This window comes from Variovorax gracilis, from assembly GCF_030317115.1.
Taxonomy (GTDB): Bacteria; Pseudomonadota; Gammaproteobacteria; order Burkholderiales; family Burkholderiaceae_C; genus Variovorax; species Variovorax gracilis.
This window is the reverse complement of sequence record NZ_JASZYF010000011.1, coordinates 1-109760: the sequence shown is the minus strand read 5'-3', so window position 1 is coordinate 109760 and position 109760 is coordinate 1. Positions and strand designations below refer to the sequence as shown.

At 67.3% G+C, this 109760-nt stretch carries 113 protein-coding genes and 1 pseudogene (1 of these 114 running past the window's edge); 59 read left to right on the top strand and 55 right to left on the bottom strand.

Annotation, left to right across the window (positions count from 1 at the left end; genetic code table 11):
- The 9 genes from QTH97_RS21225 to QTH97_RS21185 all read right to left on the bottom strand — a co-directional run.
- Positions 1 to 429, bottom strand: the 5' portion of a protein-coding gene (locus QTH97_RS21225) for an aspartate/glutamate racemase family protein (protein ID WP_286570440.1). It extends 303 nt beyond the left edge of the window; 429 of the gene's 732 nt are visible here — the first part of the coding sequence; its start codon is at positions 427 to 429; its stop codon lies off the left edge, out of view.
- The gene (locus tag QTH97_RS21220; RefSeq protein ID WP_286570439.1) at positions 429 to 1319 is read right to left on the bottom strand and encodes an ABC transporter permease; all 891 of its coding nucleotides are present in this window, start codon (positions 1317 to 1319) and stop codon (positions 429 to 431) included. Before QTH97_RS21220 ends, QTH97_RS21225 begins: the two co-directional genes overlap by 1 nt.
- Positions 1316 to 2233 carry an ABC transporter permease gene (locus QTH97_RS21215; RefSeq protein WP_286570438.1) on the bottom strand — a complete coding sequence of 306 codons (918 nt, stop codon included), beginning with the start codon at positions 2231 to 2233 and terminating at the stop codon, positions 1316 to 1318. Before QTH97_RS21215 ends, QTH97_RS21220 begins: the two co-directional genes overlap by 4 nt.
- Before the next feature lie 124 nt (positions 2234 to 2357).
- On the bottom strand, positions 2358 to 3629 hold the full coding sequence (locus QTH97_RS21210; RefSeq protein ID WP_286570437.1) for an ABC transporter substrate-binding protein: 1272 nt from the start codon (positions 3627 to 3629) through the stop codon (positions 2358 to 2360).
- Positions 3630 to 3705: 76 nt separating this feature from the next.
- Positions 3706 to 4818, bottom strand: a complete 1113-nt coding sequence (locus tag QTH97_RS21205) for an ABC transporter ATP-binding protein (protein WP_286570436.1) — start codon at positions 4816 to 4818, stop codon at positions 3706 to 3708.
- An 87-nt stretch (positions 4819 to 4905) separates the two neighbouring features.
- The gene (locus tag QTH97_RS21200; RefSeq protein ID WP_286570435.1) at positions 4906 to 6186 is read right to left on the bottom strand and encodes a biosynthetic peptidoglycan transglycosylase; all 1281 of its coding nucleotides are present in this window, start codon (positions 6184 to 6186) and stop codon (positions 4906 to 4908) included.
- Positions 6187 to 6193: 7 nt separating this feature from the next.
- Positions 6194 to 6766 (bottom strand): exosortase Q subunit 2, encoded by a 573-nt coding sequence (gene xrtQb, locus QTH97_RS21195; protein WP_286570434.1) that lies wholly within the window; start codon positions 6764 to 6766, stop codon positions 6194 to 6196.
- Positions 6747 to 7679 (bottom strand): exosortase Q, encoded by a 933-nt coding sequence (xrtQa, locus tag QTH97_RS21190; RefSeq protein WP_286570433.1) that lies wholly within the window; start codon positions 7677 to 7679, stop codon positions 6747 to 6749. Before xrtQa ends, xrtQb begins: the two co-directional genes overlap by 20 nt.
- Positions 7680 to 7691: 12 nt before the next feature.
- Positions 7692 to 9758 carry a VIT and vWA domain-containing protein gene (locus QTH97_RS21185; RefSeq protein ID WP_286570432.1) on the bottom strand — a complete coding sequence of 689 codons (2067 nt, stop codon included), beginning with the start codon at positions 9756 to 9758 and terminating at the stop codon, positions 7692 to 7694.
- A 325-nt stretch (positions 9759 to 10083) separates the two neighbouring features.
- On the opposite strand from QTH97_RS21185, the gene QTH97_RS21180 reads away from it, so the two are divergent.
- From QTH97_RS21180 to QTH97_RS21165, 5 genes and pseudogenes are all read left to right on the top strand, one after another.
- Positions 10084 to 12465, top strand: a complete 2382-nt coding sequence (locus QTH97_RS21180) for a penicillin-binding protein 1A (RefSeq protein ID WP_286570431.1) — start codon at positions 10084 to 10086, stop codon at positions 12463 to 12465.
- A gap of 161 nt (positions 12466 to 12626) precedes the next feature.
- Positions 12627 to 12917, top strand: a complete 291-nt coding sequence (locus tag QTH97_RS21175) for a nucleotidyltransferase family protein (RefSeq protein ID WP_286570538.1) — start codon at positions 12627 to 12629, stop codon at positions 12915 to 12917.
- Positions 12914 to 13087 (top strand): annotated as a pseudogene (locus tag QTH97_RS37155) (HepT-like ribonuclease domain-containing protein); the annotation flags it as partial. The gene QTH97_RS21175 and the pseudogene QTH97_RS37155, both read left to right, overlap by 4 nt.
- Before the next feature lie 100 nt (positions 13088 to 13187).
- Complete coding sequence (locus tag QTH97_RS37150) at positions 13188 to 13289, top strand: ribonuclease HepT family protein (RefSeq protein ID WP_444813455.1); 102 nt, start codon at positions 13188 to 13190, stop codon at positions 13287 to 13289.
- Between the two features lie 96 nt (positions 13290 to 13385).
- A complete protein-coding gene (locus QTH97_RS21165) occupies positions 13386 to 13991 on the top strand; it encodes a hypothetical protein (protein ID WP_286570429.1) in 606 nt (201 codons plus the stop codon).
- Here QTH97_RS21165 and creC read toward each other — a convergent pair.
- Positions 13985 to 15424, bottom strand: a complete 1440-nt coding sequence (creC, locus tag QTH97_RS21160; RefSeq protein ID WP_286570428.1) for a two-component system sensor histidine kinase CreC — start codon at positions 15422 to 15424, stop codon at positions 13985 to 13987. The genes QTH97_RS21165 and creC overlap by 7 nt on opposite strands.
- Complete coding sequence (gene creB / locus QTH97_RS21155; RefSeq protein ID WP_286570427.1) at positions 15421 to 16167, bottom strand: two-component system response regulator CreB; 747 nt, start codon at positions 16165 to 16167, stop codon at positions 15421 to 15423. The genes creC and creB overlap by 4 nt, the downstream gene beginning before the upstream one ends.
- A gap of 74 nt (positions 16168 to 16241) precedes the next feature.
- On the opposite strand from creB, the gene QTH97_RS21150 reads away from it, so the two are divergent.
- Together QTH97_RS21150 and QTH97_RS21145 are read left to right on the top strand one after the other, a co-directional pair.
- Positions 16242 to 17210, top strand: coding sequence for a YcjF family protein (locus QTH97_RS21150; protein WP_286570426.1), 969 nt, complete (start codon positions 16242 to 16244; stop codon positions 17208 to 17210).
- A 31-nt stretch (positions 17211 to 17241) separates the two neighbouring features.
- The gene (locus QTH97_RS21145) at positions 17242 to 17379 is read left to right on the top strand and encodes a hypothetical protein (RefSeq protein WP_286570425.1); all 138 of its coding nucleotides are present in this window, start codon (positions 17242 to 17244) and stop codon (positions 17377 to 17379) included.
- Positions 17380 to 17412: 33 nt separating this feature from the next.
- Here QTH97_RS21145 and QTH97_RS21140 read toward each other — a convergent pair whose 3' ends face one another.
- The 6 genes from QTH97_RS21140 to QTH97_RS21115 form a co-directional block, all read right to left on the bottom strand.
- Positions 17413 to 18183 (bottom strand): TIGR04325 family methyltransferase, encoded by a 771-nt coding sequence (locus QTH97_RS21140; RefSeq protein ID WP_286570424.1) that lies wholly within the window; start codon positions 18181 to 18183, stop codon positions 17413 to 17415.
- A 128-nt stretch (positions 18184 to 18311) separates the two neighbouring features.
- Complete coding sequence (locus QTH97_RS21135; protein WP_286570423.1) at positions 18312 to 18506, bottom strand: heavy-metal-associated domain-containing protein; 195 nt, start codon at positions 18504 to 18506, stop codon at positions 18312 to 18314.
- A 52-nt stretch (positions 18507 to 18558) separates the two neighbouring features.
- The gene (locus tag QTH97_RS21130; protein WP_286570422.1) at positions 18559 to 18876 is read right to left on the bottom strand and encodes an acyl carrier protein; all 318 of its coding nucleotides are present in this window, start codon (positions 18874 to 18876) and stop codon (positions 18559 to 18561) included.
- The gene (locus QTH97_RS21125; RefSeq protein ID WP_286570421.1) at positions 18873 to 21974 is read right to left on the bottom strand and encodes an efflux RND transporter permease subunit; all 3102 of its coding nucleotides are present in this window, start codon (positions 21972 to 21974) and stop codon (positions 18873 to 18875) included. Before QTH97_RS21125 ends, QTH97_RS21130 begins: the two co-directional genes overlap by 4 nt.
- A complete protein-coding gene (locus QTH97_RS21120; RefSeq protein ID WP_286570420.1) occupies positions 21971 to 23167 on the bottom strand; it encodes an efflux RND transporter periplasmic adaptor subunit in 1197 nt (398 codons plus the stop codon). Before QTH97_RS21120 ends, QTH97_RS21125 begins: the two co-directional genes overlap by 4 nt.
- Positions 23164 to 24432, bottom strand: a complete 1269-nt coding sequence (locus QTH97_RS21115; protein WP_286570419.1) for a TolC family protein — start codon at positions 24430 to 24432, stop codon at positions 23164 to 23166. The genes QTH97_RS21120 and QTH97_RS21115 overlap by 4 nt, the downstream gene beginning before the upstream one ends.
- Positions 24433 to 24516: 84 nt before the next feature.
- Here QTH97_RS21115 and QTH97_RS21110 point away from each other — a divergent pair, with 84 nt between their 5' ends.
- Positions 24517 to 25206, top strand: coding sequence for a response regulator transcription factor (locus QTH97_RS21110; RefSeq protein ID WP_286570418.1), 690 nt, complete (start codon positions 24517 to 24519; stop codon positions 25204 to 25206).
- 2 nt (positions 25207 to 25208) lie between these two features.
- Positions 25209 to 26582, top strand: coding sequence for a sensor histidine kinase (locus tag QTH97_RS21105; RefSeq protein ID WP_444813460.1), 1374 nt, complete (start codon positions 25209 to 25211; stop codon positions 26580 to 26582).
- 113 nt (positions 26583 to 26695) lie between these two features.
- On the opposite strand, the gene QTH97_RS21100 is transcribed toward QTH97_RS21105, so the two are convergent.
- On the bottom strand, positions 26696 to 27796 hold the full coding sequence (locus QTH97_RS21100; protein ID WP_286570416.1) for an alkene reductase: 1101 nt from the start codon (positions 27794 to 27796) through the stop codon (positions 26696 to 26698).
- A 115-nt stretch (positions 27797 to 27911) separates the two neighbouring features.
- On the opposite strand from QTH97_RS21100, the gene QTH97_RS21095 reads away from it, so the two are divergent.
- Entirely contained in the window at positions 27912 to 29135 is a 1224-nt protein-coding gene (locus tag QTH97_RS21095; protein ID WP_286570415.1) for a YbfB/YjiJ family MFS transporter, read from the top strand.
- A 39-nt stretch (positions 29136 to 29174) separates the two neighbouring features.
- Here the strand turns inward: QTH97_RS21095 and gstA are convergent, their stop codons facing one another.
- Complete coding sequence (gene gstA, locus QTH97_RS21090; protein WP_286570414.1) at positions 29175 to 29783, bottom strand: glutathione transferase GstA; 609 nt, start codon at positions 29781 to 29783, stop codon at positions 29175 to 29177.
- Positions 29784 to 29970: 187 nt separating this feature from the next.
- Here gstA and QTH97_RS21085 point away from each other — a divergent pair, with 187 nt between their 5' ends.
- The 10 genes from QTH97_RS21085 (at position 29971) to QTH97_RS21040 (ending at position 38208) form a co-directional block, all read left to right on the top strand.
- Positions 29971 to 30159: a DUF1328 family protein gene (locus QTH97_RS21085; protein ID WP_286570413.1), complete on the top strand. Its 189-nt coding sequence runs from the start codon at positions 29971 to 29973 to the stop codon at positions 30157 to 30159.
- Positions 30156 to 30332, top strand: a complete 177-nt coding sequence (locus QTH97_RS21080) for a hypothetical protein (RefSeq protein WP_286570412.1) — start codon at positions 30156 to 30158, stop codon at positions 30330 to 30332. Before QTH97_RS21085 ends, QTH97_RS21080 begins: the two co-directional genes overlap by 4 nt.
- A 51-nt stretch (positions 30333 to 30383) precedes the next feature.
- A complete protein-coding gene (locus QTH97_RS21075) occupies positions 30384 to 31307 on the top strand; it encodes a transglutaminase-like domain-containing protein (protein WP_286570411.1) in 924 nt (307 codons plus the stop codon).
- 199 nt (positions 31308 to 31506) lie between these two features.
- Entirely contained in the window at positions 31507 to 33453 is a 1947-nt protein-coding gene (mnmG, locus tag QTH97_RS21070; protein ID WP_286570410.1) for a tRNA uridine-5-carboxymethylaminomethyl(34) synthesis enzyme MnmG, read from the top strand.
- A complete protein-coding gene (gene rsmG, locus QTH97_RS21065; protein WP_286570409.1) occupies positions 33450 to 34088 on the top strand; it encodes a 16S rRNA (guanine(527)-N(7))-methyltransferase RsmG in 639 nt (212 codons plus the stop codon). Before mnmG ends, rsmG begins: the two co-directional genes overlap by 4 nt.
- Positions 34089 to 34147: 59 nt before the next feature.
- Entirely contained in the window at positions 34148 to 34762 is a 615-nt protein-coding gene (locus QTH97_RS21060; protein WP_286570408.1) for a LysE family transporter, read from the top strand.
- A gap of 59 nt (positions 34763 to 34821) precedes the next feature.
- The gene (locus tag QTH97_RS21055; RefSeq protein WP_286570407.1) at positions 34822 to 35688 is read left to right on the top strand and encodes a ParA family protein; all 867 of its coding nucleotides are present in this window, start codon (positions 34822 to 34824) and stop codon (positions 35686 to 35688) included.
- Between the two features lie 26 nt (positions 35689 to 35714).
- A complete protein-coding gene (locus tag QTH97_RS21050; protein ID WP_286570537.1) occupies positions 35715 to 36257 on the top strand; it encodes an RBBP9/YdeN family alpha/beta hydrolase in 543 nt (180 codons plus the stop codon).
- Between the two features lie 5 nt (positions 36258 to 36262).
- Positions 36263 to 37204: a ParB/RepB/Spo0J family partition protein gene (locus QTH97_RS21045; protein ID WP_286570406.1), complete on the top strand. Its 942-nt coding sequence runs from the start codon at positions 36263 to 36265 to the stop codon at positions 37202 to 37204.
- A 107-nt stretch (positions 37205 to 37311) separates the two neighbouring features.
- Positions 37312 to 38208, top strand: a complete 897-nt coding sequence (locus tag QTH97_RS21040) for a CsgG/HfaB family protein (RefSeq protein WP_286570405.1) — start codon at positions 37312 to 37314, stop codon at positions 38206 to 38208.
- 73 nt (positions 38209 to 38281) lie between these two features.
- Here the strand turns inward: QTH97_RS21040 and QTH97_RS21035 are convergent, their stop codons facing one another.
- Positions 38282 to 39706 carry an FAD-binding oxidoreductase gene (locus QTH97_RS21035; protein WP_286570404.1) on the bottom strand — a complete coding sequence of 475 codons (1425 nt, stop codon included), beginning with the start codon at positions 39704 to 39706 and terminating at the stop codon, positions 38282 to 38284.
- Positions 39707 to 39774: 68 nt separating this feature from the next.
- Between QTH97_RS21035 and QTH97_RS21030 the strand changes: the two genes are divergently transcribed.
- From QTH97_RS21030 to QTH97_RS21020, 3 genes are all read left to right on the top strand, one after another.
- Positions 39775 to 40359, top strand: a complete 585-nt coding sequence (locus tag QTH97_RS21030; RefSeq protein WP_286570403.1) for a cob(I)yrinic acid a,c-diamide adenosyltransferase — start codon at positions 39775 to 39777, stop codon at positions 40357 to 40359.
- Positions 40360 to 40378: 19 nt separating this feature from the next.
- Positions 40379 to 40702 (top strand): hypothetical protein, encoded by a 324-nt coding sequence (locus QTH97_RS21025; protein ID WP_286570402.1) that lies wholly within the window; start codon positions 40379 to 40381, stop codon positions 40700 to 40702.
- A gap of 124 nt (positions 40703 to 40826) precedes the next feature.
- A complete protein-coding gene (locus QTH97_RS21020; protein WP_286570401.1) occupies positions 40827 to 41255 on the top strand; it encodes an RcnB family protein in 429 nt (142 codons plus the stop codon).
- Between the two features lie 19 nt (positions 41256 to 41274).
- Here QTH97_RS21020 and QTH97_RS21015 read toward each other — a convergent pair whose 3' ends face one another.
- Positions 41275 to 41523: a hypothetical protein gene (locus QTH97_RS21015; protein WP_286570400.1), complete on the bottom strand. Its 249-nt coding sequence runs from the start codon at positions 41521 to 41523 to the stop codon at positions 41275 to 41277.
- Positions 41524 to 41642: 119 nt separating this feature from the next.
- A complete protein-coding gene (gene phaP / locus QTH97_RS21010; RefSeq protein ID WP_286570399.1) occupies positions 41643 to 42128 on the bottom strand; it encodes a TIGR01841 family phasin in 486 nt (161 codons plus the stop codon).
- A 115-nt stretch (positions 42129 to 42243) separates the two neighbouring features.
- On the opposite strand from phaP, the gene QTH97_RS21005 reads away from it, so the two are divergent.
- Both QTH97_RS21005 and QTH97_RS21000 read left to right on the top strand, forming a co-directional pair.
- A complete protein-coding gene (locus QTH97_RS21005; RefSeq protein WP_286570398.1) occupies positions 42244 to 42846 on the top strand; it encodes a TetR/AcrR family transcriptional regulator in 603 nt (200 codons plus the stop codon).
- Positions 42847 to 42932: 86 nt separating this feature from the next.
- On the top strand, positions 42933 to 43835 hold the full coding sequence (locus QTH97_RS21000; protein WP_286570397.1) for an alpha/beta fold hydrolase: 903 nt from the start codon (positions 42933 to 42935) through the stop codon (positions 43833 to 43835).
- 18 nt (positions 43836 to 43853) lie between these two features.
- On the opposite strand, the gene minE is transcribed toward QTH97_RS21000, so the two are convergent.
- The 5 genes from minE to QTH97_RS20975 all read right to left on the bottom strand — a co-directional run bounded on the left by minE (position 43854) and on the right by QTH97_RS20975 (position 47751).
- Complete coding sequence (minE, locus tag QTH97_RS20995) at positions 43854 to 44126, bottom strand: cell division topological specificity factor MinE (protein ID WP_028249800.1); 273 nt, start codon at positions 44124 to 44126, stop codon at positions 43854 to 43856.
- Between the two features lie 3 nt (positions 44127 to 44129).
- Positions 44130 to 44945: a septum site-determining protein MinD gene (gene minD / locus QTH97_RS20990; RefSeq protein WP_286570396.1), complete on the bottom strand. Its 816-nt coding sequence runs from the start codon at positions 44943 to 44945 to the stop codon at positions 44130 to 44132.
- A gap of 53 nt (positions 44946 to 44998) precedes the next feature.
- Positions 44999 to 45766, bottom strand: a complete 768-nt coding sequence (gene minC / locus QTH97_RS20985) for a septum site-determining protein MinC (protein WP_286570395.1) — start codon at positions 45764 to 45766, stop codon at positions 44999 to 45001.
- A gap of 137 nt (positions 45767 to 45903) precedes the next feature.
- Positions 45904 to 47268 (bottom strand): solute carrier family 23 protein, encoded by a 1365-nt coding sequence (locus tag QTH97_RS20980; RefSeq protein WP_286570394.1) that lies wholly within the window; start codon positions 47266 to 47268, stop codon positions 45904 to 45906.
- A 54-nt stretch (positions 47269 to 47322) separates the two neighbouring features.
- Positions 47323 to 47751 (bottom strand): PaaI family thioesterase, encoded by a 429-nt coding sequence (locus QTH97_RS20975; protein ID WP_286570393.1) that lies wholly within the window; start codon positions 47749 to 47751, stop codon positions 47323 to 47325.
- 106 nt (positions 47752 to 47857) lie between these two features.
- On the opposite strand from QTH97_RS20975, the gene QTH97_RS20970 reads away from it, so the two are divergent.
- From QTH97_RS20970 to QTH97_RS20925, 10 genes are all read left to right on the top strand, one after another.
- Positions 47858 to 49150 (top strand): AsmA-like C-terminal region-containing protein, encoded by a 1293-nt coding sequence (locus tag QTH97_RS20970; RefSeq protein WP_286570392.1) that lies wholly within the window; start codon positions 47858 to 47860, stop codon positions 49148 to 49150.
- A 75-nt stretch (positions 49151 to 49225) separates the two neighbouring features.
- Positions 49226 to 49615 carry a hypothetical protein gene (locus QTH97_RS20965; protein ID WP_286570391.1) on the top strand — a complete coding sequence of 130 codons (390 nt, stop codon included), beginning with the start codon at positions 49226 to 49228 and terminating at the stop codon, positions 49613 to 49615.
- Positions 49616 to 49690: 75 nt separating this feature from the next.
- Positions 49691 to 51997 (top strand): heavy metal translocating P-type ATPase, encoded by a 2307-nt coding sequence (locus tag QTH97_RS20960; protein WP_286570390.1) that lies wholly within the window; start codon positions 49691 to 49693, stop codon positions 51995 to 51997.
- On the top strand, positions 51997 to 52134 hold the full coding sequence (gene ccoS / locus QTH97_RS20955) for a cbb3-type cytochrome oxidase assembly protein CcoS (RefSeq protein ID WP_286570389.1): 138 nt from the start codon (positions 51997 to 51999) through the stop codon (positions 52132 to 52134). Before QTH97_RS20960 ends, ccoS begins: the two co-directional genes overlap by 1 nt.
- A 65-nt stretch (positions 52135 to 52199) precedes the next feature.
- Positions 52200 to 53639, top strand: coding sequence for a cytochrome-c oxidase, cbb3-type subunit I (gene ccoN, locus QTH97_RS20950; RefSeq protein WP_286570388.1), 1440 nt, complete (start codon positions 52200 to 52202; stop codon positions 53637 to 53639).
- Positions 53640 to 53649: 10 nt separating this feature from the next.
- Positions 53650 to 54276: a cytochrome-c oxidase, cbb3-type subunit II gene (gene ccoO, locus QTH97_RS20945; RefSeq protein ID WP_286570387.1), complete on the top strand. Its 627-nt coding sequence runs from the start codon at positions 53650 to 53652 to the stop codon at positions 54274 to 54276.
- A gap of 11 nt (positions 54277 to 54287) precedes the next feature.
- Complete coding sequence (locus QTH97_RS20940) at positions 54288 to 54434, top strand: cbb3-type cytochrome oxidase subunit 3 (RefSeq protein WP_286570386.1); 147 nt, start codon at positions 54288 to 54290, stop codon at positions 54432 to 54434.
- A complete protein-coding gene (ccoP, locus tag QTH97_RS20935) occupies positions 54431 to 55351 on the top strand; it encodes a cytochrome-c oxidase, cbb3-type subunit III (protein ID WP_286570385.1) in 921 nt (306 codons plus the stop codon). The genes QTH97_RS20940 and ccoP overlap by 4 nt, the downstream gene beginning before the upstream one ends.
- A 13-nt stretch (positions 55352 to 55364) precedes the next feature.
- Positions 55365 to 56789 (top strand): cytochrome c oxidase accessory protein CcoG, encoded by a 1425-nt coding sequence (ccoG, locus tag QTH97_RS20930; protein WP_286570384.1) that lies wholly within the window; start codon positions 55365 to 55367, stop codon positions 56787 to 56789.
- Positions 56790 to 56815: 26 nt separating this feature from the next.
- Positions 56816 to 57097: a FixH family protein gene (locus tag QTH97_RS20925; RefSeq protein ID WP_286570383.1), complete on the top strand. Its 282-nt coding sequence runs from the start codon at positions 56816 to 56818 to the stop codon at positions 57095 to 57097.
- 2 nt (positions 57098 to 57099) lie between these two features.
- Here QTH97_RS20925 and fnr read toward each other — a convergent pair whose 3' ends face one another.
- The gene (gene fnr / locus QTH97_RS20920; protein WP_286570382.1) at positions 57100 to 57816 is read right to left on the bottom strand and encodes a fumarate/nitrate reduction transcriptional regulator Fnr; all 717 of its coding nucleotides are present in this window, start codon (positions 57814 to 57816) and stop codon (positions 57100 to 57102) included.
- Positions 57817 to 57953: 137 nt separating this feature from the next.
- Here fnr and hemN point away from each other — a divergent pair, with 137 nt between their 5' ends.
- The 3 genes from hemN to QTH97_RS20905 all read left to right on the top strand — a co-directional run bounded on the left by hemN (position 57954) and on the right by QTH97_RS20905 (position 60614).
- On the top strand, positions 57954 to 59366 hold the full coding sequence (hemN, locus tag QTH97_RS20915) for an oxygen-independent coproporphyrinogen III oxidase (RefSeq protein ID WP_286570381.1): 1413 nt from the start codon (positions 57954 to 57956) through the stop codon (positions 59364 to 59366).
- A 2-nt stretch (positions 59367 to 59368) separates the two neighbouring features.
- Positions 59369 to 60091, top strand: a complete 723-nt coding sequence (locus tag QTH97_RS20910; RefSeq protein WP_286570380.1) for a sulfite exporter TauE/SafE family protein — start codon at positions 59369 to 59371, stop codon at positions 60089 to 60091.
- 85 nt (positions 60092 to 60176) lie between these two features.
- A complete protein-coding gene (locus tag QTH97_RS20905) occupies positions 60177 to 60614 on the top strand; it encodes a universal stress protein (protein WP_286570379.1) in 438 nt (145 codons plus the stop codon).
- A gap of 22 nt (positions 60615 to 60636) precedes the next feature.
- Here QTH97_RS20905 and QTH97_RS20900 read toward each other — a convergent pair whose 3' ends face one another.
- The 3 genes from QTH97_RS20900 to QTH97_RS20890 form a co-directional block, all read right to left on the bottom strand.
- Positions 60637 to 62328, bottom strand: coding sequence for a methyl-accepting chemotaxis protein (locus QTH97_RS20900; protein ID WP_286570378.1), 1692 nt, complete (start codon positions 62326 to 62328; stop codon positions 60637 to 60639).
- A gap of 147 nt (positions 62329 to 62475) precedes the next feature.
- Positions 62476 to 63201 carry an OmpW/AlkL family protein gene (locus tag QTH97_RS20895; RefSeq protein ID WP_286570377.1) on the bottom strand — a complete coding sequence of 242 codons (726 nt, stop codon included), beginning with the start codon at positions 63199 to 63201 and terminating at the stop codon, positions 62476 to 62478.
- 253 nt (positions 63202 to 63454) lie between these two features.
- Entirely contained in the window at positions 63455 to 63907 is a 453-nt protein-coding gene (locus QTH97_RS20890; RefSeq protein ID WP_286570376.1) for an FHA domain-containing protein, read from the bottom strand.
- A gap of 215 nt (positions 63908 to 64122) precedes the next feature.
- Between QTH97_RS20890 and QTH97_RS20885 the strand changes: the two genes are divergently transcribed.
- On the top strand, positions 64123 to 64665 hold the full coding sequence (locus QTH97_RS20885) for a DUF4136 domain-containing protein (protein WP_286570375.1): 543 nt from the start codon (positions 64123 to 64125) through the stop codon (positions 64663 to 64665).
- 14 nt (positions 64666 to 64679) lie between these two features.
- On the opposite strand, the gene QTH97_RS20880 is transcribed toward QTH97_RS20885, so the two are convergent.
- From QTH97_RS20880 to QTH97_RS20855, 6 genes are all read right to left on the bottom strand, one after another.
- Complete coding sequence (locus QTH97_RS20880; protein WP_286570374.1) at positions 64680 to 67547, bottom strand: autotransporter outer membrane beta-barrel domain-containing protein; 2868 nt, start codon at positions 67545 to 67547, stop codon at positions 64680 to 64682.
- 167 nt (positions 67548 to 67714) lie between these two features.
- Complete coding sequence (locus QTH97_RS20875) at positions 67715 to 68335, bottom strand: HAD family hydrolase (RefSeq protein ID WP_286570373.1); 621 nt, start codon at positions 68333 to 68335, stop codon at positions 67715 to 67717.
- 31 nt (positions 68336 to 68366) lie between these two features.
- Entirely contained in the window at positions 68367 to 68786 is a 420-nt protein-coding gene (locus tag QTH97_RS20870; RefSeq protein ID WP_286570372.1) for a surface-adhesin E family protein, read from the bottom strand.
- 64 nt (positions 68787 to 68850) lie between these two features.
- Positions 68851 to 70659: a feruloyl-CoA synthase gene (locus QTH97_RS20865; RefSeq protein WP_286570371.1), complete on the bottom strand. Its 1809-nt coding sequence runs from the start codon at positions 70657 to 70659 to the stop codon at positions 68851 to 68853.
- 56 nt (positions 70660 to 70715) lie between these two features.
- The gene (locus QTH97_RS20860) at positions 70716 to 71669 is read right to left on the bottom strand and encodes a 3-hydroxyacyl-CoA dehydrogenase NAD-binding domain-containing protein (protein ID WP_286570370.1); all 954 of its coding nucleotides are present in this window, start codon (positions 71667 to 71669) and stop codon (positions 70716 to 70718) included.
- Positions 71669 to 72613, bottom strand: coding sequence for a beta-keto acid cleavage family enzyme (locus QTH97_RS20855; RefSeq protein ID WP_286570369.1), 945 nt, complete (start codon positions 72611 to 72613; stop codon positions 71669 to 71671). The genes QTH97_RS20860 and QTH97_RS20855 overlap by 1 nt, the downstream gene beginning before the upstream one ends.
- Positions 72614 to 72717: 104 nt before the next feature.
- Between QTH97_RS20855 and QTH97_RS20850 the strand changes: the two genes are divergently transcribed.
- Entirely contained in the window at positions 72718 to 73428 is a 711-nt protein-coding gene (locus QTH97_RS20850) for a Crp/Fnr family transcriptional regulator (protein ID WP_286570368.1), read from the top strand.
- A 283-nt stretch (positions 73429 to 73711) separates the two neighbouring features.
- On the opposite strand, the gene QTH97_RS20845 is transcribed toward QTH97_RS20850, so the two are convergent.
- Entirely contained in the window at positions 73712 to 74563 is an 852-nt protein-coding gene (locus QTH97_RS20845; RefSeq protein WP_286570367.1) for a methyltransferase domain-containing protein, read from the bottom strand.
- Between the two features lie 161 nt (positions 74564 to 74724).
- Between QTH97_RS20845 and QTH97_RS20840 the strand changes: the two genes are divergently transcribed.
- Together QTH97_RS20840 and QTH97_RS20835 are read left to right on the top strand one after the other, a co-directional pair.
- On the top strand, positions 74725 to 76731 hold the full coding sequence (locus tag QTH97_RS20840) for a transcriptional regulator (protein WP_286570366.1): 2007 nt from the start codon (positions 74725 to 74727) through the stop codon (positions 76729 to 76731).
- A 360-nt stretch (positions 76732 to 77091) separates the two neighbouring features.
- Complete coding sequence (locus QTH97_RS20835) at positions 77092 to 78429, top strand: DUF1254 domain-containing protein (RefSeq protein ID WP_286570365.1); 1338 nt, start codon at positions 77092 to 77094, stop codon at positions 78427 to 78429.
- A gap of 353 nt (positions 78430 to 78782) precedes the next feature.
- On the opposite strand, the gene QTH97_RS20830 is transcribed toward QTH97_RS20835, so the two are convergent.
- Complete coding sequence (locus QTH97_RS20830; protein WP_286570364.1) at positions 78783 to 80801, bottom strand: gamma-glutamyltransferase family protein; 2019 nt, start codon at positions 80799 to 80801, stop codon at positions 78783 to 78785.
- Between the two features lie 248 nt (positions 80802 to 81049).
- Here QTH97_RS20830 and QTH97_RS20825 point away from each other — a divergent pair, with 248 nt between their 5' ends.
- Positions 81050 to 81280 (top strand): hypothetical protein, encoded by a 231-nt coding sequence (locus QTH97_RS20825; RefSeq protein ID WP_286570363.1) that lies wholly within the window; start codon positions 81050 to 81052, stop codon positions 81278 to 81280.
- 677 nt (positions 81281 to 81957) lie between these two features.
- On the opposite strand, the gene QTH97_RS20820 is transcribed toward QTH97_RS20825, so the two are convergent.
- On the bottom strand, positions 81958 to 82329 hold the full coding sequence (locus QTH97_RS20820) for a hypothetical protein (RefSeq protein ID WP_286570362.1): 372 nt from the start codon (positions 82327 to 82329) through the stop codon (positions 81958 to 81960).
- Between the two features lie 123 nt (positions 82330 to 82452).
- Between QTH97_RS20820 and QTH97_RS20815 the strand changes: the two genes are divergently transcribed.
- Both QTH97_RS20815 and QTH97_RS20810 read left to right on the top strand, forming a co-directional pair.
- A complete protein-coding gene (locus QTH97_RS20815) occupies positions 82453 to 83142 on the top strand; it encodes a DsbA family oxidoreductase (protein WP_286570361.1) in 690 nt (229 codons plus the stop codon).
- A 568-nt stretch (positions 83143 to 83710) separates the two neighbouring features.
- Positions 83711 to 84007, top strand: a complete 297-nt coding sequence (locus QTH97_RS20810; RefSeq protein ID WP_286570360.1) for a hypothetical protein — start codon at positions 83711 to 83713, stop codon at positions 84005 to 84007.
- Positions 84008 to 84025: 18 nt separating this feature from the next.
- Here the strand turns inward: QTH97_RS20810 and QTH97_RS20805 are convergent, their stop codons facing one another.
- The 10 genes from QTH97_RS20805 to QTH97_RS20760 are packed head-to-tail and all read right to left on the bottom strand — an operon-like array spanning position 84026 to position 93956.
- The gene (locus QTH97_RS20805) at positions 84026 to 84436 is read right to left on the bottom strand and encodes a DUF3830 family protein (RefSeq protein ID WP_286570359.1); all 411 of its coding nucleotides are present in this window, start codon (positions 84434 to 84436) and stop codon (positions 84026 to 84028) included.
- A 20-nt stretch (positions 84437 to 84456) separates the two neighbouring features.
- Positions 84457 to 85965, bottom strand: a complete 1509-nt coding sequence (locus QTH97_RS20800; protein WP_286570358.1) for an amidohydrolase family protein — start codon at positions 85963 to 85965, stop codon at positions 84457 to 84459.
- Entirely contained in the window at positions 85962 to 87014 is a 1053-nt protein-coding gene (locus QTH97_RS20795; RefSeq protein WP_286570357.1) for an ABC transporter substrate-binding protein, read from the bottom strand. The genes QTH97_RS20800 and QTH97_RS20795 overlap by 4 nt, the downstream gene beginning before the upstream one ends.
- Positions 87015 to 87070: 56 nt before the next feature.
- Positions 87071 to 87850 carry an ABC transporter permease gene (locus tag QTH97_RS20790; RefSeq protein WP_286570356.1) on the bottom strand — a complete coding sequence of 260 codons (780 nt, stop codon included), beginning with the start codon at positions 87848 to 87850 and terminating at the stop codon, positions 87071 to 87073.
- The gene (locus QTH97_RS20785) at positions 87847 to 88743 is read right to left on the bottom strand and encodes an ABC transporter ATP-binding protein (RefSeq protein WP_286570355.1); all 897 of its coding nucleotides are present in this window, start codon (positions 88741 to 88743) and stop codon (positions 87847 to 87849) included. The genes QTH97_RS20790 and QTH97_RS20785 overlap by 4 nt, the downstream gene beginning before the upstream one ends.
- Positions 88744 to 88751: 8 nt before the next feature.
- A complete protein-coding gene (gene atzD, locus QTH97_RS20780; RefSeq protein WP_286570354.1) occupies positions 88752 to 89870 on the bottom strand; it encodes a cyanuric acid amidohydrolase in 1119 nt (372 codons plus the stop codon).
- Positions 89867 to 91327: an allantoinase AllB gene (gene allB / locus QTH97_RS20775; RefSeq protein WP_286570353.1), complete on the bottom strand. Its 1461-nt coding sequence runs from the start codon at positions 91325 to 91327 to the stop codon at positions 89867 to 89869. Before allB ends, atzD begins: the two co-directional genes overlap by 4 nt.
- A gap of 17 nt (positions 91328 to 91344) precedes the next feature.
- Positions 91345 to 92136, bottom strand: a complete 792-nt coding sequence (locus tag QTH97_RS20770; protein WP_286570352.1) for an SDR family NAD(P)-dependent oxidoreductase — start codon at positions 92134 to 92136, stop codon at positions 91345 to 91347.
- Positions 92137 to 92157: 21 nt separating this feature from the next.
- Complete coding sequence (locus tag QTH97_RS20765; protein WP_286570351.1) at positions 92158 to 93195, bottom strand: ABC transporter substrate-binding protein; 1038 nt, start codon at positions 93193 to 93195, stop codon at positions 92158 to 92160.
- Positions 93196 to 93197: 2 nt separating this feature from the next.
- Positions 93198 to 93956: a cysteine hydrolase family protein gene (locus QTH97_RS20760; RefSeq protein ID WP_286570350.1), complete on the bottom strand. Its 759-nt coding sequence runs from the start codon at positions 93954 to 93956 to the stop codon at positions 93198 to 93200.
- Positions 93957 to 94188: 232 nt separating this feature from the next.
- On the opposite strand from QTH97_RS20760, the gene QTH97_RS20755 reads away from it, so the two are divergent.
- The 3 genes from QTH97_RS20755 (at position 94189) to QTH97_RS20745 (ending at position 95922) form a co-directional block, all read left to right on the top strand.
- A complete protein-coding gene (locus tag QTH97_RS20755; protein WP_286570349.1) occupies positions 94189 to 95091 on the top strand; it encodes a LysR family transcriptional regulator in 903 nt (300 codons plus the stop codon).
- A 113-nt stretch (positions 95092 to 95204) separates the two neighbouring features.
- Positions 95205 to 95624 carry a hypothetical protein gene (locus QTH97_RS20750; protein WP_286570348.1) on the top strand — a complete coding sequence of 140 codons (420 nt, stop codon included), beginning with the start codon at positions 95205 to 95207 and terminating at the stop codon, positions 95622 to 95624.
- A 64-nt stretch (positions 95625 to 95688) separates the two neighbouring features.
- Positions 95689 to 95922, top strand: a complete 234-nt coding sequence (locus QTH97_RS20745) for a hypothetical protein (protein ID WP_286570347.1) — start codon at positions 95689 to 95691, stop codon at positions 95920 to 95922.
- 36 nt (positions 95923 to 95958) lie between these two features.
- Here the strand turns inward: QTH97_RS20745 and QTH97_RS20740 are convergent, their stop codons facing one another.
- From QTH97_RS20740 to QTH97_RS20720, 5 genes are all read right to left on the bottom strand, one after another.
- Positions 95959 to 96699, bottom strand: coding sequence for a sulfite exporter TauE/SafE family protein (locus tag QTH97_RS20740; protein WP_286570346.1), 741 nt, complete (start codon positions 96697 to 96699; stop codon positions 95959 to 95961).
- Between the two features lie 113 nt (positions 96700 to 96812).
- A complete protein-coding gene (locus QTH97_RS20735) occupies positions 96813 to 97973 on the bottom strand; it encodes a HupE/UreJ family protein (RefSeq protein ID WP_286570345.1) in 1161 nt (386 codons plus the stop codon).
- 1 nt (position 97974) lies between these two features.
- A complete protein-coding gene (locus QTH97_RS20730) occupies positions 97975 to 99174 on the bottom strand; it encodes a tetratricopeptide repeat protein (protein WP_286570344.1) in 1200 nt (399 codons plus the stop codon).
- Complete coding sequence (locus QTH97_RS20725; protein WP_286570343.1) at positions 99174 to 99437, bottom strand: hypothetical protein; 264 nt, start codon at positions 99435 to 99437, stop codon at positions 99174 to 99176. The genes QTH97_RS20730 and QTH97_RS20725 overlap by 1 nt, the downstream gene beginning before the upstream one ends.
- Before the next feature lie 10 nt (positions 99438 to 99447).
- Positions 99448 to 100932 carry a DUF4331 domain-containing protein gene (locus QTH97_RS20720; RefSeq protein WP_286570342.1) on the bottom strand — a complete coding sequence of 495 codons (1485 nt, stop codon included), beginning with the start codon at positions 100930 to 100932 and terminating at the stop codon, positions 99448 to 99450.
- Positions 100933 to 101174: 242 nt separating this feature from the next.
- Here QTH97_RS20720 and QTH97_RS20715 point away from each other — a divergent pair, with 242 nt between their 5' ends.
- The 11 genes from QTH97_RS20715 to QTH97_RS20665 form a co-directional block, all read left to right on the top strand.
- The gene (locus tag QTH97_RS20715; protein ID WP_286570341.1) at positions 101175 to 102089 is read left to right on the top strand and encodes a LysR family transcriptional regulator; all 915 of its coding nucleotides are present in this window, start codon (positions 101175 to 101177) and stop codon (positions 102087 to 102089) included.
- A gap of 183 nt (positions 102090 to 102272) precedes the next feature.
- Entirely contained in the window at positions 102273 to 102689 is a 417-nt protein-coding gene (gene madL, locus QTH97_RS20710) for a malonate transporter subunit MadL (protein ID WP_286570340.1), read from the top strand.
- Between the two features lie 5 nt (positions 102690 to 102694).
- Complete coding sequence (madM, locus tag QTH97_RS20705; RefSeq protein WP_286570339.1) at positions 102695 to 103459, top strand: malonate transporter subunit MadM; 765 nt, start codon at positions 102695 to 102697, stop codon at positions 103457 to 103459.
- Between the two features lie 11 nt (positions 103460 to 103470).
- Positions 103471 to 105153: a malonate decarboxylase subunit alpha gene (gene mdcA, locus QTH97_RS20700; RefSeq protein ID WP_286570338.1), complete on the top strand. Its 1683-nt coding sequence runs from the start codon at positions 103471 to 103473 to the stop codon at positions 105151 to 105153.
- Positions 105154 to 105167: 14 nt separating this feature from the next.
- Positions 105168 to 105512, top strand: coding sequence for a malonate decarboxylase acyl carrier protein (gene mdcC / locus QTH97_RS20695; RefSeq protein WP_286570337.1), 345 nt, complete (start codon positions 105168 to 105170; stop codon positions 105510 to 105512).
- Positions 105509 to 106387, top strand: coding sequence for a biotin-independent malonate decarboxylase subunit beta (locus QTH97_RS20690; protein WP_286570336.1), 879 nt, complete (start codon positions 105509 to 105511; stop codon positions 106385 to 106387). The genes mdcC and QTH97_RS20690 overlap by 4 nt, the downstream gene beginning before the upstream one ends.
- A gap of 14 nt (positions 106388 to 106401) precedes the next feature.
- Complete coding sequence (locus QTH97_RS20685) at positions 106402 to 107103, top strand: biotin-independent malonate decarboxylase subunit gamma (protein WP_286570335.1); 702 nt, start codon at positions 106402 to 106404, stop codon at positions 107101 to 107103.
- Complete coding sequence (mdcG, locus tag QTH97_RS20680; RefSeq protein WP_286570334.1) at positions 107100 to 107774, top strand: malonate decarboxylase holo-[acyl-carrier-protein] synthase; 675 nt, start codon at positions 107100 to 107102, stop codon at positions 107772 to 107774. Before QTH97_RS20685 ends, mdcG begins: the two co-directional genes overlap by 4 nt.
- Entirely contained in the window at positions 107771 to 108634 is an 864-nt protein-coding gene (locus QTH97_RS20675; protein WP_286570333.1) for a triphosphoribosyl-dephospho-CoA synthase, read from the top strand. Before mdcG ends, QTH97_RS20675 begins: the two co-directional genes overlap by 4 nt.
- Positions 108631 to 109539, top strand: a complete 909-nt coding sequence (locus tag QTH97_RS20670) for an acyltransferase domain-containing protein (protein WP_286570332.1) — start codon at positions 108631 to 108633, stop codon at positions 109537 to 109539. The genes QTH97_RS20675 and QTH97_RS20670 overlap by 4 nt, the downstream gene beginning before the upstream one ends.
- A gap of 45 nt (positions 109540 to 109584) precedes the next feature.
- On the top strand, positions 109585 to 109760 hold a 176-nt coding region (locus QTH97_RS20665; protein ID WP_286570536.1), incomplete at its 3' end, for an acetyl-coenzyme A synthetase N-terminal domain-containing protein.

Here is a 109760-nt window from a genome sequence, read left to right as displayed (position 1 = left end):
ATGGATGCCCGCGAGCGATGCCGAATAGCCCAGCGACCACGCCAGCCTTTCGAGCATCGGCCGCCAGGGTGCGCCGCCCGTGACGATGGCGAAGCGGCCATGCTTCGCCGCCGACAGGAACGCCGCCTCCGCCAATCCGCTGACCGGCACGCCCACGCCCGCGCGCAGCGCGAAAAGGCCCGGATCGCCGAAGCAGCCGATCAGCACCGCATCGGGCCGTTCGCCGTGCGCGTGCGTTGCCGCCCAGGCATCGAGCGTCGCGTGCTGAGCAACCGCATAGCTGGCCTCGCACGCGATGTACGGCGCTCCGAAGCGCGCGGTGACCGCCTGCACCTGCAGCGCTTCGCCCGCCTGCGCCTGCAAATGCCGCTGCAGCAACTCGCTGACCGAAGCCGAGGTGTTGGGGTTGATGACAAGCAGGCAAGCCATCAGCGACGGCGCGTGGACCGCCTGCGCAACAGCGCCGCAGAACCGAGCGCGAGGGCCATCACGGCGAAGGACACGACGGTGGTCACCGTGCCGAGCGCGTAGATGGATGGTGTGGTCACGGTCGAAGTCAGGCCCTGGAGTTCGAGGGGCAGGGTGTTGACGTCGCCGATGGCTTGCGAGGTGCGTGCGATCTCGTCCCAGCTCAGCGTGAAGCCGAACATGCCGATACCCACGATGGACGGGCCGATCAGCGGCAGCACCACGTGGCAGAAGCTCTGCCACGGCGTCGCGCCGAGATCGCGGGCGGCCTCTTCGTAGGCCGGGTTGAAGCGGTTGAACACCGCGAACATGATGAGCAGCCCGAACGGCAGCGTCCACGTGAGGTGCGCGCCCAGCGCGGAGGTGAGGAGGCCGAGCGCGGTGCCGTAGTTCTCCAGCGTGCTGGTCGCATCCACTGCCGTCAGGGCGCTCTTGATGCCGCCGTCGAGCAGGCGGAACTGCAGTCCGATGCCGAGCGACACGATGATCGACGGCATGATCAGGCTCGCCACCGTGATGAAGAACAGGGCGTTGCCGCCCTTGAGCCGCTTGCGGAAGGCGAGGCCCGCGAGCACCGACAGCACGACGGTGAAGAGCATCACCACCGCCCCCAGCATGAGCGAGCGGCGGAAAGCCGCGCCGATGTCGACCGTGCCCAGCCCCTCGGCAAGCTTGTGGAACCAGTGCAGCGAAACGCCGCGCAGCGGAAAGGTCAGACCGCCCTCCGGGCCCTGGAAGCTGAGCACGAAGATCGTGATCATCGGTCCGTAGAGGAAGAGCACGAAGAGCGAGAAGACGATGGCGAGCGGCCAGAAGCCTGCTGAACGTTGCTCACCGATCCGGTTGCTCATAGTTCTTTCCGGATGTCGACGAGCCGGGTCAGGCCCCAGATGATCATCAGCACCACCGCCAGCAGGATCATCGCGTTTGCCGCGGCGAGCGGGAACTGCAGGTACGAGGTCTGCACCTGGATGATCTTGCCGATGGAGGCGATCTGCTGGCCGCCCATCACGCCGATGGTGACGAAATCGCCCATGACGATCGTGATGACGAAGATCGATCCGATCAGGATGCCGGTGCGCGAGAGCGGCACGATCACGTTCCACAGCGTCTGCCAGCCCGATGCGCCGGAGTCGCTCGCGGCTTCGAGCAGCGAGCGGTCGATGCGCATCATCGAGTTGAAGATCGGCACGATCATGAACATCGTGTAGAGGTGCACGAAGGCGAGCACCACCGAGAAGTCGGAGAACAGCAGCCACTCGATGGGCGTGTCGATCAGGCCCACGCCCATCAGGCCCTGGTTCACGAGCCCATTGCGCCCGAGCAGCGGCACCCACGAGATCATCCGGATCACGTTCGAGGTCCAGAAGGGCACGGTGCACAGCACGAAGAGCAGCGTCTGGATGCCCGGCGAACGCACGTGGAACGCGAGGAAGTACGCCACCGCGAAGCCGATCAAGAGCGTGATGGCCCACACCAGCACGCAGAACTTGAGCGTGCTGAGATAGGTCGACAGCGTGACGCAGAAGTCGCCGTTGTCCGTGAGGTGCGAGCACCCTTCGAAGATGCTCAGGTAGTTGCGCGGCGAGAGCGCGGGGATGAGTTCGTACTCGTTGAAATTCCACAGGCTGACCATCGCGATCAGCAACAGCGGGATCAGGAAGAACAGCAGGAACACCAGCGCGAACGGCCCCGCCTGCCACCACGCGCCGAGGGTGCGGGTGGGCTGCGTGGCAACCGGCAAGCTGGCGACCTGCGAGCTCATGGCAAGGGGACCGATGCCTCTTCCTGGAACACCGCAGAACCGGCTTTGCCGGGCTGCGGGTGTTGCCCCCGGCAGGGGGTTGGCGTAGCGACTCGAAGTGCGCGAAGCTTGGGGGGGAGCTTCATCACGCGGCGACGAATTCGTTCCACTTTCTCACCATGTATTCGTTCTCGTCCATCACGGCGTTCCAGCAGGCGATGCCGCCCATGCGCTGTTCGTAGCTGCCGCCGTCGCGCACCGCGCCGGCCTTGGCAATCACGTCGCCCTGCGGGCTCTTGATGTCCTGCGTGGCCGGCTTGCCTTCCATCCAGTACGCCCACTCGTACGGCTCCATCTTGGCCTTGGCCGTTTCCAGCACGGCGCTGTAGTAGCCCTGACGGTTGAGGTAGGCGCCGGCCCATCCGTCGAGGAACCAGTTGATGAACTCGTACGCGCCGTCGAGCTTTTTGCCCGAGAGCGTGGCCGGCAGGCCGAAGCCGGAGGCCCAGGCGCGATAGCCTTCCTTCAGCGGCTGGAAGGTGCAGGCAATGCCCTTGCTTCGGACGGCTGTCACCGCCGGCGACCACATCGACTGGATCACCACCTCGCCCGAAGACATCAGGTTGACGGACTCGTTGAAGTCCTTCCACAGCGCGCGGAACTGGCCGGCCTTCTTGGCCTCGATCAGCGTCTTGATCGTGAGGTCGATCTCCGCCTTGGTCATGTTGCCCTTGTCGGCGTACTTGTGGATGCCCTTGGACTCCACCACCATCGCGGCGTCCATGATGCCGATCGATGGAATGTTCAGGATCGCGGCCTTGCCCTTGAACTCCGGGTTCAGCAGCTCGGCCCACGAGCCGATGGGGCGCTTGATGAGGTCGGGCCGGATGCCCAGCGTGTCGGCGTTGTAGGTGGTCGGGATCAGCGACATGAACTGCGTGGGCGACTTGGCGAAGGCCTTGCTCTTCTCGCCTTCGAGAAAGATCACCTTGATCGGCGCGGTGCCCTGGTCGCCCACCTTCTTGCCGGCGACCTCGCCCTTGGTGAAGAGCGTGGTGATCTTGTCGGCGTTCTTCACGCGCTTGGTGTCGATGCCCTTGAGGTTGCCCGTGGGCACGATCTTCTTGAGCGAGAAGTACTCGGTGTCGATCAGGTCGAAGCTGTTGGGCGCGGTCACGGCGCGCTTGGTGACGTCATCGGTGGTCACCGCCACGTACTGGATCTCGATGCCGGTGTCGGCCTTGAACTTCTCGGCGATCGCCTTGTCCTGGTTGACCGCGGTGCCGAGGTAGCGCAGCACGATCTTTTCCTGGGCATGGATGGCGGGGAACACGCCTGTCGCCAGGATGCCCGCCGTGCCCTGCAACAGCGTTCGGCGCTGCATGCCGGTGGAAGACGATTCGTTTTTTTCGGACATGGGAGGTCTCCTGGGGGCAGTGATGAGGAAAGGGGGTGGAAGGAAAAATCCGAGAACCAAGGGCACGCGGCGCAGGTCAGGACGCCATCGCGGCCAGTGCCGCGAGCGGCTCGTACCGCGGCGATGGCGTGCCGTTCGTGGTGCCATTGGGTCGCGACGCGCCGGGTCCGAGCTTGCGGGCGTCGGCCTCGGCCCAGGTCAGCCGCACGCTGTCGCCGACTTCGTAGCTGCGCGTGACGAAGGCCTTTTCGGACAGCAGCACCGAGACGCCGCTGCGCTCCGGCCGCTCGCCGGTGAGCCTGAGGCCGAGCAGCACGTAGGTGCCCTGGTACTCCACGTCGGTCACGTGGGCGGGAATGCCGACTTCGCCGAGCGCCCCCGTGGCCGGGGCGATCTGTATGTGGTCGTTGCGCACCGCGACCAGCCCGTCATGCAGGGCGAACACGTTGTGTCCGCCCATGAAGCGCGCGACGAACTCGCTGGAAGGGTGGTTGTAGACCTCGTGCGGCGAGCCGACCTGCTCGATCAGCCCGTGGTTCATGACCACCATCGTGTCGGCCAACGCCATCGCTTCTTCCTGCGAGTGCGTCACGTGGATGAAGGTCAGGCCCAGTTCCTTCTGCCAGCGGCGAAGCTCGGCGCGCATCTGGATGCGGAGGAAGGGGTCGAGCGCGGAGAGCGGCTCGTCGAGCAGCAGCACGCGCGGCTCGGTGATGAGGGCGCGCGCCAGCGCCACGCGCTGCTGCTGGCCGCCGGAGAGCTCGCCGGGCTTGCGCTCCGCCAGGTGCCCCATCGCCACGCGGTCGAGCAGATTCTTTGCCCGGCGGTGGCGTTCGCTCTTCGAGATGCCCTTCATCTTGAGGCTGAAGGCGACGTTGTCGAGCGCCGAGAGATGCGGAAACAGCGCGAAGCTCTGGAACATCATCGCCGTGCCGCGGGCGGCGGCCGGCAGGTTGGTGATGTTGCGGTTGTCGAGCAGGATGTCCCCGCCCGACACCGACTCGTGCCCCGCGACCATGCGCAAGGTCGTGCTCTTGCCGCAGCCCGAGGGGCCGAGCAGGCAGCAGTAGCTTCCGCTGGCGATGCGCAGGTCGATCTGGTCGACGGCGGGAGGCGCGCCGGCGGCGTAGCACTTGCTCAGTGCAACGATTTCAACGGCTGCGGGCGGAAGGGCGGTGACAGCATCCATTGATGCTGCTTGTGCAAGACATGTGCCAGCGATCCCGGGGCTGGCCGGGCGGTCGATGCGCCGAATTGGTGCGGCCGTGGAGCGGCTTCAGGGCGGAGCGAAGCGCGCAGTCGCCACATTCCGGAGCAGGGCGTCACGCTGCGGCTTGGTGATCCCGCGCACCCCTTCGGCGACCGTCTTGGCCCGCGCGGCATCAATGTTGCCGTCGCGCTGCCACTTCTCGACCGCGACGTTGGGGTTGTGCAGCATCGCCGCGAGCCAGACGGCCTGGGCCGGTTCGAGATTTCGGGCGCCGCGCTTGAAGTAGCGGCGCGCGGCGGCTTCGGCACCGCACAGGTCGGGGCCCCAGGGTGCGTTGTCCAGGTAGAGCTGGAGGATGCGGGCCTTGCCCAGCGTCTGTTCCATCTCGACTGCGTAGAGCAGTTCGCGCAGCTTGCGGTCGGCGCTGCGTTCGCCGCCGGTCACGAGCAGCTTGGCGAGCTGCTGCGTGAGGGTGCTTGCGCCGCGCTCCACCTGGCCCGCCTTCTGGTTGCTTTCGAGCGAGGGTACGAGTTCGGCGAGGTCGTAGCCGGGATGGGAGAAGAAGCGCTGGTCTTCCGCCGCGATGACGGATCGGGCGAGCCAGCTCTCGTTCGTGAGCCGGCTTGGTGCGCCGCAGCTGCTGCGTGCATTGACCATCGCCTCGGTGCCCAGGCCTTCGACCGTGAATTGCGAGATGCGGGGCTGCAGCGTGAAGGTGCGGGCGGGCAGCGCAACCTGGGCGTGCAGCCCGAAGGTGCCGCCGATGCGCCCTCGCTGCAGTTCGGGAAGGCCGGGCGCCAGCACGGCATACCAGCGCGTGATGGGCGCGTCCGCCGCGTTGATGTTGAGTTGCAGGGCTTTCTGCGTGAGGCGGCCGCTCCACTGCGCGCGCAGCACCCCGTCGCTCGCGCCGTCCGTGGCAGCCGGCATGGGCCCGGGCGGGAAGGCTTCGAGGGTGCCGCCGAGCGCACCGCCATCGCGGCGTACCGTGGCCCGCAGGCGTTCGAGCCGGATGGGCGCCTCGCCGAGTGCGGGCACCTTGGCGCTGCAGGGCGCGCATTGCAGTTCGAGGGTGGCGGTGGGCTCGTTCCACCCGAAGAGCACCGGGCCGAAGTCGGTCTGCACGGTACGGCCTGCCACCCACGGCGCGAACCAGGAGGAGGTGGCCAGCCGGATGGCGGTCGGCACGCCGATGTCGATGGATGCGGGGCCGATCTTGACGCGGGCAGGCCATTCGTCAGGGCCGGGCGCCAGGGCCAGCCGCACGATCAGATACGCGGCGACGCCCGCCGTGAGCACCAGGGCCAGGGTCGCGAAAAGCAGGTAAAGCAGCGCTTTTTTTAACAAGTCTCTCTCACTCGATCCGTCTCGCCAGGGTCACAGCTTGCCATGGTCCGCTCGACCGACCGCTGGCTGCCGCCCAGTACCAGGCTGAAGTGTCGGTGAAAGCGTCCCCTCGGGCATCGACGATGCGCTCGCAGACCCGCATTTTTTGCGCACCTTGGCGCTCGGCGACGAAACAGCGCCACAGGCGGGCATGCACGTCGCGCTCCAGGCGCGCCTGGGCTATGCCGTAGCCGAGTGCGCGGTAGCAATCGGCGGCGGGGTGCAGCATGCGGGTGGGTGCGTGGACCTGGCGAAGCACCAGCATCTGCTCGCCATCGGTCATGCGCGCGATCGCGCCGGGAAACTGCTGTGCGAAGCGCTGCTCCACTTCGCTGAGTGCCAGGGGACGCAGTGGCACGCCGTCCCACTCGCTGGGCCATTCCTCGAAGACAGCCGATGCGGCGGGCGCGGGCGGCCGGTGCAGCGCGGAGGCCGCGGACCAGATCACGCACAGCAGCATGACCAACGCGAAAACCGCCTTGTGCGCAATGCGGTTGACAAAGCGATTGGCGAGCCAGCGATCAAAGAGCGGTATCGACACGGCGGCCTCCTGCAGACGTGATCAGGCCCGGGATGGCGGCGGTCCCTGCGCCTGGCCGGGAACCTGGGTCGCGTGCCATGACCCGCGCGATGCCGCCGCACACCAGCGCGAGCAGCACGAGGCCGAATGCGTCGTGCAACCACGGTGCGGGCGCGTGCCCTGCGGCTTCGAGCGCGACCAGTACGCTGTTGCGCACGATGTTGCCGCCCAGCACCAGCAGGCCGACCACCGGCAGCCGCGAAAGAAAGCCGCGATCGTTGCGTCCGGCCCAGAGCGCCACGACGCAGGCCGTGAAGTAGCCGAGCCACGCCATCTGCACGCCGGAGCAGGGTGCATCGACGATGACCATTTGCCTATCGACCAGCAGGCTGCTGCCTTCGCGCGACACGCTGAAGCCGGGCGCGAGCAGCCATCGGCTGGCTTCCGCCGTGATCACGCGCAGCGGATAGCCCGCGTAGAACTGGAGCGAGGACAGCAGCGGCAGCGCGAGCACGGCGAGGCCCATCACAGGGAACGCGGCCGCGCGCCGGGGCAGGAAGGCGAGCAGGCAGCAGGCGAAGGCCAGCACCGCCAGCAGGCTTGCGGCGAGCGGCGGCGCCGAAGGCAGCGGGCCGAATCCCGTACGCAGCACCGTGGCGGCCAGCGTGCCGACGCTCGCCAGCGCAAGCCAGCCCAGACGCGGTGCAGGCCGCAGCTCGCGGCGCAGCGTCCAGGTGAGCGTGGCCAGCGCGGCGAGAGCGAGCAGCCCGAGCGGATCATCGGAGCCGTCGCGCATTCGTTGCGCCATCCAGATCCATGCAGGCGTCAGCGCGGCGGCTTGCAGGCCGAGCCATCCGGCAGCCGGCGCGCGGTCGAGATGGATGCCCCAGTCGATGACCCGGGGATGCGTTCGTGCCAGGAGAGCAAGTGACATGGCGATGCGTCCTCAGGACGTGAGGCGGCGTGGATCGTTGCGGCGCGCGCGACGGCGCAGCATCGCCAGCATCGAAAGCACCACCGCGATCGCGCCCAGCGTCTCGGGCTCCGGCGTGCTCGGCACCTCGGCACCCAGGCTGTGGGCTACAGCCAGCTCGCTGACGCCCTTGGGCAGTGGCGCCGGCTGATCGACGCCGACGCTGTTCTGCGGCGCCGCGTTGCGAACCACCTGGTCCACGGCGATGAAGCTCGTGTACTGCGTGAGCAGGCTGTAGCGCAGGCCGAGATCGGTGATGCGTTGCTGGAGCGAGTCGCCGCCTTCCAGCGCTTCCTGGTCGCTCAGGCTCGCGATGCGATGGCGCGCCCACAGGCTGCGCAGCGCGGCGGCATCCTGGAGCATGTGCGGATCCACCTTGAGTTCCTGCCGGTACGGACCCTCGGCGCCGCGGCCCTCGATCACGACACGGCCCTTGGCTTCGCCGCGCCACTTGCCGAACACGATCACCGGCCGCTCGCCGAGCACGTCGGGCAGTGCCGCGGGCTCCACGTCGTACACATCGAGGCCTTCGAAGCGCGCCTTCACGCTCGTGAGCACGGGCGATTCGATCATCCTGCGGAAGCGCGCAGCCTGCTCGGGCGCCTGCACGGGGTCGGTGATGATGAAGGGCTCGCCCATGCCGGCGCGGGCCAGGCCTTCCATCAGGTGCCGGTTGACCGAGGAGCCGATGCCGAAGGCGAACACGTTGGCCTTGGAGAGGTTCTTGCGCACCAGCTCAAAGGCTTCGCGCTCCACCGTGACGTAGCCGTCGCTCACCACCACGATTGTGCGCGAGACCTCGTCGGCCTTGGGCTCGGCATAGGCGCGTTTCAGTGCCGGAATCAGCTCCGTGCTGCCGCTGCCGTTGTAGTTGCGGATCGTGGCGAGTGCCTGAGCGATGTTGGCGCGCGTAGCCGGCACCGAGTGCGGCGAGAGCATGCGGTTGCTGCCCGAGAACAGCAGCACGTTGAAGGTGTCGCTGGGTCGCAGGCCGCCAATGAGCCGCTCCAGCACGACCTTGGCCGTGTCGAGCGGAAAGCCGTGCATCGAGCCCGAGATGTCCACCACGAAGATGTAGTCGCGCGGCGAGATGGCGCTCGCGGCCACCGACTTCGGCGGCTCGACCATCGCGAGGAAGAAGTTCTCGGCGTTGTCGCCGTGGCCCATGTAGAGCATCAGGCCCGACTCGATGCGCTCGCCGGCGAGCCGGTAGTCGAGCACGAAATCGCGGTTGTCCGAAGGCTCGCTGCTGCGGGCGAGCGCGATGTCGGCATGCTCGTTGCCGTCGCGCTGGCGTACGTCGATGGCGTGCGTGAGCGAGCGGACTTCCCGGATGCCGAGCGGCGCGTCCAGCGCGACCTTGAGCTTGAAGCTGGTGCCGGGTGCGACGTCGGCCCGAAGCACCGGCTGCGCGACCCAGGCCGCTTGCGCGTTCTCGGACCGCGGGCTGTTGTAGCGCGGCCCCACCACCGTCGGGAAGACGAACTGGTAGTTGCCGCCCTGCGGCACGAGCAGCTCGGTGTAGCGCAGCTGCACTTTCAAGTCGTCGCCCGGCAGGATGTTGGCGACGTTCATCTGGAACACGTTGGGCAGGTGCTGTTCGAGCAGCGCGGCGGTCTTGCCTTCCTTCTTCGCGTTGTCGTATTCGATGCGCGCCTGCTCCTTCTGGCGGATCTGCGCGGTGATGAGGCGGTCGGCCAGCCGCACGTTGAGGCCGCCGACCGCCGCCCGGGTCGAGCCGGGGAACACGTACCGGGCCTCGATGGCGCGCTTCCCTTCGTTGCGGTAGGTCTGCGTGACGGTGACGTCGGCGATGACGCCCGAGATCTTCACGTCCACTTCCGTGCCCTTGAGCGGCAGGCGGTCCGTTTCCGGGTCGTCGCTTTTCACGAAGAAGTAGGGGCTCTCGGTCTTCAGTCTCGGGCCCGGCGCTTCCTGCGCATGCGCCGGCCGCGCGATCAGCGTGACGAAGCCGGTGGCCGCGAGGCCCAGCGTGGCGAGCCAGAGCCAGCGGCCCGGGCGGGGTATGGAGCTTTCCATGACTTGGGTCCTCTTCCCTCGAAGGGTGTCGTGCAACGGTGCACGGGAGCCAATGTCACGGGCTGCCGAGAAGGCAGTTGGAAGCCTGTTCGAAGTGGGCGGCGTTGTGTGAAGTCTGTGTGAAGTCAGGCTGTCGAAGACTTCACACTGGCTTCGGTTCGCTCCTGGAGTATTAGGGCTTCATCCCTTATGCAATTCCGGAGGGGAACTCGAAGCGGCGGTGACGCTCCTACCTGGGTCGACGGCGCTATTCAATTGATAGCAAAGTATGCCCATCCACCATGGGATTTCCCTCGTTTTCTCCCGCGTCGACCCCTCATTTGCCATGACCAAGAAATCATCCTCCAGCGGGCCCGCGCGCCCGGACCGGTCGATCCGGCTGCGACGCATCGCCGTTTGGGGCGGCGCCGCCGCCGCGACGGGCGCGCTCGTCCTGCTGATTGCCGGCGGCATCGCTGCGGTCACGATCTACCCCAAGCTGCCCAGCGTCTCCGATCTCGCCGACTACCGGCCCAAGCTGCCGCTGCGGGTCTATTCGGCCGAAGGCGAGCTGATCGGCGAGTTCGGCGAGGAGCGCCGCAATCTCACGCCGTTCGCGGAGATTCCGCAGGTGATGAAGGACGCCGTGCTCGCCGTCGAGGATGCGCGCTTCTATGACCATGGCGGCGTCGACTACAAGGGCTTCGTGCGCGCTGCGCTGGCGAGCTTCAAGGGCGGAAGGCAGCAGGGCGCATCCACCATCACGATGCAGGTCGCGCGCAACGTCTACCTAAGCTCGGAACGCACGCTGAGCCGCAAGGCCTACGAGATCCTGCTGGCCCTGCGGCTGGAACAGCAGCTCACGAAGGACCAGATCCTCGAGATCTACCTGAACCAGATCTACCTGGGCAATCGCGCCTACGGGTTCGCGGCCGCGGCCGAGGCCTACTTCGGCAAGCCGCTGCAGCACCTCACGATTGCCGAGGCGGCCATGCTCGCCGGGCTGCCGAAGGCGCCGGGCACCAACAACCCCGTGAGCAACCCGCGCCGGGCACGCGCGCGCCAGCTCTACGTGATCGACCGCATGGAGGAAACCGGCTTCATCACCGCCGCGCAGGCGGCCGATGCCCGGAAGGAAGAACTGCATCTGCGCGATGCCGCCGACCCGAACCGCCTGCATGCCGAGTACGTGGCCGAGACGGTGCGCCAGATGATGCATGCACAGTACGGCGACAGCATCTACACGAGCGGCCTCAAGGTTCATACCTCGCTGGTCGCGGCCGACCAGGCGGCGGCCTACAAGTCGCTGCGCAAGGGCATCATGGACTACGAGCGCCGGCAGGTCTATCGCGGGCCCGAGCAGGTGGTGGACCTGCCGAGCGACCCGAAGGAACTCGACGAGGCGGTGGACGACGCGCTGGCCAACCACCCCGACAACGGCGACGTGATCTCGGCCGTGGTCCTCCAGGCGAGCAGCAAGGAAGTGACCGCGGTGCGCGCGAACGGCGAGACGCTGCAGATCGCGGGCGAAGGCCTGAAGCCCGCGCAGTCCGGCTTGTCCGAGAAGGCGGCGCCGGCCATCAGGATCCGTCGCGGTGCGGTGATCCGCGTCGCCAGGACGCCGAAGGACACCTGGGAGATCACGCAGCTGCCCGAGGTCGAAGGCGCCTTCATCGGCATGGACCCGCGCACCGGCGCCATCAAGGCACTGGTGGGCGGCTTCGACTACGGCAAGAACAAGTTCAACCACGTCTCGCAGGCGTGGCGGCAACCGGGTTCGAGCTTCAAGCCCTTCATCTATTCGGCGGCGCTGGAGAAAGGCTTCTCGCCGGCCACGGTCGTCAACGACGCGCCGCTGTCCTTCGAGGCGGGTGCGGGCGGGCAGCCGTGGGAGCCGAAGAACTACGACAACACCTACGAGGGACCGATCTCGCTGCGGCGCGCGCTGCAGCAGTCGAAGAACACGGTGACCATCCGTGTGCTGCAGTCCATCGGCCCCTCTTATGCGCAGGACTGGATCACCCAGTTCGGCTTCGACCGCGACAAGCATCCGGCGAACCTGCCGATGGCGCTGGGCGCCGGCTCGGTCACGCCGATGCAGATGGCGGCCGCGTATTCGGTGTTCGCCAACGGTGGCTATCGCGTCAATCCCTACCTGGTCACGCGTGTCACCGACATGAAGGGCAAGGTCCTGCTGGAGACCGAGCCGCCGGTGCTCGACGAATCGAGGCGCGCCATTCCGCAGCGCAACGCCTACATCATGAGCTCGCTGCTGCAGAGCGTGGTGAAGAGCGGAACGGCCGCGAAGGCACGCCAGGCGCTCAAGCGCGACGACCTCTACGGCAAGACCGGCACGACCAACGATTCGATCGACACCTGGTTCGCCGGCTTCCAGCCGACCATGGTCGGCGTCGCCTGGGTGGGCTACGACACGCCGCGCCAACTCGGCGTGCGCGGCGAGACAGGCGGCAGCCTGAGCCTGCCGATCTGGACCGGCTACATGCAGACCGCGCTGAAGGGCGTTCCCGTGAGCGAGCCCGCGGTGCCGGGTGGCGTGCTCAATGTCGAAGGCGAGTGGTACTTCGACGACTTCGGGCCGGGGCGCGGTGTCGCGACCTTGGGCATCGACACGCCTGCACCGTTGCCGGTGGAGGCGCTGGCGGGCGCGTCCGTGGGTGCGCCGGCGGAGCCGGAGGAACGCAGCCGGATTCTTGATTTCTTCAGGTAGCAGCCTTCGTGGGAGCGGGGCGCTGTGGCGTCCCGCCACTCCGCGGGAACAAGCCCGTAAGCTTGTCGGGCCCGGCACGAGAAGGCAGGTTGCTGCAATACTCGAAAAATCCATTCTCGATCTCTTACCATCTCGATGAGATCCGACAAGAAAGAGTGCCAATGCGACCATCCGTTGTTCTCAATGCCAAGCGATGTGCAGTACGCGAAGCGACGGATCGCTTTCGCACAGCGAACCCGCGAATCTTCGGTTCGGTGCTGCATGGCACCGACCAGGACGGCAGCGACCTGGACCTGCTCGTCGATGCGCTGCCGGGCGCGACGTTATTTGATCTGGGCGGCCTGCAGGACGAACTGGAAGCGCTGCTGGGCATCCACGTCGATCTGCTGACTCCGGCTGAGTTGTCGCCGAGATTCCGGGCCAGGGTGCTCGCCGAAGCTCAACCTGTATGAACGAGAACCGGCTCGCCGACTATCTCGATCACATGCTGCAAGCGGCGACTGACGCGTGCGGCTTTGCAGAAGGGCTGGCGAAGCATGATTTCCTGGAGGACAAGCGCACGCAGCAGGCGGTCATCATGAGCCTCATCTTCGTTGGCGAGGCCGCCACGAAAGTGATGGACGGGTACGCCAAGTTCACCCAGGCTCACCCGGAAGTGCAGTGGCTAAGCATGCGCGGTATGCAACCGCATTGCTCACGGCTACTTCGACATCAACCTCGATGTGGTGTGGGAGACTCTTCAGACGGCGCTTCCGGAATTGCTCCGGCAGTTGCGCGCCGCTCGCCGTGATGTCGATGAGGGAAGCGATGGAACGGAGCCTTGACGCGGCTCACATCCCCCTGGTCATTGCGGATCGCTGCCATCCTTGGTGCGTCTTCGAATTTTTCTCCGTCGTCTGAGACACCCTCCGAACGCAGCCATGGAATCTCTCACCCTGATGGCGCTGATCGTCATCGGCGCCTACATGCTCAAGTCCCACGACCAGAAGCGCCGCATTGCGCTGCTGGGCAGCCATCTGGGCAACTACCAGATCGAGAAGCTGATGGAGAACCTCACCGAGGGCTACCTGCGCTGCCTCGGCGAAGACGACCCCGCACGCCGCGAGCAGGTCTGGGCACTGCTCGACACCACCGAGGCAAAGCTATCGGCGCAGTTCGACAACTTCGCCACCGAGTTCTCCCACGTCGCCGAACGGGAAACGCGCGTGAGCAAGTTCCCGGTGGCCATCCCCTTCGCGCACCGGCTGTTTCCGGGCGCCACCTTCGACCTGCGCAAGGCCTTCGCGATCCACGCGCGCGGCATCACGGAAGTCATGAAGAACAGCGCGGGCCGCTCCGCGAAGGCCAAGGCCTTCACCATGTCGGCCGAGCTCTTCCTCATGCAACACACCTGCCACTGGTTCTGCAAGTCGAGGACGATCGCTTCGGCGCGGCTGCTGGCGCGGCACAAGACCTCGTACCAGCAGGTGCTCGACGCGGTGAGCCCGCAGACGCGCAATGCCTACCGCGCGTTGATCGGTCAGTGATGTGAGAGCAGCGGCAGCGTGAGGGTGGCGAGCGCGCCGCCGCGTGGCGCGTTCGCCAGTTCGACGCGGCCGCGATGCAGCGTCGCGATCTCCTTCACGAAGGCGAGGCCGAGGCCCGTGCTCTTCTTCTGGTTGTGCGGGCGCGCAAGCGAATAGAACTTCTCGAACACCTTGTCCTTGGCGTAGTCCGGGATGCCCTTGCCGCGGTCGCGCACGCTGATCCGGGCCTGGCGCGAACTCGTCTCCAGCGCGAGCAGCACCTCGGCGCCGGAGGGTGAGAAATCGATCGCGTTGTCGAGCAGGTTGCTCACCGCGCGGCGCAGCAGGAAGGGGTCGCCCTCGACGCGCGCTTCGTTGTGGATGACCACGTTGATGCGGATGTCGCGAGCGGCCGCAGCGGCCTGCGCGCCGGCTCCGACGTCCTGCAGCAGCGGCGCCAGCGCGACGTTCTCGATGCGTTCCAGCGCACGCCGCGTCTCGAGCGCGGTGAGCTCCATCATGCGGTCGACGATCTCCTGGATGCGCTGCGTCTCGTGCGCGATGTTGCCGAGGAAGCGCTCGCGCTCCGCCTGCGGCATCGACGGCTCCTGGATCAGCTCGGCCGCGCCGCGGATCGCCGACAGCGGGCTCTTGATCTCGTGCGTGAAGGTCTGCACGTAGTCGGCGACGTAGTTGCGGCCGGTGAGCGCGTCGCGCATCTCGTGCACGCCGCTGCGCAGCGTGTCCACCGCGCGGCGCACCATGCGCGACAGGCTCAGGTCGCGCTGGCTGCGCAGCCAGCCGAAGTAGTCGGAGATCAGCCCGAAGGGCCGCACCAGCCAGATGGACACGATGATCGCCAGCACCAGCAGCGCGAAGGCAGAACCCACACCGACCCACAGCGTGCGCGCACGCGCATCCTGCACGAACTGGCCGAAGCTCTGCACCGGCTTGCCCACGCTGACCATGCCGACGATCTCGTTGTCCCAGCGAATCGGCGCGCCGACGTACATCACCGAGGTCAGCGGATCGCCCGAGATGTCGCGCGAGGTGCGCGCGCCATACACGCCGGCGAGCGAGCGGCTCACGTCGCTGCGTTGCGAGTAATCGGCGCCGGTGCTGCGGCCCATCGAGTCGAAGAGCACGCGGCCGTTGCGGTCGGTGACGTACACGCGCAGCTCGACGTGGCTCTTGTGCAGGTTGTAGATCTGCGCCGAGAACTGGCGCGCGTAGACGGAGCGGAACAGCGGCTCCAGCCGCGCGGTGTTGATCGCGCCGGCGATCGCGTCCTGCTCGATCAGGCTGGCGAGCAGCTGGGATGTCTCGACCAGCGATTCCTCGGCCGATTCTCGGTAGCGCGGGTCGATGTCGGCGACGACGCGATAAAGCAGGAAGGCGATGCCCGCCGTGTAGATCAGCAGGATGCCGATGAAGATGCGGGTTCTACGGGTCACACGCTCGGCGGCAGCTCTTCGTTGAGCGCGTAGCCGGTGCCGCGCAGCGTGCGGATCGGCTCGACCTCGGGCGCGACGGCCTTGAGCTTGGCGCGCAGCGTCTTGATGTGGGCGTCCACGGTGCGGTCGAAGCTGTCGCTCGCCTCGTCCCAGACGAGGCTCAGCAGTTCGTCGCGCGTGAACACCCGGCCGGGGCGCTGGACCATGAGGCGCAGCAGCCCGTATTCGTAGCGCGAGAGTTCGAGCAGGCGGCCGTAGTAGCGGATCTGCATGCGATCGACGTCGAGCGCGAAGGGCATCGGCGAAGGCGTGCTGGCGGCGGCGGGCGTGGCCGCAGCAGCCGTCATCGGGCCTTGTCCGGTGCGTCCGCTGCGCCGCAGGATGGTCCGCACGCGGGCCACGAGTTCGCGCGGGGAGAAAGGCTTGGCGATGTAGTCGTCGGCGCCGAGTTCGAGGCCGACCACGCGATCGATCTCGTCGCTGCGCGCCGTGAGGAAAAGCATCGGCACCTCGCCGCCGGACGGCAGCTTCTGCAGTCGCTTGAACAGCTCGAAGCCGTTCATGTCGGGCAGGCCCACGTCGAGAATGGCGAGCGCCGGCGGCTCGGCGGTGAACTGCGCGATCGCCTCCTCGGCGGTGGGGCACCACACGGGCACGAAACCGTCGGTGCGCAGCACGTATTGCAGGGTGTCGGCGATGCCGGATTCGTCTTCGGCGATGAGGATCCGCGGGTGGGCGAGCATGGTCCGGATGGTAGCGGGCCGGAACCTTTGCGCCGAGAAGGAAACGAACGGGGTCGAACACTCAGGAGGTACGTGTGAGCCCATCCGAAACCCGATCCATCGTGACGCTGAGCCTGCTGGCCGCCTTCGTCGACGGTGAGAAGCATGAGCGCGAGCGCGCCGAGATCAAGCGCATCGCCGAAGGTCTCTCGCAGGCCGACGGCGTCCAACTGCCCATGCTGTACCAGGACGTGCTGATGAAGCGTGTGACGCTGGCCGACGTGGCGGCGCAGTTGCAGGGCGAAGATTCGCGGCAGCTCGCCTACGAAATGGCCGTGTGCGTGTGCGACGCCGATGGCACGCAGTCCGAGGCCGAGCGCAAGTTCCTGGCGCAGGTGCGCAATGCCCTGCAGCTCGACACGCCGGCCGCGCAGAAGTTCGAGCAGGAAGCCGAAGCCATCGCCGCCGTGCCGCTGGCGCCGGCGGCCGTGCCCGCTCCCTTACCCGCTCCTGTCTCGGCAGGCAGCCCGCGGGCCGCTTCGACGGTGCCTGACGCGGAACTCGACCAGGCGATCCTCAACGCGGCGATCCTCAACGGCGCGCTCGAACTGCTGCCCGAGACGCTGTCGACCATGGCGATCATTCCGCTGCAGATGAAGCTGGTCTACCGCATCGGCCAAGCCTACGGCTACCAGCTCGACAGCGGGCACGTGAAGGACTTCCTGGCGACGGTCGGCGTGGGCCTGACCTCGCAGTACCTGGAGCAGGCCGGCCGCAAGCTGCTCGGCGGGCTGCTGGGCAAGGTCGGCGGCGGCTTGCTGCGCGGCGTCGGCAAGCAGGCAGTGAGTTCGGGCATGAGCTTCGCGACCACCTATGCGCTGGGCCACGTCGCCAAGCGCTACTACGCCGGCGGCCGCACGCTGTCGACGCAGATGCTGAAGGACACGTTCGCCAATGTGACGCAGGAGGCGCAGGGGCTGCAGTCGCGCTACCTGCCCGCAATGCAGGACAAGGCGCGTACGCTGGATGCGGGAAAGATCCTGTCGATGGTGCGCGGCGCCTAGCCTGGGCGCCGACTCCGAGACATTGCCCGACATGTTGGCCAAACAAGGCACATCGTGGGCGATCTGCGTCGGCTGGTCGTTGTGGTCGCGCGGCGACCGGCGAGACCTGCTGCCGCTGGGCAGCTACGAGGGCATTGCGATCGTCGCTGCTCAGCCATGGAACGCCTGACGCGGGCGTCCTGGCCCGGCGCGGCGGGCACATTCAATGCAGATCGAAGCAGCACCCCGCATAGAACGCCTTGTCCCCACCCTCGACGAACGGCACCTCGATCGGCTTGCCCTCGTTGCGCCAGGCATCGCGCCGCTTGTAGCCGGCCGCGGCGAGTTCTGCCAGCAGCGCGTCGTAATGCTGGATGCGGTAGGGGCAGACCGCAAAGCCGATGCTGTTGAGCGTGTAGAGCGTCTTCTGCTCGTGCACCGCCGCCGTGTTGATGATGATGCGCCGGGGCTTGGCCGGCAGCGCCGCGATGATCTCGGAGATGCGCAAGGGCAAGTACTGCAGGCTGCCAGAGGCGTAGAGCACGTCATAGCCCGTGGCATCGTTGAAGTCGGTGGTGAAGTCCAACTGCTGGGTCACCTCGCGCTGTACCGCCAGGTCCTGGCCCGTCCGCACGACACCGGGCACGTCGCAGACGGTCCAGCGCAGGTCGTTGGGATAGGGCAGCATGCGCCGGAACGCGTAGTACTTGATGCCGACGTGGCCGCCCAGGTCGAACACGCTGCGCATGCCTTCTTCCAGCGCGCGGCCCAGCCAGAACAGGCCCGGGTAGTCGTAGAAGTAGACCTGATGGCTGTAGAGCGTCTTGGCCGCTTCGGCGTTGTCATAGCCGACGGCCTTGGTCGGCGGCGCGTGGGCTTCGGCGTCCGCAAAACTCTCGAAAGAGCCCATGAAGAGATTCTCTTCACGGTTCTCCAGGAACTTGCGGCGGTACGCGGCTTCCCGAACGGAGGAGGGCATCAGACTCGACAGCATGGGACCTCTTTGGCGTCAATGTGAATTGCCTACGCATTTTGCACTTTGAAACACAAAGTATTCAACTATTTGAATCGATTTGCGCGTTCCTTCTCGTTTTCAAGCCGCGACGGCCCGCCGGAGCGCCGCTACTGGGCTTTGTAGCCGGCGTTTTCGATCGCCAGGATGATGTCCTGTCGCGGGTGTCCGCTCAGCACGTCGACGTGACCGGTTTCGAGGTCGACCGTGACCTGCGCCTCTGGATCGATGGTGTGTACCGCCTGCTCCACCATGCTGACGCAATGGCCGCAGCTCATTCCCGTGACCTGGAACTTCTGGCTCATCGTGGTTGCTCCTTCGTATGAATGAGCCGCCAGTTTGAACCTTCTCACGATGTCAATGTCCAGCGAGGGGACGCTGGGACACCGGGGCGTGGGTGCCTTCGACCACCTCGCACAGCTGCTGCAGGGTGATGCAGCCACGGCGCGGGTCGAGCATGGCGCCGGGAATGCGAAGCCGGAAGGCGTCCTCGACGGCAAAGACCAGCTCCAGCTGTTCGAGCGGCTGGAGGCCGAGCTGGTCCAGGGCCACGTTGGGCCGGAGCGCGTCCCGCGGAAGGTGGAAGTCGGTTTCCAGGATGGTTGCGATGGTGTTGAAGGTCGGCGAGTTCACGGTCTGAAACTCCTTGGGTGTGAGGGTGAACGGCTCGTTCATGTCGCTGCCTCCGAGGCCGCCACGGTGCGCGGCGCTGATTTCGACCTCGGTGCGAACCAGGCGACGTAGAGTGCGGGCAGCACCACCAGCGTGAGCAGCGTCGCAGTGAAGAGACCGCCGATCACCACGATCGCGAGCGGGCGCTGGGTTTCCGAGCCGATGTCGTGCGACAGCGCCATGGGCAGCAGGCCCAGCGCGGCGAGCAGGGCGGTCATCAGCACGGTGCGCAGGCGCTGCATGGAGCCTTCGCGCGCGGCCTCCAGCACGCCGAGGCCTTCGTTGCGCAGTTGCTGGAACACCGAGAGCATCACCACCCCGTTGAGCACGGACTGGCCCGAGAGCGCGATGAAGCCGATGGCCGCCGAGACGGACAGCGGAATATCCAGCACATAGAGCGCCACGAATCCCCCGATCAACGCGAGCGGCACGTTCAGCAGGATGAGCGAGGCCATCTTGAGCGACTTGAAGGCGTCGAAGAGCAGCACGAAGATCAGCAGCAGCGAGATCGGCACGACCACCGCGAGCCGCGACATCGCACGCTCCTGGTTCTCGAACTCGCCCGACCAGCCGACGGTGTAGCTGGCCGGCAGCTTGACGTTCTGGGCGACGCGCGCCTGCATGTCCTTCACCACCGAGCCCATGTCGCGGTCCTTGATGAAGATGCCGATGGCCATCGTGCGGCGCCCCGCCTCGCGCGCGATGTTCATGGCGCCGCTCGTTTCGCGGATGTTGGCGACCGCGCCGAGCGTGGTGTAGTTGCCGTCGGCCGTGGCGATCGGCGTGGCCCCCAGCGTCGCGATGGCGCGGCGCGCCTGCGGCAGACGCACGGCGACCGAGAACTTGCGCTCGCCCTCCCAGAGGTAGGTGGCCGACTTGCCGGCCAGCGCGGCCTCGATCACGTCCTGCACGTCGTTCACGTTGAGCCCGTAGCGGGCGGCGCGCTCGCGGTCGATGTCGACCACCAGCTGCGGCAGGTCGCCGAGGCGGTCGATCTCTGCGCGGAACACGCCGGGGACCTGCTTGACCTCGTGCTCGATCGACTCCGTGATGCGGCGCAGGACACCGAGGTCGTCGCCCGACACCTTGATGACGATCTGCCCGTCGATCTGGGAGATCGACTCGAGCACGTTGTCGCGGATCGGCTGAGAGAAAGACGGCTCCATGCCGGGAAGCGCCGAGACGGCACGGTCCATCTCGTCGATGAGCTGCTCCCGGGTGAGCCCCTTGCGCCATTCGTCCGTGGGTTTCACGTCGACGAAGATCTCCGCCATGCTGATGGTCTTGGGGTCGGTGCCGTCCTCGGGCTGGCCGGCCTTGGAGACCGTGGTCCGCACTTCCGGCACGGTGAGCAGCGCCTTGCGCACGTTGCGCAGGATGCGCGCGGCCTCGTCGTTGGAGACGCTGGCCGGCAGCCGCAGGTTGACCCAGATGGTGCCTTCGTTGAGTTCGGGCAGGAACTCCGAGCCGAGCCGGGAGGCGGCGACCAGCGCCAGCGCGAACACGCCGAGCGCGATGGCGACCACCTTCGTGCGATGGGCCAGCGCCCAGTCGAGCACCGGTGCGTAGAAGCGCTTGCTGGCCGCGACCACGCGGTTGTCGCCATGCGGCAGCTTGCGCCGCAGCATGCGGAAAGCGAGCAGCGGCACCAGGGTGAGCGAGAACACGAGCGAGCCGATCAGCGCGGTGGTGACGGACAGCGCCATCGGCTGGAAGATGCGCCCCTCGTGCCGCTGCAGCGCAAAGATGGGGATGTGCGCCGCGATGATGATCAGCATCGAGAACAGCGTGGGCCGTCCGACTTCGGTGGCTGCCTCGACGATGGTGCTGCGGCGTTCGTCCTCGCTCATCGTCTCCGGCTTCTGGGAGAGGCGATGCATGATGTTCTCGATCACGATCACCGCGCCGTCCACGATGATGCCGAAGTCCATGGCGCCCAGGCTCAGCAGGTTGGCCGGCACGCCCATGATCTTCAGGCCCAGGAAGGTCGCGAGCAGTGCCAGCGGGATCACCGCCACGACGGCGAGGCTGGCGCGCAGGTTCGACAGGAACAGGTACAGCACCAGCGAGACCAGCAGCGCACCTTCGACGAGGTTGCGGAACACGGTCGCCAGCGTCTTGCCCATGAGCCAGGTCCGGTCGTAGAAGGGCACGATCTGCACGCCGGGCGGCATGCCGCGCGCATTCAGCTGGGCGATCTTTTCCTTCACGCCCTTCAGCACGACGCTCGGGTTCTCGCCCTTGCGCATGACCACGATACCGGTGACCACGTCGTCGTCGAGGTCCTGGCCCACAGTGCCCAGACGGGGCACCGCGCCGACTTCCACCCTGGCCACGTCGCGCACGAGGACCGGGGTGGCGCCGCGTGCCGACACCACGATGCGGCCGATGTCGTCGGCCGAGCGCAGCAGGCCGATGCCTCGGATCGCGTATTGCTGCGCGCCCTGCGCCACATAGCTGCCGCCCGCGTTCGAATTGCCCCGGCCCAGCGCGTCGAGCAGGTTCTGGAAGCTGAGCTTGTAGGCGCGCAGCTTGTCGAGATCGGGCTGGACTTCGTACTGCTTGATGAAGCCGCCCATCGCCACCACGTCGGCAACGCCGGGGACCTGGCGCAACTGGCGCTCGACGGTCCAGTCCTCGATGCTGCGCAGCTCCGTGGTCGAGAGGCCGTCGCCGCGTAGCCGATAGCGCATGATTTCGCCGACCGGCGTGGCGTTGGGTGCGATGTCCGCGTCCACGCCCGCAGGCAGGTCGACGCCGCGCAGGCGCTCGTTGACCTGCTGGCGCACGTCCTGCACCTTGGCCGCGTCGTCGTAGGTGACGACGGTGAACGACAGTCCGAACTGCGTGTGCGAGAACACGCGAATGGCATTGGGCAGACCCGAGAGCGCCACCTCGATCGGCAAGGTGACCTGCTTCTCGACCTCTTCCGCCGCTCGGCCCGGATAGAGCGCGATCACCGTGACCTGCGTGTCCGTCACGTCCGGGAAGGCTTCCACCGAGAGATTCTTGAAGGCGACCACGCCCGCCAGCGCAAACAGCAGCGTGCCCAGCACGATGAAGAGCGGTTGGTGGAGCGCGTACTGGATGAGGCGCTTCATGGCTTGCCCGTGCCGACCACGTTGGCGGCGGCCGTGTCCTGCGCCTGGCGGAGTTCGCGCGCAAGGAGGAGCGCGTTCTCGCTCACCACCATCTCGCCGACCTCCAGGCCGCTCGAGAGCACGATCTCAGCCGGGCCCGAATAGCCGATGCGCACTTCGCGCGGCTCGAACACGCCGGGCTGCACCTGGATCAGCACCGAATGCTGGGCACCCCGAAGGATGACCGCCGATGCAGGCACCACGACGCCGCCCGACCCCAGCATGCGCTCGAACTGGGCAGTCGCCAGCATCTCGGCCTTCAGCTTGCGATCGGGGTTGGGCACGATGCCGCGGACCTTGATGGTGCGGCTCGCGGGGTCGATGAAGTCGGCCGTGGCGGTCACGTAGCCCTCGAAATTCTCGCCGGGCAGCGCGGCCACCCTGAGCTGGAAGACCGCGCCGGGGCGCAGCGTGGCGACCTCGGACTCGCGCGCATCGATCTGCACCCAGAGCGAGGTCGGATCGCTCACCACGAAGAGCGGCGGCACGCCCACGCCCGACTGGTCGGGCCGCAGCTCCTGGCCGGGATTGAGATTGCGCTCCACCACCGCGCCGGCGATGGCCGACTGGATGGCGAGCCGCTGGTTGACGCCGCCGCCGCCGCCGTACATCGCAGTGCGTGCACCGGCGCGCGCGACCTCGGCCTGCGAGCGGGCAGCGTCGGCTTCGGCCTGTTCGAGGTCCTTCCTCGCGACGATGCCGGCCTCGAAGAGTTCGCGTTGCCGCTGCAGGTTCTTGCGTGCGAACGACACGTCGGCCTGCGCTTTCGCGGTGTCGGCCTGCGCGATCCCGAAATCGGGCGACGCGAGTTGGGCGAGCACCGTGCCGGGCTGCACCGGCTGGCCGATGTCGGCCTTGATCGCAGTGACGCGGCCGGCGAAGGGCGCGTAGATGCGCTGCGTGCGCTCCTCGTTCCAGATGAGGCGCGCGGGCAGTTCGGTTCGGACGCTCTTTCCGGGCGCAGCCGCCGTGAGCGTGAGCAGCTTGAGTTGCGGATGGTCGGGCGCGAAGCGGATCTGGTTGTTCTGGACGATCGGGGATGGCGGCTCGGCCTCGGCGACCGGTGCGTTGCGATCGCCGCAGGCGGCGAGCGTCAACGCGACCAGCGCGGCGAGCAGCAGCGGGCGCACGGGCGGGGGAAGAAGGGCGTTCATGGCGTGGGCATGGGTTGGGTTCGCAGGCGCCAGGCCAATGCGGCCTTGGCGTGGTCGACGCGCGCGGCGATCGCATCAAGCTGGGTGGCACGCAGCGTGCGCCGCGCATCGAGGAGGTCGCTGAGCGACATCGCGCCCTTGCGGTAGGCCAGCTCGGCGTTGTCTGCGACCTGGCGTGCGCTGGCGAGGATGTCCTTCTCGAAGATCTGCAGCCGGCGCGCATTCGCCTCGGCCTCGTCGCGCAGGCGCTGGAGTTCCAGCTTCGCGTCGTGCCGCTTGCGGGCCAGCGCGTCCTGCGCCTGCGTGTAGACCGCCTGGGCGCGCCCGATCTCGCCCTCGAACTGGTAGCCCCAGTGCAGCGGCACGACGGCGCGGACTTCGAGCAGGCGATTGGATGTGCCCGGGTAGCGGTCGAGCGAGACGCCCCAGACGACGTCGGCGCTGCGCTGTGCCTGCGCAGCCGCCAGTGCGGCGTCGGTGGAGGCGACGCGTGCCTGCGCGGCGCGCACGTCGGAGCGCGCGTCGACGAGGGCATCGAGGTCGGTGTCGCCCGCCGGCAGGGTCAGCGCGGGCCAGTCCGCGTTGGCAGCCAGGCCGCGGACCGCCGCGCCCGGCCCGAGCAATTGCGTGAGGGAGATCTGCGCGCGCTCGCGGTCGAGTTCGGCCGCACGCAGGTCGACGCGACTGCGCTGCGCCTCGATGGCCGTGCGTGCCGCTTCCTGCGCGGGCAGGTCGCCGGCCTGGACGCGCCGCGCCGAGGCATCCGAGAGCTGCTGGGCGCTGCGCTCGACGGCGTTCACTTCGACGATGCGCTCCTGCGCGCCGAGCAGGTCGAAGAAGGCGCTGCCCGCTGCGATCAGCTGCTGCACCTGCACGTCGTCGACGTCGGCAAGCGCCGCGTCGGCCGCACGTTCGGCCGCCGTGGTGCGGGCGCTGCGCTTGCCGCCGCGCTCCCAGGTCCAGTCGATGCCGAGCGAGTTGTCGACCCGCTTGCGGCCGATGTCGCCGCCGCCGACACCGTTCTGCAGGTCGATCGTGCTGGACTTGGCGGTGAGCAGCGGTGGCGGCGCATGGTCGGCGGCCAGCACATCGGCGCGAGCTGCGGCGAGCGACTGACGCGAGAGCATCACATCGGGGTTGTCGCGCGCCGCGCGCAGCACTTCGTCGAGCGTGAGCAGGCGCTGCGAGGTCTGCGCCCACGCAGGCGCGATCGCCATGGCGCCCATGAAAAAGGCCGCGCAAGCGGCCTGCTGTCGTATCCTCATTGGCCGTTTATCGCGTCGGAGTGCTGACGGCGTGCTGACCCTCGCATGTTGTAAAAACACGTACCTCCTCACTTCTCACATCCCATGCGAATCCTCCTGGTCGAAGACGACGCCGTGCTGCGCGGCGTGATGTTGCGCAGCCTGGGGGACGCGGGACACCGCGTCGACGTCGCCGCGAGCGTGGAGGAGGCCGACCACCTGTGGCGCGTGCAGCGCTTCGACGCCGTGCTGCTCGACCTGAACCTGCCCGCGACCTCGAGTCCGACCAGCGGGCTCGCGAGCGGACTGACGGCGCTGCGCCATGCACGCACGCGCGGCGACCGCACGCCGGTGCTGGTGCTGACGGCCCGCGACCGCACGGACGAGCGCATCGCCGGCCTGGACGCGGGCGCCGACGACTACCTCGGCAAGCCCTTCGACCTGGCCGAGGTCGAGGCTCGCCTTCGCGCGCTGGTGCGCCGCGCACAGGGCACGGAGGACATCGCGACGCTGGGGCAGCTGCGGCTCGATCGCCGGGCGCGCCGCTTCGCGGTCGGCGGCATTCCGCTCGACCTGCCCGCGCGCGAGTTCGAGGTGCTCTGGGAACTGATGAGCCCGCCGGGCCGCACGATCAGCAAGCGGGAGCTGTCGGACAAGCTGTCGACCTTCGACGAGTCGCTGGGCGACAACGCGCTGGAGGCTTTCATCTCCCGGTTGCGCAAGAAGCTGGTCGGCAGCGGCGCGGCGATCCGCACACTGCGCGGCATCGGCTATCTGCTGGAAGCGGACGTGTGAGCGTGCGCGCGACGGCTGGGGCGGGCGCTGCCGCCGCGCCCTCGCTGACCGCGCGCGTGCTGCGGCGCGTGCTGCTGCCGCTGGCCCTGACCTGGCTGGTGGGCACCGCGGTGGCCCTGGTGGTGGCGAACTACTTCACCGAGCAGGCCTTCGATCGCGGGATGCTGGACGATGCCTATGCCGTCTCGGCCAACGTGCAGGCGGGCGAGCGCGACATCGAATTGCTGCTGTCGCCGCGCGAGGTCAACAGCGTGCTGTTCGACCAATCAGAAACCGTCTTCTTCGCGGTGCTGCGGCCCGACGGATCGCTGCTCGCCGGCCATGCGGGGCTGCAGGCGCCCGAGCCGGAGGAGGGCGCACGCTATCGCTTCTCGCGCGTCACCTACCAGGGCAAGGACCTGCGCGCGGTGGTGCTGAACCACGATGCGCCCAACGCTTATCGCGTGGTGATCGCGCAGACCACGCGGGCCCGCGCGGTGCTGGTGGAGCGGCTGCTGGTCTATTCGCTGGCCCCGCAGTTCGTGCTGCTCGCGCTGCTGGCGACCTGGCTGTGGCGCGGCATCGACCGCGAGCTTCGCCCGCTCGGTGAATTGCGCCAGACGCTGGAACAACGCGATGCCCACGACCTCGCGCCCGTGCCCGTGGCGCGAAGCTCGCGCGAGCTCGAACAGTTGGGCGATACGCTCAATGCGCTGCTGGACCGGCTCGCGCAGAGCGCTTCCGCGCAGCGGGAGTTCGCGGGCAACGTCGCGCATGAACTGCGCACGCCGCTCGCGGGCATTCGTGCGCTGGCCGACTACGGGCTGGCGCAGCAGTCGCCTTCGGTGTGGCGCGAACAGCTGGAGAGCATCGCAGAGAGCCAGGCGCGTGCGAGCCATCTGGTGGACCAGTTGCTTGCTCTGGCGCTGGCCGACGAAGGACGCACGGGCCTGCAGCGCGAAGCGCTGCGATTGGATGACCTGGCGCAGCAGGCGGTGCTGCGGCATCTGGCGCGGGCCGATGCCCACGGGGTGGATCTGGGCGCGCAGGGCCTCGACGAGGCCGTGACGGTGGAGGCGAACGCAGCGCTGGTCGAAGGGATCCTCGACAACCTGATCGACAACGCGCTGCGCTACGGCGGACGCACCATCACCATCGAACTGGCGGGCCGCACACTGGCCGTGGTCGACGACGGCCCCGGCATCCCGCCCGAAGCGCAACGCGACCTGATGAAGCGCTGGGCGCAAGGCCCTGCCGGCCAGAAGCTCGGACAGGGCGCAGGTCTGGGACTCGCGATCGTCGCCCGCTACGCGAAGCTGCTCGGCGCCGAACTCGCCTTCGCGAAGGCATCGAATGAAGGCGGCCTGAGAGTCAGCGTAGCCTTCCCCTCAACCTGACGCAACCTCCTGCCTTCGCCAGAAATCCCGCGGAGCCGGCTTCGCCGGCCCGCCGGGATTGCCCCCGGTAGGGGGTAGGCGGCCACACGAAGTGGGCAAGCCTGGGGGCGAGTTCAAAGTGCCGGGTAGTCGATGTAGCCGACTTCGCCGCCGCCGTAGAACGTGTTCTTGTCCCACGCGTTCAGGGGAGTCCCCTCACGCAGGCGACGCACCAGGTCCGGGTTGGAGATGAAGGGCTTGCCGAAGGCAACGAGGTCGTCGCCTTCCTTCAGCGCTTCCTCGGCCAGCGGCTTGTCGTAGCCGTTGTTCACCATCCATGCGGCCTTGCCGCCCGCCTGGCGATAGGCGGCCTTGAGGGCTTCGTAGTCGAAGGGGCGATCGTCGATCTCGCGCGGGCCGCCGGTGGCGCCTTCGATGATGTGGATGTAGGCGAGGTTGAGCGGTGCGAGCTGCTTGACGACGTAGTCGAACAGCGGCTGCGGGTTGTCGTCGTGCGCATCGTTGGCCGGTGTCACGGGCGACAGGCGGATGCCTGTCTTTCCGCCGCCGACGGCATCGACCACGGCGCGCGTCACTTCCAGCAGCAGCCGGGCACGGTTCTCGATGCTGCCGCCGTAGTCGTCCGTGCGCTTGTTGCTGCCGGTCTTGAGGAACTGGTCGAGCAGGTAGCCGTTGGCGCCATGGATCTCGACGCCGTCGAAGCCCGAGGTCTCCACCGCGTTGCGTGCGGCCGCGGCATAGGCGTGGACGATGCCGGGCAGTTCGCTCGCATCGAGCGCGCGGGGCTCGGACGTCTCGGTGAAGGTGGGAACGCCGTTCTTGATGAGCACGGTCTTGGTCTTGGCCGTGATCGCGGAGGGCGCGACGGGCTTGCCGCCCTCGGGCTGCAGTTCCACGTGCGAGACACGGCCCACGTGCCAGAGCTGCACGACGATCTTGCCGCCCTCGGCGTGCACCGCGTCGGTGACGCGCTTCCAGGCATCGAGCTGTTCCGAGCCATAGAGACCCGGTACGTCCGCATAGCCCTGGCCCTGGTGGCTGATGGCGGTGGCTTCGGTGATGAGGAGGCCTGCGCTGGCGCGCTGTGCGTAGTAGGTGGCCGTGATGTCGCGCGGGACCGCGTTGGGCGAGCGATTGCGCGTGAGGGGCGCCATGACGATGCGGTTGCTCAGCTTCAGGTCGCCGGCCTGCACGGGATCGAAGAGGGAGGACATTGTTTTGAGTTGCTGTTGTGGAGAACGAAGGCAAGGGTAAACCCCGCTCTTCAACCGCGCTGTCGCGGGGTTGTCGATTTGCTGATAAGCGTTGCCGCAGAATGGCCGCGCACGCATGATCCATACGACCGCCGCCACCCTCACGCCCGCGCAGGCATTGCGCCTTGCGCTCGCGCTGTCGCTGGGGGCGGCGGTTTCGCTGGGTATCACGCGCTTTTCCTACGGCTTGCTGTTGCCGCCGATGCGCGCGGACCTCGGCTGGAGCTACACACTTGCAGGAGGCATGAACACCGCGAATGCGGCCGGCTACCTGCTCGGCGCGCTGATGACGCCGGGCTTGATGCGGCGCTTCGGACCCGTTCGCCTGTTGGTCGGCGGCGCGGTTTGGGCCAGCCTCTTCATGGTGGCGAGCGGCTTCTTCACCTCGGCACCCGCGCTGCTGCTGCAGCGGCTGCTCGCCGGCCTGGCGAGTGCATGGGTGTTCGTCGCGGGCGGTTTGCTGGCGGCGCGGCTGGGCGCCTTGCAGCCGTCGCGCTCCGGCTTTCTGCTGGGCCTTTACTACGGCGGTACGGGCCTGGGCATCACGTTGTCGGCGCTGCTCGTGCCGGCGGTGCTGCAGGCTGCGTCGAGCCAGCCGCACGGCTGGGCCTGGGCATGGTGGGCACTGGCGCTGGCCAGTTTCATCGCGACGGCGGTTCTGGCGTTGGCGATGCGGGCCTTGCCCGCCGAGGCGCGCGCGCACGTGCCTTCGCCATCGGTCGACGCGGCGCCGCATTCGTCGACGCCCGTGCGCCGCTTCGGCTGGGCGCTGGCGGGCTATACGCTTTTCGGTGCCGGCTACATCGGCTACATGACCTTCGTGATCGCGCTGCTGCGCGAGCAGGGGGCAAGGCCTGCCGACATCACCGTCTTCTATGCCTTGCTCGGCGTGGCGTGCGTGGCCTCGTCGCGACTGTGGGCGGGTCTTCTCGACCGTTTTCGGGGCGGCGGCCCGCAGGCGGTGCTCAACGCCTTGCTGGGCGTTGCGACGATGCTGCCGGTGCTGAGTCCGTCGTGGCCGGTGGCGATGGCCTCGGGGCTGCTGTTCGGCGCGGTGTTCCTGTCGGTGGTGGCATCGACGACCGCACTGGTGCGCCACAACCTGCCGGCCGCGCAATGGGCGACCGGCATCAGCGCCTTCACGATCGCCTTCGCGCTGGGGCAGATCGTGGGGCCCACGGTGACCGGCTGGATCTCCGATGGCGAAGGCGGCCTGGCCCGGGGCCTGGTCGCCTCCGCGATCACGCTGTGGGCCGGCGCGCTGCTGGCATCCCGGCAGAAGGCGCTGGCGGGTTCGTGAAACACGCGGACCCGGCTTTGCCGGCCCCGCTGGTGTGGCCTACTTGATCAGGCCCTCGGCCTTCATGGCTTCCTGGACAGCCGGGCGTGCCGCAACGCGTGCATGCCAGGCGTTCAGGTTGGCGAAGGACGCGATATCCACCCCCGTCGGCTTCGCCCAGTTGGTGACGGTGAACAGGTAGCCGTCGGCGACCGTGAAGTGCTCGCCCATCAGGTAGTCCTTGCCTTCGAGCTGGCCGTCGAGCCATTCGTAGCGCGACTTGAGCTTGGTCTTGAAGGTGGTCTTGGCGTCTTCCGGCATGTTCGGATTGAACAGCGGCGAGTAGCTCTTGTGGATCTCGGTGCCGATGAAGGTCAGCCATTCCTGCAGGCGGTAGCGCGAGATCGTGCCGTTGGCCGGCGCGAGGTTCTTGGTCGGCGCCAGGTCGGCGATGTACTGGACGATTGCCGGGCCTTCGCGCAGGCGGGAGCCGTCGTCGAGCTCCAGCAGGGGCACATAGCCGAGCGGGTTGATGCCGTAGTAGTCGGTGCCGTCCTGGAGCTTGTGGCTCTTGGTGCTGGCAAGCACGGGTTCGAAGGCCAGGCCTGCTTCACGCATTGCGATGTGGGGGGACAGCGAGCAGGCGCCTGGTGAGTAGTACAGCTTCATGCAAGGAACTCCAATGAAATGCAAAAGTTTGGAAAGGGCGCTTTCGAAAGCGAAGGTCGATGCTAGCGGGTTCGGCGCCATCGCGTTTTTGTCCTACGGCCGCTCGCGCACCGCGACTATGAGGGCTGGAGCAAGCGCTTTCTAAGCTTGCGGCGCTGCGGTGGATGGGCCATCGCCAGGAGTTCCTATGTTGAAGTACGCCATTGTTTTTGCCGTGATCTCGTTGATTGCCGGTGCACTTGGCTTTGGCGGTGTGGCCGCGGGCGCGGCCGGCATTGCCAAGGTGCTGTTCGGACTGTTCCTGATCCTTGCAGTCGTGTTTCTCGTGCTGGCCGCGCTGGGCGTGGGTGCGGCGAGAAAGGCGCTGGACCGATGATGGAACGATCTCCGATGCGGTGGCCGCATGTGCGGCCCCTGGTGGTGTTGCTCCAGAGCCCCGCGCATCGCGTGATGCGCGTGCTCCACGTGACGCAGTCCCATTGGCAACTGCCCGAGCGGCGCCGCCGCATGCGCGGTTCGCCAGGCAGGCAGCTCAGCGCGCAGTCCTGACTCGCGCAACCCTTATCTATTAGCAGGCTGTGCTGCAGGCGCAGGAGACCGATGCATTTCTCACACGTCGAAGCGGTGCTCGAATACGAGGTGGCCGCGCCTTCGCACCTGCTGCTCAACATCGAGGCGGCGCGCAGCGGTGCCCAGGTGCTGATCAGCGAGGAACTGGTGATCGAACCCGCTGTCGAGATGCAGGCGTTTTGCGACGAAGGCAGCGGCAATCGCTTCGTCCGCTTCGATGCGCAGCCGGGTCCGCTCAAGATCCGCTACCGCGCCAGCGTGCAGCGCTCGCATGTCCAGGTGCCGACCGATCTGCAGGAAGTGCCGGTCAACGAGGTGCCCAACGAGATCCTTCACTACATGATGCCGACGCGCTATTGCGAGTCGGACCTGATGTCGCGCTGCGCTCAGCAGCTGTTCGGCGATCTGCCGCCCGGCATCGGGCGAGTGCAGGCCATCGTCGACTGGATTCACGAGAGCATCACGTACGAGCCCGGCAGCAGCGTGTCGACCACGACTGCGAGCGAAGTATTCGTGGAACGCGCCGGCGTGTGCCGCGACTTCGCACACCTGGGCATCACCTTCTGTCGCGCGCTGAACATCCCGGCGCGGCTGGTGGTGGGCTATGTCTGGTTCGACGAGCCGCCGCAGGATTTCCACGCAGTGTTCGAAGCCTGGCTCGGCGGGCAGTGGGTCCTGTTCGACGCGACCCGCATGGCGCCCGTCGACCGGCTCGTTCGCGTCGGCACGGGGCGAGATGCCAAGGACGTCGCGTTCTGCACGATCTTCGGTCCCGTCACCATGACCGGGAAGGACTTGACGGTGCGGGAACTGCAGGATGAAGGCGTCGCGCCTTCGGCCGAGCCCGAGCCGAGTGGCTTGCTCGTCGGGATTGAAAAGCCGGTGCCGGTGCTGCCGCATGACGACGCGGACAAGGGGCAGGCCTCCGCCCATGTGGTGGCCGTCGCGGAGTAGCGACCTCGCCATTTCGCGTGGCCGCCCACGCCCTGCTGACTGTTGCTATCAAAATGATAGCAACAGATCGAGATGGGATGCGTGCCCGAACGCGCCCGACGGGTCCGGGTCGCATGCCCCCAGAAGTCGCACGAAGGCGCTTCGGCGATTAAAATTGGCGCCCCTTTCCGCAGCGCACGCGACAGTGCGCCCCTCTCCCATGCTGTACCCCGAAGAATTCGATGTGATCGTCGTTGGTGGCGGTCATGCCGGCACCGAAGCCGCGCTGGCCTCCGCGCGAATGGGCGCCCGCACCTTGCTGCTCACCCACAACATCGAGACCCTGGGGCAGATGAGTTGCAATCCGTCGATCGGCGGCATCGGCAAGGGGCACCTGGTGAAAGAGGTCGATGCGCTGGGTGGGGCGATGGCCATTGCGACGGACGAGGGCGGCATCCAGTTCCGAATCCTCAATTCGAGCAAGGGACCGGCCGTGCGGGCCACGCGCGCGCAGGCGGACCGCGTGCTCTACAAGGCGGCGATCCGCCGCCGGCTGGAGAATCAGCCGAACCTCTCGTTGTTCCAGCAGGCCGTGGACGACCTGATGATCGAAGGCGACCGGGTGGTCGGCGCTGTCACGCAGGTCGGCATCGCATTTCGCGCGCGGGCCGTGGTGTTGACGGCCGGGACTTTCCTGGACGGCCGCATTCACGTCGGGCTCGACAACTACCAGGCCGGGCGCGCAGGCGATCCGCCGGCCGTCAGCCTCTCGGCACGGCTCAAGGAACTGAAGCTGCCGCAAGGGCGGCTGAAGACCGGGACGCCGCCGCGTCTGGACGGGCGAAGCATCGACTTCTCCAAATGCACCGAGCAGCCGGGCGACGGCATGCCGGGCGGGGCCGGACCGATGCCGGTATTCAGCTTCATGGGCCGCGCGGACATGCATCCGCAGCAGATGCCCTGCTGGATCACCAACACCAATGCGCGCACGCACGACATCATCCGCTCGGGTTTCGACCGCAGCCCCATGTTCACCGGCAAGATCGACGGCATCGGGCCGCGGTACTGCCCGAGCGTGGAAGACAAGATCAATCGCTTTGCCGACAAGGAAAGCCACCAGATCTTCCTGGAGCCGGAAGGGCTGACCACGAACGAGTACTACCCGAACGGGATTTCCACCAGCTTGCCGTTCGACATCCAGTACCAGTTGGTGCGTTCGATGGCCGGTCTGGAGAACGCGCACATCCTGCGCCCGGGCTATGCGATCGAGTACGACTACTTCGATCCCCGGGAACTGAAGAGCAGCTTCGAGACGCGTGCCATCAACGGCCTCTTCTTTGCCGGGCAGATCAATGGCACGACGGGTTACGAAGAGGCTGCCGCCCAGGGCCTGTTCGCCGGCATCAATGCTGCACTGCAGTGCAGGGGAGAGGCCGCCTGGCTGCCCCGGCGCGACGAAGCCTATCTGGGCGTTCTGGTGGACGACCTCATCACCAAGGGTGTGACCGAGCCTTATCGCATGTTCACCAGTCGGGCGGAGTTCCGCCTGCAACTGCGCGAGGACAATGCGGACATGCGCCTGACCGAAGCCGGCCGCAAGCTGGGCCTGGTCGATGACGCCCGCTGGGATGCCTTCTCGCGGAAGCGCGATGCTGTTTCACGTGAAACAGAGCGCCTGCGTTCGATCTGGGTCAACCCGCGCAATCTGCCGCCTTCGGAGTCGGAGCGCGTTCTAGGCAAGGCCATCGACCACGAATACAACTTGGGCGATCTGCTGCGCCGGCCCAACGTGAGCTACGAATCATTGATGTCGCTGGACGGCGGCAAATACAACTCGGGCGAACCGCTGGGCGAGACCGAAATCGAACAGATCGAAATTGCCGCCAAGTACTCCGGGTACATCAACCGGCAGCATGACGAGGTCGAAAGGGCCGCACACTTCGAGAATCTCAAGTTGCCGGCTGACCTCGACTACGCGCAAGTCAAGGCGCTGAGCTTCGAGGTGCGGCAAAAGCTCACCAAGCATCGCCCCGAAACGCTGGGCATTGCCTCGCGAATTTCCGGCGTGACGCCCGCCGCCATCTCATTGCTGATGATCCATCTTCGCAAGGGCGGACATCGCGCGTTCGTTCAAGACACGGCAGCCGAGCCCCAAGCCGCGGAATGAGCCAGGAACGACTGCTGCGCGACGGCGCAGAAAAGCTCGGCATCGAATTGACGGCCCGGCAGACCGAGCGGTTGCTGGCCTACGGCGCGCTCATATTGAAGTGGAACAAGGTTTACAACCTCACGGCACTGCGGGACCCGGCGACCGTCCTGACCCACCATTTGCTCGACAGTCTTTCCGTCATCCAGCCACTCCAGCGCGAGCGTTCGACGGAGGCCAAGCTGTTGGACGTCGGCGCTGGCGCCGGGCTTCCCGGTGTCGTGATCGCGATCCTTCGAGACGACATCGACGTCACTTGCCTGGACGCCGTCGCCAAGAAGGCTGCGTTCGTTCAACAGGTGGCATCTGAACTGGGTCTCCGCAATCTGCGCGGCCTGCATGCCCGGGTCGAGTCATTGACCGGAAGCTACGATGTGATCAGCTCACGCGCCTTCGCATCGCTGCCCGATTTCATCACCGGCTCCGCGCACCTGCTGGCCCCGGGCGGCATCTGGCTTGCCATGAAGGGCAGGGCGCCCGACGATGAAATCGCTCAGCTTCCTGTCGACGCGGCAGTGTTTCACGTGGAACAACTGTCGGTTCCGGGCCTCGATGCCGAGCGCTGCGTCGTCTGGATGCGAAAACCAGCCGGCTGATCAGCGTCCGCCGCGTCGACCTCGCTTAGACTCGACGCTTCCCATCTCAGGCAATTTTCATGTTCGGCATCGCTGATTACGGCGCGTTCGTCGCGGCCATCGTCCTTTTCCTCGCGATTCCCGGACCGGGAAATCTGGCCCTGATCACCTCGACTGGCAAAGGCGGCATCCGCGGCGGGCTGGCCGCCACCATCGGCCTGATCGCTGGCGACCAGGTGCTGATGTGGGCGGCCGTCGCTGGCGTCGCCGCGCTGTTGACCGCCTATCCGGCCGCTTTCAGCGCTGTCCAGTGGCTCGGTGCCGCCTATCTGGCGTGGCTTGGCTTCAAGATGCTGCGTGCCAAGCCGGGCGCCGCGCCGATCCTCAACATCCGTGCCGGCCAATACTTTCGCCAGGCGCTGGCCATCACCCTTCTGAACCCGAAAGCCATCGTCTTCTACATGGCTTTTTTCCCGCTGTTCGTCGATCCAGCCCGGCACCAAGGCCTGACGACCTTCGGCGTCATGGCCCTCACGATTGCGGTCCTGACCTTCCTTTATGGCCTGATCGCGACGCTTCTGACGCACTTCCTGGCCGAGCGCATGCGCGCCAACCCCCGCATTTCGGGCGTCCTCAACAAGCTGGCCGGCGTCTTTCTGATTGCGTTCGGCTTCAAGCTGGCGATCTCCAGGTGAGCATGACCAGCATCCCAGCCCGTATTCCATCGCTCGACCTCCGGCAAGGCGCCTGACCCATGGCAAAGATCTTCTGCATTGCGAACCAGAAGGGCGGCGTCGGCAAGACGACGACGACCGTCAATCTTGCGGCCGGCTTGGCGAAGGTGGGGCAGAGAGTCCTGATGATCGACCTCGATCCGCAGGGCAACGCCACCATGGGATCGGGCATCGACAAGCGCCAGCTTGAAACCACCGTGTATGACGTGCTGCTCGAATCGGCCTCGGTGGCCGAAACGCGGGTGACGTCCGAGAAATGCGGCTACGACGTCCTGGGTGCCAACCGCGAATTGGCGGGCGCCGAGGTCGAAATGGTCGCCCTCGACCGGCGGGAAAAGCGCCTGCGGACGGCCCTGGCGGCGGTCGGTGCCGAGTACGACTTCATCCTGATCGATTGCCCGCCGAGCCTCAGCCTGCTCACGCTGAACGGCTTGTGCGCCGCGCACGGCGTCATTGTGCCGATGCAGTGCGAATACTTTGCGCTCGAAGGGCTGACCGACCTGGTCAACACCATCAAGCAGGTGCACGCCAACCTCAACAAGAACCTGCAGATCATCGGCTTGCTGCGCGTGATGTTCGATCCGCGCATCACGTTGCAGCAGCAGGTGAGCGAGCAGCTCAAGGGGCACTTCGGGGACAAGGTCTTCGATACGGTGATTCCGCGCAATGTGCGCCTGGCCGAGGCGCCCAGCTACGGGCTGCCGGGCGTGGTCTTCGATCCCGCCGCCAAGGGCAGCCAGGCTTTCGTGGCCTTCGCCCAGGAGCTGGTGGAGAAGATGCCGCCCGCGAGCGCACTGGCGGCGGAGGCGCCCGTGCCCGTCGCACCGGTCGCTCCGGTCCCGATGGACCCGCCTACGGTGACCGACCAGGTGCCCGAAAGCCCTTGAGCTCATCCCATCCCTCTTCGCCACAGATGACCGTCACGAAAATCCTGCTGCTGCCCGGTTGGCAGAACAGCGACCCTGACCATTGGCAAAGTCGCTGGGAGGCGATCTACGGCGACCACCGCGTCGAGCAGCACGACTGGATGCGACCGCTGCGCGGAGACTGGTCCGCCCGGCTCGAGGAAGAAGTGCTCGCGGCGCCCGGCCCGGTCGCCCTCGTGGCGCACAGCCTCGGCTGCATCCTGGTCGCCGCGTGGGCAGCGCACTCGCGCCACACCGGCAAGGTCCGCGCCGCGCTGCTGGTGGCACCCGGGGACCTGGAGCGCGACGACCTTCGCCAGATGATTCCCGGCTGGGCGCCCATCGTCCGCCAGCCGCTGCCGTTTCCTTCCCTGATGGTCGCGGCGCATGACGATCCCTATTGCGATGCGGCCCGCTCCCGGGAGATGGCGCGCGACTGGCACTCTCCCTATAGAGACGCCGGCGCCCGCGGCCACATCAACAGCGAATCCGGCCTGGGCGATTGGCCCGAAGGCCGGGCGCTGCTGAACGACCTACTGAAAGAAGACTGACCTCCATGGCCACAAAAAAACCCAAGGGCCTCGGCCGCGGACTCGAAGCCCTGCTCGGGCCCACCTTCAATGGGCCGGACACCGCGACCGCCGAAGACGTCGCGCCGTCCAACCCGACGACCCTGAACCTCGATCAAATGGTTCCCGGCGTCTACCAGCCCCGGACCCGGATGGACGAGGGCGCCCTGTACGAGCTGGCCGAAAGCATCAAGGCGCAGGGCATCATGCAGCCCATCCTTGTCCGCCGCCTCGACTCGGAGATGGCGCGCACCAAGAACGCCGAGTTCGAAATCATCGCGGGCGAGCGGCGTTTCCGTGCGGCCAGCCTCGCAGGGCTCGAAAGCGTGCCGGTGCTGGTGCGAGACGTGCCGAACGAAGCCGCGGCGGCGATGTCTCTGATCGAGAACATCCAGCGCGAAGATCTCAATCCGCTGGAAGAAGCCCAAGGCCTGCAGCGCCTGGTGGCAGAGTTTGGGCTCACTCACGAATCCGCCGCGCAGGCCGTGGGTCGGTCCCGCAGTGCCGCCAGCAACCTCTTGCGGCTGCTGAACCTGGCCGAGCCGGCACAGGCGATGCTCATGGCCGGCGACATCGACATGGGGCACGCCCGTGCCTTGCTGTCGCTCGACAAGGGCACCCAGATCACCGCCGCGAACCAGATCGCCGCCAAGAAGATGTCGGTGCGCGAGGCCGAGGCGCTGGTCAAGAAGCTGGCTGCCGAGTTCAGCCTGACGCCTTCGCCCCGTCGCGGTGCCGGCGAGAAGTCCCGCGACCTCCTGCGGGTCGAGGAGGAACTCGCCGACCTCCTGGCCGCGGAGGTCGAGGTCCGCATCAAGAAGCGCAGCAAGCGAGGCGGCCGCATCGAGGAGAGCGGCGAACTGGCCATTCACTTCGGTTCGCTCGAAGCCCTCAACGGATTGATCGACCGTATCCGCCAAACGGCATAGCTCGGCTGCGGCGGATTCCTGGCTGTCCGGGCGATTGATTCATCCGGTTACTTCGGCCTATCCTCTGGTTTCGTTTTTAACCAGAAAGTACTAAGAGGAATCCAGCCATGGACAACACGAGACTTCCGCTCGCCGCCCTTGCCTTGGGCGCGCTGTTCCTCACGGGTTGCGAAACCACGGACATGCAGATGGGCAGCCAGAGCGCGAAGACGGTGGCCACAGGCAGCGCGGCGGGCAGCGCGTCGGCCAACACCAACGCGGCGCTCGAAAAATGCGCGTCGCCTCTCGGAACGGTGTCGCTGGTCGAGAACCAGTCGGCGGGCTGGTACACCATCATCCGCAACGAATACAAGCTGCCGCCCACCGCCAATCTGCTGCGCTTGCTGGTGCAGCAATCGAACTGCTTCGTCGTGGTCGAGCGCGGCGCAGCCGGCATGAACGCCATGTCCCGCGAACGCCAGCTCATGCAATCGGGCGAGATGCGGCAGGGCAGCAACTTCGGCGCCGGGCAGATGGTGGCCTCCGACTACGCGCTGTCGCCCGAGATCGTCTTCAGCAACCAGAATGCGGGCGGCATGGGCGGCGCGCTCGGCGGCCTGGTGGGCGGCCGCTACAGCGGCGTGCTCTCGGCCGTCGGGGGGAGCATGCAGACCAAGGAGGCCAGCGCGATGCTCACGCTGGTCGACAACCGCTCGGGCGTCCAGGTGTCCGCCTCGGAAGGCAGCGCCTCCAAGACCGATTTCGGCGCCTTCGGCTCGGTGTTCGGCAGCAGCGCTGCGGCAGGGCTCGGCGGCTACACCAACACGGCGCAAGGCAAGGTCATCAGCGCCGCGTTCATGGACGCGTTCAACCAGATGGTCGTCTCGCTGCGCAACTACAAGGCGCAGACGGTCCAGGGCCAGGGGCTCGGCGGTGGTGGCCGCCTGGGCGTCGACGGTGGGGCGGCCCCCTCGCAGACTTCGGCGCCGGCGGCCCCGCGCACCGGTACCAACACGAAAAAATAAAGGCAGCGCTCAGGGTGCAAAAGCCCGGCGGCTCTTTCGAGCCCCGGGCTTTTTTCATGGCCGCCCGCAGGTACTACAGGCTGAAGATCTTGCCGGGATTCATGATGTTCTTCGGATCGAGCGCGCGCTTGATCGTCCGCATCATGTCGACCGCGCCCGCGCCGGCCTCGTCGACGAGAAAGCCCATCTTGTGCAGGCCGACGCCGTGCTCGCCGGTGCAGGTGCCCTCCAGGGCGAGCGCACGCGATACCAGGGCGTGATTCAACTTCTCGGCCGTGACGCGCTCTTCGAGTGCGTTCGGGTCCAGCAGATAGCCGAAGTGGAAATTGCCGTCGCCCACGTGGCCGACCAGGAAGTAGGGGATGCCACTGGCGTCGGCTTCGGCCACGGATTCGAGCAGGCAATCGGCCAGGCGCGAGATGGGCACGCAGGTGTCCGTGGAGATCACCCGGCAGCCGGGGCGCGATTGCACGGCCGCGAAGTAGCTGTTGTGGCGCGCGGTCCAGAGACGCGTGCGTTCCTCAGGCGTGCTCGCCCATTCGAAGGCCTTGCCGCCGTGCCCGCTCGCCAGCTCCTGCACGGTCTCGGCCTGTTCCTTCACGCCGGCCGGCGAACCGTGGAATTCCATCAAGAGCATCGGCTCTTCGCGCAGGCCGAGCTTGGAGTAGGCGTTGACCATGCGCACGGTGTTCACGTCGATCAGTTCCACGCGCGCGATCGGCACGCCGAGCTGGATGACCTCGATGGTGGTGCGCACCGCGGCCTCGATGCTCGGGAAGGAGCAGATCGCGGCCGACACGGCCTCGGGCAGCGGGTAGATGCGCAGGGTGACCTCGGTGATCACGCCCAGCGTGCCTTCGCTGCCGACCAGCAGGCGGGTCAGGTCATAGCCCGCCGATGACTTCTTGGCGCGCGTGCCGGTGCGGATCACCTCGCCGCTGGCGGTGACCACTTCGAGCGACAGCACGTTCTCGCGCATCGTGCCGTAGCGCACGGCGTTCGTGCCGCTCGCGCGCGTGGCCGCCATGCCGCCGATCGAGGCATCGGCACCCGGGTCGATCGGGAAGAAGAGGCCTGTGCTCTTGATCTCGTCATTGAGCTGCTTGCGCGTGACGCCGGGCTGCACGGTGACCGTGAGGTCGTCGGCGTTGACGGACAGCACGCGGTTCATGCGGCTCACGTCGATGCTGATGCCGCCCTGCACGGCGAGCAGATGCCCTTCGAGCGATGAACCGACGCCGAACGGAATGACCGGCACGCTGTGGTCGCTCGCGAGCTTGACCGCATCCGCCACGTCCTGCGTGCTTTCGGCAAAGACCACGGCGGAGGGCGGGGGGGCGTCGAAGGACGATTCGTCGCGACCGTGCTGGGTGCGCACTGCCAGTGCCGTGGAACAGCGATCGCCGAAGCGGGACTTCAGTGCTTCGATCAGCGCGTCGGGCACCTCGCGCAGCGCAATCTCGGGCGTGAGATGGGAAAGGGCGGTGGGGGCGTTCATCGAGGCGATCTCCTGAAGGGTCTAACATTCTACGAACCGCACTCTGCAACGCCACGGAAGACACCCTCATGGGCAATCGACTCACACAGATCGCGACGCGCACCGGCGACGACGGCACCACCGGCCTCGGCGACAACACGCGCGTGCCCAAGGACCACCTGCGCGTGCACGCGATGGGCGACGTCGACGAACTCAACTCGACCATCGGCGTGCTGCTATGCGAGCCGATGCCGGCCGGAGTGCGCGAGTTGCTGGTCGACGTGCAGCACCAGCTCTTCAACCTCGGTGGCGAGCTGTCGATGCCCGGCTACACGCTGCTCAAGCCCGAGGCGCTGCTCCAGTTGGACAATGCGCTCGCCGAGTACAACGCGGCGTTGCCCCGGCTCGCCGAGTTCATTCTTCCGGCGGGCACTCGCGCCGCATCGCTCGCGCATGTGTGCCGCACCGTGGCGCGGCGCGCTGAACGCGCCGTCGTGGCGCTGGGTGCGGATGCCGAGATCAACGACACGCTGCGCCGCTACCTCAATCGACTGAGCGACCTGCTCTTCGTGCTGGCACGTGTGCTGAACCGCGTCGACGGTGGCGATGACGTGTACTGGAAGAGCGAACGCATGGCACGGGCCGCCGCCGACGAGCAGGCCTCCGAATCTTGAGACAAAGGAAATTCAGCAGATGTCCCGAACTGAAAGAACCCGCGCCTTCCTGGCGCCCGCAGCCGCATGGATCGCCCTGGGCGCATTGGCGCTTCCCGTTCACGCAGCCACCGGCAACACGCATGACAGCAAGGTGCTGGGCGGCATCGAGCGCGGCGCGGACGCCACCGGCCGTGGCATCGAACGCGCCGGCAACGCGACGCGCCGGGGCGTGGACCACACGGCCGAACGCGCCAGTGCGCCCGTCCGGCGCTGGGGCGAATCGCTGGGCCGCAAGCTGTCGCCCCATTCGGGCGCCAAGCCGTCCACGCCGGCGGTCGGACCGCAAGGCAACGCGCCGTGAGGTGACACGGGCCAGGCAGCGGCCCGGCTTTACCTTGCTTCACCTCGCGCGTACATGCACCGGGTGAGCCGGATACATGCGCCTTCCACACTGGACTCCTCATCAACGCAGAAGGAGTTCCAGAATGAACAAGTCCAAGAGCATGGCAGTCGCCACCGCAGCGCTGGCGATGTGCATGGCGGGAAGTGCCTTCGCGCAGGACGGCCGTTTCGATCGCGGACCCGATCGCAACAACGACCGCCATGACCGCTACGAGCAGCAACAACATACCCGCCAGGGCGGTCCCGGCAACGGCCACTACCAGCAGCGCCACCAGGACTTCCGTCCCGGCCCGCAGTACAGCCGCCCGGCTTATCCGAACCCGCACGTCGAATGGCGCAGGGGCGGACACGTGCCCGGCGAATACCGGGGCCGCAGCTACGTCGTCAATGATTGGCGTGGCCAGCGCCTGCACCAGCCGCCGCGCGGCTACCAGTGGGTGGGTGTCGGTGGGGACTTCGTGCTGGCGGCGATCGCCACCGGCCTGATCGCACAGATCATCGTCGGCCAGTAGGGCCGCGGAACCGGGGGCTTCAGGCGGCGGTGGAGGGCGCCATCTGGGCGCACACGTTGCGCCCGGTGATCGTCAGGCGCAAGCCGCCGCCGTGCCACTCGAGCCAGTTCAGTCTCACGTAGGCATCGATGTCGTCGCCGTCGATCCGCCCGGCCTGGTGCTGCTGCAGGTACCCGACCGTGGCGGGCAGGGCCTGCCGCAGCCGTTCACGGGCCGCGGCTTCGGCGTCCGCCTTGGAAGAAACGCGCGTCTGAGAATTCGATGCCATGACTGATTCGATCTGATCGCTGAGGAAATCGCACCAATGTACGCTTCCTGCAAATTTCGTCACGGACCTTTTTCTCGTTCTCGCGCAGGGCAAACACTGAGACTTGCCCGGGCAGACCCTTACTTGCGCTGCTTCAGCAGCTTGCTGACCTCGTCCACGTTGTCCTGAATGCGGCGGCGCACCACGTCGAAGGCCTCGGACTGCGACTTCGCTGCCATCTCCGACAGTTCGCGAATGTCGTCGAGCGCCTGCTTGAATGCCGCCTTGCCCATGGCATCGAGCTTGGCGAGGTTTTCGCGCGGATCCGTGCCCGCCATGCCCTTCACCGTGCCTTGCCACTCCTCGATCGAGCTCTTGAGCATCTCGGTCTGGCGCTGGACCACGGCCTGCAGCCCCTGATAGGACTTCTCGTTGGCCTGAACCAGCGCCTGCAGGTCCTTGCGCCCGCTCTCGACGATGGAGCCCGCCAACGGAAGGCTCTGCAGCCGCTCGGCCATGCCCTTCAGCGGCTTCACGAAGGCTTCCTGAACGTCTTCCACCGTCGGGATGCCGGCGGGGCGAGCCTTCTTGGCGCTGGTGGTGGTGCTCGATTTGCTGGTTGCCATGGTGCGGAGTCTCCGATTTGAGGTTGGACCGCCACGATACGCCCACAGGGTGCCCGGATGGAAGCCCTTGGCGGTAGAACTTGATATTTCGCACATATGTGCTAAATTGCGCCGCATGGACGCCAAGACCCAGAAGAGCGAATTGACCCGTGCCGCGATCATCGGCGCGGCGATGGACGTCGCCTCGGCCGAAGGGCTGGAGGCGATCACGCTCCAGGCGGTGGCCAGCCGCCTCGGGCTGTCCAAGAGCGGGGTGTTCTCCCGCGTGGGTTCGCGCGAGGCGCTGCAGAAGGCGGTCATCGAAGAATATGGCCGCCGCTTCCTGGCCGACGTGTTCGTCCCGGCCATGCAAAAGCCCAAGGGGGTGGCGCGCCTGAACGACATCGTCGAGCGCTGGCTCGCCCGGATGCGGGACGTCGAGATCCAGACCGGTTGCATCTACACCGCCGGCGCCTTCGAGCTCGACGATCGGGAGGGCGAACTGCGCGACCATCTTTTGGCCGAGGTGACGCGCTGGCGCGCTGCGCTGCGGCGCACCGTCGCGCAGTCCGTCGAGACCGGCGAGCTCAAGGGCGATACCGACCCGGCACAGCTCGTCAGCGAGATCAACGCGCTGGTGATCGGGCTGCTGCACGACGCGCGCTTCCTGCGCGATCCGCGCGCCGCCGACCGGGCCACGCTGACGTGGCAGCGGCTCCTGGCCAGCTACCGGACCTGAGGCCGTCATGCCTGCTTCGAAACCATCTTCCTCTTTGTCCAGTTTTCGCACGATTGTGCGATAAATCCATTGCCGAAGGACCTCTCATGACCACCGCCACTTCCGCCGCGTCCAACGCTGCATCCAACTACTACGGCGCAAGCCCCTTGATCCGCACCCTCCGGCTGGGGCTCGGCGCTTCGGAGCGCCTGTGGCCCACGCTCGGGGTGCGCGCGGCCTACCGGGTATTCGGCACGCCCCTGCCGCCGAAATGGCTGAATCGCAGCCAGGGGCCCGACAACCATTGGCGCCGCGACGAATGGTCGTACGAGAACACCAGCATCGGCGTCTACACGCCCGTCGTCGTTCCCATGGATGCGCCGCAAGTGCTGCTCGTGCACGGCTGGGGTGGCCATGCCGGCCAGTTGCTGCCGCTCGCGAAGGCGGTCGCGGCTTCGGGTTTCACGCCGGTGCTGGTCGAGATGCCCGCCCATGGCCGCAGCGCCGGGACGGTGAGCAACCTGCCGCAGTTCGCGCGAGCCATCGACTACGTCACCGCGCGGCTGATCCAGCGCGGCGAGACGATCAAGGCGGTGGTGGCGCATTCATTGGGCGCGAATGCGCTGGCCTATGCGGCCAGCCGGGGCTTGCCCGTCGAGCGCCTGGTGCTGATGGCTCCGCCGGCCTCGCCACACGAATTCACGCGTTACTTCGCGCAGGTGTTCGGGCTCAGCGAGCGCACGCGGGCGGCGATGCAGCGGCTGATCGAGGCGCGCGAGGCCATCCTGATGCCGCTCCTGGAGCCGGCCGCCGTGGGCCCCCGCATCGTGCAGCCGACCCTGGTGGTGCACGATCGGGAGGACCGGGTCAACCGCTTCGAGGACGGCGTCGCCTACCGTGACGCGATTCCCGGCGCGCGGCTCGTCGCCACGCAGGGGCTGGGACATCGCCGCATCCTGAAGGAAGCAGCGGTGCTGCAGGCAGTGGCCGCGTTCATCACGCAGCCCTGAGCCCGGAAAAAGCGGCGATCAGCGCGCCGCGAGCGCCGCGTCCGGCAGTTCGATCTTGACTTGCAGTACCTCGAGATCGTCCTGCTTCTCCAGGTGGACCTTGATGTCCTCGGCCTTGATCGACACGTATTTCGAGATCACCGCGATCAGCTCGCGCTGCAATTCCGGCAGGTAGTCGGGCCGCTTGCCGCCCAGGCTGCTGCGCTCGTGCGCGAGGATGATCTGCAGCCGCTCCTTGGCCACGCTGGCCGTTTTCTTCTTTTCACCGAGCAGAAAGGAAAAGAGGGACATTGGCTACCTCGTTCCGAAGATTCGTTTGAAGAAGCCCGGCTTCTCGGCGTCGACGAAGCGCATCGGCTTGTCCTCGCCCAGGAAGCGCGCCACCACGTCGGTGTAGGCCTGCGCGACGTCGGTGTCCTTGTCGTGGATCGCGGGAACGCCCTGGTTGGACGCCTGCAGCACGCTCTCGGATTCGGGGATCACGCCGATGAGCTTGATGCGCAGGATGTCCTGGATGTCCTCCAGCGACAGCATCTGCCCGCCCGCCACGCGGTTGGGGTTGTAGCGCGTGATCAGCAGGTGTTCCTTGATCGGCTCGCCGCCTTCCTTGGCGCGCTTGGTCTTGGAGCTCAGCATGCCCAGGATGCGGTCGGAATCGCGCACCGACGACACCTCGGGGTTGGTCACCACCAGCGCCTCGTCGGCGAAGTGCATGGCCATCAGCGCGCCGACCTCGATGCCGGCCGGCGAGTCGCACACGATGTAGTCGAAGCCCTGGTCGGCGAGTTCCTTCAGGATCTTCTCGACGCCTTCCTGCGTCAGCGCGTCCTTGTCGCGCGTCTGCGAGGCGGCCAGCACGAACAGGTTGTCGCACTGCTTGTCCTTGATGAGCGCCTGGCTCAGGTTGGCCTCGCCCTGGATCACGTTGATGAGGTCGTACACCACGCGCCGCTCGCAGCCCATGATCAGGTCCAGGTTGCGCAGGCCCACGTCGAAGTCGATCACCGCCGTCTTCTTGCCTGCGAGGGCGAGCCCCGATGCAAAGCTCGCGCTCGTGGTCGTCTTGCCGACGCCGCCTTTGCCTGAGGTCACCACCACTATTTTGGCCATCGCCATTTCCTTCTTATGTTCGTTTCAGTTGTTCAGTTGGTCGTGGCGCCGGATCAGGAGATCGGGTCCATCACGATCTTCTTGTCGTCCAGCCAGATCTGTGCCGCCTTGCCCGCGATGTCGGCGGGCAGGGCGACTTCGACCGTGCGGTAGATGCCTGCGATCGCCACGAGCTGCGCCTCCATGCAGGTCGTGAAGATGCGCGCCTCGGTGTTGCCGCGCGCGCCTGCGATCGCCTTGCCGCGCAGCGGTGCGTAGACGTGGACGTTGCCGTCGGCGATCACTTCCGCGCCAAAACTCACGACGGCGGTCACGATCACGTCGCCGCCACGTGCATAGACCTGCTGGCCGGAGCGCAGCGGGCGGTCGATGACCAGCGTGCCGTTGGCCGGCACCTGCACTTCGCGCACGATCTGCGGCGCTTCGCTCACGGGTTCCGACGGTGGCGCCGGGGCCCGCGGCGTCGGCGTGGGCGCGACCGGCATCGCGGTGACCGAGAGTCCGGCGGCGCGGGCCGCGATGTTCTGGACATCGCTGCCGCCGCGCACGGCCACAGGCTGCGTCTGGTGGCGCGCAAGCAGTCCGCGCAACGCCGTGAAGTCGATTTCAGCGTCGGAGCCGGAACCTTCGTCCTGCAATTGCGAGAGGTCGATGACCACCGGCTCCTGTTCGAAGAAGTCGGGCGAGTCTGCCAACTGGGCGTCGAGCGCCTCCGCCAGCACATCGAGATCAGCCGTCTTGAGGATGACCGCGATCAACGGCAGCGTTGCGCTCTTGAATTCAAATACCGCCTTGGTGCGCGCGGCGGAAGCATCGGCCATGGAAAACGTAGGTGCGAAAAGCGTTGGAGTCTAACGGGCACTGGGCTCCAATGGCCTTCAACGCCCGAATATCGATGACGGTGCACAACAGCTCTTGCACGACGTTGCACTTTCCGGGGCGCCACGCCCCTCATCGATCAGTTGCGGGAGCGTCCCAGCAGCGCGTAGAGCAGGATCGCGCCGAAGGTCGCGGTGCCGATGCCGCCCAGTGCGAACTGGCCGAACTTCAGCGTGAAATCGCCCGTGCCGAGGATCAGCGTGATCGCTGCGACGATCAGGTTCTTGTTCTGCGAGAAATCCACGCGATTGTCGACCCAGATCTTCGCGCCCGCCACGGCAATCAGGCCGAACACCACGATGCTCACGCCGCCCATCACCGGCAGCGGGATCGCCTGCACCAGCGCGCCGAACTTGGGACTGAAGCCGAGCACCAGCGCGATCAGCGCCGCGACGACGAACATCGCCGTCGAGTAGATCTTCGTGGCGGCCATCACGCCGATGTTCTCGGCATAGGTCGTCACGCCGGTGCCGCCGACACCGCCGCTCACCATGGTCGCGATGCCGTCGCCGATGAAGGCGCGGCCCAGGTAGGGGTTGAGGTCGCGCCCCGTCATGGCGCCGACCGCCTTCAGGTGGCCGAGGTTCTCCGCCACCAGGATGACCGCCACGGGCGCGATCAGCAGGATGGCGTTGGCGTCGAACACCGGCGACGAGAACTTCGGCATCCCGAACCAGGGCGCCGCCGCCAGCGGGCCGAGGTCGATCGGCTTGCCCAGCCCGAGGCCGTTGGTCAGCACCGCGTAGATGATGCTCGCGACGATCAGGCCCATGAGGATCAGCAGGCGCTGGATCATCCCGCGCGAATACACCGCGATCAGCCCCACGCACAGGAAGGTCAGCGCCTGGATCCACGTGTCGAAGCCCGTGGGCGCCATGTTCTTGATCGGCACGCTCGCCAGGTTGAGCCCGATCACCGCCACCACCGCGCCCGTGACCACCGGCGGCATCAGCCGCTCGATCCAGTGCACCGCGACGTCCTGCTCCACTTCCTCCACCTCGATGCCTTCGAGCCCGCGCACTGGCGCGCGCTTGGTGTGGCGCTCGTTCGTGAAGTGCACCAGCACGCCGATCAGCGTGTAGACGAGGCCGCAGGCGATGATGCCGCCCAGCGCCACGCCGAGATTGCCGTTCGGCCCCGACCCCGCGTAGCCGCTCGCCGCGATCACCACGCCGATGAAGGCGAAGCTCGATCCGAGGTAGCTCGGCACGCGCCCGCCCGTGATGAAGAAGAAGAGCAGTGTGCCGATGCCGCTCATCAGGATCGCGATGTTGGGATTGAAGCCCATCAGGATCGGCGCCAGCACCGTCGCGCCGAACATCGCGATCACGTGCTGCACGCCCATCGCCGTGGTCTGCCCCCAGGACAGGCGCTCATCCGGCGCGACGACGGTGCCCGCGGTCGCGGCGACCTTGCGCCAGCGGGGAAGGTAGGAATCGCTCATGGTTTTCTTCTCCTCGGTTGTTTGTCTTGTTGGAGGGGCTCGGGAGCAGGGCCGTCAGCCGCCGCGCGGCGCCAGCACGGCCATGGTGATGCGCGAGACGCAGGTCAGTTCGCCGTCTTCGTTCGTCAGGTCGATCTGCCACACCTGCGTGGTGCGGCCCCGGTGCACGGGGCGCGCGGTGCCGGTCACCCAGCCGCTGGATGCGGACTTGAGATGGTTCGCGTTGATGTCCAGCCCCACCGCGCGATGGCCCTCGGGCGCCGAGTAGTGGGCGCCGCACGATCCCAGCGTTTCCGCCAGCACCACCGACACGCCGCCATGGAGGATGCCGTAGGGTTGCGTAGTGCGTTTGTCCACTGGCACGCGGGCGCGGATGAAGTCGTCGCCCACTTCGAGAAATTCGATGCCGAGGTGGGACACGGTGGTGTCCGCGTGGGAGCGGGTGAGTTCTTCGATCGAAATCTCTTTTTGCCAGATGGGCATGAGGGGGTCTCCAGGTCAAACGGTCCAAAACTATAGCGATTGGCAGCGAAAACGACGCGCTCATTGCTGACAGTGCGTCCATGCGATCGATGCATAAGCTCGCGGCATGACCCCCGCTCGACGATGGATTGCCGGCTCGCTCGCCGCCGCGGCGCTGCTGCTGGCCGGCATCGCGTTGCTGATCCACTCCAAGCTGCCGAGCGACGAAGAGCTGGCGGCGGAAGTCGGCACGCGCTTCGAGAAGGCATCCGGCATCGGGTTGCGCGTGGGAGCGGCGCACTGGGCGCTGCGGCCTTCGCCCGTGGTGGTGCTGGAGGATCTCTCGACCGCGCAGCCGCAGCCGATCACACTGCGCCGCCTCGTGATCAGGCCGCATCTCTCGGCGTTGTGGAATCGCAGGATCGCGATCGACTCCGTCGAGATCGAAGGCGCGGTGCTTCCGCGCACGTCGGTGCGTGCCTTTCGCGGGCGCTGGGAGGTGGACGATGCCGCCACCGTGCTCGCGGGCGCGTGGACGCTGGCCGAGATCCCGGTCGAACGCGTGAAGCTGCGCGACGTGGTGTGGATCGACCGCCGCGACATCGCACTGGGCTACGACGCGGACATCCGCTTCGATCCGCACTGGCGCCCGCGCGAGGCGCAGCTCAGCCGTCCCGGCGTGACACCGCCCGCGAGCCTGCGCATCGAGCGTGAGGGCGACCGGGACCGGTGGCGCACGCTGATCGACGTCGGCGGCGGCACGTGGAACGGCAGCGCCGAACTGCAGCAAGCCGACAAGGGCCGTCTGCGCCTGATGGCGCAGCTGGAGCCGAAGGATGTCGACGTGGGCGCGCTGGTGCGCAGTTTCGGGCGACACAGTGCGGTCGAGGGCAAGCTCCAGGGGCAGTCCGAAGTCGGCGCGGAGGGCGACAACCTGACCGAACTGGCCCGCACGCTCCACACGCGAACCCGTTTCAGCATCGCGCAGGCGACCTTCACGGGCTTCGATCTCGCCAAGCTCGTGAGCACCGGCAGCGGCCGTGGCGGGCAGACAAAGCTCGACACGCTCACCGGCACGCTCGACACGCAGGCCACGGAGGAGGGCGTGACCCTGCGCTACAGCGGCATGAAGGCGCGTTCCGGTGCGTTGACAGCCAGCGGCAGCGCCACCGTGATCAACCGGCGCCTCGATGGCGAAGTGGCGGTTGATATCGTCGACGGCGTGGTCGGCGTGCCGCTCAAGCTCGGCGGCACGCTCGATGCACCCCAGCTCTCGCTGACCGGAGCGGCGCTCACGGGCGCGGCCGTCGGCACCGCGGTGCTGCCCGGCGTCGGCACCGCGATCGGCGCGCGCATCGGCCAGGAGCTGGACAAGCTCCTCGGCAACGAGGAATCGAAGAAGAAGCAGAAGCCTCGCTGAGTGCCGGATCCGGTCTGGCTGGCCTCGAAGACAATCCCCGGTTTCGATGATGCAGCCATCCAGAGGTGACCCGCCATGCACGTCAGCTATTCGGTCTTCACGGAAACGAGTTTCTGGTTGATGGTGGTGATTTCCGTCGTGCTGCCCTTCGGCATCTATGGCGTGCTGACCGCCAAGCGGGCGATTTCCCGGAAGACCGTGCTGGTGCTGGGCTTCTCGCTGGTGGCGATCGCCGGCGTGGACGTCTTCTTCCTGCAGCGTCTGGCCAACATCGCGGCCGCCACGCCCTCACTGGCGGACGACGCGCTCTTCGTGTCGGAAGTGCGGGTGGCGCTCTACCTGCTGCCTGCGTTGTTCGCGGGGCTGGGTATCAACGTGATCTCTCATGTGCTGACGACGCATCTGGTGGCTGCGGAGAAGCGGTTTGCGGAGCAGCAGGCGGATGAGTCGACTTCCGAGGTCTAGCGGGAAGCGGATGCGCAGGCCAGGCCCTTGATCTGCGTCAAGGTCTGAGCCGGAGCAATCGCTAGCCTCGGAGGCATGGAAGCTGCGCCCTCTCTGGCCCTCGCGTTGCCTGCCGCGCCGCAGTCGGCCTGGTCGCTGCTCGATGATCCTGTCGAATGGCCGTCCTTCGGCCTGGCGCCGCGCGTGGGCGATACGGCCCAGCGCTGGGAATCGCAGGTGGCCGTCGATGGCATGCACTGCGCGGCCTGCGCCTTCACTGTCGAGGCGGCGCTGATGCGGGTGCCGGGCGTGGTCTCGGCCGAGGTCAATGCCGGCAGTCGCCGCGCCCGCGTGGTGTGGTCCGCAACGACAGTCAGGCCATCGCGCTGGTTCGCAGCCGCCGAGGACGCCGGCTACCGCCTCGTGCCGGTCGGCGACATCCAGGCGGGCCCGCGCCGCCAGCGCGAATCGCGGCTCGCGCTCTGGCGCTGGCTCGTCGCGGGCCTGTGCATGATGCAGGTGATGATGTACGCCTACCCGGCCTACATCGCACGGCCCGGCGACATGACGCCCGACGCCGCGCAGTTGCTGCGCTGGGCGTCGTGGGTACTGACGCTGCCGGTGATGCTCTTCTCCTGCGGCCCCTTCTTCCGCAGCGCGTTGCGGGACCTCCGATTGGGCTCCATCGGCATGGACCTGCCGGTGGCGCTCGGCATCGCGATCACCTTCATCGTCGGCACGGCGGCCACTTTCGATCCCGATGGTTTGCTCGGCCGGGAGCAGTATTTCGACTCGCTCACGATGTTCGTGTTCTTCCTGCTCACCGGTCGCTGGCTCGAGGCACGGCTGCGCGACCGCACCGCCGGCGCTCTCGACGCACTGGTGAACCGCCTGCCGGACAGCGTGCTTCGGCGCAATGGCGATGGCGTCTTCGAGCGCGTCCCGGTGCGGCGGTTGGCGGTCGGCGACATCCTTCGCATCCTGCCCGGCGAGGCCTTTCCGGCCGACGCGAGCGTGATCGCCGGCGACACCTCGGCCGACGAGGCGCTGATCACCGGTGAATCGCGTCCGGTGCCGCGCCCCTGCGGCGCGCGGGTGCTTGCCGGCAGCCAGAACGTCGGCGCAATGGTCGACTTGCGCGTGGAGGCACTCGGCGCGGACACGCGCTTCGCCCAGATCGTCGCGTTGATGGAGAGCGCCTCGCTGCAGAAGCCGCGCCTCGCCCGGCTGGCCGATCGAGCCGCGCGCCCCTTCCTGCTCACAGTGCTGATCGCGGCCGTGGGTGCCGGCGCCTGGTGGTGGCACGTGGACCCGGGCAGGGCGCTGATGGTCGCCGTGTCGGTGCTGATCGTCACCTGCCCCTGCGCGCTGTCTCTCGCCACACCGGCCGCAATGCTCGCGAGCGCCGGCACGCTGGCGCGCAGCGGTGTGCTGGTGCGCAACCTGCAGGGCCTGGAGGCACTGGCCATGGTCGACACCGTGGTCTTCGACAAGACCGGCACGCTGACGCGCGACACGCCGCGCCTGGATCGCGTCTACAGCCGCAGCGGCGTGCGGCCGGGCGATGCCGTGGAACTGGCCGCCGCGCTCGCCGCCCAGTCGCTGCATCCTGCTTCCCGCGCGCTGGTGCGGGCCTGGAACGCGCAGCATCGCGTGCCGCCCGCCTGGATCGTGCAGCAGCTTTCCGAGCGCGCGGGCGAGGGTCTCTCGGCTTCGGCGCGCCGATCCGCCGGCGGCCCTGCGCGCGCACTGCTGCTGGGCTCTGCCGCGCTCTGCGGCGTCCCGCCGCTGCCGGTGCAGGCCGCGCAGGTGCATCTGGCCGACGACGAGGGCTGGGTCGCCAGCTTCGTGCTGGCCGAGGACTTGCGCGAGGACGCAGAGGCCGCCGTGTCCGCGCTGGGCATGGAGGGCCAGACGGTGTGGCTGCTGTCGGGCGACCGCGGCGCGGCGGTGATGGAGGTCGCGCAGCGGGCCGGCATCACCCTGGCTGTCGGCGATTGCGCGCCCGAGGACAAGCTGCGCGTCCTGAAGGACCTGCAGGGCGGCGGCCGCAAGGTCGCGATGGTGGGCGACGGCCTCAACGACGGGCCCGTGCTCGCGCACGCGCATGCGTCCTTCGCCTTCGGCCGCGCTGTGCCGCTCGCGCAGGCGAATGCCGACTTCGTGGTCCTCGGCGAATCGCTGCAACTCATTCCGTCTGCCGTCGCGCAGGCGCAGCGCACCCTGCGGGTGGTGCGGCAGAACCTCGCCTGGGCGGCGGGCTACAACGCAGTCTGCGTCCCGCTCGCGATCGCCGGGTGGTTGCCTCCGTGGCTCGCGGGGCTGGGCATGGCCGCGAGTTCGCTGCTGGTGGTGCTCAACGCCGCGCGGCTGGCCGGGCAAGGCAAGCGCAAGGGCGACTGATGGACATCCTGTTCCTGCTGATCCCTTTCTCGGTCGTGCTGGTGCTCTTCATCATCGGCGGCCTCTGGTGGGCCGTGGACCGTGGGCAATTCGACAACGTCGAAGGCGAAGGCGAGCGCATTCTGCGCAACGATTGACTTGCATCAAACCGGCGCGCGCACGGCGCCGGGACACTGGGCCCATCCCACCACAAGGCTCTGCGATGCATGCTTCGAGTTCTCCCGCGCCGGTCTACAGCGACACCGCCGTGCGGCAATTCGCCCTCATGTCCGTCGTGTGGGGCGTGGTGGGCATGCTGGTCGGCGTCGTCATCGCCTCGCAGCTCGCCTGGCCCGATCTCAACCTCGGCATCCCGTGGCTCAGCTACGGCCGGCTGCGTCCGCTGCACACCAATGCGGTGATCTTCGCCTTCGGCGGATGCGCGCTGATGGCCACCAGCCTGCACGTGGTGCAGCGCACCTGCCAGGTCCGGCTGTTCGCGCCGGGGCTGGCCTCCTTCGTGTTCTGGGGCTGGCAGGCGGTCATCGTGGCCGCCGCGATCAGCCTGCCGATGGGCTACACCAGCGGCAAGGAATACGCCGAGCTCGAATGGCCGATCGACATTCTCATCGCGCTCGTGTGGGTCGCCTACGCCATCGTGTTCTTCGGCACCATCGGCATCCGCAAGGTGCGCCACATCTACGTGGCGAACTGGTTCTACGGCGCCTTCATCATCGCGGTGGCGCTGCTGCACATCGTCAACAGCGCGGCCATTCCGGCCGGCGCGATGAAGAGCTACTCGGCCTACGCCGGCGTGCAGGATGCGATGGTGCAGTGGTGGTACGGCCACAACGCGGTCGGCTTCTTCCTCACGGCCGGCTTCCTCGGGATGATGTACTACTACGTGCCCAAGCAGGCGGGCCGTCCGGTGTACTCGTACCGCCTCTCGATCGTGCACTTCTGGGCGCTGATCTTCACCTACATGTGGGCCGGCCCGCACCACCTGCACTACACCGCTCTGCCCGACTGGACGCAATCGATCGGCATGGTCTTCTCGCTGATCCTGCTGGCGCCGAGCTGGGGCGGCATGATCAACGGCGTGATGACGCTCTCGGGCGCCTGGCACAAGCTGCGCACCGACCCGATCCTGCGCTTCCTCATCGTCTCTCTGTCCTTCTACGGCATGTCGACCTTCGAGGGTCCGATGATGTCGATCAAGACGGTCAACGCGCTCTCGCACTACACCGACTGGACCGTCGGCCACGTGCACTCCGGTGCCCTCGGCTGGGTCGGACTCATCTCCATGGGCTCGCTCTACTACCTGATCCCGCGCGTGTACGGCCGCACCGACATGTTCAGCGTGAAGGCGATCGAGCTGCACTTCTGGATGTCGACCATCGGCATCGTGCTGTACATCGCCGCGATGTGGATCGCCGGCGTCATGCAGGGCCTGATGTGGCGCGCGGTCAACGTCGACGGAACGCTCACCTACACCTTCGTCGAAAGCGTGAAAGCCACCTACCCCTACTACGTCGTGCGCGTGCTCGGCGGCGTGCTGTACCTGGGCGGCATGCTGGTCATGGCCTGGAACGTCTGGATGACGGTGATCGCCGGCTTCAGCAGGCCCTCGCCGATCCCGCAGACCGCCATCGCCCACGCCTGAGGACCACGCCATGAGTTCGAACAACCCCGGGTCCGGCTTCTCGCACCAGAAGATCGAGACCAACAACATGCTGATGATCGTGCTGATCCTGCTGGTGATCGCGGTCGGCGGCCTGGTCGAGATCGTGCCGCTGTTCTTCCAGAAGTCGACCACCGAGGCGGTGCAGGGCGTGCAGCCGCTCACGCCGCTGCAACTCGCCGGCCGCGACATCTACGTGCGCGAGGGTTGCTACAACTGCCACTCGCAGATGATCCGCCCCTTCCGAGCCGAGACGCTGCGCTACGGCCACTACTCCGTGGCCGGCGAATTCGTCTACGACCACCCCTTCCAGTGGGGCAGCAAGCGCACCGGCCCCGACCTGCATCGCGTGGGCGGCAAGTACAGCGACGAGTGGCACCGCATCCACCTGAACAACCCGCGCGACGTGGTGCCCGAGTCGAACATGCCTGCCTACGGCTGGCTCGAGAAGACGCCGCTGGACCCGGCCCAATCGGCGCCGCACATGACGGCGCTGCGCCGGGTCGGCGTGCCGTACACCGACGCGCAGATCGCCGCGGCCGCCGTAGAGGTCAAGGGCAGGACCGAGATGGACGCGATGGTGGCCTACCTGCAATCCCTCGGCCTCGCACTCAAGTAAGGACGACAGCGATGGACAGCATCACCACCCTGCGGATCGTCGCCACGCTCGCGTCGTTCGCCACCTTCATCGGCATCCTGGCCTGGGCCTTCTCCGGCCGCCGCGCCAAGGCTTTCGAGGAGGCGGCGCGACTGCCCTTCGAGGAGGACCCGTCGTGAGCGATTTCGTCAACGACTTCTGGTCGCACTTCGTCACCATCGTCGCGGTCGGCAGCATCCTGGCCTGCGGGCTGCTGCTGTGGCTCACCGCGCGTTTCCGCGGCCCTGCCAGCGCGGACGACACCACCGGCCACGTCTGGGACGAAGACCTGCGCGAGATGAACAACCCGATGCCGCGCTGGTGGATGGGCCTGTTCGTCCTGACCATCGTCTTCGGCCTCGGCTACCTGGTCGTGTTCCCCGGCTTGGGCAGCTACCAGGGCACGCTGGCCTGGACGACCTCGGGCGAGTACGCGAAGGAAGTGCAGCACGCCAATGCCGAGCTGGCGCCGGTCTATGCCGCCTACGCCTCCGAGCCGGCCGAGCGCCTCGCGACGGACCCCGGCGCCATGGCGATCGGCGAGCGCCTGTTCCTCAACAACTGCGCCCAGTGCCACGCCTCCGACGCACGCGGCAGCAAGGGCTTCCCCAACCTCACCGATCGCGACTGGCTGCACGGCGGCACACCCGAGAAGATCCGCGAGACCATCGCCCATGGCCGCACAGGCGTCATGCCGCCGATGGGCGATGCGGTCGGCACGGCCGACGACGTGAAGAACCTCGCGAACTACGTCCTGAGCCTGTCGGGCAGCCCGCACGACTCGGTGCGCGCGGGCCTCGGCAAGAGCAAGTTCACCACCTGTGCGGCCTGCCACGGCATCGGCGGCGTGGGCAACACCGCGGTCGGCGCGCCGAACCTGACCGACAAGGTCTGGCTGCACGGCTACGGGCAGGAAGCCATCATCGTGATGATCAACGGCGGAAAGACCAACCAGATGCCGGCTCAGGAGGGGCGCCTCACCGAAGCGCAGATCCACGTGCTGACCGCTTATGTCTGGGGCCTGTCGAACAAGCCGGATGTCGCGGCGGCGCAGTGACCGGAGCAGCGCCATGAGCCACGCGCGCGAGGTGATCCCCATCGTGCCGCTCGCCGCGGAGGAGAAGGGCGTCGGCCTCTACGCAGCCCACCAGAAGGTCTACACGCGCAGCGTCAGCGGCGTCTTCGCGCGCTGGCGCTGGGCCATGGTGTTCGTGACCCAGCTCGTGTTCTACGGGCTGCCCTGGCTCGAATGGGGCCAGCGGCAGTCGGTGCTGTTCGACCTGGGCGCCCGGCGTTTCTTCATCTTCGGGCTCGTGCTCTATCCGCAGGACCTGATCTACCTCACCGGCCTGCTGGTGATCTCGGCGCTGTCGCTGTTCCTCTTCACCGCCGTCGCGGGCCGGCTGTGGTGCGGCTACGCCTGCCCGCAGACGGTCTACACCGAGATCTACATGTGGGTGGAGCAGAAGGTCGAAGGCAGCCGCATTGCGCGCATGCGCATGGACCAGGGCGGCTTCTCGGCGGAGAAGGCGATCAGGAAGTGCCTGAAGCACGCGGTGTGGATTGCGATCGGCTTGTGGACCGGCTTCAGTTTCGTGGGCTACTTCACGCCGATCCGCGAGCTGGGCGCTTCCATGCTTCACGGCACGATGGGCTCCTGGGAGCTCTTCTGGGTGCTGTTCTACGGCTTCGCGACCTACGGCAACGCGGGCTTCATGCGCGAGCAGGTGTGCAAGTACATGTGCCCCTATGCGCGCTTCCAGAGCGCCATGTTCGACCGCGACACCCTGATCGTGAGCTATGACGCGGCCGTCGGCGAACCGCGCGGCGTGCCGGCGAAGGGGCGCCCCGACAGCGCCCCTGCGCTCGGCCATTGCATCGACTGCAAGCTCTGCGTCCAGGTGTGTCCCACGGGCATCGACATCCGCAATGGCCTGCAGCACGAATGCATCGGCTGCGGCCTGTGCGTGGATGCGTGCAACATCGTGATGAAGAAGACGGCGCAGCCGCCAGGACTGATCCGCTACGCCACCCAGAACGGCATGGCAGGCCACTGGACGCCGCGCCAGGTGCTGCTGCGCGTGCTGCGACCCCGCGTGCTGGTCTACGGCGCACTGCTCGCGGTGCTGTCCATCGGCCTCTTCGCCAGTCTCGTGACGCGCACACCGTTGAAGGTCGACGTGGTGCGCGACCGCGCCGCGATGGCGCGCATCGTCGACGGCGGCCAGCTCGAGAACGTGTACCGCCTGCAGATCATGAACGCGACCGAATCGCCGCAGCACTACCGCATCGAGGCCAGCGGCCTCGATGGCCTGCAGGTGGCCTCTGAGCCTGTGGTCGATGTCGCGCCCGCGGAATCGCGCTGGGTGCCGGTGCGACTGCGGCTGCCCTTCGGCGCGGCCGCGAGCGGTTCGCACGAGGTGTATTTCAACGTCCACTCGGAGGACGGCCGGGGCCGGGTGTCCGAGAAGGCCGTGTTCCTGGTTCCCCGATGAAGCCGCGTTCTCCCCGAAGGATCGACATGACGGACACCCGCAACGAAGAAGGCTCCCGCGCCTGCCCGCCCTGGTGGCGCTTTCCGCTCGTCTGGATGGTGATCGCAGGGCCCGGCGTGGTCGTCGTCGCGAGCTTCGTCACGCTGTGGCTGGCGCTCGGCACGCCCGATCCGGTGGTCGACCAGGACTACTACCGCAAAGGCGTGGAGATCAACCGCACGCTCGTCGACAAGAAGCTGATGCCGGCGGTGGCCGGGCGCAACCACGCGGCCACGCCGGATGCGGACGTGGCCGTGCCGAGAAAATGAATTCAGCAGCCCGGGGGATTGACGATGCGGTGCAGCGCGTCCGGGTCGACGATGCGCACCTTGCGCTGCTCCACCTCGACCAGTCCGTCGGCCGCGAACTTCGACAAGGTACGGCTCACCGTCTCCAGCTTGAGCCCGAGGTAGCTGCCGATCTCCTCGCGCGTCATGCGCAGCACCAGCTCGGAGCGCGAGAAGCCGCGCGCGTGCAGCCGCTGCACCAGGTTCAGCAGGAAGGCGGCGAGCCGTTCCTCGGCCCGCATGCTGCCGAGCAGCAGCAGCACGCCTTGCTCGCGCACGATCTCGCGGCTCATGATCTGGTGCACGTGGCGCTGCAGCGCCGTGACTTCGCGCGACAGCTCCTCGATGCGGTCGAAGGGCATCGTGCACACCTCGGAGTCTTCCAGTGCCACCGCGTCGCAGGTGTGATGGCCGTTCACGATGCCGTCGAGGCCGATGATCTCTCCCGCCATCTGGAAGCCGGTGACCTGGTCCCGCCCGTCCTCGCTGGCGAGGCGGGTCTTGAACACGCCCGTGCGGATCGCGTAGAGCGACGTGAAGTTCTCGCCGTTGTGGAACAGCGTCTCGCGCCGCTTGACCTTGCGCCGCGTGGCGACGATGTCGTCGATGCGCTGCAGCTCGGCCGGACTGAGGCCCACCGGCATGCACAGCTCACGCAGGTTGCAATTGGAGCAGGCGACCTTGATGTGTTGGGGTGTCATGGATGCAATCGGGGTCGTTCGGGCATTGTGAGGCGGCGCGCGAACGCCAAGCTTGATGCAGATCAAGGTTTGCGGGTCGGGTCGGCGCCATAGTGCCTCATTCACCGCAGTTTCCCACCGTTTCCCGCCCGCCCGCGATGCTCCTCGCCCCCGCTCCATCCAGCCTGCCGACCGTGGCGCTGCCGCCGCCCTCCGTGCTGAAGCGCTTCGACATCCCCGGGCCGCGCTACACCTCCTACCCCACGGCCGACCGCTTCGTCGATGCCTTCACCGCCGACGCCTATGCGCAGGTGCTCGAACAGCGCGGCGGGGCGGGCGCCGGCACCCGGGCGCTCTCGCTGTACGTGCACATCCCGTTCTGCGAATCGCTCTGCTACTACTGCGCCTGCAACAAGATCGTGACCCGCCACAAGGGCAAGGGCCGCGAGTACCTGCACTACCTCGCGCGCGAGGTCTCGCTGCAGGTCGGCCGGCTCGGACGCGGTGCCACGGTCCGCCAGCTGCACCTGGGCGGCGGCACGCCGACCTTCCTCGACGACGACGGGCTGCGCGAACTCATGGCGCTGCTGCGCGACAACTTCACGCTCGCGCCGGACGGCGAACATTCGATCGAGATCGACCCGCGCACCGTCGACCGCCAGCGGCTCGCGACGCTGGCCGAACTCGGCTTCAACCGCCTGAGCTTCGGCGTGCAGGATTTCGATGCCAATGTGCAGCGGGCGGTGCACCGCATCCAGCACGTGGAACAGGTGTTCGAGCTGATGATGGCTGCGCGCGGCCTCGGCTTCGACTCGGTCAACCTCGACCTGATCTACGGCTTGCCGCGCCAGAGCGCGGCGTCCTTCGACCGCACGCTGGAGCAGGTCTGCGCGCTGCGGCCCGACCGCATCGCGCTCTATGGCTATGCGCACCTGCCCGAACGCTTCAAGCCGCAGCGCCGCATCGCGACCGAATCATTGCCCGACGCCGCGGCCAAGGTCGAGATGCTGTCGCGCTCGATCGCGGCGTTCACCGCGGCCGGCTACGTCTACATCGGCATGGACCACTTCGCGCTGCCGGACGACGCGCTGGCGATCGCCAAGCGGCAGGGCCGGCTGCACCGCAACTTCCAGGGCTACAGCACCCAGCCGGACTGCGACCTCGTGGCGCTCGGCGTATCGGCCATCGGCCGCATCGGCGCCACCTACAGCCAGAACGCCAAGACGCTCGAGGAGTACTACGACGCGCTCGACCAGGGGCGCCTGCCGGTGGTGCGCGGCCTGGCGCTGACACGCGACGACGTGCTGCGGCGCGCGGTCATCATGGCGATCATGTGCCAGGGGCAGGTCGACTTCCAGGCCATCGGCGCAGCGCACCTGGTCGACTTCCGGCAGTACTTCGCGGCCGAACTCGCGGCGCTCGATGCACTCGCGGCAGAGGGCTTCGTTCGCACCAGCGCCCGCGACATCGAAGTGACGCCGCTCGGGTGGTTCTTCGTGCGCGCGATCGCGATGGTGTTCGACCGCTACGTGCAGGCCGATCGAAGGACGCGCTTCTCGCGCATCGTCTGAGCATGCAGGCGGCGCTGCTCGCAACCGCGTTCGTGATGGGGCTGGTCGGTGGGCCGCACTGCGTGGCCATGTGCGGCGCGGCGTGCGAGAGCGTGGTGCGTGTCGTGCGCGTGGTGCGCATTCCCGCCGGTGGCGCTGCCGCGCTCCAGGCCGCGCGGCCTTCGGTGCCCACGGCTGTGTGGTTCCACGCCGGGCGCGTGCTGGGCTACGCCGGTGCAGGCGCCGTCGCGGCGGTCGCGGCCCAGGGCCTCGCGCTCGTCAGCGGGCAGGTGGCTGCCCTGCGTCCCGTGTGGATGCTGCTGCACGTCTTCGTGTTCGCCTGGGGCCTGCTGCTGGCGGCCACCGGCCGCCAGCCGCTGTGGGCGAGCCGCATCGGCCACTGGGCTGCAGCGCGCGTGCAGCGCTTGACCCGCCGCAGCGCTCTCGGCGTGCTGGCCAGCGGCGCGCTGTGGATCGCGATGCCCTGCGGCCTGCTGTATTCGGCGCTGATGCTGGCTGCGCTGGGCAATGGCGTGCTCGCGGGCGCCGGGATCATGGCGCTGTTCGCCGTGGGCAGTGCGCTGTCGCTGCTGCTGGCGCCGTACCTGTGGCGGCGCTTGTGCTCCGGGGCCGGCCTCGTGCCGAAGCAATGGGGCACTCGGCTGGCCGGTGCGCTGCTCGCCGCCGTCGCGCTGCAGGCGGTGTGGATGGACGTGCAGGCGCAGATCGAGGTCTGGTGCCGTTGAGGCGCGTAACGCAAGGTTGATCGGGGTCAACACGCTCCGGGCCCATCTGCCCAACACTGGGTTCCCACCCACAGGAGAGCCCATCATGTTCAAGAAGATCCTCGTCGCAACCGACGGCTCCGAACTTTCGGAGAAGGCCGTCGAGAGCGCCATCGGCCTGGCACGGCAGCACGGCGCCGAACTGGTCGCCTTCACCGTGGCGCGCCGGAAGCCCAGGAGCTACATGGAAGGCACGATGAACAACGGCGCCGACGATGACGTCGAGCGGCAGCGCCTCGAAAACGCGCAGGCGCTGGTCGACGCCGTCGGCGCGCGCGCCCATGCCAGCGGCGTGCAGTGCCATGCGCTGGTGGGCCATTCCAGCCAGGTGGCGGACGCGATCATCGTGGCCGCCGAGAAGCAGCACAGCGAGCTGATCGTGATGGCCTCGCACGGCCGCAAGGGCGTCGGGCGCCTCCTGCTCGGCAGCGAGACGCAGCATGTGCTGACGCACTCGACGCTGCCGGTGCTGGTGCTTCGCTAGATCGCGTGGCGGAAGCCGAGGCTCAGAAGGATTCCCAGTCCCCGCCGGCCGGAACCGCCGCGGGCGCTGGCGCGGGCTTGCGTTGCGCCGATGGCTTCGGAGCCGCAGCCTTCGGTGCCGCGGCGAGCGTGGGGGCGACCCGTTGCTTGCCCGGCGCGGCTTGACCGCCTTCGAGCTTGAAGACGCTCACCACTTGCGACAGGCTGCCCGCCTGCTCTTGCAACGATGCCGCCGCGGCGGCCGCTTCTTCCACCAGCGCGGCGTTCTGCTGCGTCACCTGGTCCATCTGCGTGATGGCTTGGTTGATCTGCTCGATTCCCGAGGTCTGCTCCTGGCTCGCCGCCGTGATCTCGCCCATGATGTCCGTCACCCGCTTCACGCTGTCGACGATCTCTTCCATCGTCTTGCCCGCTTCGGCCACCTGCTTGCTGCCTTCCTCGACCTTTTCCACCGAGTCGCCGATCAGCGTCTTGATCTCCTTGGCTGCGGCGGCCGAGCGCTGGGCCAGGCTGCGGACTTCGGAGGCAACCACGGCAAAGCCACGGCCTTGCTCGCCGGCGCGCGCGGCTTCGACCGCCGCGTTCAGCGCCAGGATGTTGGTCTGGAAGGCGATGCCGTCGATCACACCGATGATGTCCACGATCTTGCGCGACGACGCATTGATCGAGCCCATGGTGTCCACCACCTGGCTGACCACGCTGCCGCCCTTCACCGCCACTTCGGACGCCGACACCGCCAACTGGTTGGCCTGACGCGCGTTGTCCGCGTTCTGCTTCACCGTGCTGGTGAGTTCTTCCATCGACGCCGCCGTCTGCTCCAGCGAGCTTGCCTGCTCCTCGGTGCGCGACGACAGATCCTGATTGCCCGTCGCGATCTGCGTGCTGGCGCTCGACACGTTCACCACCACGCCGTGCACCTGCTGCAGCGAATCCTTCAATGCCGCGCGCATCGCATCGATCGCGCGAAGCAGATGGCCCGTCTCGTCCTGGGCATAGCTCGCCTGCGGCGCACCGGTCAGGTCCATCCCGGCGATGGCCTTGGCCATCTTCTCGGCCCTGCGCAGCGGCCGCGTGATGCTGCGTGTGAGAAACCACGCCAGCAAGCCGCCCAAGGCCAGCGTCAGCACCGTGCACACCGTCAGCAGCGTGCTCGTCTGTGCCCGCAGGTCCTGGCCGCGCTGCGCGGCGGCATCGAGCTGCGCGCGCTGCAGGTCCACCATCTGCTGGACCCCTGCGAGGTAGTTGACCGAGGTGGGCTCGAAGCGCGACGTGAACACGCGGTTCGCGCCATCGAGGTCGCCCGCCAGCTTGAGCTTGCTGACCTCCTCGCGCGCCGCGAGGTATTCCTTGCGCAGCTCGCCGACCTTCTCGAACAACTGGCGTTCCTCGGGCCTGACCATCTGGCCTTCGATGAACTTCTGCAGCTCGTTGGTGTTCTTGATCGACGCCGCGGTCGCCGGCGCAAAGTAGGCGATCAGGCTCGGGTCGCTGCTCTTGGCGATCGCCGCGGCGCGTTGCACGCCTGAGTTGGTGTGGCGCAGCCAGTCGGAGCCCGCCCGCTCGGTCTTGACGCTGTCGTTGACCATCCCGTCGATTTCGACGCCGAGCTGCCGCAGCTTCAGCACCGCAATGACACTGCTCGCCAGGAACAGGGCCAAGATGGCGCCCAGCACAAGGGCCAGGCGCCTGCCAATCGAGAGATTGCTCAAAAACATGATCGTGATTCCGGAAGAAGCGAAGAGGGAGAACGCCGCGGTATATCGGCCGAACGCCGACAAACTTGAGCGGACCCACGCCTCGCACGCTTCCCACGCATGTCGAGCGGACGCGAACCCGTGGGGTTCGCGCAAGGGTTCAGGGGCTTAGAACTTGTACGTCACCGACAGGTACGGGACGATCGGATTGACCTTGAGGCGCGATTCGCTCGTCGCGACCGGCACGCCCGCCACCGTGGTGGTCAGGTTCGCCGTGGTCTTCAGCGGGATGTACGACACCGAGAAGGACATGCCCCAATGCTGGTCGAACTGGTAGGCCGCGCCCAGGTTGAACACCGGGGCGAACGAGCTGTCGAGGTCTGCCGTGGTGGTCGACCGGCCGGCGGGAATGCCCACGCGGCTCGCCAGCGCGCCCTGCAGGCCGGGGGTCAGCTTGACGTCGCTGTACCAGACATAGGTCACGCCGAGGCCGACGAAGGGACGCAGCTTGGCCTCGCCTTCGAGGAAGTAGTACTTGGCGAGCAGCGTGGGGCTCCACTGGCGGGCTTCGCCGAGTTCGCCGATCGGGCCCAGCGTGCCGGCGCCCTGAAGCCTGAACTTCGGCGGCACGCCGATCACGCCTTCGACCGCCCAGTGGCTGTCGATGAAGTACTGGGCGTTGAGGCCCAGCGTGTCGGAGCTGTCGACGTTGGCGCCGGAACCGGGCACGATCGCGGCGCGCGGCGCCGTGAAGGTCAGCGGTTCGCTCGAATCCTGCGGTGCAAAATGCAGCCAGCCGGCACCCACCTGCCAGTCGCCAGCCTTCTGTGCCAATGCGCTGCCCGATCCCAATGCTGCAACAGCAGCCAGCGCAAGCAGTTTTGTCTTCGTCATGAAAGTCTCATCTCTAGGTTGAAGGGAGCCTTTAGGATGCGGTGCCGTTTAATTAGTTTGCCCCACCCTGTCACATGTGTAACAGGCTCCGGCGTGCCGATCAACGGAACCAAGCCAGTGCTCACTTTACTCGCCCGAAGCACCCTCAACTTTTTTGCTGGCCTGTCGATATAGAGGCTGGTTCTCCAGGGATCTTCTAACCAGAGATCATTCGGCCCGCTTCGGCGGGCTCTTTTTTTGCCCGCCGCCCGGATCAGGACCGCCGTTCGGCAAGGCCGTGCATGCGGAGCCCGGCATGGCGCGCCACGCTGCCTTGCCGGAAGAAGGCGGCCCAGTCGCTTCGCTCGCGCGCCTCGATGTTGATGAGCTCGTCGGCCACCGTCACGAGCCGCAAGGCCTCCTCGCCCGTCAGCGCGTTCGACGAATAGAGAAAGCGCAACTGGCAGTCCCCCACGCCGATCGCGTCGCCGTTCTTCAGCGCGCGCTCCACCACGCGCGCCTGGTTGACGTAGGTGCCGTTGCGGCTCGCCATGTCGCGCACGACGAAGCGGTCGCCCGTCCATCGGATGGCCGCGTGATGGCGGCTCACCCCCAGGCTGTCGATGTGCACCCCGCACGTCGGGTCGCGTCCGATCGTCGTGATCGGCCCCTTGATATTGACCTGCCGAACGCTGCCGTGCGGGGTCAGGACGATGAGTCTGGACATTTCATCACTCGCTGCTCGATGGTTGAAAGTGATTGCATTTCGGCTCCCTGTCTCGATTCCTGAAGGCCCGCGCTTGTCGCGGGGCGGTAACTTTTGGCAATCCGGCGGCCCGGCGTCACGACCATCGTTTGCAAGCCCACCCTCGAGCGGCCTGTAACATGATTCGAGCGGCGAGCCCGCCGCTGCCTGCAACCGGACTCAACACTGGAGCGAACATGATTGGAAGAATCCTTGCCGTCGTCCTTGCCGCCACGCTGCTGGCGGCCTGTGCGAGCACAGCGACCGTCAAGACCGACTTCGACCCCAAGGCCCAGTTCGGCAGCTTCCGCAGCTACAACTGGATCACTTCCGACAGCGGCAGCGATGCCGTGATGCCCCAGAGCGTCGTCGCAGGCATCGACGCCCGGCTGCAGGCCGCGGGATGGAAGCGCGTGGCCGAAGGCGACGTGCACGTCGCGGCGCACGTCACCCGCGTGCAGGGCCAGACCTTCAACAACTTCTACAGCGGCATCGGCCACGATCTCAACTGGCTGGGCATCGGCAGCGGCTGGCCGGGCTACGCGACCATGTCGGTCGACAACTATGAAAAGGGCACGCTGGTGGTCGACATGTTCGACGCACGCACCAAGCGTGCGATCTGGCGCGGCAGCGCCAGCGGGGTGCTGCCCGACGATCCCTCGCGGGTGAACGCCGCGGTGCAGTCGGCGCTCGACAGGCTGTTCGCCGGCTTCCCGCCCGGCGGCGCGTCAGCACGCTAGGGCGCCCACCGCCTTCAAGGCCCTCCGAACGCGTAGCGAAGCCCCCCGCTGAACAGCCAGTTCTTCCAGCCGGCCGTGCCGGTGTTCTGCTGCCAGGCGACGTCCGCGTAGACGGAGAGGCGCTTGTTCACCATTCCGCTGACGCCGCCGCCCACCTGCCAGCCGCTTCCGAACTTGCCCAGTTGGAAGTTGGTCGCCCCGATCACGACGCTCCCGGGGTCGCTCGCACCATAGAGATAGTTCAGCTTGAGATAGGGCGTCAGGCGCGTGCCCGAACCCGTCTCCATCGGTCGCGTCAGCCGGGCGCCGATGCGCCAGACGCTCTGGCTCTGGTTTCCCAGCCGGGTGTTGATGCCGTCGGCATCCCTGAAGTCGTCGAACCGGACCTGCTGCCAGACGTATTGGAGTTGGGGCTCGATCTCGAAGCCCGTGGACGCGATGGGCAGCGGATAGCCCACCTCGGTCGAGGCCGCATAGGTATTCCCGTCGAAGTTGGCGACGTCGCCGCCGAAATAGGCTGCCGATGACGTCTTGGCCTTGAGATCGCCCGCGGACACGATGAAGTCCGCGTACCAGCCCTGGCGATCCAGGTAGGTCGCGAGGGCGGACAGGGTCCGCGTATCGGTGTTCGTCTGACTCGGGCCGTCGAGCGGCGCGTCGGGGGACAGCTTCGACCTGCCGAGGCTCAGCGCGCCTCCCACTCGCCACACGCCTGCATCGTCTCTTCGCAGCAGCGCGCTGCCGCCCACCTGGAAGGCGGTGTAGTCCTGGTTGGCATCGAAGCCGTAGTTGCCGAAGCTGAGGTTGGTCCGGTAGTCGAATGAAGAGCCATAGACGCGGGCAAAGCCCTCGAACGGCTCACGGCCCCCCATTCGCTCCGAATCCCGGACCTCGCCCAGCCTTCGATGCAGGCTGTCCAGGTCCTGAAGTCCGGCATTGAGCATGGCACCGGGCATCGTCAGGTAGGAAGCCACCTGTGGCGCAACGAGCGGGCGCTCGGAGTCCGAGATGAATTCGGGCTTGTCGATGTCCGGGCTCGGAGGTGGCGGCAGCGGCGGCGGCTCAGGTGCGGGGGCCGGCGGAGGCGATGGCGGAGGCGGTTCGGGCGACGGGACCGGCGGAGGCGGGCCCGGTGGTGGTGGTGGTGGTGGCGGCGGAGGTGGAGGGGGCGGCGGCTCCGGGATGCTGCTCCCGATCGGGCGCGTGAGCCGGTAGTCCCAGTAGCCAGTGGGATTCCCGACCAGACTCTGCGATGGCGCTGCCGGGCCGTTCTGCGAGCCCGGCCCGAAGGGATAGAGCCTGTACTGATAGGGCGTCCCGCCCGTCACATACCCATGCTCCAGAAGAAAAGTGGCCGGTGCCGAGCTTCCGGCCACCTGGATGATGGAGATGCCGGTGTCCGGCAAGACGTCGTCCACGCTTTCCCCGCCGAAGACGTTCCGCGTGACGCGGCTTCCCGATACGCGACTGGCCGCATCGATCAGGGCCTGGCGGGTGGCGGGAGAAGGATCGAGCAGCGTCGCGAAATTGACCAGCGTGGCGCCGCTCGCATTCCCGCGGACGAGGAGCCGATCGGTGATCTGCGCCGAGATCGGGCCCTGAAGTTCCTCATCGAGCAGCGCACCCATCAGCAGCTTGCTGCCAGCGCCGCCCTGGAAGTTGCCCGACACGATCAGCGCATTGCCGAACTGCAATCCACCCGTCATGGCGATCACGCCCTTGTTCACCATCGAGCCGTCGAGCTGCATGAAGGCCGGCAGCGTGGCGTCCGGATAGGCAAAGCCCCTTCCGACGTAGACGTACCCGTTGTTGGTGAGCGTACCCACCAGCCTGCTGTCGTAGGCCGCAAGCGAAGCCAGCGGACCGACCGTGATGGTTTCCGCACTGAGCACCGCCCCGGAGGTGCCTGGCGCTCCGATGGCAAGCAGTCCGCTGCTGACCGTGCTGACCTTGGCCTCGGTCCGCCCGAGCAGCGTCCAGCGGTCCCCCGTCATGTCGAGGGCCCCGAAGTTCAGGAAGTCGTTGCGTGCCGTTCCTGAGCCCTGGAAGATCACGCGACTCGTGCCGCCACCGAGCGCCGGCCCATTGAGCAAGGCGCCCGTCTGCATCGTCAGCTTGCCATTGCCCGTTTCGAACCAGACGGACGCAGTGCTCCCGCCGATCGTGCCGGCCGTCGTGATGTCGGCAGAGCCGTTTCGCGTGTGGACGCCGTACGTCGCCCCGCTGATCGATGCGCCCGCCGCGTTGACGAGCTGACCGCCGGCGCTGAAGTCCACGCCGATGCCGCTGGTCGCTTGAACCGTGCCGGCATTGCTCATCGTCTGCGAGCCATTGACGAACTGGACGCCGTAGGCCGTGCCGCTCACCCGTGCGCCTGCGGCGTTCTGGAAGTTGAGGTTGCCGCCTTCCAGCCGCACGCCCGCGCCATTGCTGGCCGTGATCGTGCCGCTGTTGGTCGCAGCGTCGTTCGCGTTGAGGAGGTAGACGCCATAAGTACCGCCGGCGATCACGCCACCCCCCTGGTTGGTCACCGTCCCTCCCGCCCGGAACTGCACACCGGGGCCCACCGAGGCGCTGATCGATCCGAAGTTGTCCAGCGTGCCTTGCGAGTTGACGATGGTCAGCCCGCCGCCGACGCCGCTCACCGTGCCCGCGGCCTGATTCGTCAGCCGCGTACCGGCCTGCAGATACACGGCATAGGTGTTGGCGTCGAGACTGGTCAGGCCCCCGAAGTTGGTGACTTGCCAGGCGCGGTTCTGTCCGAACAGGGCCTGCCCGCTGTTCACGGTCACCGTGGTGTTCGGCACCACGTTGACCAATTGGCTGCCGCCCGGATTGTTCTGGCTGTCGAGCTGAACGGTGCTCGTGATGTTTCCGCTCACGATGACATCCGCGAACGTCGATCCTGGAGAACAGGCAAGCATGGCAGCGGCTATCGCGACCGCTCTCCGAGGGAATGCGTCTACCGGCTGAAGCATGGGCATGCCTTTCTGGTCGACCGGTCATCCTAGCGACGGCCTTCGACGAGGTCACCGTCAGCGTGGCGAATTCACGTCACCCGCAGATCGCGAGCTTTCAACTCCAGAGCCAGCGCGGCCGCATCGGTGAACTCGTACGCCTGCAGCCCGGCCCGCAGCGCACCCGCCACATTGCTTTCGACATCGTCGATGAAGAAGGTCTCGCCGGGCGACACGCCCAATGCCTCGACGCAGCGCAGATAAGCCTGGGGGGCCGGCTTCGTCGCACCGAATGCGGCGGTGGTGTGGATCGTGTCGCCGAACAGCGCGGCCACTTCGGGGCACAGCCTGTCCATGTGCAGGGCGAGCAGGCGGCAGTTATTGGTGAAGATCGCGATCCTGCAATGGGAGGAGACGTCCTGTGCCATCCGGAGCACCCCCGCATCCAGCGTCATGGCCGCTCGCCGTGCGTCCAGCCAGGCATCGAGCGTCACGGGGCTTCCGAGGAGCCGGCCCAGTTCGTCGAGGTAATCGTCATCGCCGATCAGGCCCGCATCGGCCCGCGACTCCAGCCCGGTGCCCCAGATGGCATGGCGCACCGCCTCGGCGCTCCGGTGCGTCGAGGCCGCCAGATGCTCGACCCGCGCGGAGCGGTCGTAGTGGCAGAGCACGCCGTCCAGGTCGAACAGCACCAGGGAGATCGATGCGTTCATGGGCCCGTCCGGCGTGTCGCCTGTGTCGGCCCTAGCCGCCGGCGACGCGGCAGGCGGCCCGGATGATGCGATTCGTGGGATTGGGCTCGACGTCGAGGAAGCGCATGGGCCGGCGATCCGTCGAATAGTCAGTGATCTTGTGCGGCTCGCCTTGCCAGAGCGGCACCGGGTAGAAGGCCGCGTACAGATACTCGGCCTTGCGCGCCCGGCAGTCGAAGGCCACCTGCGACTCGTACGAGCGGTACGGCACCTTCTCCCAGTTGAGCCTTTCCGTTGCCCGGCTCACGCGCACGTTCATGGTCTTGACGGCACCGCTGGTCTTGATCGCGACCGGGTCGACCTCGACCGTATCCACGGACGCATCGCGCGGATTGCCTGTCACGGTGAACCAACGGGTCTGAGCTTCAGCCTGGCAGCCCACGAGGCCAAGCAACACGAGCCACCTTCTCACGTCGAAATCCTTTTGCTGGCGAACTTTTTGATTCTAGCCAGCGGCCGACGCGCTCCGAGCCCGCTCAATCGACCCGAACGACCTCCGGATCAGGCGCGCCGTGGAGGCGCTCCACCTCCGTCGCGCGCCGCGCCAGCACGGCCCGCTGGTTGATGTAGCCCTTGTCGGTGATCTCGCCCGCGTCGATGTCCGGCGGCGCGGAAAGCACCAGCGCCCGCACGGGGCATTGCGACGAGCCGCCACCCGCGTCGCGCAACTCCCGCATCACGCGTTGCAGCGCGGCCTGCCATTCCTCGCGTGGTCGTGACGCAGCCTGTGGACTCGGAAACACCATCATCCCGATCTCGTCGCGGTCGTGCCCGGTGATCACGATGTCCTGTGCCAGCGGCGCGAGCCGCGACACGAGGTCGACGCGCAGCGTGCCCACCGACACCCACGTCCCGCTCGTGAGCTTGAAGTCCTCCGCCACGCGGCCGTGGAACATCACGCCGCGCTCCGGCCGCTGCGTGTCCGCGAGAAAGCCCGCATCGCCGATGCGGTAGTAGCCCTCGCCGTCGAAGGCTTCCGATGTTTCACGCGGCGCGTTGCGGTAGCCGGGGAACACCGACACCCCCTTCACCCGCATCTCCAGCTTGTCGCCGTTGGGCACGAACTTCAGCTCCAGCCCCGGCAAGGGCGCGCCGATGCAGCCCGCGCCATCGAGCCGCCAATGCGCAGTAGTGATGGCCGGCGAGGTCTCCGTCGCGCCCCACGACGTCGTGAGCCACAGCGGCCGCGCAGGGCGCGCACGCCGTGCGACGGCCTCCAGGCGCTGCCACGTCGAAGGCGCCAGCGCCGCAGCCGCATAGAAGGCCAGCCGCAGGCGCGACATGACCTCCGCCGCCAGGGCGTCGTCCGCTTCGAGGAAGGGCAGCAGCATGTCGTAGCCGCGCGGCACGTTGAACAGCAGCGTCGGCCGCACCTCGCGCAGGTTGCGCACCGTCTTCTCGATCAGCCCCGGCGCCGGCCGGCCCTCGTCGATGTAGAGCGCGCCGCCATGGCACAGCACCATGTTGAAGTTGTGGTTCGCGCCGAAGGTGTGGCTCCAGGGCAGCCAGTCGACCAGCACCGGCTTCTCCTCGTCGAGGAAGCGCCAGGTCTGCGCCATCATCTGCTGGTTGGCGCACAGCATGCGGTTCGTGTTGATCACCACCTTCGGCTTGCCGGTCGAGCCCGAGGTCAGCAGGTACTTGGCATGGTCGTCGGGAATGATCGCCTCGAAGGCCTGCATCACGGCCGGCGTCTCCTGCGCCTGCATCAAGGGCTCGAAGGGAAGGGCGCCGGGGTGCGTGTCGGCATGGCGGCTGAACACCTTCACCGCATCGACATCGCAGCCCGCCAGCGCCGGCCCGTACACCTTGGCGTCCGATGCGTAGATCAACGCCGGATCGAGCGTGCGCAGCATGCCGTGCAGCCGCGTCGGGTCCTTCGCCATGCGCGAGTAGGCGCTGGAGAGCGAACACGCCGTGCGGCCGATGTGCATTGTCCCGAGCATCAGCACGGCATGGTCGATCGCGTTGTCCGAGAGGATCACCACCGGCCGGTGCTTCGGGATGCCCATCTCCAGCAGGCTCTGCGCCACCGCACCTACGGCGCGGCGCAATGCGCGGTAGTCGAGCTTGCGCCAGCCTTCGCCGCTGTCGTCGCGCTCCGCGAGTGCCAGCGCGTCGGGTGTTTCACGTGACCAGCGCTCCAGCCATTCGCCGATGCAACGCGCATAGGGCTTGAGCGCGACCGGCGAACGCAGCGCAAAGGAACCGTCATCGAAATCGATGCGTACCGTGCGTGGCGGCGCGAGCTGGCTTTCGTCTTCGAAGAAGCCGGGAGTCGTCATGGTCTTGTCTCCTGAGTCGGTCTGCCGCGCGGGGTGCGAGGGCAGCCGCCCTTTTGTCAATCGAGTGTGCCGCTCGCGGCCTTGGCGCGAATCAGGTTCAACAGCAGGGTGTCGCGAGTTGCTTCGAGATCGCTCGTGCGCCGCGTGCCGAGTTCTTCCGCCACACCCTCCGCCACCTGCTGCTTGAGTCCGGCCGTCATCGCCGGCGCACCGAGGTCGTGCCACCAGTCCTCGATCGGCCCGCCCAGGTGATCGAGCAGATGCGCGATGCCGCCCGCGCCGCCCGAGAGATGCAGGTTCATGAACGGCCCCATCACCGCCCAGCGCAAGCCCGGCCCGTGCGCGATGGCCGTGTCGATATCCGCTACGGACGCCACTCCCTGGTCCACCAGATGGAAAGCCTCGCGCCACAGCGCCGCCTGCAGCCGGTTCGCGATGTGGCCCTTGACCTCGCGCTTCACGTGGATCGGCCGCTTGCCGATCGCGCTGTAGAAAGCCATCGTGCGCTCGATCGTGTCGGCCGACGTGTGCTCCCCGCCCACCACTTCCACCAGCGGAATCAGGTGCGGCGGATTGAAGGGATGCCCGAGCACCACGCGCTCCGGATGCCGGCATTCGGACTGCACACCCGTGATCGCCAGCCCCGACGAACTGGAGGCGAGCAGCGTGCGCGGCGACGCCGCGGCATCCATGCGCCGGAACAGGTCGATCTTGATGTCGATGCGCTCCGGCCCGTTCTCTTGCACGAAGTCGGCCCCGGCCACCGCGTCTTCGAGCCGCTCATGAAAACGCAGCCGCTCCACCGATGCCCCTTCGGCCAGTCCGAAGCGCTCCATCGTCGGCCAATGCTGCGCCACGGCCGCACGCAGCCGCGCCTCGGCGCCGGGCGAGGGATCGGTCGCATCCACATCCAGGCCCCGCGCAAGGAAGTACGCCGCCCAGCTCGCACCGATCACGCCGGTGGCAACCACCGCCACCCGCTTCACCACCGGACCTGCCCCCGCGCCCATCACAGCCCTCGCCGCGATTCGGCAGCCGCAGGAGCGAACTCCGGCAGCGGCAAGCCACGCCGCGGCAGCCCCATCATCTCGCGCGCTTCCGCAGGCGTGGCCGGCTCCATGTCCATCTCGCGAATCACCCGCACGATGCGTTCGGTCAACTGCAGGTTGGTCGCCAGCTCGCCGTGGCGGTAGTAGAGGTTGTCCTCCAGCCCTACGCGCGCATGGCCGCCGAGCAGCAGCGCGCTGATGTTCGCCTCCAGCTGCGAAGGCCCGATGCCGCTCACGCAGAAGATCGCGCCCTTGGGCAGCGTGTCCACCATCATCTGCAGATGGCGTGGCGAGAAGGGCATCGCGTTCTGGAAGTTGCGATGCACGTTCATCACCAGGTTGATGAAGTAGGGCTCCTCGTCCAGCCCTTCGTGGATCAGCGTCGTCGTGTCCTGCAGGATGTGCGTGGGGCTGAACACCTCCCACTCGGGCTTGATGCCGCGCGCCTTCATGCCCGCGGCCAGCTCGCGGCCCTTGCCGAGCGGCGTGTCCATCAGGATGTCGCGACCCTCGAAGGAGAGATTGAGCGTCGTCGCGTCCAGCGTGCACATCTCGGCGCCCGCATCCATGCCCTTGATGCGCTCGTCCCACGCGATCTCCCAGCGGTTGCCCGGCAGCGGCTTCACCATGTCGCCGTGCACGCCGCCGCCCGTGGAGTTGTTGATCACGATGTCGCAACCGGCCGCGCGGATGCGCGTGTTGATGTCGCGGTACACGTCGGCATTGCACGTCGCGCCATCGTCGGGCCGGCGCGCGTGGATCGCGGCCACGCTGGCCCCGGCGTTCCAGCAGCGCACCACGTCCTCGGCGATCTCGGCGGGCTGCGTGGGGAGATGGGGGTTCTGCGATTTGTGCGCCATCCCGCCCGTGGGGGCGATGGTCACGATCACCTTGCGCTTCGACATGAGGTTTCTCCTGTGAACAGCGCGCTATTATTTTTGGCTGCCGCCGCCGAGGCAGTCATCGCGACGACATTTGAGATCAGGGTTTACGAGGCGCCGGACCGTCCATGCATCAAGACAACCAGAAAAAGCCCCTGTCCCTTTCGATCCCCACGCTGCTGGAGCTGTCCGGCTGGTTCCCCCAACTGGACCCCGAGGCGCAGGCCCGCGTGCTGGACGAGATGCGCGAGCAACACGTCGCCGCCGGCGCCGCGCTGTGCCGCCGCGGCGAGACCCCGCTGCACTGGTACGGCACGCTGGAGGGCTTGCTCAAATGGTCGCTGACCTCGGACGACGGCCGCTCCGTCACCTTCGGCGGCCTCTCCGTCGGCAGCTGGTTCGGCGAAGGCACGCTGCTGCGCGCCGTGCCGCGCACCGCCGACATCATCGCGCTGCGCGACAGCCGCGTCGCGGTGCTGCCGATCGACACCTTCGAGTGGCTGCACCGCACGCAGATGAGCTTCAACCACTTCCTCCTCGTGCAGATCAACGAGCGGCTGCACTGGTTCATGGGCAACTACGCGGCGCAACGGCTGCTGGACACCGACAGCCAGGTGGCACGGGCGCTGGCGGGGCTCTTTCATCCGTGGCTGCATCCACTGGGGCAGACGCACCTGGAGACCTCGCAGGAGGAGATCGCGAACCTGTCGGGGCTGTCGCGGCAGCGGTGCAATGCGGCGTTGAATCGGTTGAGGGAGAAGGGGTTGTTGAGGATTGAGTATGGGGGGATTACGGTGGTGGATTTGGAGGGGTTGCGGGGGGTGGGGGAGGGGGTTTAGAAGGCGAACCAAGGCCGTGTCAATGGCTGGGCCGCAATGGCCGCGAATCCCCTGATACCGGATTTTCTGGGCGGGACCACGACCGGCAAACTTCTTCAAGCCGAACAAGCAACTTGTAAAAGGCGTCGCGGATGTTCGCTGACACGTGGCGCGCCACGGCCAGTTTTATCCGTAGCGCCACCGTCTGCAACCGGTCTGCCGGCACCGATCTGGATGGATCAGGGAGCGGGTGCGCTGCCACATCAGCGCAAGCGCTCCTGCGAGCCGAAGCGCTTGCGCCGCCTCAGGCGCGCGTGATCACGACCTCGAGGTACTCGCTGGGGATCACCAGCGTCTGGCCGCCCTTGCGGGAGAACTGCTTCATCAGCGCCACGAGGTCTTCCGCCAATGCATCCTGCCGCGGCGCATCCAGCGCACCGAAAGCCTTGAGGATCGGCCCGTAGTAGCTGCGGAACACTTCCAGCATGTGCTCTGGCGAGCGGTAGCGGAAGTTGAACTCGCGCGATTGCGTTTCCACCTGCGCTGCGGCCGCTCCGAACCAGTCGACGACGTGGCTGCGGCTTCCCCACAACGCGGGCGAGGTCACGCCGGCCGGCGGCGGCACATGCTTGCCGATGGTCTTGAACACCTGCCCGATGAAGCCGGTCGGCGTCCAGTTGGCCATACCGATTCGGCCGCCGCTGCGGCACACGCGCAGCAGCTCCGAGGCCACGCGCGGCGGGTTTGGCGCGAACATGCAGCCGAATGTCGAAAGCACGGCATCAAAGCTCGCGTCGTCGAAAGGCAGTGCCTCGGCGTCGGCCTCCCGGAAGTGGATGCCGTGCAGCCGCTCGGCTGCGGCGCGCTCCCGTCCGCGCTCCAGCAGGGCCGGGACGTAGTCGGTCGAGGTCACCTCGCACCAGCGGCGCGCGGCGGCCAGCGTGGCGTTGCCGTTGCCGGCGGCCACGTCGAGTACCCGCGTGCCGGCCTGCAGGTCGACGGCCTCGCACAGAGTCTCGCCGACGATTTGCAAGGTGGTGCCGACCACGGCATAGTCGCCCGAGGCCCAGGTGGCCTTCTGGCGGGTCTTGATCGCGGCGAAGTCGGGTGCGGCGGCGGACTCCGGGGTGGCGATGGCGGCGGACGATGTGCTCATGGCGTGGCTCCAGGGTTCAGGGTTGAAGGGTGCTGCCCGGCGGGGCCAGCGTGACGGCCGTTGCGCTGGCGTGGTCCAGCCGTCGCGATCGACTTTGAAACGTGGGCGTGGAAGCCGGCGTGGTAACCGGCGTGGAAATTCAGGTGGAGCGACCAACGCAGATGCAAACGGACCGCATTCCAGTGCTGACGCTGCAACTGCTCGGCCCCCTGGCGGTGCATCGCGCCGGCGCACCGCTCGCCCTTCCTGCCTCGCGCAAGGTGCGCGCGCTGCTGGCATACCTGGCGCTGGCGAGGCGCGACACGTCGCGCAGCCACCTGTGCGAACTGCTGTGGGATGTGCCCGGCGATCCGCGCGGGGAGCTGAGGTGGTGCCTGAGCAAGCTGCGCGCCGTGCTGGACGAGCCCGGCCGGACGCGCGTGGTGACGAACGGCGACGGCGTGTCACTCGACCTGGCAGACTGCGGCGTCGATGCACTGCAGGTGACCGAAGCATTGCAGCAGGGTGTCGCGGCGCTTCCGGCCGACCGGCTGCAGGCGCTGTCGGCCCTGTTCGGTGCGCGCGATTTTCTGGAGGGTCTCGACCTCCCGCATTCACCGGTTTTCACCGGCTGGCTGGTCGCCCAGCGCCGGCACTTCCGCGCGGCCCATGCGGCGGTGCTGGAGCACTGGATCCGCGCGCTGCCGCTCGCCAGCGACACCGCGACGGCGGCCCTGGAACGGTGGCTCGCCATCGCGCCGTTCGACCGCCATGCCCACGAGCACCTGCTGGAGGCGCTCGCTTGGCGCGGGCGTCTGCGCGAGGGCGAGGAGCACCTGGCCGAAACGGCGCGCCAGTACGAAGCCGAGGGGCTGGACTGGATACCGATCGGGCGAGCCTGGCAGGCTGCGAAGGCGCGCTACGCAGTCGGATCCCCAGCGCCTTCCGTCGCCGCTGCGGCCAACCCGGACGCGGCGCCGCAGGAAGCCCCGGCAGTGGCCCGCCGCGCATCGCTCGCAATCACGCCGTTCGTGGACCAGGCGCCGGGCGCCACGCTGCGCGGCGGCCTTGGCGATGGCATGACGCACGACATCATCACGCGGCTCTCCAAGCTGCGCAGCATGTTCGTGATTGCCGAGGGCACGATGTTCGCGCTGGCCGATCGGCGCGTGGGCTCCGAGGACGCCGGCCGCCGGCTGGACGCAGACTACGTCGCCAGCGGCTGGCTGCGGCGCGGTCCCGGCTCGCGCTTGGGCGTCACCGTGCAGCTCACGGCCACGCGCAGCGCCCAAGTCGTCTGGGCACAGGAGTTCGAAAGCAGGCTCGACGACACCTTCGCGGTGCTTGACGAGATCGGCAATCGCATCGTCACCGCCATTGCCAGCCAGATCGAAATGGCGGAGCGCAACCGGGCCATCCTCAAGAACCCCAGCTCGCTCGATGCCTGGGAGGCGCACCATCGCGGCCTCTGGCACATGGTGCGATTCAATCGCGAGGACAACGAACAGGCGCGGCACTTCTTCCAGGCCGCGGTGCGACTGGACCCGACCTTCGCGCGGCCGCACGCCGGCCTGTCCTTCACGCATTTCCAGGACGCCTTCCTTGACTGGCGCGAGCGTGGCCCGGCCATCGAGCAGGCCTACCGCGCCGCGGCCGAAGGCGTCATGGCCGACGAACTCGATCCCGCTTCGCACTGGGCGCTCGGGCGCGCGATGTGGCTGAAAGACCGGCAAGGCGAGGCGCTCGGCGAGCTGCAGACCGCGATCGAGCTGAGCCCGAATTTCGCGCTGGGCCACTACACGCTGGCCTTCGTGCACGCGCAGTCCGGCGATCCGCACGCCGCCATCGGCGAGTCGGACCACGCGCGTGCGCTGAGTCCGTTGGACCCGTTGCTCTTCGCCATGCTGGCCTCGCGCGCGCTGGCACTGGTGCGCCTGGGCCGCCACGAGGAGGCGGCCGACTGGGCCGTCAAGGCCGCGGCGCGCCCGAACGCGCACGTGCACATCCGTGCGATCGCGATGTTCTGCCTGGCATTGGCGGGCCGCATGCCAGAGGCCAGGGCGCTCGCGGCGGCGATCCACCGCACGCATGCGGCCTACGGCATCGATGACTTCCTGCGGGCGTTCAAGCTCGACGCCCAAGCCGAGCTGTTGCTGCGCAAGGCGGCACTCCTTGTGGCATCGCACTGAAAAAAAGAGACCGTCCCATCGAGGCAGACCTCGGCGTCGACATCGCCGCGGCCGCGCTCGCTCGAGCGCCAACAGCCGCTCTTGTCTACACATCCGTCAATGGGCGAACTTCGCCGACAGACAGCAGCGGGCCCTACCCTGCCGGTCGTCCTCGCCAATCGGCCGGCGGGTTTGCAGGCGGTTTCGACACCTTACGTCTTGGGCAAGCAAGTTGCCCTTGACCTGATTCCAACAAGGCCCGTCCATGGCTACCATGGGCCTGAGGCTTCGGCTCAGGGCGATTCCGCGGTCTTGACGCGAGCACCGCTGACTCGCTCGATTGACTCACAACAGCGTCATGCAGAAAGCGAGCACATTGCCATGACTACTGACACGATTTCCGAACAGGAAGCCCACGAGATTGCAGTCGATGCGTACATCTACTTCTATCCGCTCGTGAGCATGGATATCACGCGGCTGCAATCCACGAATATCGAAGCCGGAAAGAAATTCGGCCGGGGCCCGATGAACATGTTCATCAACATACCCGCCTATCCGCCTGCAGATGTGAAAGTTGTCGTGCGGGTCAACTTCGATACGCTCTATTCCGTCGCATGGCTGGACCTCACAAAGGAAGCGCAGATTGTCTCCTCGCCAGACACGCAGGGGCGGTACTACCTTCTTCCGATGCTGGACATGTGGACCGACGTATTCGCGTCGCCCGGCTCGCGGACGACTGGAACCGGCGTTGGCAATTTTCTCGTCACCCCGCCGGGCTGGGTTGGCAAGATTCCAGAGGGAGTTTCGCACCTCCCGGCACCGACCTCGTATGTCTGGATTATCGGTCGCACCAGGACGGATGGACCTGCGGACTACGATGCGGTGAACAAGATTCAGGCGGGATACACCGTCTCGTCGCTCTCCGGTTGGGGCAAGCCAACGGTTCCGATGGCCACGAAAATCGACCCAGCGGTGGACATGGAGACGCCACCGAAGACGCAGGCCGACACGATGCCAGCCACCCGCTTCTTCACCTATGCGGCCGAGCTACTCAAGCTGCATCCGCCCCACATCACCGACCAGCCAATCGTCGCGCGGATGAAGCGCATCGGCATCGAGCCCGGCAAGAGCTTTGACTTCGACAAGCTCGCTCCCGCTGTGCAGAAGGCACTTGCGAGTGCGCCTGAAGACGCCCAACAAATCATGAAGTGGAAGTTTCCGACGCTTGCGCGAGTCGCGAACGGGTGGTCCATGAACACCGATACCATGGGTGTGTACGGCAACTACTACCTTAAGCGCGCAATCGTTTCTCAGGTTGGCCTTGGCGCTAACCTGGCTGAAGACGCCATCTATCCGCTGAACCTCGCCGACGACACCGGCGCGCCGCTGACCGGCGCAAACAGATACACGATTCACTTCGATAAAAGCTCAATGCCGCCCGTGAACGTCTTCTGGTCCATCACGCTCTACGATGACGATGGATTCCAGGTGGCAAATGTGCTCGACCGGTTCGCGTTGAGCAGCTGGATGCCCTTCGAAACCAACGCGGATGGGTCACTCGACTTGTACTTTCAGAAAGAAAGTCCCGGCAGAGATAAGGACGCCAATTGGCTGCCCGCGCCCCAGGGAGGGTTCAACTTGACCATGCGACTCTATGGGCCAAAGTCGGAGGCCCTCACGGGCAGATGGAACCCGCCGCCCGTGGTGAAAGCTCTGTAGCCGCCTGACGACCCGGCGGTCTGAGCCAGCAAAGTCGCGCTTCCCCTTTCCGCGCCTAGCGTCGCCGCTCGCCGTATCGGGGCCAGCGCAGCGCGGGGGCGTTCATTTCATGTTGAACGGCCGCTTCGCGAAAGCCAAATTTGGCTGCTTGCCTTCCCGCAACCAAGCTTGGTCACCGACTTCGATCGAGTCGGCCAAATCTTCCCGACGAGCGTCACTGGCCGCTCCGGTCAGTGGCTACCCGGCCGACATTGGCCGCTCCGTCGCGTGACCGCTTGCCTGCTTACGCTAAGCGGACTCGATTTCGGCAGAGTCCCAACGGCCCTCCGATTGACCACCCCCGGCAGACCGGTCTAAGGCGTGAACGTGTCCCCCAGGACCAAGCCTTCACGACGTGGGTCGGCGCCGCCCTGCAAAGTGCCTTTCTTATCCTGGAGCCGGATGATCGTGGCGACGCCGCTGGACTGCGCACCGACGTTCACGGTATGCCCCATCGCGCGCAGTTCCGTCACCAATGGATCGTTGGCGCCGTTGTTGGTGGCATCGATTTTCGGATGCTCGCCGCCGATGGAGGTGGTCGGGCTGTTGGAGGCGCCGAAGTTCACCATCGCGCTCGCCTGCTGCGCATCGAAGTTCCAGTCCAGCGCGCTTACCAAGGTCTTTGTCACGTACTGGATGATCGCGGAGCCGCCGGGCGAGCCTGTAGCCATCACGAAATCGCCGCGGGAGCCGTCCGCCGCCTTGCGGAACACGAGCGTGGGCGCCATCGAGCTGCGCGGGCGCTTGCCTGATTGAACACGGTTGGCAATCGGCAGTCCGCTGGCGTCGGTCGGCGCGGCGGAAAAGTCGGTCAGCTGGTTGTTGAGCATGAAGCCGCGCGCCATGTGATACGAGCCGAAGCCCGACTCGACCGTGGTGGTCATCGACACGACGTTGCCGTCCCGGTCCACGATCGTCATGTGCGTGGTGCCGTTCTCGGGCGAGGGCGGCATGATGCCGGCCGGGATCGGGCCAAGGTTACCCGGCTGCGCCGTGTGCATGCTGGTGGCAAGGTTGATGAGGCCGGCGCGGCCGCGCAGGTAGTCCCTGTCGACCATGGTGGGCACGCCATTGCCAGGCAGCGGCTGGTAGTCGGTGTCGGCGACGTACTTGTCGCGGTCCGCATAGGCCAGGCGCTGGGCTTCGGAGACGAGGTGCACGGCCATCGTCTGCGGCCGACCACCGTCGTTGTCCACGTTGGTGGGCCGGTATTGGCTCAGGTCGAAGTTCTCCAGGATGCCCAGCGATTGTGCTACCGCGATGCCACCTGAAGACGGCGGCCCCATGCCGCAGACCCAATACGAACGGTAGGTGGTGCAGACCGCATCGCGCTTCTTGGCCCGGTAGTTCGCCAGGTCGGCCAGCGTGGTCTTGCCCGGCGTGATCGGCGTGCTGCCGTCGGCGCTGGTGGCGATGTTGATCTTGGCCACGATGTCCTGGGCGATCGGGCCGGTGTAGAGCGCGTCTGCGCCACCCTGCGCGAGCGCCCTCAGCGTCTGCGCATAGGCGGGAATCGTCAGCACCGTCCCCAGTGCCTTGGCGGAGCCGTCCGGATTCAGGTAGGTCGCTGCCGCTTCGGCATCTCTAATCAGGTTGGTTCGCGCCCCGGCGATGGCATCTGCCATTCGCCCCGGGATCTTGAAGCCGTTGTCCGCGAGGTCGATGCCGGCATCGAACAGGTTCTTCCAGGGCTTGCGTCCGTGCTCCTGGTGCACCAGCTCGAGCATGCGGACCGCGCCGGGGGTGCCGATGGACCGGCCGCTCGCGCGCGCGCTCGGGCGTGGCGTGGTGCGGTCGGCCACGTCATCGATCCAGCGGAGGTGGTTCTCGGTAGCAGCAGCCGGTGCCGTTTCGCGCCCGTCGTAGGTCTGCACCACCTGGGTCCGGGCGTCATAGTGCAGCAAGAAGGCACCGCCCCCGAGGCCACTGGACTGCGGCTCGACCAGACCGAGCACAGCCTGCACCGCGACTGCGGCATCGGCCGCGGTGCCGCCGGACTTGAGCACGTCGCAGCCGGCCTTGCTGGCGAGTGGGTTGGCCGCCACCACCATGAAGCTCTTGGCAGAAACAGCCTGCATGCCGGTGCGGTAGCCCGACGCGAGTTCCGGGGCCGCCGGGTCACCAGGAAGGCCTGAGCCGACGACGACGGAACCGCTCGCAGTGATCGCGGTGCATGAAGGATCCGACTGCGACGCCGCTGTCGCGGGCTTCGTGCTCTGGGCAACTGCGGCAGGTAAACCCCCTGCGCTGTCACCACCTCCACCGCAGCCGCCCAGGAGCAGCAGCAATAGAAGAGAGCCAGTGAGGACACGGTTATGCAGGGGGAAGTGCATGCTTATCCTTCGAAGTACCGGCAGATGCCGAAGCCAGCGGTTTAGCATCGGAAGGCACGCGGTACGCATGGTGCTTTCCCCCTACAGATCGGGGTCTGCATGGGACATGCGAATCAGGCCTGGCTCAAAAGCCTGAGTCGAAGACTCAACCGTTGTGCAGCGTATGCTGCCCTTCGCCTCGCAGCGACCTAAGGCTCAGGTCGGCCAGGACCAGGCACCCGATGCCTTGAACCATAGTGTCAAACAAAATGATCGATTGGGTCCCTATAGTCTTCGTTACGTTCAAGGTTCTCGTGTTCGGCACGGGCATGTTCTTCGCCATCAAGTGGCACTATGAGCGAGGGAAGAAGGGGAAGCAGAGCGCGGTGCCACGCGCGGGCGGCAAGGTGGCCGCAGTCTTCGTGCTATTGCTCCTGGGCCTCTGGCTCCTCACCTTCGGCCTTGGCAGGATGCTCGGGTTGGACTGGACCTTCCCATGATGGCAAGGAATAGGCAGCCGATATCTGAATGCCACTAGCGGGCATTCGGCAATCAGCCCGCCCTTCACCCAACAGTTCGAAGAAGCTGAGAAGAACGGTTGAGTGGGCGTTGATGTCAGCGTTCACGAGCCTCATCGCCACAGCTGCGGCCTGGCATGCTCTTGGGAGGCCGCATTCCTATTTCGACTATCAGTTCCTCAGCAAGCTCTCTGGGAAGCGTTGCAGCGCAGCGCCAACAATGGGCCTGCCCTACCTTCAAATAGTCAGGTAACCAAGGTCCGCTTTAGTGAAATGCGTACAGCCGGAAAGGGCCCTACCCTGCCTGTCGTCCTCGCCAATCGGCCGGCGTTTGCAGCGGCTGCTGTCCTTCCCTGCCGCTGGTTGAACTCACGCTGTGATGCCGATTCCGGTCAGCCTGTTGCCAAGGAAATCCCGTTATCAACGACCGGTCCCAAGGCAATTCAGACATGGAGCGAGCTCTGCCCCCTCACCGACTGGGCCGACCCCGTTCGGACGGGGGCGAGATAGTAGGAGCCGTCGATTGGATAGATCGCACGACACCAAGTTCTCGGTACCAAGCGGGCCGTCAAACATATGACGCCATTCGATGCTGACCCAGTAGTGGTTGTCCTTCGTCCGCCATTTGCCGTATCAGGCCAGCGTGGCGAAGACAGAGGCTAAGCGGGCGGGCGCGTTCGTTCGGGCCTCACATCAAAGTCATCATCTTCATAGATGTGCATGAGCTCAGGGCGCCGCATTTGTCGGCCCTTGGACAGCCTGGCGCGCTCACCCCTCTTGGAGTACTTCGACAGTGCCGCAAGACGAGCGAGTTCCTCGGTGGATTCCTTCACGGTCCCGATGTATCCAACATCGCGAGCGTGCACGAATACCCACCATTCACGCGGTGGAATGCTCATGGCTTGGTAGCGGTAGGAGAAGGCTTGCGCATAGCTGAAATCAAAAGCAGAAAGTGCTCGCGAGCGTGCACTGCTTGTCCGGGATTGGCGATCGACGCTCACGATGGCACTGAATTTTGGCGCGATGAACACCCGGGCGCCCCCTCCTTGACGGGGGGGGCGGCACCTGCGATCGGGCGGTAGATTTGCAGCGGCGGCGTGATCGCTGGATTGGCCGGGTCATACGACGGCCGCTGACTCATGGGAACTTGGTTCATGAAATTGCCTGCATCGATGGCTGTACCGAAGAGCGCGGAAGGAGTGGGTGCGATTCGAACTCTGACAATCGAGCTCTTCTTCGATTTCGTCTGCCCGTGGTGCCTCATCGGCAAGCGGCATTTGGACGCCGCTGCGCGGAAACTTGCCGAACTGCGGCACGACGTGCGTCTCGATGTCCTCTGGCGGTCGCATGCCTTGCTTCCCGACACCCCAGAAGGCGGCGTGCCTTATCAAGCCTTCTATGTGGCACGTCTGGGCAGTTCCGAAGCCGTCATCAGGCGTCGCGCCCAAGTGCAGCAGGTCGGCAACGCTGCGGGAGTCCAGTTTGCCTTTGATCGAATCCAGGTCCTACCGAACACGGCCAAGGCTCACGCGTTGATAGAGCGCACCCACAAGACTCAGCAGGCGAAGCTAGTCGATCGCATCTTCACGGCCTACTTCCTCGAGGGCAAGGACATCGGCAATTGCTCCGTGCTTGAACGTCTTGCTCTGGAATGCGGACTAAAGCGAGACGTCTGCAGCAGCCCTGGGGGCGATGGATTCCGCGCCGACAGAACGAACCCGGAGGGCGCCCGCTATCCTCTTCATGGAGTGCCATTCTTTGTGGTCGACGAGTCGTTGGCATTCTCGGGCGCAATGCCCTCCGAGACGATGCTGAACGCCATCTTGCAGGCGCTTGACGCGTAGACGGACATGTCTGCGCGGCGGCCTTTCAAGCAGTGCCACCGAAATGGCTATTCGGTAGATCTGCAGTCCAGCGTTGGACCGTCGGAAGTCAAGTTCCAAGGTTCAGCAGTCGTACACCGGGCAAGCATCCCAAAGTCAGCTTTAGGGCGCTGCCGCTGCTCAGTTTGAAAACTTGAACAGTCGCATTCAGTCCGCACCGGCCATTTGAGACTCTCCAACAAAATTGCGATCCGTTCCTTGCGCCACTTTCCAGACGTTCAACGCAAGCAACTGCCCTCCGGCAACTCGCATCGGCCAGCCCTCGTAGCTATACTTTCCCGATCACGCCCCCATCCGGCGTGATCGGGTTTGACAGCCTGACAAGCACCCCTGCGACGAAAGCCGCAGTGACCTCCGCAGGACCTGCGGCTTTTTCGTTCGCGCCTGCTTTTTGGCGGCTCGGACGGGAGGGCTCACGCCCTGCCGGTTCTCGCAAGGGGTGCCCGGTCTGTCAACCCGTTCGAGCTGCCGCCATCGTTTGACAGCGAGGGCGGCGGTTGTAGCAAACCGCACCCTTTGGAGGCCATTGATGGCACACCCTACCTGCGCGCTCGCGCGCCCCCCGGACTTTCGCCTTGCTGAGAGCGACCCCGGCTATTCCGCCTCGATCACCGCCGAAATCGTCGGCCATATCAATGCATTGAAAGAGATGCACGAGGCCACCGTATGCCTTCGCGGCCTTGTCGATTCATGGCGAGCGGCGGGCGGCCGCGACTCCGGGGTCAGTCCCAAGGAGGTGCAAGCCTTGCTGAAGATGGTCCATGCGGAATACGACCGCCGCCTCAAGGCCTCCCTGGTCGTCACCGACGCCTTCTTGAACCGGTAGCTTCGGGTCCGAGCCGACTCAGGCCAGCTCGAACACCACGTCCTGCGCGCCTTCCCACAGCACCTTGTTCCCGAGTGCGCGCAGGTTCTCCTTGCCTTCCACGATCGTCAGGAAGTGGTTGCCGGCGAGCTGGCCCATCTTGCTCGCGAAGCTGCAGGCGCCGTAGGCCAGGATGATCTCGGTCTCGCTGTAGCCGCCTGGGTAGAACAGGATGTCGCCCACCGACGGGTGGCTGGTGTGGTTCTCGAAGCCGACGCCGAGCTGGAACTCGCCCAGCGGCACCCAGCAGCCTTCGCCGCTCCAGCGCACGTGGATGAGCCGTTGCCTATAGGGCAGCAGCTTGGAGAACGCCGCCACGGTGAGCGGTGCGTCGGGATGCGTGACGGCGACGAAGTCGAAGCCGCCGGCGGTGATCTTGATGCGGGTCATGTCTCGGTGTTTCCTGGGGGTCAGCCGCAACAGCCGCCCATGCGGCCGTCGCGATAAAAGGGGGCAAGGTCCTGCGCGAGCGCGTTCACGGTGGTGCGCCAGCCGCCGTGCGCAGCGTCGGCGGCCAGGGCGGCGCGCATGCGTGCGAGCAACTCGGTGCGCAGCGCGGCCTCGTCGATGCCGGTCACGCGGCCCGCCTCGACCACGGTGCGGCCGCCGACGATCACGTCCGCGATGTGCGTGCCGTTGCCGCGCGCCAGCAGCAGGTCGAGCGGGTCCGTGTCGGCGAAGAGGGCGTCGTCATCGAGCGCGTCCCAGTCCAGCAGCACCATGTCGGCCGGTGCGCCGGGCGCGATGCGGCCGCTCGACGCCGCGGCGGAGCCCGACACGCTGCGTGGGCCGTGTCGCGACGCGAAGCCCCAGAGCTGCCCGGGTGTCATCGTGGTGTCGAAGCCCCATCCACGGTGCAGCGCGTAGGCCAGGCGCGCCTCGCGCAGCGCGTCGTCGTCCTCGTCGAAGGCCATGCCGTCAAGTCCCATGGCTACGCGGCAGCCTTGCCGGAGCATCTCGGGCAGGGGAGCGATGCCGGACTTCAGGCCCAGGTTCGAACTCGTGTTGACTGCGATGGTCGCGCCGCGTTCGGCAATCAGCGCCAGCTCATCCGGCCGCGCCCAGGCGCAATGCGCGAGCGTGAGCCGCCGGCTGAGCAGTCCGATGCTGTCGAGGAATTTCACGATGCCGTCCGGATGCACCCGGTCGGCCCATTGGCGCTGGTACTGGGTCTCCAGCAAGTGCATGTGCACCGGCCGGCCGGTGTCGGCCGAAGCCCGCGCGATGGCTTCGAGCAGCGGCGTGCTGCACCACTGCACGGCCGTGGGGCCGTACTGCACGGTGACGTGGTCGCTGCAGCCGTCTTCCTGCACCATCGCGGCGACCTCGTCGACCAGCGCGAGCTGCTGCGCGGGCGCGACCGGCTGCACGGCGAGCCGCTTCGCGACAGCGTCCCGGATGCCGGGGCGCAACGCGGTCAGCACCGCGGCGTCGTCGCAGTAGGCGATGCCGTTGCGGTCGCGCATCGCCACGGCGAAGCCGATGCGCACGCCGACATCTCGCGCGGCACGTGCCACGGCGCGCGCCTCGTCCAAGTAGGGCATGCCGCCCTGCACGCGGGTGTAGTGAACCATCAGGTGCGCGACGCCGTTGCGCACCGAGCGCGCGAAGGATGTCGCGGCGCAGAGGTAGGGGTCCATGCCCGGCACCACGCCGAGAAAGGGCAGCCAGCTTTCCAGCGGCTGGTTGAATGCACCCAGCGTGGCGCTGCGAAAAGTGCGCGCATGGTCGTGCGCGTTGGCGAGCGCCGGCAGCGCCAGCCTGCGACGGCCACTGCCCGCGCCCGGCTGTGCCTCGATGGAAGCCACGCGCCCCTCCGACAGGCCGATACGCACATCGCGGCGCGCAGCCTCCTCGCCCGGGTCGGCCAGCAGCCAGGCGCAGTCGAGAAAGGTGGCGTCCGCCGCGGGCGTCGTCATGGAGCCGTCACCTTGCGTTCGGCCAGCGGCGGCAGGAAGCGGCGGTCGAAGACCTCGGCTGCGGTCGGCACGCGGGGCAGCTCGAATGCCTCCTGCACCTGGATGAGTGAGCGCGCGAAGCGCGCATCGCTCACGTCGCCCAGGCCGATGGCGGCGGCTTCGGGTGTGAGCATCACGGTCTTCAGCGTATACATGAGTCGGCGCTTCTCCAGGTCCTTGTTCAGCAGCGGCTCGCGCTTCATGAGGGCGGCGATGGCGGCGTCGGGGTTGGCGATGGTATCGCGCAGGCCCTTGTGGATGGCACGCACCAGCCCCGCGACGGCCTGCGGGTTGTCCTTGATGAGCTTCTGCGACACCAGCACGCCATTGCCGTACAGCTCGACGCCGAGGTCGCCGTAGTGGAACCAGCGGATGTCCTTGTCGGGGTCGATGCCCTGCGCCACCAGGTTCATGTAGCTGGTGACCGAGAACACCGCGGAGCCGTCGACGTGGTCCTTCAGCATCATCTGCTCCTGCAGGTTCGGCGCCACGTTGGTCCACTTGACCTTGCCCGCATCGACGCCGCCCTTGCCCGCGATCACCGGGAACATCCGCGAGGCCGCGCCGCCGGCCACGGTGCCGAGCGTCTTGCCTTCGAGGTCCTTCAGCGTCCTGATCGGGCTGGTCGACTTCACGATGAGCGCGAAGGGCGCGCGGTTGTAGATCATGTAGACCATCACCGGCGCCGTGCCCGGCTTGGCGACGGCGTTCTGGATGATCGCGTTGACGTCGCCGAAACCGGCCTGGTAGGCACCGGCCATCACCTTGGTCACGGCAGCGGCCGAGCCGTCGCCCTGGTCGATGGTGACGGCCAGCTTCTCCTGCGCGAAGTAGCCCTTGTCCTCGGCCAGGTAGTACCAGGCGTGGATGCCCTGCAGCTTCCAGTCGAGCACGAACTTGATGGGCGTGACGGGCTGCGCAACGGCCGGGCCTGCCGGCAGCCATGCGGCGAGCGAAGCCAGTGCGGCGAAGGCGATGGCCGCGGACCGGCGCGAGAGTCGATGGTGCATGGAGGCTCCAGGGTGGGATGAAGAGGGAAATGAAGAGAGAAGAGGCCGCGGCGTGCTCATGCCATCGCCATGTCGGTCTTGCGCTGCGCCCAGCCGGTCATGCGCTGTTCGACCAGCGAGGACACGGCATAGAGCGCCACGCCCATTGCGGCCAGCAGGAAGAGTCCCGCGAACACCATCGGCACGTCGAAGTTGCCGCTGGCGATCATCATCACGGTGCCGATGCCCTTGTTCGACGCCACGGTCTCGGCCAGCACGGTGCCGACGAAGGACAGCGTGATCGCGATCTTGAGCGACGCGAACAGGTAGGGCAGCGTGCGCGGCAGGCCGACGTTCCAGAGGATGTCGCGCTTGCGCGCGCCGAGCACGCGCAGCACGTCCTCCAGCTCGGGTTCGGTGCTGGCGAGCCCGGTCGCGACGTTGACCACCACCGGGAAGATGCTGATCACCATCGAGGTCAGGATCGCCGGAACCGTGCCGGCGCCGAACCACACCACGAAGAGCGGCACCACCGCCACCTTGGGGATGCTGGAGAAGCCGACCAGCAGCGGATAGGTCACGTCGTAGGCAAGCCGGGACGAGCCGATGACGACGCCGATGACGATGCCCGCCAGCACGCCGAGCACGAAGCCGGCGAAGGTGGTGTAGAGCGTCTGCACCGCGTGCGGCCACAGCAGCGACATCTTCTCGATGAGCACGCTCGCGATCTGGCTCGGCCGCGGCAGGATCAGGTCGGACACGCCGAAGGCCAGGCAGACCAGCTCCCACAGCACGAAGAAGCCGATGAGCGCGCCGGCGGACAGCAGGCGCCGGCGGGTTCGAGGGGAGAGGTTCATGCCGTCACCTCTTCCAGCGTGGCGGTCGCCGTCGTGGTCGCGGCCGCAGCGGGTGGCGTCGCATCGCCATCGCGCCGTGCGTCGGCGATGCGCATGCGCAGTTGCTGCACCAGCGTGGCGAACTCGGGCGCGTAGCTGCTCTCCAGCGTGCGCGGCCGGGCGAAGCCGACCTCGCGCGTCTCCAGGATGCGGCCGGGCCGCGAGCTCATCACGCAGATGCGGTTGGCGAGATAGGCGGACTCGCGCAGGTCGTGCGTCACCAGCAGCACCGTGGGGCGCCGGTCCATCCACAGCTTCTGCATGATGTCCCACAGCTCCTCGCGCGTGAACTGGTCGAGCGCGCCAAAGGGCTCGTCGAGCAGCAGGAGTTCGGGGTCGTGCACCAGCGCGCGGCACAGCGACGCGCGCTGCAGCATGCCGCCCGACAGTTGCCAGGGCCGCTTGTCGCCGAAGCCCTTGAGGCCGACCTGCGCGAGCAATGCCTCGACGCGGTCCTTGTACTCGCCATGCTTCTTCTTGCCGAAGTGCTGGCGGAAGGGCTCGACGATCTTGAGCGGAATCATCACGTTGTCGCGGATCGTGAGCCACGGCAGCATGGTCGGGTTCTGGAACGCGAGGCCGATGCGCAGCCGCGGCGCCTGCGACGCATGCGTGCCGCCACCGGGCTGCGTGCCGGCCGCGCCGACCTCGCGGCCGCCCGCGATCACGGCGCCCGCGCTGGGCCGCAGGAGGCCGGCCACGAGTTTCAGGATGGTCGACTTGCCGCAGCCGCTCGGGCCGACGAGCGCCACGAAGTCGCCCTCGTCGATGCCGAGCGTCGTGTGGTCCAGTGCGATGGTGCCGCCGCCGTAGCGCAGCATCACGTCGGAGAGTTGGATGTAGGCATTGCTCATGGCAGCTTTCAGAGGGATGGAATGGCGAAGATGGCGGCGACCGGCCCGCCGCCGGGCGGCCCCTGGTGCTCGGCACCGCCCGACACGTAGAGCGCCGTGGACCCGACCACCGAAGCCAGCACGCCGCCGACCGCCGCACGCGCGTGGCGCGTGGAGTTGATGTCGGAGTCGTTGAGCATGGTGTGGCGTGCCTCGCGCACGAGTCCGCCGGGGCTCGCCTCGGCCTTGGCCAGCAGGTTGACCAGCCGCGACGCGATGACGTCCGCATCGTCCTCCGGGTCGAGCCCGAAGCGCTCGCGCAGCATGCGGCGCACGCTGTTGCCGTCGATCGCGTCCTGCATCACCGTGTGCGCGATGCGGAAGCGGGAGGCACTCCCGGCCGCCTCGCCGAGCACGATGACCACGTTGCCGTCCAGCTCGATGCCGGCCGAGGCCGAGGCCCGTGCCGAGAACCGTGCGCCGTCATGCAGGATCGCGGCGTCGTCGACGGCCTCGAACTCGCCCAGTGCGAGGCCGACGCCGAGCGCCGAGGCCCCGCGCGACCAGCCCATCGACTCGTAGGTGTCGCGCGTGACGGTGGCCGCGCCGCGCTCCTGCGCCGCGCGGATCTTGGCCGACGTGAGCAACGGGCACTTGACCTGCACGAAGTGCACGTCCGCCGCGTCGTCGATGCCGGCGTCGCGCATCGCGGCTTTCACTGCCTCCGCAGTGGCCTCGACCTGCGCCATGCGCCCGAGTTCCTCCGCGGCGAAGTCGCGCGTGTGCGCGATGCCGACCACGAGGCGCTTCTCGTCCGTCACTTCCGCCGCATGGGCGGGGCCGCGCGCGAACACCGTGAAGTGCGGCGACAACACGCCTTCGGTGCCGCCGGACATCACGAGCGCCACGCGCTCATGCACCTGCGCGGCCGTGCAGTCGAGGTGAGGCGCCAGGAAGTGGCACCAGGCCGTGGCCGCGAAATCGCGCGTGTGGTCGTTGACGCAGCCGTTGCCTTCAGTCTTTCCCATCACGGCGACGATCTGCCGGGGGTCGAGGTGCTTCGCATCGACCAGCGCCTGCACGCCCGACAGGTCGGCCGGCCCTTCACAGGGCACGCGGAACACGTCGACTTTCTGTGGGGCGCTCACAGGGCGTCCACCAGCGGCACGGCGTTCGCCGGGATGCCCGCGGGCGCGTCGACGATGGCGCTGCTGTAGTGCTCCATGTTGCGCGGCTTCGGGGTCGGCATCTTCTGGATGCCCTTGACGGAACGGCCCCAGCCCGCCGCATTGGCGACGAGCTTGCCGTCGCGCATCACGAAGCGCCCGCGCAGCAGCGTGTGCAGCGGATAGCCTTGCACGGCCCGCCCGTTCCACGGCGAGATCTTGCTGATGCTCTGCAGCTTGTTCTGCGACAGCGTGCCGGCGCGCGCCATGTCGACGAAGGCGATGTCGGCATGCGCACCGGGTGCGATCACGCCCTTGGTGCCATACAGCCCCCAGGCCCGGGCCGGCGCCACCGAACTCCACCGCACGTAGTCCATCAACGAAGCCCGGCCGCGATTCACCTCGGTCAGCATCAGCGGCATCTGCGTTTCCACGCCCGGAAAGCCGCAGTCGCATTCCCAGATGCTCTCGCGCGTCTTCTCCTCGGGCGTGTGCGGCGCGTGATCGGTTGCGATCATGTCCAGCGTGCCGTCCATCAGCGCATCCCACAGCGGCTGGTTGTGACGGGCTTCGCGGATCGGCGGGTTCACGCGCATCACGCCGCCGAGCTTCAGCATGTGGTCGGTGTTGAGCAGCAGGTATTGCGGGCAGGTCTCTGCAGTCACGTCGACGCCGCGCCGCTTGAACTCGCGCAGCAGGTAGAGCGAATCCGCTGCGCTGTGGTGCGCGATGTGCACGCGCGCGCCGGTCCACTCGGCGAGCGTCAGCACACGGTTGATCGCCTCGATCTCGGCCACCGCCGGCCGCGCCGCCAGGTGCGCCATCGAGTCGATGCGCCCGGCGTTCTGCAGGTGCTTCTGGCGGCGGAAGAGGATCGACGAGTTTTCCGCATGCACCACCGTGCGGATGCCCAGCGGCGCGAGGATCTCGAAGCCTTCGAGCAGCGCGCCGTCGGTCGGCGCCGGCAGGTTGCCGAAGGTGTTGCCGACGAACGCCTTGAAGCTCGTCACGCCGGCATCGAGCAGCGCTTCGAGCTGGTCGATGCTCTCGTCGCCCAGCAGGCCGTGGATGCCGAAGTCGCAGTACGACGATTCGGCCGCCTTCAGCTTGATCCGGAGGGCCTCCACCGTGCCGGTCGGCGGGTTGGTGTTGGGCATCTCGAAGACCGTGGTCACGCCGCCCATCGCGGCAGCGGCGGACCCGGTCTTCCAGGTCTCCTTGTTCGGATAGCCGGGGTCGCGGAAGTGGACGTGGCTGTCGATGGCGCCGGGCAGCAGGTAGAGGCCGTCGGCGCGCATCTCGGCGTGCGCGGGCGGCATGGTGTCGTCGTGGCCGACGGCGACGATGTGCTCGCCGGCGATGGCCACCGAGGCTTCGATGATCTGGTCCGGCGACACCACGCGGGCGCCACGGATGACGAGGTCGACTTCTCTGGTCATGGGATGTCCTCGCGCGTTCAGAGTGCGGCCCAGCCGCCGTCGACGGGCAGGTCGACGCCGGTGATCTGGCGCGACACCTCGCTCGCCATGAACAGGCAGGCGTTGGCGATGTCGGCATCGGTGGAGACGCGCTTGAGTGCGTAGTCGGCGGCATGGCGCGTCATGGCTTCTTCGAGCGTGATGCCCATCTTCTCGGCCATGTTCGCGCACACCTTCTCGCGAAAGCGAGGGCCGTCCACCATGCCGGGCGCGACGTTGTTGACGTTGATGTTGTAGGGGCCGGCTTCGAGCGCGAAGCTCTTGGTGATGCCGCGCAGGCCCCACTTGGAAGCCGAATACGCGAGCCGGCCGGCGCGCCCGCGGAGGCCGAAGGTGCCGCCGACGTTGACGATCTTGCCGCTGCGGCGCGCGATCATCGACGGCAGGATGGCGTGGATGGTGTTGAAGCAGCCGGTCATATTGAGCTGCACGATCTCGTTGAATTCCTCGGTGGTGGTTTCCCAGCCGGTCTTGCCGATCGGGCCCGAGCCGCCGGCCACGTTGACCAGCACGTCCACATGGCCGAAGGCTTCGAGCGCATGCGCGGCCAGCGCCTCGGTCTGCGCGGCCACGGTCAGGTCGCAGGGCACCACGATGGCCTGCACGCCGAGCGCACGCGCCTCGGCGGCCACGGGTTCGATGGCGGCGGTGTCGCGGCCGGCCAGCACCAGCCTGGCGCCTTCGCGCGCGAAGGCCAGCGTCACGGCGGCGCCCATGCCCTTGGCGGGGCCGGTGATGAGGGTCACCTTGTCTTTCAGTTGCAAGTCCATGTGCAGGTCTCCTGTGCGGGTTCAGTTCGTGGTGGTGTTGGAAGGACGATCGGCGCGTGCCGGCAGGAAGCTGCGGTCGAAGATCTCGCCCGGCTCGGGCGTGCGCGGCAGCGCGTTGGCTTCGACGACGATCGCGATGTCCTTGCGCAGGCGCGCGTCGTCGACGTCGCCCAGGCCGATGCGCGCGATCTCGGGGTGGCTCATGTCGTTCTTCAGCGTGGCGAGCAGCTTTTCCTTCTCGACCTCACGCTTGAGCAGGGGCTCGCGCTTGATCGCGTAGTCGACGCCGGCATCCGGGTTCGCGATGACTTCCTTCACCGCGCGGTTGAGCGCCTTCACGAAGCCGGCCACGGCCTTCGGGTTCTCCTTCACGAAGCTCTTCGAGAAGAACACCGTGTTGGAATAGAGGTCCATGCCGTAGTCGCCGTAGCGGATGAAGCGCAGATCCTTCGCCGGGTCGAGCCCCATGCCCTTGGCGCTGAAGCTGACCGTGGTCACGTAGCCGAAGCCGGCGTCGATCTGGCCGCGCGAGAGCATCTGCTCGCGCAGGTTGGGCGCCATGTTGGTGATGTTCACCTTGGCGGCGTCGATCCTGGCGATCTTGGCGAAGGCCGGGAACAGCTTCAGCGCGCCGTCGTTGGCCGGGCCGCCGACCGTCTTGCCTTCGAGATCCTTCGGCGTCCTGATCGGGCTGTCGCTCTTCACCACGAGCGTGAACGGCGGCGTGTTGTAGAGCATGTAGACGCCGACCGGCGCATCGGCCGGACGCCGGGACGCGAGGTCGACCAGCGCATTGATGTCGCCGAAGCCGGCCTGGTAGGCGCCGGCGGCCACCTTCGGGATCGACGCGGCCGAGCCTTCTCCCTGATCGATCGTGACGTCGAGCCCTTCTTCCTTGAAGTAGCCCTTGTCCTGCGCCAGGAAGAACCACGACTGCGGGCCTTCGTATTTCCAGTTGAGCACCACCTTGATCGGCACCTGCGCGGCGGCGGGCACAGCGGTCAGCGCCAGCGCGAGGCCGCAGGCGGACAGCAGGGCGTGCGGGAAAGGGAATTTCATGGTCAGGACTCCTTGGGTCTGGAAGAAGAGATGGAAGACGAGGCGGAAGAAGCGGGTGGAAGGGCGCGCACCAACGACGCGGCACTCGCGACGAAGCCGTGCAGCAACTGCACGATGTAGATGACGCCCTTGGTCACGTAGGCCGGCGATGGCGTGCTGCAGGCGTCCTGCAGCAGCACGCAGTCGTAGCCGAGGAAGTTGGCGTCCTGCAGCGTCGAGAACACGCAGCGGTCGGTGTTGATGCCGGTGAAGAGCAGCGTGGTGATGCCCTGCTGGCGCAGCAGCGTGTCGAGCTCGTTGTCCCAGAAGCCGCTGAGGCGGTGCTTGTGCACGCTGATGTCGGAAGGCGCGACCTCAAGCTCGTCGATGACCTGCGCGCCCCACGAGCCTTGCACCAGCGAGGGGCCATGGTCGAGCGGCGAGTGCTCGGCATAGCCCACGCCATCGGCCGTGCGCTTGCCCTTGAACTGGACCGTGGGGCCGAGGTTGCGCTTGTCGGCGCGGATGCCCCAGTTGAGCCACACCACCGCGCCGCCTGCGTCGCGCCAGGCCGGCAACAGCGCCTGCAGCATCGGGATCGGCTTGCGCGCGGCCTTGGTGCCCAGGCCTTTCTGCGCGAACCAGCCTTCGGGATGACAGAAGTCGTTCTGCATGTCGACGACGAGCAGGGCGGTGCACGCCAGGTCGATCTCGACGGCCTGCGGTGCGGCATCGGCGATGAGCAGAGGCCGCGGCTTGCGTGCCTTGCGAACGAAGCTCACGCGGTTTCCGTCCTGCAGCTGCCAGGCGTTGTGTGCGGCCGGGCCGAACGATGCCCTCGAAGGGGGCGGCGTGGGCGCCAAGCTGGGGCGTGGGGGACGCGATGGGGCTTTCATGCCCGATGTCATGCACGCGACGTGCCCGACAGTGCTCTGCTCCGACGCTTTATCGCGCTTGCTGCGTTGCCGAAACGGCAACGCTCATTCGAGGCACGATCGTTGCAAGATGCGCCGCATGAACCATCTGCGTCTTCTGCGCTACGTCGACGAAGTGGCCCGCGTGGGCTCGATACGCCAGGCCGCCGAGCGGCTGCACGTCGCGCCGTCCGCGGTGAACCGCCGCATCCAGGACATCGAGGACGAACTCGGCACGCCGGTCTTCGAGCGGCTGCCGCGCGGCATGCGCCTGACGGCGGCCGGCGAGCTGTTCGTGCGCTACATCCGCGGCCGCGCCGCCGACCTGGAGCGCGTGCGCTCGGAGATCGAGGAGCTGCAGGGCCTGCGCCGCGGAAGCGTGCGGCTGGTGGCGAGCCAGGCGCTGGCGCCGCGGTTCCTGCCGGGGGTGATCGGCGAATTCCGGAAGACGCATCCGCTGGTCGCCTTCGACATCCACATCGGCGACCACGTGCAGGCTGCACGTGCGCTGCGCAGCTTCGAGACCGACCTGGCACTGGTGTTCAACCTGGCGCCGGAGGCCGACATCCAGCGCGCGATCGTGGTCGAGCAGAAGCTCATGGCGATCCTGCATGCCAGGCATCCGCTCGCGGCTGGCAGCGCTTCGTCACTGCGCCTGCGCGACTGCGCCGAGTACCCGGTGGTGCTGCCCAACCGCGACACCGGAGGGCGCCAGTTGCTGGAGCGCTTTCTCGCGCGCAGCTCGACGAAGCTGGACGGCATGGTGGAAAGCAACAGCTTCGAGTTCCTGCGCGGCTGCCTGGAAGACCGCCGGTCGATCTCTTTCCAGATGGCCATCGGCGCCGCGCTCGACGACGGACACATCGTGGCGCGCGACATCGAGGATCGCGGCTTTCCCAGAGGCGAACTGGTGCTGGCGAGCCTGCGGGGGAGGCAGCTTCCGGTGATTGCCTATGCGTTCGCGGAGTTCCTGCGGAAGAGCCTGGCAGGTCTCGTGCCCTAGCCCCCGCTGCCTCGGTTGAGGCCGGCGCTTTCGCCGTGGCGGCAACTGCACCGGCTCGCCGCATCGCGATCAATGTGAGAGGATGGCAACCGGTGCATTGAGGGGATCGCGTGATGCCCAATCCATGGAAGCATCGCTTCAAGCTGTTCATCCAGCGCTTCTGGCAGCCCACCAGCGCGTGCATGACCTGCATGCCCGGGAGCCTCGGGAACCTCCTGAGCATTCCCCATTGGATGCTCGCATTGCAGACCGGCCTGTTCACCGGCCTGCTCGCGCTGCTCCTGACCTTCACGCCGGCCACGAAGCTCTTCGCGAATCGCCATGGCAACGCGCTGCTCGTCGGCCTCCTGACGATGATCGGCGACACCTTCTCGCATCCGGGGCACTACGGCTTTCCCCGGCTGGAGGCCATCGTGACGGGCATCGTCTCCGGCATCTTCGCGCTGGCCGGCTCGTATCTGTTCGAGGACCGCGCCCGGCGGCTGCGGGCGCTATGGGCGCGGGTGCGTGGGCGTCGACAGCAGGTTCGCTGAACGTCAGCGTGCAGTCATGGATCTGGGGCAGAGTAAGAGTTGCTCAACCTTGGGAAGGAAGCAAATGCCTCACAGGAGAAAAGCCCCTACGGAGCGCATCGAGGTCACCGATCAGGTCGGCAAGCGGCACGTCGTGGTGCGCTACGCCGAATCCCTCGAAGCGAGCCCCGATGAAGAAGCGATCGCGCCGCGCGAAGTCGCCAGCGAATACCGCCTCGAAACAGGAAAGAGCGTCGTCAAGACCAGCGACGACACGTTCCAGACCGATGACGGCCTTCTTCGGCTCAAGGTGCTGTAGCGGCGACAGCGCCTCGGTTGCGCGAAATGCCGGGGTTCATTGAACTGCTCTCCACAGCAGTGCAAATCCGGAAACCAGCATCACCGCATCCAGCATCCGGTTGAACGCGCCGACTTTCAGGCGCTGGAGCACGGCTTTGCCGCCGTACGTCCCCACCATGAGCGAAGCGCCGACGATGCCGCCCTGGAGCAGGATTTCCAGCGGCGCGGCACCGAGTTGCCTGAACGTCGCCACCTTGCTGACGTACAAGACCAGCGAGCTGGCCGCCTCGGTGGCAATGAAGGCGCCGGAGGCCAGGCCGTAGGCGGTGAACACCGGCACGCTGAGCGGCCCGGTCGACAGGACCAGTCCGGTGAGAAATCCGATCAACGCGCCTGCGAAGGCCAGGTGCCAGAGGTTCGGGCGCCACGCCAGTCTCGCCTGCAAGCGCCTGAGCGGAATCATCGCCAGGAAGAAAAGCCCGAGCATGGCTTCCACCACCGAGGACGGGAGCGCCAGCATCGTGCTCGCGCCCAGAGCGGCAGCCGGCGCCCCGGGAACGGCGTAGGCTGCCACGGCCTTCCAGTCCACCTCGCTCCGCCAGGCCGCAACGCGTGCCAGGTTTCCCATCACCGCAGCGACCGCCATGATGGGCACCGCATGCTTGGGCCCGAACTGGAACACGAGGATCGGAAGGAGCAACAGGGATGAGCCCGTTCCGATGATGCCGCTGACGCATCCGGCGAACAGGCCGACGACCAGGACGAAGAAGTAGGAGAGCAAACCGGAGACCGCCATTCGTGCCCGATTGTGGTCGGGCCTCCGTCAGTGTGCACGCGCTCCCGGCGGCGTCGTTGCGACCGGACGACGCGGCCTCGTCCGTGGACGCTGATCCGTCCCGTCGTCAAGGTCTAGGAAAACGGCAGCACCTTGAGGTCGAAGACCCGCTCCATGAACCAGATCCCCGCGATCAGCACCGCAGCGGTCGATCCGCCGTGCAACAGCACCGGCTCGTAGCGACGCCAGTGGCGCATCGCCAGCAAGGCGCCGAGCGCCGCGAACACGACGACGAGCTGGCCCGCCTCGACGCCGAGATTGAATTGCAGCAGCGCCACGACGAAGCCCCGCGTCGGAAGCTCCATCTCGGCCAGCGCGCCGGCGAATCCGAAGCCATGGATGAGGCCGAACAGGAAGCTGAACAGCTTGCGCCGGCCGCGCAGCAGCGGGTAGATGTTGTCGGCCGCGGCGAGGACGATCGTGATCGCGATGGCCGGCTCGATCACGCGCGGCGAGATGTTCACGATGTTCAGCGCAGCCAGCGCCAGCGTGATGGAGTGCGCGATGGTGAACATCGTGACGATGCCGAGCATCGGCAACACCGCCTCGCGCCACGTCACCACAGGTTCCCAGCCGCCGGGCCGGCGGCGCAGCACCGCGGGCAGCAGCAGGCAGATCAGGAACAGGATGTGGTCGTAGCCGATCAGGATGTGATGGACGCCATCGCGAAACAGGCTCGCGTTGGGCGGAGCCGCATCCGCTGCAATCGCGACCGGGCCGCCGGACGGGTCGAGCGAGCGCACCAGCGGATCGCTGCCGGCATGCGCCGTGACGCGCAGCAGCCCGCGGTGGGTGGGGTCGATCTCGCGGAACAACTGGTAGTCGATCGACAGCAACGTCGCGACATCGCATCGGGCCTGGAACCGGAAGACGAGGTAGGCACCGTCGACGCGATCGTCCACCGCCGGCGGCGCGGCCTGCGCCAAGACGCAGCGCCCATGCTGCAGCCGCAGGCGCGCGAGCGCATAGGCGCGGATCTCGTCCATGCGGCCGTTGACCTCGCCCCAGCTCAGTCGGCGGTCGCCGTTACGGTCGAGATCCAGCGCCACATCGAGGTCGCGCAACGCGATGTCCCAGCGCAGGTCCACCGCATCGCCGGCAATGCGCATCTGCAGGTAGGCGTCGCTGGCCTTGTGCGCATGTGCCGCGCGCGGTCCGGTCGCGAGCAGTGCGAACAGCAAGACCATCACGCACGCGCCCATCCCGCGCATCCACCGCGTGGACACGGGCGTCATGTCAAAGGACGGCGTCGATCCGCGCATCGCGCAACCCCGTGCGTTGCATCAGTGCCTTGAGTTCGCTGCGCGCTTCCTCGTCACCGGCCGCGGCGGCGGCGCGTGCGAGCAGCAGCAGGTCGATCGGCTCGCGCTGCAGGCGGACGTTGGCGCGGGCGAAGTCGAGCGCCCGCCGGGCGTCACCCTCGACGTCGAGCGCGAACAAGGCACCTTCGCGTGCATGCGCTTCGGCATTGCGCGGCCGCTGAGCCGCCGCGTCGAAGCGGGCCTGCAACTCGTCGAGATCCTGGCGGGCGCTGCCCACGCTGTCTGTCCGGCGCGCGGCGATCGCCAGCCGCAGCAGCACAGCATCGCTGCGAGGCTCCTTCGCGAGCAGCGCAGCGACCTCGGCGGGTCGTTTCTCGCGCAACAGGAAGTCGCTGTAGGCAAGCAGGAGGTAGCCCGAGCGTTCGGCCTGCAGCGCCTGTCTGTAGAAGGCTTCGGCCGCGCCGGGGCGACCCGCGAGTTCCTCGATTTCAGCCAGGCTCGTGAGCAGCCATTGGCGCGTGCCCGCCTGCTGCGCGCCCCGCAGGGAAGGATCGGCGAGCAGGCCTCGCAGGGTTTCGCGTGCCGACTCATGGTCTCCGCGCAGCCCGGCGTTCTCGGCCAGGCAGGCCAGGCCGTAGAGCGTGGGGCCGACGCGGCCCAGCGCGCGGCATGCGGTGTCCGACTCGGCATAGCGACCCCGCACGCGTTGAATGGTTGCCAGCGTGATCCAGGCCTGCGCGTTGCCGGGCTGCCGGGCCAGCGCCGATTTCAAGGTGGCTTCGGCCCCGTCGAAGTCATGCAGGAATTGCGCGATCGTCGCCCGCATCACCAGCAAGGCGGGCGGTGTCTGCGCAGCCGCTGTCGCGTCCCAGGCCCGGAGCGCACCCAGGGCGTATCCGGCGTAGCGCGCATCCCCCTGCGTTCGCGCCAATTCCAGGTAGGCCTGGGCGGCAGCAAGCGCAGTGGCTTCATCGCGCGGACGTTGTGCAAGCGCCTGCCGCAGTCGGCGCTCCTCGCGCGACCAGCCGGCGATGGCGGGCAGCGTCTCGACGATCGTGTCGTCGCTGGCCGGCACGCGCGGTGCGGCGCCGAGCGGCGCGCCGGCTGCGCACAGCAGTGCAGCCAGCAGGCCGCATCGCGCAAGGCCAGCCCTCGGGCCTAGTAGCGTGCGCATCACTGCGTCGCGAAGGGTTCCCGGGTCTCCGTGGTCGTCGACGGATCGAAAGCCGTCACGTCGGCAGGCTCCGCCGTGTCCAGCGCGGTCGCGACGAGCGACTTCACATAGGCGAGGAACGCATCGAGGGTGTCGGTGTCGGTGGGCGTCGTGCCGCCGCCGATGGGCGGAAAGTAGCCGCCGCCTCCACCACCACCACCGCAGGCGACGACGACGAGCGCCGCAACCAGCGGAAGGCCGACTCGAATGATCATGCGCTTCATGTCGTGCTCCTTACTGCGAGCCCGGAAGGGGCGTGTTCAGGTAGGGGAACGCATCCGGGAACTGCGCCGGGCTCTGCAGCGCGCCATCGGTCAACGCCGCAGCGCCCGCGGGCGCGTCGCCCGGCTTGCAGCCGACCTTCAAGGTGTCGAGCGCACCGGTCGCCACGCACAGCGCACCCATCGCCACGCGCAGCTCGGCGTCCACCACGTCGTCGCCGGGCCGCCGGCCATTGGGGAAGCCCGCGGTGTCACCAGCCAGCACACCCAGATTGCTCTGCCGGGCCTTGGGCGTCGGCATCACGGAGGTGTTGAGCCGCAGCATTTCCGACGGCTTGACGTTGGCAGGCTTGTTGACGCCCTCCACGCCGGTGAGGAAGGCAGCGACCAGGTCGCTGCGCGGGAAGTTGGTTGGCGCCGCGGCACTCGGGAACAGGATCTGAATCAGGGCCGGCAGGGTCGGATTGGTGACGTAGTCGGCGAACTGGCCATCGTCCTTCGGCTTGGAGCTGTTGAACCTGTCCTTGTCCTTCAGACCGATCACGACCTCGTTGACCAGCGGCATGCCCAGTCGCGAGACCTGTGCCCACGGCCCGCCGTTCAGCGCCGTCGTGCCATGGCCGCTCTTCGGCGGGCTGGCGATGAGCCGGCCTTGGCGCACGCTGGCGGTGGTCCATCCGCCGACGATGGGGCTGGCCGCTGTGGTGACGCAGGAGATCGGAACCTCCAGCGCCATCGTGGTCACGTTCCTGCCGGCGAGCGCGTCCGGGTTGGCGCTCGTCGAGCCGAGCGGATTGAGATTGATCAGGTCGAACACCTGGCCCAGCGCGACGGTGAACGGGTCCTTGCGCTGGCCGACGAACACGCGGCCGGGCGTGCTGCAGCCGGGGATGTTGACCGCATGGAGGTGCTGGTTCGCATAGCTCGCATAGCCGGTCGGGCCGCCGAACGTCTTGTCGCCGATGTTGTCCGTGGGCTTGTCGAACACCATGCCGCCGCCGGCCATCGAGACCGGCTCGACCCGGCCCGTGCGGCGATCGCCGCGCACGATGTCCAGCGTGTAGGTCTCGCGCAGGTTGCTGGTCGGCTGGTTCGGCGCCGAGATGGCGCCGGCCTGCACCAGTGGAATGGACACCTTCTTGTCGGCAATGGGCAGTTGGATGTCGCGCAGCGTGTGGGTGAACTTGAAGCGGAAGGTGATGTTCTCCACCGCATCGCCGTCGGTGTCGAGATGGATCTCGTAGAGCGCATTCGGATCCATCGTGAAGTAATTCGGCCCGCCGTACGGGCTCTGGTCGGGCTGGTAGTTGGCGATCAGCGTCACGAAGCCCTCGCGGCCGGCCTCGTAGCTGCGGAACATGTAGAAGTCGGTGGCATCGACCTTCGGCATCCCCGTGATCGAAGGGGCCTCGCGGTGACTGGATGCCAGTGCGCCGGCGGCGGCGATTGCACAGGTGGCAAGCACGCCGAACTGCATGGATGGGTTCGAGAGTCTCATGGGCATCACCTCAACAGGTTGTCTGGCTGGAGATGGCGTGAGCCACCGGGTGCTTCTATGAGTACCCGAGCCTTGTACGCAGCGGCTGCGCCGTTGGATGTGTAAATAAGTGCAATGCCAGCACCCTTCTGGCGCTCCTCGGCCGAGGACGTGCCGGCGCCGCGCGCAGAGGGCAGCATGGGACGCCATAGCCGCTTCGCCGGAAATTGGCACTACGATGAACGCTTCAGCGACGATCCGCCATGCTCATCCGCATCGACGAGGACATCACCTTTCGCAAGCTCGAGATCCTCCTGGCCTTCATGGAGACCGGCAATCTCGCGCGGGCCGCGGAGCGGCTCGACATCAGCACGGTGAGCGTGCACCGCGCGCTGCACTCGCTGGAGAACGGCATGCGATGCGCGCTGTTCCGCCACGAGGGACGCAACCTACATCCCACCGACGCCGCACGCACGCTGGCCGAAACGGCGCGCGAGGTCCTGCGCACCATGTCCGACGGCATCCGCGCGACGCGCGAAGTGGCCGGCTATTCGGCGGACCGCATCCGCATCGGATCGCTCTATTCGCTGACCAGCCACACCGTGCCGACGATCGTCATGGGAATGAAGGTGCGCAAGCCAGAGCTGCACGTGGAACTGGTGCTCGGCTCCAATGCCGACCTGCTCCAGCGGCTGCGCGACGGCGTGATCGACGCGGCGCTGCTCGGCCGGCCCGAAGGCGCGGCCGATGTCGAATCGGAATTGCTGTTCGAGGACGACATCTTCTTTGCCGCACCGACGGGCTCGCCGTACGGCGAGATGCAGGAGGTCGACCTGGGCGCCTGCGCCAACGAACGCTTCGTGAGCCTGGGCGAAGGCTTCGTGACCTACACCGGCTTCCAGGACTCGTTTCGCATCGCCGGCTTCACGCCCAACGTGGTCATGGAAACCGGCGACATCTTCTCGCTGATGAACCTCGTGAGCGGCGGCATCGGGTACACGCTGCTTCCGGGCCGCGTGCGCGGCGTGATGCCGCAGCGCGTGCAGTTGATTCCGCTGCAGAAGCGCTATCTCATGCGCCAGAAGATCGGCGTCAGCTTCCTGCGCACGCGCGAGCGCGACCCGAACCTTCTGGCACTGCTGGCGGTGTGCCGGATGGCGCGCGCAGAGCTGGCTTGACCGCTCGCGGGCCCGTTTCGGTCGTTCAGGGTTAACCCTCGATCATTTCACTCCGCGCGTTTTGGCGCGCGGGTGGTTAATTGATCGCATCGGGAGCCCCCGATACCTTTCGTCTCCAGGGAACGGCGTCGTTCGTTCCTCCGAGCCGCGCAGTCGCCCGGCACGAACCCAGGAGACCCACCCATGATCATCTACGGCACCGCGCTGCTGGCCATCTGCCATCTGCTCGGCATCTTCATCGGCGACCTGCTCGGGCAGGCACTGGGCGTCAAGACCAACGTCGGCGGCGTCGGCATCGCGATGCTGCTGCTGATCTTCGCCCGCATCTACATGCAGAAGAAGAACATGCTGCCCAAGCTCACCGAACTCGGCGTCGAGTACTGGGGCGCGATGTACATCCCGGTCGTCGTCGCCATGGCCGCACAGCAGGACATGGTATCGGCCCTTCGCGGCGGCCCCGTCGCTCTGCTCTCGGCGATCGGAGCCGTCGCCGTCTGCGCCGTGGTCATCTCGGTGATCAACCGCACCGAGCGCCCGGAGCACGAGCCGGCGCCCGCACCGATGCTGCACGACAACCCCTTGCTCGCCGAAGCGGAGTGAACACCATGCTCGAAATCCTTGAAAAAGCCGCCGCCTACAACGGCCTCGTCACTGCCTTCGCCATCGTCGGCTTCATCGTCCTTGTCTCGGGGCAGATCTCGCGCCGGCTGACTTTCGGCCGCGTCCATGGATCGGCGATTGCCATCGTCATCGGCCTGGGGCTGGCCTACTGGGGCGGCACGCAGACCGGCGGCCACAAGGGCCTGGCCGACATGTCGCTGTTCGGCGGCATCGGCCTGATGGGCGGCGCGATGCTGCGCGACTTTGCGATCGTCGCCACCGCCTTCGAGGTGCAGGCGACCGAGGCACGCAAGGCGGGGTTGATCGGCGTCGTTGCGCTGGTGCTGGGCACGGTGCTGCCCTTCATCGTCGGCGCTGCCATGGCCTGGAGCTTCGGCTACTCCGATGCGGTGAGCATGACGACCATCGGCGCCGGTGCGGTGACCTACATCGTCGGCCCCGTCACGGGCGCGGCCATCGGTGCCAGCCCCGACGTGATGGCGCTGAGCATCGCCACCGGGCTGGTGAAGGCCATCATCGTGATGGTCGGCACGCCGATCGCGGCGAAGTTCCTGGCCCTGAAGACGCCGCGCTCGGCGATGGTGTTCGGCGGCCTGGCCGGCACGGTGAGCGGCGTGTCCGCGGGCCTCGCCGCCACCGATCGCAAGCTGGTGCCCTACGGCGCACTGGTCGCGACTTTCCATACCGGCCTCGGTTGCCTGCTCGGGCCGTCGCTGCTGTTCTTTGCCGTCAAGGCCATGGTGCATTGAGGACACGAACCATGGACCGCATGAACTGGAACTCCAAGACCGCCAACCGCTCGGCGCGGCTGGCAAGGGTGTCGCAAGCGCTCGGCGCGAAGCGCGCGGGCAAGGTGGTGGCCACCGAGGCCATTGCCACCTTGCTCGAAGCCGTGCTCGAGCCCGGCGACCGCGTCTGCCTCGAAGGCAACAACCAGAAGCAGGCCGACTTCCTGGCAAAGGCACTGGTGGGGCTCGACCCGCAGCGCGTGCATGGCCTGCACATGGTGCAGTCGGTGCTGGCGCTGCCCGAGCACCTGGACATCTTCGAGAACGGCATCGCCTCGCGTCTCGACTTCAGCTTCTCGGGGCCGCAGGGCGCGCGCCTGGCCAAGCTGGTGTCGGCAGGGCGCATCGAGATCGGTGCGATCCACACCTACCTCGAACTGTTCGCACGCTATTTCGTCGATCTCACGCCCAAGGTGGCGCTGGTGGCGGCGCAGGCGGCGGATGCGGAGGGCAACCTCTACACCGGCCCCAACACCGAGGACACGCCGGCCATCGTGGAGGCGACGGCGTTCTCGGGCGGCATCGTCATCGCGCAGGTCAACGAGCTGGTCGACGGCAGCACGACCACGCTGCCGCGCATCGACATCCCGGCCGACTGGGTCAGCTACGTGGTGAAGGCGCCGCGCCCGAACTTCATCGAGCCACTGTTCACGCGCGACCCTGCGCAGATCAGCGAGATCCAGGTGCTGATGGCCATGATGGCGATCAAGGGCATCTACGGCGAGTACGGCGTGCAGCGCCTGAACCACGGCATCGGCTTCGACACGGCGGCCATCGAGCTGCTGCTGCCGACCTACGGCGAATCGCTGGGCCTCAAGGGCAAGATCGCGAAGCACTGGGCACTGAATCCGCACCCGGCGCTGATCCCGGCCATCGAGGCGGGTTGGGTCGAGTCGGTGCACTCCTTCGGCTCCGAGCTGGGCATGGAGGATTACATCCGTGCACGCTCCGACGTGTTCTTCACCGGCCCCGATGGCAGCCTGCGCAGCAACCGGGCCTTCTGCCAGGCCGCAGGCCACTATGCCTGCGACCTGTTCATCGGATCGACCTTGCAGATGGACCTCGACGGCAACAGCTCCACCGCGACGCTGGGCCGCATCGCCGGCTTCGGCGGGGCGCCCAACATGGGGGCCGACGCGCGGGGCCGGCGCCACTCCAGTCCCGCTTGGCTCAAGGCCGGCCGCGAGGCACGCGCCGGACGCAGCGGCGCAGCCGGCACGCCGCGAGGACAGAAGCTGGTGGTGCAGATGGTCGAGACCTTCCGCGAGCACATGCAGCCGGCCTTCGTCGACAGGCTCGATGCGTGGACGCTGCAGGAGCAGGCGGGCATGGAGCTGCCGCCGATCATGATCTACGGCGACGACGTGACGCACATCCTCACCGAGGAGGGCATCGCCAACTTGCTGCTGTGCCGCAGCGACGCCGAGCGCGAGCAGGCGATCCGCGGCGTGGCCGGCTACACGGCCGTCGGGCTCGGGCGCGACAAGCGCGCGGTGGAGAACCTGCGCGACCGCGGCGTGATCCGCCGGCCGCAGGACCTCGGCATCGACCCGCGCGACGCCACGCGCAACCTGCTCGCCGCGCGCAGCATGCGCGACCTCGTGCGCGCATCCGGCGGGCTCTACCAGCCGCCCAAGCGCTTCCGCAACTGGTAAAGAGGCAAACCAACATGAGCGACATTCCCGTGGGGATCGAAACCCTGGACTTCTCGTTTTCAGGTGGCCGGCGTCTCGGCACCTTCGCACCGGTGCTCGTAGGCGTGGTGGGCTCGGGCAATCTCGAAGTGATGCTCGAAGCCACCGCCGACGATGACTGCGCGGTGCGCGTCGAGACCTCCGCGCGCGGCTTCGGGCCGATCTGGCAGGCGGTGGCGGACGACTTCTTCGCGCGCCATCCGATCGGCGGCGTGCGCGTCTCGATCAACGACATGGGCGCCACGCCCGCCGTGGTGAGCCTGCGCCTGGACCAGGCCGTGGCCGAACTGCCCCAACAGCCCGAAGGAGCCTCCGCATGATCAGCTTCGCCGAATGCTCCGCGCGCGAGCGCCTTGCCCTGCTGCTCGACGCGGGCAGCTTTCATGAATGGATTCCGCCCGCCGAGCGGCTGACGAGCCCGCACCTGGCGCAGTTGGGCGTGCCCTCGGCCTTCGACGACGGCGTGGCCATCGGCCGGGCGAAGCTCGACGGGCACGAGGTGTTCGTCGCCGCGCAGGAAGGCGCCTTCATGGGCGGCGGCGTCGGCGAGGTGCATGGCGCCAAGCTGGTCGGCCTGCTCCAGCGCGCCTTGCGCGACAAGCCCGAGGCCGTGGTGCTGCTGGCGGAGTCCGGCGGCGTGCGCCTGCACGAAGCCAACGCCGGATTGATCGCCGTGTCGGAAGTGATGCGCGCCGTGCTCGACGTGCGCGCCGCCGGCATCCCGGTGGTGGTGCTCATCGGTGGCGCGAACGGCTGCTTCGGCGGCATGGGCATCGTTGCGCGCTGCGCCGACTTCATCGTGATGAGCGATGTCGGGCGGCTCGCGATGTCGGGGCCGGAAGTCATCGAGGCCTCGCATGGCGTGGAGGAATACGACTCCCGTGATCGGGCCCTGGTGTGGCGCACCAGCGGCGGCAAGCACCGCTGGCTGACCGGGGATTGCGACGCGCTCGTCGACGACGACGTGCAGGCGTTTCGCGCGGCCGCGATCGCCGCGATCCGGCAGTCGCGGCCGGTGACCCTCGAAACGCTGGAGGCCGAGCACGCGCTGCTCGAGACGCGCCTCCACCTGCTTCCGCTGGAGACGGACGGCGCCGATGCGGCGACGTGGCTGTGGCGCGAACTCGGCATCAAGAAGGCCGAGCGCGTGCCCGAGCTGGATGTGGACGCGGTGCGCGCATTGCGCACGGCATGACAAGGCGAATGAACATGAACTGGAACCAACTCGTCACGCGGCTCTTCGGGTCCTATCACGGCATGCGCGCAGCAGGCGATTTCCTGCAAGGCGACGTGATGTTCGAAGGCCGGCCCCTCACCGTCGTCGGCACCACCCATCACGCACCGATCGGCGTCGCACTGGCGCTGGCGCAGGCCCGCGTGATCCTCGACACGATCGCGCAGCATCCGGGCCGGCCCATCCTGCTGCTGATCGACACGCAGGGCCAGCAGTTGCGCCGGCGTGACGAAACCCTGGGCATCAATCGCGCGATGGCGCACCTGGGCATGTCGATCGACCTGGCACGGCGGCGCGGCCATCCGGTGATCGGGCTGGTGTACGACCAGGCCTTGTCGGGTGGCTTCATCACCTCGGGGCTGATCGCCGACGGCTGCTACGCCTTGCCCGAAGCCGAGATCCGCGTGATGCGCATTCCGGCGATGGCGCGGGTGACCAAGCTGTCGGAGGAAGTTCTCACGGCCTTGTCGCAATCGAATCCCGTGTTTGCGCCGGGAGTGGGCAACTACGTGGCGATGGGCGGCGTTCGCGAATTGTGGGAGGGCGACCTGGCCGCCGCGCTGCGCGATGCACTGGCGAACACCCCCGTCGAGGACACGCGCGCGAGGGACGGTGCGCAGCGTGGCGGGCGCAAGCTCGCCGCATCCGTGGTGCAGCGCGTGCTGGCGGCGGCATGACAGCAAGGTCCGGCACCGTGGAAGCGCTGCGCAGGCATCGGCTCGTCCGCCTCACCCGCGAAAGCTGGGCCACCGTCCTGGCGCGGCCTTGGGATGCGCCAGCGCGCGACTGCCTGGCGCACTGGGCGGCCCACGCATTGCCGCTGGTCGTGACGCGGCAATCGCCCGGTGCCGGCGACCTCATCGCCCTTGGCTTGCCCGCGCCGACTCGCTGGGAGCGGCGCCGCATTGCGGTGCACGTCCCGCGTTGTTCTCTGCTGGGCTTTGCCGAGTTCCCTGGACTGGGCGAGGTGCTGCCGTTGCTGCCGGAGCCCGCGCGAGCCGCCGCTTGCGAACTGCAGGCCGGACTTGCGGCTTGCGGCGCAAGTGCGCGTGTGTACGGCAGCTACGGCTGGCAAGTGCTCAGCGGACTCGATCACGTTCGGCCGGGTTCCGACCTGGATGTATGGGTACAGGTGGAAGACGCCGCACATGCGGATGAGGTCGCGCATCGACTGCGCGGCCATGCGGTGGAGCAGCCCCGCCTGGACGGGGAGCTCATGTTCCCCGACGGCAGCGCAGTCGCGTGGCGCGAGTGGTCTGGATGGCGCGCCGCTCGCACGCGCGCCGTGATGGTCAAGCGGCTGACCGGCGCGATGTTGTGGCATGACGTCGCGGCGCTTGCAGCATGAACGCGGCCATCTTCCCAGTCGGGCTTGAAGCGCCGCTCACGCCGGCGGCGATCGGCCGCGCCGCGACGCTTGCGTTGCACGACGAATTGGCGCTGGCACCCAAGCCCGGCCTCGTGACTCCGGCCGACAACGGCAGTCACGACGACATGGACGCACACACCTTCATGCGAAGCCTGTTCGCGCTGCGCAGCTACTTCGTGCGCATTGCGGAGGCGGGCCATGCGGGCGTGGAGTTCGGCGAACTGGAGCGCTGCGGCATCGCCGCCGAGGCGCGCATGCTGGCCGCGACCCGGGGCGTCAACACCCATCGCGGCGCGATCTTCATGCTCGGCCTGCTGTGTGCGGCTGCCGGCGCCGTGGTGCGCGAAGGCGATGGCACGTTGCAACCGGCGCAACTGCGCGACGCATTGCGCACGCATTGGGGCGCTGCGTTGACTGCACGCAGCCTGCGGGCGCCGACACTGCCCGGCGGGATCGCCACGCGGCGGCTCGGCTTGCGCGGCGCGTCGGAAGAAGCGGCATCGGGTTTTCCGGTGCTGTTCGAGGTCGCCGTGCCGGTCTTGGCGAGGGGGCTTGCAAAGGGCCTGTCGCCGCAGCTCGCGCGGCTCGACACCTTGTTCCACGTGATGGCCGTCCTCGACGACAGCAATCTGGTGCATCGCGGCGGACTGGCCGGATTGCGCCACGCGCAGGCCGCGGCACGGCGGTTCATCGACGACGGCGGCGCTGCGAGTGTGGGCGCCATCGCACGGGCCCGGGCGATGGCCGATGACTTCGTTGCCCGGCGACTGTCGCCTGGCGGCGCGGCGGACACGCTCGCTGCGGCCTGCTGTGTGACGCGCATCTGTGCACTTCCATGAGCTTCGCATTGATCTTTTCCGGCCAGGGCACCCAGCACGCTGCCATGTTGCCCTGGCTGGCCGAGGACGAGCACGTGGCCGGGATGCGCGAACGGCTCGGCGTGCACGATTGGCGGCGCAGCCTCGAAGACCCGGCCTGGGCGGCCAACAACGCCAATGCACAGACGTTGCTGACGGGGCTCGCGCTGGCGGCATGGGGCCAGCTCGCGCCGATGGTTCCGCCGCCTGCTGCGGTGGCCGGCTACAGCGTCGGCGAACTCGCGGCGTTCAGCACGGCAGGCGTTTTCGACACCGCGACCGCGACAGCGCTGGCGCCACCGCGCGCCGCTGCCATGGACAAGAGCGCTGCGCAGATGCCAGGCGGCCTGCTCGCCATCAACGGCCTCGCCGAATCCGCGCTGGCGCAATTGCGCGCCGACACCGGCCTGGCTGTCGCCATCCGAAACGGCATCGAGAGCGTGGTGCTGGGCGGCCCGACGGAGGCGCTGGAGCAGGCGCAACGGATCGCCGAAGGGGAGGGCGGGCAATGCACTCGCCTGAAGGTCAACGTCGCATCCCACACGCCATGGATGCGCGAGGCTGCCGAACGCTTCGCGCAAGCGCTCGCCGACCTGCCCTTTCAGTCGCCTCGCATCCCGCTGTTCAGCAACGCAGGCGACCGCGTTCGCGATGCCGGCGCCGCCCGGGCCGCACTCGCGGCCCAGATCGCGCAGACGGTGCGCTGGGACGAGTGCATGGAGAACATCGCCGCGCGCCAGGTGCGTTGCGTACTTGAAATCGGACCCGGCCAGGCGCTCACGCGCATGTGGAACCAGCGCTACCCGGCCATCCCGGCACGCGCCTGTGACGACTTCCGGAGCGCCACCGCCATCGCAAGCTGGCTGCGAACGCATTCGGACGACTGAATTTCCCCATCACCCTTTCTTGAACCGAAACCAAGGACCCAGACCATGAGCAACGTCGAAGCCATCACCCGCCCTGTGCCCGAAGCCGAAGTGCAGGGCGCCCACGTCAACGGCATGGCGGCCTATCAGGCGCTGGTGGCCGAGGCCGAGGCCGATCCTGGCGCCTACTGGGCGCGGCTGGCCCGCGAGTTCGTGAGCTGGAAGACCCCCTTCACGAAGTC

Excerpts from the sequence above, each read along its gene's own strand:
- creB (WP_286570427.1), bottom strand. The coding sequence starts at position 16,167 with ATGCTCGCCCACCCGCGGATCCTCATCGCCGAAGACGAATCCGGCATC.
- QTH97_RS21030 (WP_286570403.1), top strand. The coding sequence starts at position 39,775 with ATGGGCAATCGACTCACACAGATCGCGACGCGCACCGGCGACGACGGC.
- QTH97_RS20765 (WP_286570351.1), bottom strand. The coding sequence starts at position 93,195 with ATGAAATTCCCTTTCCCGCACGCCCTGCTGTCCGCCTGCGGCCTCGCG.
- QTH97_RS20825 (WP_286570363.1), top strand. The coding sequence starts at position 81,050 with ATGATCGATTGGGTCCCTATAGTCTTCGTTACGTTCAAGGTTCTCGTG.
- QTH97_RS20830 (WP_286570364.1), bottom strand. The coding sequence starts at position 80,801 with ATGCACTTCCCCCTGCATAACCGTGTCCTCACTGGCTCTCTTCTATTG.
- QTH97_RS20965 (WP_286570391.1), top strand. The coding sequence starts at position 49,226 with ATGCACGTCAGCTATTCGGTCTTCACGGAAACGAGTTTCTGGTTGATG.
- QTH97_RS21185 (WP_286570432.1), bottom strand. The coding sequence starts at position 9,758 with ATGGAAAGCTCCATACCCCGCCCGGGCCGCTGGCTCTGGCTCGCCACG.
- QTH97_RS20835 (WP_286570365.1), top strand. The coding sequence starts at position 77,092 with ATGACTACTGACACGATTTCCGAACAGGAAGCCCACGAGATTGCAGTC.
- QTH97_RS20925 (WP_286570383.1), top strand. The coding sequence starts at position 56,816 with ATGACGGACACCCGCAACGAAGAAGGCTCCCGCGCCTGCCCGCCCTGG.
- QTH97_RS21165 (WP_286570429.1), top strand. The coding sequence starts at position 13,386 with ATGGAATCTCTCACCCTGATGGCGCTGATCGTCATCGGCGCCTACATG.
- QTH97_RS20860 (WP_286570370.1), bottom strand. The coding sequence starts at position 71,669 with ATGGGCGCGGGGGCAGGTCCGGTGGTGAAGCGGGTGGCGGTGGTTGCC.
- QTH97_RS21080 (WP_286570412.1), top strand. The coding sequence starts at position 30,156 with ATGATGGAACGATCTCCGATGCGGTGGCCGCATGTGCGGCCCCTGGTG.
- QTH97_RS20875 (WP_286570373.1), bottom strand. The coding sequence starts at position 68,335 with ATGAACGCATCGATCTCCCTGGTGCTGTTCGACCTGGACGGCGTGCTC.
- QTH97_RS20800 (WP_286570358.1), bottom strand. The coding sequence starts at position 85,965 with ATGACGACGCCCGCGGCGGACGCCACCTTTCTCGACTGCGCCTGGCTG.
- QTH97_RS20940 (WP_286570386.1), top strand. The coding sequence starts at position 54,288 with ATGGACAGCATCACCACCCTGCGGATCGTCGCCACGCTCGCGTCGTTC.
- QTH97_RS20895 (WP_286570377.1), bottom strand. The coding sequence starts at position 63,201 with ATGACGAAGACAAAACTGCTTGCGCTGGCTGCTGTTGCAGCATTGGGA.
- QTH97_RS21220 (WP_286570439.1), bottom strand. The coding sequence starts at position 1,319 with ATGAGCAACCGGATCGGTGAGCAACGTTCAGCAGGCTTCTGGCCGCTC.
- QTH97_RS21060 (WP_286570408.1), top strand. The coding sequence starts at position 34,148 with ATGTTCGGCATCGCTGATTACGGCGCGTTCGTCGCGGCCATCGTCCTT.
- ccoS (WP_286570389.1), top strand. The coding sequence starts at position 51,997 with ATGGACATCCTGTTCCTGCTGATCCCTTTCTCGGTCGTGCTGGTGCTC.
- QTH97_RS20790 (WP_286570356.1), bottom strand. The coding sequence starts at position 87,850 with ATGAACCTCTCCCCTCGAACCCGCCGGCGCCTGCTGTCCGCCGGCGCG.
- QTH97_RS20735 (WP_286570345.1), bottom strand. The coding sequence starts at position 97,973 with ATGACGCCCGTGTCCACGCGGTGGATGCGCGGGATGGGCGCGTGCGTG.
- QTH97_RS21140 (WP_286570424.1), bottom strand. The coding sequence starts at position 18,183 with ATGCTGTCGAGTCTGATGCCCTCCTCCGTTCGGGAAGCCGCGTACCGC.
- QTH97_RS20755 (WP_286570349.1), top strand. The coding sequence starts at position 94,189 with ATGAACCATCTGCGTCTTCTGCGCTACGTCGACGAAGTGGCCCGCGTG.
- QTH97_RS20675 (WP_286570333.1), top strand. The coding sequence starts at position 107,771 with ATGAACGCGGCCATCTTCCCAGTCGGGCTTGAAGCGCCGCTCACGCCG.
- fnr (WP_286570382.1), bottom strand. The coding sequence starts at position 57,816 with ATGACACCCCAACACATCAAGGTCGCCTGCTCCAATTGCAACCTGCGT.
- QTH97_RS20670 (WP_286570332.1), top strand. The coding sequence starts at position 108,631 with ATGAGCTTCGCATTGATCTTTTCCGGCCAGGGCACCCAGCACGCTGCC.
- xrtQa (WP_286570433.1), bottom strand. The coding sequence starts at position 7,679 with ATGTCACTTGCTCTCCTGGCACGAACGCATCCCCGGGTCATCGACTGG.
- QTH97_RS21015 (WP_286570400.1), bottom strand. The coding sequence starts at position 41,523 with ATGGCATCGAATTCTCAGACGCGCGTTTCTTCCAAGGCGGACGCCGAA.
- QTH97_RS20805 (WP_286570359.1), bottom strand. The coding sequence starts at position 84,436 with ATGACCCGCATCAAGATCACCGCCGGCGGCTTCGACTTCGTCGCCGTC.
- QTH97_RS20810 (WP_286570360.1), top strand. The coding sequence starts at position 83,711 with ATGGCACACCCTACCTGCGCGCTCGCGCGCCCCCCGGACTTTCGCCTT.
- QTH97_RS21050 (WP_286570537.1), top strand. The coding sequence starts at position 35,715 with ATGACCGTCACGAAAATCCTGCTGCTGCCCGGTTGGCAGAACAGCGAC.
- QTH97_RS20845 (WP_286570367.1), bottom strand. The coding sequence starts at position 74,563 with ATGAGCACATCGTCCGCCGCCATCGCCACCCCGGAGTCCGCCGCCGCA.
- QTH97_RS20975 (WP_286570393.1), bottom strand. The coding sequence starts at position 47,751 with ATGCCCATCTGGCAAAAAGAGATTTCGATCGAAGAACTCACCCGCTCC.
- QTH97_RS21115 (WP_286570419.1), bottom strand. The coding sequence starts at position 24,432 with ATGAGGATACGACAGCAGGCCGCTTGCGCGGCCTTTTTCATGGGCGCC.
- QTH97_RS21045 (WP_286570406.1), top strand. The coding sequence starts at position 36,263 with ATGGCCACAAAAAAACCCAAGGGCCTCGGCCGCGGACTCGAAGCCCTG.
- mdcC (WP_286570337.1), top strand. The coding sequence starts at position 105,168 with ATGAGCGACATTCCCGTGGGGATCGAAACCCTGGACTTCTCGTTTTCA.
- minC (WP_286570395.1), bottom strand. The coding sequence starts at position 45,766 with ATGGCCGATGCTTCCGCCGCGCGCACCAAGGCGGTATTTGAATTCAAG.
- minE (WP_028249800.1), bottom strand. The coding sequence starts at position 44,126 with ATGTCCCTCTTTTCCTTTCTGCTCGGTGAAAAGAAGAAAACGGCCAGC.
- QTH97_RS20905 (WP_286570379.1), top strand. The coding sequence starts at position 60,177 with ATGTTCAAGAAGATCCTCGTCGCAACCGACGGCTCCGAACTTTCGGAG.
- QTH97_RS21145 (WP_286570425.1), top strand. The coding sequence starts at position 17,242 with ATGTTGGCCAAACAAGGCACATCGTGGGCGATCTGCGTCGGCTGGTCG.
- QTH97_RS20840 (WP_286570366.1), top strand. The coding sequence starts at position 74,725 with ATGCAAACGGACCGCATTCCAGTGCTGACGCTGCAACTGCTCGGCCCC.
- rsmG (WP_286570409.1), top strand. The coding sequence starts at position 33,450 with ATGAGCCAGGAACGACTGCTGCGCGACGGCGCAGAAAAGCTCGGCATC.
- hemN (WP_286570381.1), top strand. The coding sequence starts at position 57,954 with ATGCTCCTCGCCCCCGCTCCATCCAGCCTGCCGACCGTGGCGCTGCCG.
- madM (WP_286570339.1), top strand. The coding sequence starts at position 102,695 with ATGCTCGAAATCCTTGAAAAAGCCGCCGCCTACAACGGCCTCGTCACT.
- QTH97_RS21025 (WP_286570402.1), top strand. The coding sequence starts at position 40,379 with ATGTCCCGAACTGAAAGAACCCGCGCCTTCCTGGCGCCCGCAGCCGCA.
- QTH97_RS20855 (WP_286570369.1), bottom strand. The coding sequence starts at position 72,613 with ATGTCGAAGCGCAAGGTGATCGTGACCATCGCCCCCACGGGCGGGATG.
- QTH97_RS21210 (WP_286570437.1), bottom strand. The coding sequence starts at position 3,629 with ATGTCCGAAAAAAACGAATCGTCTTCCACCGGCATGCAGCGCCGAACG.
- mnmG (WP_286570410.1), top strand. The coding sequence starts at position 31,507 with ATGCTGTACCCCGAAGAATTCGATGTGATCGTCGTTGGTGGCGGTCAT.
- QTH97_RS21110 (WP_286570418.1), top strand. The coding sequence starts at position 24,517 with ATGCGAATCCTCCTGGTCGAAGACGACGCCGTGCTGCGCGGCGTGATG.
- QTH97_RS20900 (WP_286570378.1), bottom strand. The coding sequence starts at position 62,328 with ATGTTTTTGAGCAATCTCTCGATTGGCAGGCGCCTGGCCCTTGTGCTG.
- QTH97_RS21000 (WP_286570397.1), top strand. The coding sequence starts at position 42,933 with ATGACCACCGCCACTTCCGCCGCGTCCAACGCTGCATCCAACTACTAC.
- QTH97_RS20885 (WP_286570375.1), top strand. The coding sequence starts at position 64,123 with ATGATTGGAAGAATCCTTGCCGTCGTCCTTGCCGCCACGCTGCTGGCG.
- QTH97_RS20745 (WP_286570347.1), top strand. The coding sequence starts at position 95,689 with ATGCCTCACAGGAGAAAAGCCCCTACGGAGCGCATCGAGGTCACCGAT.
- QTH97_RS20910 (WP_286570380.1), top strand. The coding sequence starts at position 59,369 with ATGCAGGCGGCGCTGCTCGCAACCGCGTTCGTGATGGGGCTGGTCGGT.
- QTH97_RS21020 (WP_286570401.1), top strand. The coding sequence starts at position 40,827 with ATGAACAAGTCCAAGAGCATGGCAGTCGCCACCGCAGCGCTGGCGATG.
- QTH97_RS20785 (WP_286570355.1), bottom strand. The coding sequence starts at position 88,743 with ATGAGCAATGCCTACATCCAACTCTCCGACGTGATGCTGCGCTACGGC.
- QTH97_RS21100 (WP_286570416.1), bottom strand. The coding sequence starts at position 27,796 with ATGTCCTCCCTCTTCGATCCCGTGCAGGCCGGCGACCTGAAGCTGAGC.
- QTH97_RS20815 (WP_286570361.1), top strand. The coding sequence starts at position 82,453 with ATGAAATTGCCTGCATCGATGGCTGTACCGAAGAGCGCGGAAGGAGTG.
- QTH97_RS20865 (WP_286570371.1), bottom strand. The coding sequence starts at position 70,659 with ATGACGACTCCCGGCTTCTTCGAAGACGAAAGCCAGCTCGCGCCGCCA.
- ccoG (WP_286570384.1), top strand. The coding sequence starts at position 55,365 with ATGAGCCACGCGCGCGAGGTGATCCCCATCGTGCCGCTCGCCGCGGAG.
- QTH97_RS20890 (WP_286570376.1), bottom strand. The coding sequence starts at position 63,907 with ATGTCCAGACTCATCGTCCTGACCCCGCACGGCAGCGTTCGGCAGGTC.
- QTH97_RS21035 (WP_286570404.1), bottom strand. The coding sequence starts at position 39,706 with ATGAACGCCCCCACCGCCCTTTCCCATCTCACGCCCGAGATTGCGCTG.
- QTH97_RS21180 (WP_286570431.1), top strand. The coding sequence starts at position 10,084 with ATGACCAAGAAATCATCCTCCAGCGGGCCCGCGCGCCCGGACCGGTCG.
- ccoO (WP_286570387.1), top strand. The coding sequence starts at position 53,650 with ATGAGTTCGAACAACCCCGGGTCCGGCTTCTCGCACCAGAAGATCGAG.
- gstA (WP_286570414.1), bottom strand. The coding sequence starts at position 29,783 with ATGAAGCTGTACTACTCACCAGGCGCCTGCTCGCTGTCCCCCCACATC.
- QTH97_RS20970 (WP_286570392.1), top strand. The coding sequence starts at position 47,858 with ATGACCCCCGCTCGACGATGGATTGCCGGCTCGCTCGCCGCCGCGGCG.
- allB (WP_286570353.1), bottom strand. The coding sequence starts at position 91,327 with ATGACCAGAGAAGTCGACCTCGTCATCCGTGGCGCCCGCGTGGTGTCG.
- mdcG (WP_286570334.1), top strand. The coding sequence starts at position 107,100 with ATGACAGCAAGGTCCGGCACCGTGGAAGCGCTGCGCAGGCATCGGCTC.
- QTH97_RS21095 (WP_286570415.1), top strand. The coding sequence starts at position 27,912 with ATGATCCATACGACCGCCGCCACCCTCACGCCCGCGCAGGCATTGCGC.
- QTH97_RS21130 (WP_286570422.1), bottom strand. The coding sequence starts at position 18,876 with ATGAACGAGCCGTTCACCCTCACACCCAAGGAGTTTCAGACCGTGAAC.
- QTH97_RS20715 (WP_286570341.1), top strand. The coding sequence starts at position 101,175 with ATGCTCATCCGCATCGACGAGGACATCACCTTTCGCAAGCTCGAGATC.
- QTH97_RS21040 (WP_286570405.1), top strand. The coding sequence starts at position 37,312 with ATGGACAACACGAGACTTCCGCTCGCCGCCCTTGCCTTGGGCGCGCTG.
- phaP (WP_286570399.1), bottom strand. The coding sequence starts at position 42,128 with ATGGCAACCAGCAAATCGAGCACCACCACCAGCGCCAAGAAGGCTCGC.
- QTH97_RS20685 (WP_286570335.1), top strand. The coding sequence starts at position 106,402 with ATGAACTGGAACCAACTCGTCACGCGGCTCTTCGGGTCCTATCACGGC.
- QTH97_RS20730 (WP_286570344.1), bottom strand. The coding sequence starts at position 99,174 with ATGCGCACGCTACTAGGCCCGAGGGCTGGCCTTGCGCGATGCGGCCTG.
- QTH97_RS20750 (WP_286570348.1), top strand. The coding sequence starts at position 95,205 with ATGCCCAATCCATGGAAGCATCGCTTCAAGCTGTTCATCCAGCGCTTC.
- madL (WP_286570340.1), top strand. The coding sequence starts at position 102,273 with ATGATCATCTACGGCACCGCGCTGCTGGCCATCTGCCATCTGCTCGGC.
- QTH97_RS20740 (WP_286570346.1), bottom strand. The coding sequence starts at position 96,699 with ATGGCGGTCTCCGGTTTGCTCTCCTACTTCTTCGTCCTGGTCGTCGGC.
- QTH97_RS21120 (WP_286570420.1), bottom strand. The coding sequence starts at position 23,167 with ATGAACGCCCTTCTTCCCCCGCCCGTGCGCCCGCTGCTGCTCGCCGCG.
- QTH97_RS21005 (WP_286570398.1), top strand. The coding sequence starts at position 42,244 with ATGGACGCCAAGACCCAGAAGAGCGAATTGACCCGTGCCGCGATCATC.
- minD (WP_286570396.1), bottom strand. The coding sequence starts at position 44,945 with ATGGCCAAAATAGTGGTGGTGACCTCAGGCAAAGGCGGCGTCGGCAAG.
- QTH97_RS21135 (WP_286570423.1), bottom strand. The coding sequence starts at position 18,506 with ATGAGCCAGAAGTTCCAGGTCACGGGAATGAGCTGCGGCCATTGCGTC.
- QTH97_RS20770 (WP_286570352.1), bottom strand. The coding sequence starts at position 92,136 with ATGGACTTGCAACTGAAAGACAAGGTGACCCTCATCACCGGCCCCGCC.
- QTH97_RS20850 (WP_286570368.1), top strand. The coding sequence starts at position 72,718 with ATGCATCAAGACAACCAGAAAAAGCCCCTGTCCCTTTCGATCCCCACG.
- QTH97_RS21075 (WP_286570411.1), top strand. The coding sequence starts at position 30,384 with ATGCATTTCTCACACGTCGAAGCGGTGCTCGAATACGAGGTGGCCGCG.
- QTH97_RS21205 (WP_286570436.1), bottom strand. The coding sequence starts at position 4,818 with ATGGATGCTGTCACCGCCCTTCCGCCCGCAGCCGTTGAAATCGTTGCA.
- QTH97_RS21125 (WP_286570421.1), bottom strand. The coding sequence starts at position 21,974 with ATGAAGCGCCTCATCCAGTACGCGCTCCACCAACCGCTCTTCATCGTG.
- mdcA (WP_286570338.1), top strand. The coding sequence starts at position 103,471 with ATGGACCGCATGAACTGGAACTCCAAGACCGCCAACCGCTCGGCGCGG.
- QTH97_RS20720 (WP_286570342.1), bottom strand. The coding sequence starts at position 100,932 with ATGAGACTCTCGAACCCATCCATGCAGTTCGGCGTGCTTGCCACCTGT.
- QTH97_RS20725 (WP_286570343.1), bottom strand. The coding sequence starts at position 99,437 with ATGAAGCGCATGATCATTCGAGTCGGCCTTCCGCTGGTTGCGGCGCTC.
- QTH97_RS20980 (WP_286570394.1), bottom strand. The coding sequence starts at position 47,268 with ATGAGCGATTCCTACCTTCCCCGCTGGCGCAAGGTCGCCGCGACCGCG.
- QTH97_RS21175 (WP_286570538.1), top strand. The coding sequence starts at position 12,627 with ATGCGACCATCCGTTGTTCTCAATGCCAAGCGATGTGCAGTACGCGAA.
- QTH97_RS20690 (WP_286570336.1), top strand. The coding sequence starts at position 105,509 with ATGATCAGCTTCGCCGAATGCTCCGCGCGCGAGCGCCTTGCCCTGCTG.
- QTH97_RS21055 (WP_286570407.1), top strand. The coding sequence starts at position 34,822 with ATGGCAAAGATCTTCTGCATTGCGAACCAGAAGGGCGGCGTCGGCAAG.
- ccoN (WP_286570388.1), top strand. The coding sequence starts at position 52,200 with ATGCATGCTTCGAGTTCTCCCGCGCCGGTCTACAGCGACACCGCCGTG.
- QTH97_RS20795 (WP_286570357.1), bottom strand. The coding sequence starts at position 87,014 with ATGCACCATCGACTCTCGCGCCGGTCCGCGGCCATCGCCTTCGCCGCA.
- QTH97_RS21085 (WP_286570413.1), top strand. The coding sequence starts at position 29,971 with ATGTTGAAGTACGCCATTGTTTTTGCCGTGATCTCGTTGATTGCCGGT.
- QTH97_RS20960 (WP_286570390.1), top strand. The coding sequence starts at position 49,691 with ATGGAAGCTGCGCCCTCTCTGGCCCTCGCGTTGCCTGCCGCGCCGCAG.
- QTH97_RS21215 (WP_286570438.1), bottom strand. The coding sequence starts at position 2,233 with ATGAGCTCGCAGGTCGCCAGCTTGCCGGTTGCCACGCAGCCCACCCGC.